Below are 95054 nucleotides of genomic sequence, written 5' to 3'. Positions count from 1 at the left end.
GCCCCGTATCTTTCGGTACGGAGCATTTTCGTTGAGCCTTGTGCAGATTGCTAGGTTTTCACACAGTCTGCGAGGCCGGTTTTTTTTGCAACTGCAAGCAGGCTTTTACAGCGCAGCATCCTTCAGACCATCGAGGTAACGCTCGACGTCCAGTGCCGCCATGCAACCCGCTCCCGCCGAGGTAATCGCCTGACGATAGATGTGGTCAGCCACATCGCCCGCCGCGAAAACACCGTCGACATTGGTCGCAGTCGCATTACCTTCACGGCCGCCCTGAACCACCATGTAACCGTCTTTCAAGGTCAGTTGGCCTTCGAACAGCGACGTGTTCGGCGTGTGGCCGATAGCGATGAACACGCCATCGACTTTCAGCTCGTCAGCGCTGCCGTCATTATTTCTCAGGCGAGCACCGGTCACGCCCATGTTATCGCCCAGCACTTCTTCCAGGGTCGCGTTGAGCTTGAGCACGATCTTGCCTTCGGCAACGCGGGCATGCAGCTTGTCGATCAGGATCTTCTCGGCGCGGAACGTTTCGCGACGGTGGACCAGGGTCACTTTGCTGGCGATGTTAGCCAGGTACAGCGCCTCTTCCACGGCAGTGTTACCACCACCGACGACTGCGACTTCACGGTTGCGATAGAAGAAACCATCGCAGGTCGCGCAGGCGGATACGCCTTTGCCCATGAAAGTTTCTTCTGATGGCAGGCCCAGATAACGAGCGCTGGCACCGGTCGCGATGATCAAGGCGTCACAGGTGTACGTCGCGTTGTCGCCTTTGAGACTGAACGGCTTGCCAGCCAGGTCCACCGCATTGATGTGGTCAAACACCACTTCGGTTTCGAAACGCTCGGCGTGTTCCTTCATCCGCTCCATCAACACCGGGCCGGTCAGGCCGTGGGGATCACCAGGCCAGTTATCGACTTCAGTGGTGGTGGTCAATTGACCACCTGCCTGCATGCCGGTAATCAACAGAGGCTTGAGGTTGGCACGTGCCGCGTAGACCGCTGCGCTGTAACCGGCAGGACCGGAGCCGAGAATAATCACTCGGGAATGACGTACATCAGACATGACACACTCCTATTGACCGGCCATCGTTACGCGTGGTCGGAACGCCGGTGTACCGGCTGGAATAAAAAAGGACCGCACAAGCACTTGGGGAAGGCTTACAACACGGCAGTCCTGAAAATATGAGGCTGCGGCCGGAGCCGCAGCCGGGGTATTACAAGTTTTTAGCGTTTTCGGCCAGGTAATCGGCAACGCCCTTGGCGTCAGCCTTCATGCCTTTTTGACCTGGGCGCCAGCCGGCTGGGCAGACTTCGCCGTTCTCTTCGGTGAACTGCAGAGCTTCAACCAAACGGACCATGTCGTCGACATCGCGACCCAGTGGCAGGTTGTTAACAACCTGATGCTGAACCACACCTTCCTTGTCGATCAGGAACGAAGCGCGCAGAGCGACGCCAGCTTCGTGCTCGATGCCGTAAGCGCGAGTGATTTCGTGTTTGACGTCAGCCACCATGGTGAATTCGACTTCACCGATGCCGCCTTTTTCAACAGGGGTGCTGCGCCATGCGTGGTGAGTGAATTGCGAGTCGATGGAAACGCCGACCACTTCAACACCCAGCTCGCGGAATTTCGCGATGCGGTTATTGTGGGCGATGATTTCAGACGGGCAAACGAAGGTGAAATCCAGAGGCCAGAAAAACAGAACCACGTATTTGCCACGCAGGGAGGACAGCTTGAAGCTGTCGACGATGGAACCGTCACCCAATACTGCTGCTGCGTCGAAATCCGGGGCTTGCTTGTTTACCAGTACGCTCATGATGACTCCTTGGAGATTAAAATTTCAGGAAGAGATTGATAAGTTGCCGAGAAGCTTATCGAGGTCGCGAAGATTAAGGAAATATCGTTTCACAATCCACCTCATAGGCAGGGTCTATCCAGATAACCTTTGTATCAACGCTTGACCATAGACTTTACGCCGTCGGGTTTGTTACCGCGAATGTCCGCACTTTCGTACACCCTGCAAAGCCGGTAAGGTCGGCGCGTTTCCCACCGTTCGGAGCCTGCCATGCCTGCCCCTGTTCTTTCTGGTCCGCAATACCTGCGTGAAGGCCTGAAACTGGTCCTGAGCCCCGGCTTGCGCCTGTTCGTTCTGCTGCCGCTGGCGATCAACCTGGTGCTATTCGGCGGCCTGATTTACCTGGCCATGCATCAGTTCGGCATGTGGGTCGACACCTTCATGCCAACCCTGCCAGTCTGGTTGAGCTTTCTCAATTACATCCTTTGGCCATTGTTCGTGGTGCTGGTGCTGCTGATGGTGTTCTTCACCTTCACCATGATCGCCAATATCATTGCCGCGCCGTTCAACGGTTTTCTCGCGGAAAAAGTCGAAGTGGTGCTACGCGGCACCGATGACTTCCCGACCTTCAGTTGGGGCGAACTGGTCGCCATGGTCCCGCGCACCTTCAGCCGGGAGATGCGCAAGCTTGGCTACTTCCTGCCCCGCGCGATCGGCCTGCTGATCCTGTCCTTCATCCCGGTGGTCAATCTGGTCGCTGCGCCACTGTGGCTGCTGTTCGGCGTCTGGATGATGGCCATTCAGTACATCGACTACCCCGCCGACAACCATAAAATGGGCTGGAACGAAATGCTCGCCTGGCTGCGCGCCAAACGCTGGCAGAGCCTGAGCTTCGGCGGCATCGTCTATCTGGCGTTGCTGATTCCGGTGGTCAACATTTTGATGATGCCCGCCGCCGTGGCCGGGGCAACGTTGTTCTGGGTGCGTGAGCGCGGAGCAGAGGCAACGCCCGGTAACACGCTTTAAAGCTCGCCGATAACAGCCGGTTTTTTGTTCCCGCCACGCACCGGCTGTTATCTAAAGCACGCACTAACGCCCGATGAATTTCACTGCCATAACTATGTATGTGCTGTCACCCCGCCTGATCCTTTCTAATGGATCTTCCAAACAACCTGTCCCTCTGCATACCACGATGAGCATGATGCTCAACGGCGGGGACGCTAGATAAAGGAAGATCACCATGAGCACTGAAATCATTCGTGAAAAAGCGCGCAACCTGCTGAATGCTGCGTTGGAAAGCTGGAACCTGAACCCGGACGCCGTGTATTTCAACGGCGTCAACAACATGACCGAACGCCTGGTCATTGCTTCCATTTCACTGACCGAAGAAGCCGTAGATAAAACCCTCGAAAAAGATCTGCCTTCGTACTCCTATGTAAACGCAGGTCTGTTTTCGGTAGCTTACTCGTTCGCCGATGAACACCGCGTGGAGGGGCCTGACGCTGAAACCCTGAGCCGCATCATTACTGAAATCATTCATACCCTGGCTTAATAGCACCGCGCATTTCCCTGACGGAAAGTCATTGCGGCATTAACCAGAGCATGTTCATCCTGTAAAAAGGATGAACATGTTTACCCCGTAAAAAAATGAAAACAACCAAGGCACTATTTGGCGTCCGAACAGAGACGATTAACCGGAAGGCAACCCCTTGCCGATAGGGGCAACCCTTTGCCACGTTCTACAAATAACCACTTGTAGGAACTTTCTGTAGGACAACTATTCCAGCGCGCAGAATTGCTGCAACAGTTGACTCATCCTCCGCGCCGCTCGCCCTCAAATAAAAACCGGCATCTTTATTGCTCTCCTAACACTAAAAAACCAGGAGGCATTATGCCCATTGAATCCAGCATCAATTCAATTCAAACTGTTTCAAATTTTCAGAAAATCATCGATAGCTCCGCACCCGCAGCCATCGAGAGATTAGTCGAGCCTCGCTCAAGATTCGCACACACGTTAACCAGTGCAATGAGCGAATATAACTCGACTCAAGATAAAACATATCAATCGGCCCCAGCGACACTTACAACGCTCGTCCTGCCCCGCTCGACAGTGTTCATGCAGAATGATGTACGCGACAAATCCCCGAATCAAGATAAAAGCCATACACCCGCCGCGGCAGCAATGGAGAGGATAGCAGTACCTCGCTCAGCGCCATTAAACTGATGGAAAGCCAGCCTTCGTCGGCCAGCACTACCGGTCATTCGGCGTCGAACACCTTTCGCGAGAAAACATTATGCGTATTGAGACATCGATCAATTCAACCCGCCCGATTGAAACAACTCGACCAGAAGCTAAAGATGCAACGTCGTTACGGACCCTCGATAGCGCAGGCAAGTCATTCATGCAGAACTTTAACGAGGCAGTCACAGCATCCGAAACTCACAAAGAACACACTAAAAGTGCTAAAAGCGTATCGCTCAGAAGTTTTCTTTTGGACAGAGCCAACAACGACCAGCAAGAGGCTGCGCGGCTGGCTCATAGCTATGCCTACAATTCTCTCAACGGAGAAATGCATGATCTTACTGACTACCCTATTATTCGCTATAGCTCGACCGGCGAAATTGTGACTGATACCACAACCTCATATTTTGAGAGAACAATGTTCTCGATAAGAAAAGAACGAATTGAACTGTATGAAACAGAACAAGCAAAGGGTACACCTCCAGCAACAATCCTGGAGAAAATGCTGAATTTCAATGATGGATTACCACAGAAGTTCCGTGAAATGGCGAACTGGTAAACTCCGCGCCCATCACTGTCACAAATCCATCATCAAATCACCACATAAGCGACATGGCCTCAGCCGAGACTGACGTCATGAGCACGATCTTGCATGTCACCCTGATTACCGAAACCTTCCCGCCCGAGATCAATGGCGTGGCCAATACCCTTGGTCGGTTGTGCGACGGCCTGCGTCTGCGCGGTCACCGTGTCGAGTTGATACGTCCGCGCCAGAGTGAAGATGCAGGGCTTGTCGCCGCAGACGATCTAATGCTGTGCCGTGGCTGGCCGATTCCGGGCTATCCCGGTTTGCAGTGGGGGCAATCATCAATGCACAAGCTGTTGCGGCGCTGGACGCGGCAACGGCCAGATGTGCTGTACATCGCCACCGAAGGGCCGCTGGGATTGTCCGCATTGCGCGCGGCCAGGCGCTTGGGAATTGCCGTGGTCAGTGGTTTTCACACCAACTTCCAGCAGTACACTCACGAATACGGGTTCGGGTTTGTCACCCGCCTGCTGACGCATTACTTGCGTTGGTTTCACAATCGCTCACAGATCACCGTCGTGCCCAGCCTCAGCCAAAAAATGGAGCTGGAGCGTCGAGGTTTTGAGCGGGTTGAACTGCTGTCGCGGGGCGTCGACAGTCAGTTGTTTCATCCGTCGAAACGTTCAGCGGCGCTGCGTGAGAGCTGGGGGTTGGGTGTGGGCGATATTGCCGTGCTGCATGTGGGCCGGCTCGCTCCCGAGAAAAATCTGGGCCTGCTTAAAACCAGCTTCGACGCCCTGCAAGCGGCACATCCTCGACAAACGCTGAAGTTGATTATCGTCGGCGATGGCCCGCAACGAACGACGCTGGAACAGCAACTGCCGAACGCGATTTTCTGCGGCACGCAACGGGGTGAAATGCTGGCGACGCACTATGCATCGGGGGATCTGTTTGTCTTCCCGAGCCTGACCGAAACCTTTGGCAATGTGGTGCTTGAGGCCTTGGCGTCCGGGCTGGGCGTGATTGCCTATGACCAGGCCGCTGCGGCTCAGCATATTCGTCACGGGCACAATGGTGCGCTAGCGATGCCGGGGGATGAAGAGGCGTTTATCGATGCCGCACGCTGGTTGCTTGAAGAAAGCGAAACGCTGCGCAGAGTCCGCTTGAATGCGCGGCAACACGCCAGTCGTCAGGGCTGGGGGGCGATTATCGACCTGTTCGAAAGGCAATTACGCAATGCGCGCGAGATGAGCAACAAGGCGTTGCCCATGGGGCAATTATTGTAAGCGCGTGGGGGGTGTCCCCCACGCACCTACAGGCTTTAGACCAGCGTCATTAAGGCGTCACGGCTGAACGGCAGGATGTCCTGCTCGCGGCCATCACGCACCTTCACCGCCCAGTCCGGGTCCACCAGCAGCGCACGGCCTACCGCGACCAGGTCGAACTCGTCATTGTTCAAACGCTGCAGCAGGTTGTCCAGGCTCGCCGGTTGGGCGATTTTGTCGGTATTAACCATGAATTGCAGGAACTCGCCATCAAGCCCGACGCTGCCCACGGTGATGGTCGGTTTGCCGGTCAGCTTGCGGGTCCAGCCGGCCAGGTTCAGATCAGAGCCGTCGAACTCAGGTTCCCAGAAGCGACGTGTCGAACAGTGAAAGATATCCACGCCAGCGTCTGACAGCGGCTTGAGGAATTCACCCAGCGCTTCCGGCGTCTGCACCAGACGTGCGCTGTAGTCCTGCTGCTTCCACTGCGAGAAACGGAAGATGATCGGAAAGTCAGGGCCGACCGCAGCACGCACTGCCTGGATCAACTCGATGGCAAAACGCGAACGACCGGCCAGATCGCCGCCATATTCATCCGTGCGCTGATTGGTGCCTTCCCAGAAAAACTGATCGACGAGATAACCGTGAGCGCCGTGGATTTCAACGCCGTCCATACCAATCGCTTTGGCGTCCCTGGCGGCCTGAGCGAAGGCGCCAATCACGTCCTGAATATCTTGTTTGGACATGCCGTGCACCACGACCTGACCGTCTTTGAGTTTTTCCGTTGGCCCGTAACCCGGAACGCTGGCGTCAGGTTCCGTGCCGACGCGCCGAACGCTGCCCACATGCCACAGTTGCGGGACGATTTTGCCGCCTTCGGCATGCACCGCATCCACGACTTTTTTCCAACCGGCCAACGGCGCTTCACCGAAGAACTGCGGGACGTTCGGGTAGCCGTTAGAGGCTTTGTGATTGACCGTCGTACCTTCGGTGATGATCAGACCTACGCCTGCGGCAGCGCGCCGACGGTAATACTCGATAACTTTGGAGTTAGGCACGCCACCTGGGGAAAACGAGCGGGTCATGGGCGCCATGACCACGCGTGACGGCAATTGTAAATGGCCCAGATGAAAGGGTTTGAACAAGGCGTTGACTGGCATGTGACGCTCCTCAGGGATCAATCGGTATCAGTGGGGCCAGGCGCCAACAGACGCTCAAGCTGGTTCAGAAAAACGTCGAGGGAGGCGACACTGCCTCCCACTTTCATGCGCATCAACGCCCCTTCCCAGGCATTGGCGATAAATTCAGCGAGCGCGGCACAGTCGGTATTGCCAGGCAACTCACCGGCCTGACGGGCGGCCGTCAGGCACTGGGCAAGAATCGCCACCGAACGCTCAAGGATCTGTTCCACCTGACGGGCGATGGGCTGGCAGCCATCCGCCATTTCGAAACTCAAGCTGCCGATAAAGCAGTGATACTCAGGTTTCTCTTGTCGGGAAAAATGCTCGAGCAGGTCGCGGTAGTAACTCAGGACCCGTTCACGCGGGCTCTGCGCCGGGTCTGCCAGCGCGGCGGCGTAACGCTGCAATCGCGGCGCGTACAAATACTCCAGCGCTTGCACGGCAAAGTCTTCTTTGCTGGCGAAGTAGTGATAAAACGACCCCTTGGGAATACCTGCGGCCTGGACAATCTCCAGCACGCCCGTGCCGTGATAACCGCGGCGGGTCATCAGGTGGGCGCCTTTGGCGAGGATCAGATCACGCTTGTCGAGTCGAATGGATGTGCTCATGGCGCGAAGCATATGACCGGTCGTCTCGCTTCTGCCAGCACTATTGATTTGGGTGATTTAGCAGTAAAAGTCGGGGAGAGAGTAAAGGCAAATAGCGGGGTTCAATGCACAGAACCTGAAGGGGAAAAGCTTGCCGGGCGTGCTCGAATGGCAACCCGGCGGGCGAAGCCGGTGGATCAGCTCAGGGCTTTTTCAATAGCCTGAACCACCGCGTGATCGTCTGGCGACGTGCTTGGCGAGAACCGCGCGAGGACGCGGCCATCTTTACCCACCAGAAATTTCTCGAAGTTCCAGGTAATGTCTCCGGGAAATTCGGCACCTTCACCGACCAGCAGACGGTACAGCGAATGACGATGAGCGCCGTTCACTTCAAGCTTGCTGCCCAACGGAAATGTCACTCCGTAATTCAGGGTGCAGAATTCTTGAATCTCCGCTTCGGAGCCAGGTTCCTGGCCGGCAAATTGATTGCACGGTAGACCCAGCACACTGAAGCCTTGATCCTTGTACTTTTGATAGAGTTTTTCCAACTCCGCGTATTGCGGCGTCAGACCACACTTGGAGGCGACGTTGACCACCAGCACGACTTTGCCCTTGAGGGGCGCGAGAGGCAATTCCTGGCCATCCAGAGCTTTTAATGTCGTGTCGTGAAAAACACTCATGACGAACTCCCATATAACTAGCGAACTAAAAAGGCGCCCGTATCAGGTTGTGGAAACGAACACGTCGTCTTCACGTACCTGCCTAGGCGCCTTGCCAGCTAACAGAGCTTAGCAGCACAAATCAATGGTGATGGCCGCCTTCGCCATGCACGTGACCATGAGCGACTTCTTCCTGGCTGGCGTCACGAATCTCAATGATCTTGACCTCGAAATTCAAACGCTGACCCGCCAAAGGATGGTTACCGTCAACGGTCACATCATCGCCATCCAGATCGCGGATGGTCACGATCTGCATGCTGCCGTCCGGGCCCGACGCGTGGAACTGCATACCCACTTCCAGTTCGTCGACACCTTCGAACATGCTGCGGCTCAGGGTGCTGACCAGTTCGGCCAGGTATTCGCCATAGGCGTCTTCCGGCTCGATGGACACTTTCAGTTCGTCACCGACGTTCTTGCCATCCAGAGCCTTCTCCAGGCCCGGAATGATATTGCCTGCACCTTGCAGGTAGACCAGCGGCGCGCCGCCGGCGGAACTGTCGATGACCTCACCAGCGTCGTTGGTCAGGGTATAGTCAATGGAGACAGCCTTGTTGGCGGCGATCGTCATGGGGCAAGACCTTTTGCTTAAGATTGAAGAACGATCGAGTTTAACCAAGCAATCGCCCGAAAGCGAACGCAACTCTGACGGACGGCCCAGATTGGAAAACCCGACACTCCTTGAGTTTCGTCAGGACGAGGATGGGCACTGGATTGCCGTGCTTTCCTGCGGCCACACTCAGCATCTGCGCCATCAACCGCCATGGCAATCGCGGCCCTGGGTGCTTGATCCAGCGCAACGGCAACAACGAATAGGTAAATGCTTTAGCTGTGGCTGGTGTGCGCAGGGCCCGGATAACGATAGTCTTACGCCCAACCAAGGCACCAAGAATCGATAGCGTGCCCGTAATGTACAAAAAGAATCAGTGACGTAAACCGGTATTTTGGCGGGCTGATCCGCGCCGCCCTTGCACTGCTCAATTGAGAAGCCCGCATGCAGACTTTTTTTATCGCCCCCACTGACTTCGGTGTGGGTCTGACTTCCATCAGCCTGGGCCTGGTGCGCACGCTTGAACGCGCAGGGCTCAAGGTCGGCTTTTTCAAACCCATTGCCCAGCCTCATCCGGGCGATCTGGGGCCAGAGCGCTCCACCGAACTGGTTGCTCGCACCCACGGCCTCAAGCCGCCTAAACCGCTGGGCCTGGCCCATGTCGAACGGATGCTCGGCGACGGCCAGCTGGATGAATTGCTGGAAGAAATCATCCAGTTGTATCAAGAGGCTGCGGTAGGCAAGGACGTGCTGATCGTCGAAGGCATGGTCCCTACCCGCCATGCCAGCTACGCCGCGCGGGTCAATCTGCATTTGGCAAAAAGCCTGGATGCCGAAGTGATTCTGGTCTCCGCGCCGGAAAATGAAGTGCTGACCGAGCTGTCCGGGCGAGTCGAATTGCAGGCGCAACTGTTCGGCGGCCCAAAAGACCCGAAAGTCCTCGGCGTAATTTTGAACAAAGTGCGCACCGACGAAAGCATGGAAGCCTTCGCTGCGCGACTCAAAGAACACTCGCCTTTGTTGCGTAACGGTGATTTCCGCCTGCTGGGCTGTATTCCGTTTCAGGCTGACCTGAACGCCCCGCGGACCCGCGATGTGGCCGATCTGCTTGGCGCACAGGTACTCAATGCCGGCGATTACGAACAACGGCGCATGTCCAAAGTCATCCTCTGCGCACGCACCGTGCTCAACACAGTATCGCTGCTTAAACCAGGCGTGCTGGTGGTAACACCTGGCGATCGCGATGACATCATCCTCGCTGTCAGCCTTGCTGCGATGAACGGCGTGCCACTGGCTGGCCTGCTGCTGACCAGCGACACCGTGCCTGATCCGCGGATCATGGAACTGTGCCGTGGCGCGCTGCAAGGAGGCTTGCCCGTACTGTCCGTGAGCACCGGCTCCTATGACACCGCGAACCAGTTGAACCAACTGAACAAAGAGATCCCTATCGATGACCGCGAACGCGCGGAAATCATTACCGACTTTGTCGCCGGGCACCTGGACGCGAAATGGCTGCACCAGCGTTGCGGCACGCCTCGGGAAATGCGCCTGTCCCCGGCGGTCTTTCGCTACCAATTGATCCAGCGCGCACAGGCCGCCAACAAGCGTATCGTCCTCCCGGAAGGCAGCGAACCGCTGACCATCCAGGCGGCAGCCATTTGTCAGGCGCGCGGCATCGCCCGTTGCGTGCTGCTGGCCAAGCCAGAAGAAGTCTATGCCGTGGCCAAGGCCCAGGGCATCGAGTTACCGGCAGGGCTGGAAATTCTCGACCCGGACCTGATCCGGGGACGCTATATCGCACCCATGGTCGAGCTGCGCAAAAGCAAGAGCCTCAACGCGCCGATGGCCGAGCAGCAGTTAGAAGACACCGTAGTGATCGGCACCATGATGCTGGCGCTCGATGAGGTCGACGGTCTGGTTTCCGGGGTCATCCACTCCACCGCCAATACCATCCGTCCGGCGTTGCAGTTGATCAAGACCGCGCCGGGCTGCACGTTGGTGTCGTCCGTATTTTTCATGCTGTTCCCGGAGCAGGTGCTGGTCTACGGCGACTGCATCATGAACCCGCACCCCAGCGCCAACGAGCTGGCTGAAATCGCCCTGCAAAGTGCCGATTCGGCAGTGGCTTTCGGCATTGCGCCAAGGGTGGCGATGATCAGTTACTCCAGCGGCGATTCGGCCAGCGGCGAAGAAGTGGAAAAAGTCCGTGAAGCCACGCAACTGGCGCATCGGGCCCAGAGCGATCTTTTGATCGACGGTCCGCTGCAGTACGATGCCGCCGCCAACGAAACCGTCGCCCGCCAACTGGCGCCCAACAGCCCGGTCGCCGGACGCGCCACGGTGTTTGTGTTCCCGGACCTCAATACCGGCAACACCACTTACAAAGCCGTGCAGCGCAGCGCAGATTGCGTCAGCCTCGGCCCGATGCTGCAAGGCCTGCGCAAACCGGTGAACGACCTGCCACGCGGCGCTCAGGTCGATGACATCGTCTACACCATCGCCCTTACGGCGATTCAGGCTGACAACCTTTCCTGACCCCAATAACAGCCGCCGGGAAGTCCGGCGGAACTTGAACTATTTTTGGAGCCCTGCCCCGCATGGACTTTTTACCTGCCCCATTGCGAGGCGTGATTGCCTCGCTGCTATTGGCGCTTAATACAATCGTTTGCTGCACACCTTTGTTCGTGGTCGCCATCTTCAAGCTGTGCCTGCCCTTCCCTGCCGCCCAACGCTTGACCGACTGGCTGATGAGCCACATCCACGAAGCCTGGATCAGCAACAACAGAACCTGGATGAAGCTGGTGCGCAACACCCGCTGGCACCTGAGCGGGCTCGAAGGCCTGGACTATCAACACTCGTACCTGATTACCAGCAACCATCAAAGCTGGGTCGACATCATGGTCCTGCAATACGTGCTCAATCGGCGCATCCGTCCGCTGAAGTTCTTTCTCAAGCAGGAATTGATCTGGGTACCGGTTATTGGCCTGGCCTGGTGGGCGCTGGGTTTCCCGTTCATGAAGCGTTACTCCAAGGCGTACCTGGCCAAACACCCGGAGAAGAAGGGCAAAGACCTGGAAACCACGCAGCGTACTTGCGACAAGTTCCGCAATAACCCGGTGGGCATCTTTAACTTCGTGGAAGGCACGCGGTTCACCGAGAGCAAACACGCCGAGCAAAATTCGCCCTTTCGCCACCTGCTCAAACCCAAAGCGGGCGGCATCGCGTTTGTGCTCGACGCCATGGGCGATCAGTTGGAGGCCATCGTCAACGTGACCATCCACTACCCTGGCGGGCGCCCAGGTTACTGGGATCTGCTGTGCGGTAACGTCAGGGAAGTGGTCGCGCATTTCGAAGAAATCAAAATCCCGGCACAGTTCATCGGCAGCAATTATGACCAGGACGGTGAATACCGCCTGGAATTCCAGCAGTGGATCAACCGACTGTGGGAAGACAAGGATTTATTGCTGGATCGCCTGCATCAGGAGTATCCACAAAAGCGTTGATCGCAACCTGACGGCAGGAGCGAATTCATTCGCTCCTGCCAGGTTAGCGGCAGATCTGAAAATACTGACTTACTGCTGCGGCTGCTGCTGCTGGTATTGCTGACCTGGAATAGGCTTCAGGTTGACTTCAACCCGACGGTTCTGCGCCCGGCCATTCACGTCGGCGTTGCTCGCAATCGGCTGATCCGGACCTGCACCACGCACGGACAGGTGGGAAGGGTCGACGCCTTGCGAAGTCAGGTAAGTACTTACGCTCTGCGCACGCTGCTGGGACAGGTCCATGTTGTGCTGACGGCTACCGGTGCTGTCGGTGTAGCCCACAATTTCAATCATGTTCTGGTTGAACTGCTTCAAAGAGCCGGCCAGATTGTTCAGCGGCGAATAGAAGCTGCTGGCAATGGCTGAAGAGTCCGTAGCGAAGGTGATGTTGCCCGGCATGATCAGCTTGATCTGATCCCCCTGACGCTGCACCTCGACCCCGGTATTGGCCATGCTTTTGCGCAACTCGGCTTCTTGCTTGTCAGCGTAATAACCGTAACCGGCAGCACTGGCACCGACAACCGCTGCGCCAATCAGCGCGCCCTTGCCACGGTTATCGTGACTAATCGCAGCACCGGCCAAGGCCCCTGCCAGCGCACCCAGCCCCCCGTATTTGGCGGTCTTGCTGACACCACCCGAATTATCAGCCTGTCCTTGGTTGTCATAAGGATTAGGTGACGCGCACCCGGACAACAAGGCAACAGCAGTAGCGACAAGAATCAAACGACGCGAGGTGAACATTGAGGAACTCCTGTTTAACTTCCTAGGGCTACTTTTTATGGCTGCTTTCGATAACGCAACGAACGTCAGATGCAGACCGTGCGGCGATTAGAGCCTCACTTAAGGAAAAAATTCCATAATTCCGATGTAACAAGTTTCACGCCCGAACGTAAGGGTTCTGGCGCATCTCGTCGCCCAAGCGTGTCTCTGGGCCATGACCGGTGATCACCGTCGCCTCTTCGTCCAGGCAGTACAAGCGCTGCTTGATCGAACGAACGATAGTCGCCTGATCGCCACCCCACAAATCCGTGCGCCCAATCCCACGCTTGAACAACGTGTCGCCAGCAATCAACAGCTTGTCGTCGGCAAACCAGAAGCTCATCGAACCGGGTGTATGCCCAGGGGTGTGCAACGCCACGCCGCAGCCACAGGGCAACGCCTCATCATCGGCCAACCAACAATCCGGTGGCGGTACCGGCGTATAAGGCACACCGAACATCTGGCACTGCATTTCCAGGTTGTCCCAGAGGAACTTGTCCTCCCGATGCAAATGCAACGTCGCCCCGGTCTTCTCCTTCATCAACCCGGACGCCAGAAAATGATCCAGGTGCGCATGGGTATGAATAATACTGACCACCCGCAGCCCCAATGCGTCCAGCCGAGCCAGAATCAACTCATGATCGCCACCCGGATCGACCACGATCGCTTGCTTGGTGACGGGATCGCCGATGATCGTGCAGTTGCACTGCAACGGGCCGACGGGGAAGGTTTCGCGGATGAGTGACGGTTTGACGACTTGCATGGGGCCTCCCGGGAGATGGATAGACGTGAGTTTGAATTGTAGAGGCCATGCCGTCGAGCGTCGGCTTTCACCCTATTCACACTGAGTACCTCGCCTACAGACCCGAGGTTTGCATCCGATTGCCCGAGGCCGCCAGCATGGGCGGGGCCTAGGAAAAACATCAGAAAACTTACTGATGTTTTTCCACGAAACACCCGACACGCGCAGTGGTTACAATTGAAAATTCAAGAGCAATCACGGCAACTAATTGATTTATATCGTATAAATTTTAAAGAAATAAAATATGACCACCGTTTCGCTTTGCACGCTTTTTCGGGAAGGGGCAGGCTATAATGGCACTATGCAATCATCGCGAGCCGATCACGCCATTAAGCACGCTCTACAGGGTGAAGCAATGTCGACTGCTCACCTAAAATATCAGGCGTCGTGACGGGTTTTGTTTTCGTGGTCACAAGAATAGGGCCGGCCTACTTGCAGGAAGGCTTGGCGGTACTGAGAAACTGGCGATGCTGAAGAAAATCCCTACCTCTGAACTTGCCCTTGGCATGTACATCCATAAATTTTGTGGTCCGTGGGTTGCGCATCCCTTTTGGAAAGGCAGCTTTGAACTCAAAGATGCTCTGGATATTGTACGGATCCAACAGTCGACCATTACAGACGTGTGGGTGGACACCAGCAAAGGTCATCCTCCTGTAACTGACGATACCTCTCAACACCTCGAGGCACCTGTCCTTCCGCTTTCTCCACCCATTCCCGTCGTAGAGCCCACGACCATCCCCTCCAGGGTCAGTCTGGATGAGGAGCTGTCCCAGGCCTTAAAAATTTGTGTGCGAGCCAAAGAAGCCGTCGTCACCATGTTCAGTGACGCAAGACTGGGCCAAGCTATAAAAGTGGAGGATGGCGCTTTTTTAGTGGATGAAATAACCAACTCCATACTTCGCCATCCCCATGCGCTTATCAGTCTGGCGCGCTTGAAAACGTCTGACGACTACACCTACATGCACTCCGTAGCCGTGTGTATATTGATGATTGCCCTGGCTCGACAACTGCAGATGAGCGAGGAGCAAGTCCGTGAAGCAGGGATGGCCGGCCTCATGCACGATGTCGGCAAGATGATGATCTCAAGCGCCATCCTCGATAAGGCCGGAAAGCTGACACCCGAGGAGTTCAAACTCGTCCAGAGCCACCCTGAAGAGGGGCTGAAAATTCTGGAGAGGAGCGAGGACGCCAGTGCTCACGTGCTTGACGTATGCCTGCATCACCACGAAAAAATTAACGGTTTGGGTTACCCGCATGGCCTGGCTGGGGACCAGATCAGTCTGTTTGCCAGGATGGGCGCGGTGTGCGACGTGTATGACGCGGTGACGTCCGAGCGCTCGTATAAAAAGGGCTGGGGTCCTGCACACTCCATTCGCGAAATGGCCTCCTGGAAAGGGCATTTCGATGAAATAGTTTTCCAGAACTTTGTTAAAACCATCGGCATCTACCCCATCGGCGCTTTAGTCAGCCTGCAAAGCGGTCGCATGGGCGTAGTCATTGAGCAGAATGAACAGTCCCTTCTGACACCCAAAGTTAAAGTATTCCTGTCGACGCAAAGCAAAATGGCGATTCCACACAAGGTCATTGACCTTGCCTGCCTCGAGGAACCAGACAAAATTGTGCAAATCGAGCTGGCTGAGGACTGGGGCATCACCAACGCTGAAGAACTTTGGTCTGGCCTCTCATTAGCCGAAGGCAACCTGTTCGGTTGACGTCCTGAACGCTAAGGAACTCCGATGCGTTCCGGCAGGATCACGGCATTTGGAGGGGCGTTCAGACGCGCGATTGTCGAATAGTGAAGCAAGAACACCGTCCCGCCCACCAACGCGCAGATCCACCACAGTGTCGGTCCACCATAGGCTCCGTATAACCAGGCACCGACGCTGGGACCATAAAGCGAGTGCCCCAGCCAGCCGGCACTGAATATCCCCAGGTACTTACCTCGTTGACGATGCTGAGAGCGTTCTAGCACCGCCAACGTCCACGCGGGGGTCAAAAGCAGTTCTGCCGCCGTGATTGTCAGCATCGTCACGATGGCCCAGCCGATATGACTGCCCGCATTAAGAAACAAAAAAGCACAACTGAGCAGACAAGCGCCAAGCCGCGAAGCGATGACCACCCCGTGACGCTCAATCCACCGCGTTACCGGCATCTGCAGCAAGACCACCAGCAACGCATTCATGGAAAAAAGATAAGCAATCCATTCTGGGCCAGCGGCAGCGTGCTCGCGTAAAAAAAGTCCAAACGTGCCGTACATTTGATCGAACACACCCAGCGCTAACAGTTGCCCCACGATGAACACCAGAAATAGTCGATCTTTCCAGGGCGAGCCTTTTAATGCCAAGACCTCCCGCTGAAGGTCGCTGGTCGCCACCTCGACATGCAATCGAACTCGGCCTGCATGTTTCAAGGCGTAGCCCACCAGACACACGCTGCCGAGCACATTCACCGCACCCTGGAAAAGAAATACGTAGCCATACCCTAGACTGACCAGTGCACCTGCCATGACGCCCGCCAGGGCAACACCCAGATTGAACACAACCCGATGTAAACCCTGCACACGAATCTGCAACTGCTTCGGGCTGGCGTCCATGACCAACCGTAAATTGGCAGGGCGGAACGCGCCATCGAAAAGCCCCACCAAGGGCACTACCAAAAACAGCAAGGCCAAAGGCAAATGCAGGGCAAGCGCAGCGGCAAACAGGCCGCTGAACAGCAACGAAAAACCCGCCACCCACTGGCAATCAACGTATTCAGATAAAACCCCGCCTGAGTAAGCACCGACGATGCACCCAGCGCCATAGGCCGCCATGAGCAAAGCAATCACAGTGAAGTCAAACCCATAAGCCTCGTAAAAAAACAAAGGCATGAAGAGCTTGACGATACCGCCTGCGCTATTGCACAGGGTCGCCAAAAGTTGGAGTTGCACGACTCGGGGTAGGGCTCGAAGCATATTCTTCAACGGGTTAATTAACGCCTGCGCAATGCCACGATTCCATCGCGCACTCCACCCTTAACTGCTTGCACCGCCGGATTGCCCTCACCCCAACAGCCCCATCTCCTGCGCCCGCGCCACCGCCTGCGTTCGCCGTTCGACCCCTAATTTGCTGTTGATGTGGCTGGCGTGGGTTTTTACGGTGTGCAGGGAGATGAACAGCTGTTCGCTGATTTGCTGATTGGAGCAGCCCTGAGCGATGAGTTGGAGCACGGCGAGTTCGCGGGCGCTGAGTTGTTCTGCGCAGTGCAGAGGCTCGCTGGGTTCGCGCAAGGCGACCGCAGGCGGTAACAGTTCCAGTAACGAATCGCGAACAACGCCCGGTGCGCTTTGCAGCAGTTGTTCTCGCAACCAATCGGGGTGCCCGCTCACCAGCCAGTAGAACGGCAGAAGTGCGCCCCCGGTGGCTGCTTGCAGGCTACGGGTGAGCAGTGTCCGTGCCTGTGCCTCGCGCGCGGTGCCCAACAGCGGCAGGATTTGCTGGGTCAGCGCGGCGACATAAATAGAGTGGGCACCGGTATTTTGTGCCTGCTGTTCAAGGGCGAGCAGCCGTTGCTCGGATTCGGGCAGCAGCCCTTGAATGCGTTCGAGCACTGCGCGCTGTAATTCGATGTGCTGCGGCAGTTGCGGATGACACTCCGGTGCGGCAGCGGCCTGATCACCGCCATAGGTTTGCGCCAACCGCACCAACCAGGCTTCGGCGAGGTCGATGCGGCCTTGCAACAACCACAGCTCACATTTGACCAGCGTGATCATGGCCAGGTAGTAGATCGGCGGCACGTCCCAGATGTGCATCAAGCGCTCGGCCTCGCCCAGCTCGGCAAAGGCCTCGGCAAAACGGCCGTCGCGCCCGTCAAGCCCGGCGATCACACAATGGCCGATCAATACGCTGATATCACGACAGGCTCGTGCTTCAGTCAACCCGGCCAACAGCCGCGCACGCCCCGCTTCAGGCTGCATGCGCATCGTCAGCAGATAGCCTTCATACAGTGTCAGTCGCGCACGAACAGCATAGAGCCGTTGGGCCGGCAAACCCTTGAGTCGCTCCTGGCCCTGATGGACTTCGTCCAGCGCACGCAATACCTCGCCACGCGCCTGCAACACCCGCGCCCGATCATAATGGGCAAGGGCTTCAAATAGCGGATTGGCGACCCGCTGCGCCAACTCAAGCGCCTCGCGATTGAGTACCCGGGCGCGCAGGGGGTCGCTCTCGGCAATGGCCAGATTAGCCAGCGTCGACAGGCACGTCAGCCGTTGACCGTACCGTTTATGCGGCAGGCTGCGCAGCGCTTCGTTGCAATAGAGATGGGCCTTGGCGCTGTCGCCACGCCCTCGGGCAATAATCCCGCTGAGCGCCAGCCACTGGGCGAGCATGGATTTCTGCGCTGTCGCCGAGGGGGCGGGCAGAAAGCGACTCAAGTGGCTGGCCAGCTCTTCAGCGGCATCCAGCTGGCACGCCAGGCCCAGCGCCCAGCTATAGAGCACGATCAAGCGTGGCGTGCTGATCAGCAGACTGTCAGGCAAGTCCATTTTCCAACGCAGCAGCATGCCGACGTTCTGCTCCGCCAGCAGCTGCTCTTCGGACAGGTTCTGTACCAGATTGGCGGCGACATCCAGATGCCCCGCACGCAAGGCTTGTTCGACGGCCTCATCAAGCAGGCCCTGGTCGCTGAACCATCGACAGGCATTCAGGTGCAGACGAGTTTGCTGCGGACCGGTCTCGGCGCCGGGCCGGGTGCGCAGCAGGTCGGAAAACAAATGGTGATAACGAAACCAGCGGCCATGCTCATCCAGCGGCACCAGGAACACCTGATGCGCTTGCAGATAACGCAGCATTTCGGCGCTGTCATACGTTTCGCGAGCGGCGTCGCACAGCTCGCTGCAAAAACGCTCCAGGCAGGCGGTATCGTACAAAAATGCCTGGACATCGCTCGGTAGAAAGTCGATCACCTCTTCGAGCAGGTAATCGCGAATCAGCCCTTCCCCGCCATGCAGCGCTTGCGGCAACGCGTTGTCACTGCCTGCTTCAGACGCGGCCAACAGCCAGAAGCGCAACCCGGCCACCCAACCCTCGCTGCGCTGAATCAGGCTTTGCAGCGCCTCGCTGTCCAGCGAATTAGAGTGCTGATCGAGCACCGCCACCGACTCGGCGTTGGTCAGGCGCAAATCCTGCTCATTGAGCTCAAGCAATTGGCGCGACAGTCGCAGCCGCGCCAAGTGCCAGTTCGGACGCTGACGGCTAGTGACCATCACGATCAGCCCGGCGGGTAAGTGATTGAGGAAAAACTGCAGACAGCGGTCGAGCACCGGCCCTTGAGCGAGATGGTAATCGTCCAGCACCAGCAGCAGTGGCTTACTCAGCATCAGGTGCGTGGTCAGCTCATCAAGCAGACCATCAAGCCACTCTTCGAATGCAAAAGGTTGATGCCGCTGGCGCATCTTCAACAAACCCAGCGCCTGGGTACCCAGTTGCGGGAAGAATTGTTGCAGACCGGCAAGCAAACGCTCGAGAAACCGCCCCGGATCATTGTCGCGATGACTCAGCCCCAACCACAGACTTTGCCACTGGGCCGGCAGGCTCTGGCAAAACTCTACCGCCAGCGAACTCTTGCCAAAACCTGCCGGGGCGCAGACCAGCAGCAGCCGCCCCGCCAGGCCTGCACTCAAGCGCTCACACAAACGTGGACGCAGTACATAACCTTCGGGCAACGGTGGTCGAAAAAAACGGCCTTCCAGCGCGGTAACCGCGTGGCTGTCAAACCCTTGTAGACGGGACAAATCAGTCATAGCCGGCTCTTATTAAAGTGCTGTTATCGGCATTGCAGATGTCCGCAGACTAGCGGGTAAGTCGGCCCTTTTGAAGGAATTTGGCGCTTTTTTAGAAAAAGATTAAAACAATATGCATCGCTCCCCGTGAACAAGGGGTTCTCAATAGAAAACGCCCCGAACAGTCGGGGCGTTTTCAGTGTGCGTTTAGCGATGAATCGTTACCGTACGCCAGACTGACGCAAGGCCGAAGGAGAGAAGTCGCTGACGCTCGCCTCGAACTTGAAGTTATAAGCCGCCTTCTCTTCGTTCTTCATACCGAGCGCCAGATAACGGCCCGATTGCAGATCGTAGAGGGTTTCCAGGGTGTACCACGGCACTTGTACGTTGTAGTAGTTCTGGGAGTGAGCTTCCGCCACACGCCACAGTTGACCACGACCGTCGTAGTGATCGATCACCGCTGCCTGCCAGGTGTCTTCATCGATGAAGAAGTCACGTTTGGCATAGATGTGGCGCTGGCCTTCCTTCAAGGTGGCGGTCACGTGCCAGACACGACGCAGTTCATAGCGAGCCAGATCCTGATTGATATGACCGGCCTTGATGATGTCGGCATATTTAAGGGTCGGATCGTCGAGCTTATAGCTGTCGGAGGCGATGTACATTTCCTGCTTGCCGATCAGTTTCCAGTCGTAACGATCAGGTGCGCCGTTGTACATGTCCAGGTTGTCCGAGGTACGCAAACCATCTGCTGCGGTACCCGGCCCGTCATAGGACACTTGTGGCGCGCGACGTACGCGACGTTGACCGGCGTTGTACACCCAGGCCATACGCGGTTCTTTAACCTGATCGAGGGTTTCGTGCACCAGCAGTACCCCACCGGCCAGACGCGCTGGCGCGGTGACTTCCTGCTTGAAGTAGAAAAGGATGTTGCTGGTGTCACCGGTTTTCTCGTCTTCATCGCCAGACTTGGCTTTTGCGTCGTCAGCGCCCGATTTTTTCACGTTATCGCGAAAAACGAACTGATCCTTGAAGTAAACCAGGTTGTAGGAGCCGTTGGCCTGCGGCGTGGCCTGGGTTACCAGACGCTGAACGCTGCCACCGCGATAACGGGTGATATGGTTCCAGATCACCTCAGAACCGTTTTGCGGGATAGGGAATGGGATCGCGGTCTTGAAGTTCTCAAGGCCGTTACCACCCGCGACCAGTTTGGTCTTGGTCGCGTTGCCTTTGATCGCTGCGAACACATCATCAGGCACAGTCGCGCCGCGGTGGGACGGGAAGACCTTCATTTTGAAAGTCTCCGGATAGCGCTTGAACATCGCTATTTGCCCTGGCGCCAGCTTGTCTTTGTACTGATCGACGTTTTGCGCGGTGATCACGAACAGCGGTTGTTCCTGAGCATAGGGGTCAGCCAGGAAACCCTTGCTGTCCACAGCGCCCGCGTTTTTCGGCAGCGGGCTCCAGGCAGGGATCGTCCCTGCGGCGTTGCCGGCCTTTTCGGCGCCCATCGGCGTCAAGGTTGTACCCAGTTTGGCGGCGTCGGATTCCGACACTGCAGCCATCACCCCGGTCGCCAGCAATGACAGACCCAGTACACCGACTTGTAACAGACCCTTTGTCATTTTCATGTTCATAGTCGTCCTGAAAAAAACCGTATTCTTAGAAGTTCATGCCAACGCTGAGCGCAACAAAATCGCGGTCATCCACAGTGGTGTACTTGCCGTCGAAGAAGTTGGTGTACGAAAGGTTCGCGGTGTAGGTGTTCTGGTATTCGGCATCCAGGCCCAGGCTGACAGCCTTGCGCCCTTCTTCGAAGTTGCCACCAGGACCCGGCGAGTAGCCGGAGACGTCATGCGACCAGGCCACGCTTGGCTTGAGGTTGATACCTGCAAACACGCTGTTGTAATCCCAGATCGCACGAGCACGATAGCCCCAGGAGTCAGCCGTGGTGAAACCATCGTTTTCGCAATAACGCGAGACGTTGTTCTGGGCGCCGCCGGCCAGGGTGCTGGCGTTGAGCGTGGCGCACTGACCATTAGGCAGAGGACCTGGGCCGTAGCTCGGGTCACGGCCATAACGGACTTTCGAGGTGCTTTCCAGCCCACCGACGTGAGTCCAGCCGACTTCGCCCACGACAGTCAGTCGCTCGGCGCCCATCACCTGATCGAAGAACTGGGTGAAGGTGGTCTGGAACTGGGTGACTTCCTTGCGACGATAACCCGACTGGTCAGCACCCGGCTTGCCTTGCAGCAGCGATACGTTCGGGTTCAAAGGCGTAAGACCGGAGTACAAGATGTCGGTGGTGTTGAGTTGCACCGGCGCGTTCGGACGGTAGCTGACCTCACCACTCCACGCCGTACCGGTAGGCAGGGTGGTAGAGAAGCTCAGGCCGTACAGACGAATGTCTTCCGGGTATTCAACGTAATAGCTGGAGTTGCCGGCCACGACCAACGGCAGCAGGGTAGGTGCCAAAGCCGCAGCAGTCCCGAGCGGTATGCCATTGCGAGCCAGCGAACCGACCAGGTTTGCAGGGCTATAAGCGCTCGCCGGGGCGCCTTTACCACTGAAGATCGGATTGCGGCTGTGGTAATTCATGAAATAGGCACCGAACTCGGTGTCCAGTGGATCGAACATGTAGTGCGTGGCCAGGCCGAACTGGCCGCTGTCGCGGGCGTCACGGTCAGGACCACGACGCACGATTACGCCTTCATCCGGGTTGCCGAAGGTAACGCCCTGGGCCGCCAGGCTATTGGACACGGGTGTACGCAAACCGGCTGGCAACGCGCTATTAAGACCATTTTTGGTTTTCAGTACGGCCAGGTTGTTGTTGCAGCCGTCGGCGATCACGTCCGGTTGCGAGAAGAAGGTGCCGCAGTTATCGACGACCGTCTGGTCCCACTCAATCTGGTAGAAACCCTCGGCCGAGAGGTTCTCGGTGATGTTTTGCGAGAGGTAGAACATGTTGACTGGAATCAAGCCTTCCTTGATTTCCGCACCAGGACGGCGGAAGGCCGACACGTCGACCGGGTTGATGCTGTTGATACCGCCCTGGATGAAGGTACTTTCCCCCCAACTGACGACTTGCTTACCCAACCGCACGGAACCGGGCTCATCACCGATGGAGTAGTTGTGGTAAACGAATGCATCGAGCAGCTCGGCGCCCGACGCTTTCGCGGCTTCCTTGCGGCCACTGTCGCTGATGTTCTTGAAGTTGAGATCATCGTCCTTGAGCTTGAAGTCATACCAGTACTTGCCCCGGAGAAACACACCGGTGTCGCCGTATTTCAACTCAAGATCGTGAATGCCCTTGAAGATCTTCGAGAACGTTTCCCCGCTCTTGAAATTCAAATGGCCATCATCGGAGGTCTGCGACAGGCCGTGGCCGCCGTTGTTGGAGCCGATGAGATTCTTGTTGGGATTCTGCGTAGACCAACTGGCGCCTATCGAAAGCGACGAGTCGAACTGACCTTCGATTTCACCGATGTTGAAACTTACGCCAAATGCCGGACCGGCGAGCGTAGAGGCGAGGCTGACGGCCAGAGGCAATTTCGCCCGGCGCCAGAACTGGTTAACTGATGTCATCGACGCTACTCCATGTGCTTTTATTGTTATGGCAGTGGGCTTTTCCAGACCGGCTCAAGTGCTCTTGAGTGTTAACGCCATCGGGCAGCCCGGAAGACTGCAATACGAGGGAGGCGTTATATCCGCTCTTACTAAGACCCTGTGCCGACTATAGCCAGCAGGTACTAGCACTTGATCCCTCTAAAGTGTGATTTACAGCGGCAAACCCTCTGGCACGGCTATTTCGACCGACCAGTCACGGCGGGCACCGGGAGAATGGCGTAATTTCAGGATTTGGCAAGACAAGCGCTTGCTTGGGGGCTTGCCGTGCTCAGCGAGCACGGCAAAAGGCACTCAGAGGGTCGAGAGGAAGGTGCTGTTGGTCTTCTGCCACTCGATGATATCCAGGCGGATACGCTTCTTGTCGAGCTTGCCGACACTGGTCTTGGGAATTTCAGTAACAAGGGCAATCTGGCTTGGAATCGCCCACTTATTGATGTGCCCAAGTTCGACAAAGGGCTTCAAATGTTCCTTCAGCTCTTTGGCGCCGATGTTGTGCTCTTCGCGTATCACCAGTAACGCGAAAGGCCGTTCACCCCACTGCGGGTCGACGATACCGACGACTGCTACTTCACGTACCGCTGGATGCCGGCTGATCAAATCTTCGAGTGCCAGCGAGGACACCCATTCGCCGCCCGTCTTGATCACGTCCTTGATCCGGTCCCGAATATCGATCACGCCCATGCTGTCCAGCGTCGCGACATCGCCGGTGTGCAGCCAGCCACCCGCCCACAGTTCGGCGCCTTTTTCCGGCTCGCGGTAATAGCCCTCCGTCAGCCAGGGCGCGCGCAGCACCAGTTCGCCCTGAGACTCGCCATCCGCCGGCAGGAAGTTTCCGTCCAGATCGATGATCGCCGCATCCACCAACACCCCGGGCACGCCGGCTTTGATCCGGTAGGTGATGCGTTCGTCGTCACTGCCGGCCAGCATCTCGTCATTCAAATGCGCGACGGAAATCAGCGGGCAGGTTTCAGACATGCCGTAAGCCGCAGTCAGTTGAATCCCTTTGGCTTTGGCTGCGTCATAGGTCGCACGGTTGAGAGAGCTGCCGCCGATGATGATCTTCCAGCCGGAGAAGTCCGTGCCCTGAGCGGCTTTGGCGTTGAGCACCATCTGCAGGATGGTCGGTACACAATGGGAGAACGTAACCTTCTCCTTGCGCCATAGCTCAACCAGCAATTCCGGGTCGTAACGACCGGGATAGACCTGCTTGAGCCCGAGCATGGTCGCGGCATAAGGCACGCCCCAGGCATGCACATGGAACATCGGGGTGATGGGCATGTACACGTCATTGGTGCCGAGCAGCCGCACGCTGTCGATACAGCCCATGATCGTCGCCACCCCCATGGTGTGCAGCACCAATTGCCGGTGGGTGAAATACACACCCTTGGGGTTACCCGTGGTGCCGGTGGTGTAGAAGGTTGTGGCGACCGAGTTTTCGTCGAAGTCCTCGAACTCATACTGCGTACTCGCGGCCGCCAGCAGGTCCTCGTACTCGCCGATCAGGTTGGGCAGATCGGCGGTCTTTTCCGGGGCATCGGTCAGCAGAATGGTGTTCTCGACCGTGGTCAGTTGCCCGGCAATAGCCTGATAAAGCCCCACGAACTCGCTGTTGACCAGCACGAACTTATCTTCGGCGTGGTTCATGGTGTAGAGAATCTGCTCGGGTGACAGGCGCACATTAATGGTGTGGATGACCGCGCCAATCATCGGCACCGCGAACATGCACTCCAGGTAACGATGGCTGTCCCAGTCCATTACGGCCACGGTATCCCCGGCCTTGACCCCCGCAGCAGTCAAGACGTTAGCCAGACGGGCAATGCGCTCATTCAGGGTCGGGTAGCTGTAGCGCAGCTTGTCCCGGTAGACGATCTCGCGAGTTTTTTCGTAACGGCTACCCGACATCAATAGCCGTTTGATCAAAAGAGGGTACTGGTAGGCGCCATCAGCTGGCGGAATGATGCGAGTCTGCAACATAGGAGTCCCTTTTCTGAGTGCACAGTCTTGGCTTAAAAATATGCACTTTAGAGACCTTGCCAGCCAGCCAAATCAGCCAAAGGGATGATTTGCGGACGGGCCGGAATGCAGGCATTGCGCCATCAAGCAGTGATCCGTATCAGGGGATTATCAGGGGTGTGGCCTATTGCACGCCTGCTCCCGCAGAGAGGGAGCAGACCCGGGCCAAACGACGCCGACATCAATTAATCGAGGTAAAGGCCAGCTTCACGCCCAGCGCAACCAGCACCGCGCCCATCGCCCGATCGAACCAGTGGCCCATCCGTGCAAACCCTGCACGTACGCGCTCCTGGCTGAACAACCGCGCCACCAGACAGAACCAGACGCCTGTCGCGACGGCCAGGTACACGCCATAACCGGCCTGCACCATCAACGGGGTGTGCGGGTTGATGACAACGGTGAACAACGACAGAAAAAACAACGTCGCCTTGGGGTTGAGTCCATTGGTAACGAAACCGCTGGTAAAGGCACCGCGTGCGGTACGTTCGCCCACGGGCAGGCTGACGGGCGCATCGGTGGCGCTGGCCGGTTTGGCGCGCAGGGCCTTGATGCCGATGTACAGCAAATACGCGGCCGCCGCCCATTTGAGGGCGTTGAACAATACGATCGACTGCGACACGATCAGGCCGATGCCCAGTAACGAATAACCCACATGCACGAAGATCGCCGTGCCGACGCCCATGGCGGTCCAGGTGCCTGCCTTGCGGCCGTGTGTCACGCTTTCGCGCACAACCACGGCGAAGTCAGGGCCGGGGCTGGCGACAGCGAGCAGGTGTATCAGGGCAACAGTCAGAAATTCCGTCCAGTACATGGGGCCTCCATATCGAGCATGTGAGCAATAAGCACTCTATTAGTGCTGGCCACATTACGCCTTCGTCCAACCGTGCAAAAGATACAGTTGGGTGATCGAGTACCCGCACAATCCTTTGCGCCGTAGCTTTCAGGTGTTCGCCGCCCACGACCAGGTGTCTCTAGCCATTAACGGCAGCGCCCTTTCCGCCCAGATAAAAATCATGAATGTCTTCGCGCTGGGCCAGGATGTGCGCCGGTCCCTCGCTCACCACTTGGCCACTTTCCAGCACATAGGCGTACTGGGCATAACGCAAAGCGACGTTGATATTCTGTTCGGCGATCAGAAAGCTCACGCCGTCATGACGATTGAGCTGATCGACGATCTCGAAAATCTCTTCGACAATCTGTGGTGCCAGCCCCATCGAAGGCTCATCCAGTAACACCAGGCGTGGCTCAGCCATCAGCGCACGACCGATGGCGACCATTTGCTGCTCACCACCTGAGGTGTAGCCCGTCAGACTTTTGCGCCGCTCCTTGAGCCGTGGGAAGTAGGCGTAAATGCGCTCAAGACTGGCTTTCAATGCCTGCCGCGACGGCTTGCGCACAAACGCCCCAATCAACAGGTTCTCCTCCACGGTCAGGTGCGCGAAGCAGTGCCTGCCCTCAAGCACCTGCGCCAGACCATTGGCCACCAAATGGCTGGTCGAGCTGCGGGTGATGTTCTGCCCTCGATAGAGAATCTGCCCTTTGACCACCTCCCCACGCTCGGCACTGATCAAGTTAGAAGCGGCTTTGAGGGTTGTGCTCTTGCCCGCGCCATTGGCACCGAGCAGGACCACGACGGCACCTTCGGGCACCTTCAGCGACACGCCCCGGACGGCAAGAATCGCTTTTTCATACAGGACTTCAATGTTGTCGATTTGCAGGATGGGTGTATCAGCCATAACGCTCTCCAGGGGTGACGAGGCCGAAGCGCATGCAGCCCTCTTCGGCCATAGACGGCTTAAGACTCCTTGCTGCAATCGCGTGGCGTGATGCCTTTTTCTTGCGCGTACTTATGCGAAGAGGCCTCGATGATCGGCCGCAACAACGCACGGTCGGCCTGCACCCAATCACTGATCAGGTTCCATTTCTGGCCGTCCCATTGTTGGAAGCGCACGGCACCACCGCCCTCATGATCCGAGCAGGACAGTTTCAACGGCTGTACCAGGCCCTCGGCCCCCAGCGCCTTGAGTCGTGCTTCGTCGATGTTCAGGTGCTCGAAACCCCAACGGACCTGTTCACCCGTCAGTGGTTTTTTGCCAAATTTCTCCTGAGCGATCCGCACCGCTTCAACGTTGAGGATGCCGTTTACCACACCGAGGTTGTAGTACACCGTGCCAAACCGTTTCGGGTCTTCCAGGTTGCCTTTACCCGCATCCAGTACTGACTTCTTAATGCCTTGCAGCACAGGGAAGTCAGTGCCTGACGGGTGAGTGGTGATGGAAATAAAACCTTTGGCCGCAGCGCCCGCCGGTGCGGCATCCTCTTCTGAGTTACTCCAGATATTGCCGATAATGTGGTCTGCCGGGTAGCCGACCTTCTGCGCGGTTTTCAACGCAACCGGGTTCATCACCCCCCAGCCACGCAGGATCACCCAGTCAGGCTTGGCCCGACGAATGTTCAGCCACTGTGACTGCTGCTCGTTGCCTGGGTGCGGGACTTCAGCCAGGGTCAGCTCGAAGCCGTACTTGTCGGCCAGGGTCTGCAACACCTCATTGGTTTCCTTACCGTACGGCGAGCCGTGGTAGAGGGTCACAATCTTCTTGCCCTTGAGCTTGTCCAGCCCGCCGGCTTGCTGACCGATGTAGTTGATGATGGCCGACACTTCTGAATAAGGGTTCAGTTGCAACGGAAATACGTAGGGGAAGACGCTGCCGTCAGTGGAGTCGGTCCGGCCGTGGTTGATGGTAATCAACGGCAACTTGTCTGCGGTCGAGCGCTCCAGCGTCGCGTAGGCGATCCCCACCGACAGTGGGTTGGTCGCCGCAGCAGGCGCGCCGTTAAGTCCTTTTTTCAGACGCTCGTAGCACTCAACGCCCTTCTCTACCACGTACTCGGTCTCGCACTCGCTCCAGGTCAGCTTGACCCCGTTCACGCCACCGTTGGCATTGACGTACTGCATGTAGTCGATAAACCCACCAAAAAAGCCGGTACCGCCGGCTGCGTAGGGACCGACCCGGTAGCTCTGTAAGGGAAAGTACTGCTCGTTGTCGGCATGCGCAGTCATGGCTGTAGCGGTCAGGCTCAGCGCCAAAGCGAGGCTTCTGACAAAGGTGCGTTTTAGCATCGGAATTATCCTTATCGAATCAGGGCGATTAGCAGGTTTAAAGGGTTGAGATGGACGAGCGTCCGGTCACGCGGGGGTTCACTCAGTAGCGCAGCGGCCAGAGCCGTGCGCGCTCGCGAAATCGTTGCCAGAGGCGCGCCAGGCCCTCGGGTTCTTTGATCAGAAAGATGATGATCAATGCGCCAAAAATCATTTTCTGAGCATTTTCCAACTGCCCGGAATCGATCAGGCCCACCGGTAGCAAACTGACGAGGTTGGAGAGCAGCACCGGGAACAAGACGATAAACGCAGCACCCAGCAGGTTGCCGAGGATGCTGCCCAGACCGCCGATAATGATGATGAACAAGATCTGGAACGACCGGTTCAGATCAAAGCCGTGGGGCTCGACCGTTCCCAGGTACGTAAACGCCCACAGCGAGCCGGCGATGCCGAGGAAAAACCCGCTGATGGCAAAGGCCAGTAATTTGCTCTTGAGGATGGGAATACCGATCACTGCGGCGGCAGTGTCCATGTCCCGCACCGCCATCCAGTTGCGCCCCAGCTCACTGCGCGCCAGGTTTTTACCCAGCCAGAACATCGCGACCACGATGCCCAGGGTCAGCAGATAGCGACCGACCGGCGTACTGAAATCGATACCTTGGATGCTCAGCGGCGGCGCAGTGATGACACCGGACGCGTTGTTATTGGAGAACCAGTCGAATTTAGTCAGCACCCATTCCACGAAGAACTGTGCGGCCAGGGTCGACACCAGCAGGTAAAAGCCTTTGATGCGCAAACTGGGCAATCCAAACACGACCGCAACCAGTGCGGCGGTGACACCGCCCAGCGCAATACTGACCAGCAGCGGCAGACCCGATATGCGCAGTTCAAAATTGTAAGTGGCGAACGCACCAACGGCCATGAAGGCCGCTGACCCCAGCGACAATTGACCGGCATAGCCCGTCAACAGATTAAGCCCCAGCCCGGCCAGCGACAGCACCAGGAATGGAATGAGAATGGCACTGAACCAATAGTCGTTGCCGATGAAGGGCACACCGATAAACGCAAAGGCCAATAGCAGGACCAGCCCATAACGGTCCTGCCTGAGACGAAACACACGACGGTCCGCCGCATAGGTCGTGCTGAACTGGCCGGCTTCTTTATAGAACATATGTGTTCTCCTTAAACCCGCTCGATGGCACGTTCGCCGAACAATCCCGCTGGCCGCACCAGCAAGAACAGCAAGGCCAGCACATAGGGAAACCAGTTCTCGAGACCGCCCCCGATAAGGGGACCCAGATACACCTCTGCCAACTTCTCCGACGCACCAATGATCAGCCCGCCGATGATCGCGCCGCTGATGGAGGAAAAGCCGCCGATGATCAACACGGGTAACGCTTTGAGAACGATCAAGGAGAGCGAGAACTGGACCCCCAGGCGCGCGCCCCACAGCAGCCCGGCGACCAGCCCGACAAAACCGGCCACCGACCAGACCAATGCCCAGATACGTGGCAGCTTCACCCCTACCGCCAGGGCTGCCAGCGGATCGTCAGCCACTGCCCGCAGCGACAAGCCAACCCGCGTTTTGTTGAACAGGACCGAGAGCACCACCACCAAAAGGGCTGCGGTAGCGGAGGCGAACAGGTCGAACTGCGACAGGAGCATGCCTTTGATTTCCAGAGGCTCGTCGCTAATGCCCAACTCCAGGCCATGCACCTGGGAGCCCCAGAGTGACTGGGCGAAGCCCTCGATGACGTAAGACAGACCCAACGTGGCCATGAACAGGATGATCGGCGGGCGATTGACCAGCGGCCGTAACACGATCCGCTCGACCAACAGCGCCAGCACCACCATCACCGCCAGGCAAATAACGAACGCCAGCCAAAACGGAATGCCGCGCTCAACCAGGCTGACAAACGTCAGGGCAGCGAACAGCACCATGGCCCCCTGGGCGAAATTGAACACGCCCGAAGCCTTGTAGATCAGGACGAAACCGATGGCGACCAGCGAGTACATCACCCCGGCCAGCAGCCCCCCGATCAGTACTTCGAAGAAAAATTCCATGCTAAATCACCTGTTGTTCGGCATACGCTGACCTGCTCCCCGGGTCATTCGAGGGAGCCGACTCATGCCTGGGTGTCAGTGTCGGGTGCCGAGATACGCGGCGATTACCTTGGGATCACGGCGTACCACCTCTGGGGTGCCATCACCGATTTTGCTGCCGTAGTCGAGCACCACCACATGGTCCGAGATGCCCATCACGACGCCGATATCGTGCTCAATCAACACCACGGTGGTGCCAAACTCCCGGTTGATGTCGACGATGAAGCGGCTCATTTCCTGCTTCTCCTCGGCGTTCATCCCGGCCATGGGCTCGTCCAACAGCAGGAGCGTGGGTTCAGCGGCCAATGCACGACCCAGCTCGACACGCTTTTGCAAGCCGTAAGGCAACTTGCCCACGATCGCATCACGCCAGGCGTGGATCCGCAAAAACTCGATCACGCGCTCGGCGGCTTCACGCTGGCGGTCGTCTTCAGCCGCTGCACGCCCCAGGCGCAGTGCTTGTTCGACCCACGTGCTGCGGCGTTTGAGATTGCGACCGCACAGCACGTTGTCGAGAACACTCATCCCCTTGAACAGCGCAATATTCTGAAACGTCCGGGCAATGCCTCGTTGCGCGGCGGCGTGCGGGTGCATGCGGCGGTGAACTTCACCGTTGAAACTGATCCGCCCCTCCTGTGCCTGATAAACACCATTGATCACATTGAGCAGCGAACTCTTGCCGGCACCATTGGGGCCGATCAAGGCACAGATCTCACCGGGGGCGACGGCGAAGCTGATATCGGTGATGGCTTTAACACCCTTGAACGACAGCGAAATATGTTCCAGTTCCAGCAAAGGCTGCGGTACTGCGCGAGTAGCCTGAGACATCGTCGTGCTCCTGATCAGGCCAATTGCGGGCCGTCATTAATCCATCCATCGACCCGCTCTGCTGACGCTCGGGGCCGGGGTTGCCATTGACCCGGGTCTGGCCACCCCTGGATGTTGATACCCAGCAATGCAAAGAATGCTTTGGTGTTTTCCGGTAACGCGTCACCCACCAGCAGCGCGGCGTGCGTACGGCTAAAGCCGAGGACATCGCGCAACGGCCTGCGGATCAACCAATCGCCCAGCACTCTGCGGACAACACCCGGCCTGCTGGCCAACGCCCACTCGACCAGATGCCGCTGCCAACTGCCCACGGGCGGCAACCGGGTCAAGACCAGCGCATGCAGGCGGCCATAGGTTTCGCGGGTGCCCGCCACCAGGGTCGGCCCGAGTTCGCGACGGTCGTTATCCCGAGTGGCCAGGCTCTCCGGAAAATTCAAACGGAAACCTGCAATCAGCCAGGGAGCCAGTAGATAGCGGGCTTGCCCACCCGCGGCGAACGCCCTGGCGGCCAATGCTTCCTCATGACTACCCAACTGCTGAACCTCAACCAGATGTCGGCCTTCATTCAACAGTTCGGCGTGACTGATTCGCTGCTGCTCAAGGACGCCGCCCTCACCACGCCGATAAAATGCAAAGGCCGTGTGCTGGGAATGCCCTCGAACCGGCAATTCAAGATTCGGTGCTTGCTCCACCAGGCTTGCGTAGGCGACCCACCTGCCCTGCCCATCGGCGTTGCCTGTGACCGTGCGGCCGTCGGCATAGAACACCAGCTGCGGGGCCAGGTGCGCGGCGTCCACCCGCTGAAGTTCTTCCAGCCCTTCGGCAAAGATAAAGTCGGGTTGCAGTTGCTCCAGCAAGGCTGTTTGCTCTGATGCAGCATCCAGCGGGTCGAGCAGCGCGGCCACGCCGCCGAGCCACTGAGCAGCCAACGTCGCCAGCAAGGCTTCGGGCCGTGGTCGGCTTAACAGGGTCAGCGTTGCGCCAGGGGTAAAACCGCGCAGGTGCAATGCCGTGGCAAGACTGAGCACCTGCGTGGCGACCTGAGACCAACTGCGCACTTGCCACACACCCAAATGTTTATGGCGCAAGGCGATGCCTGTTGGGTGTTGCCCTGCTTGCAACAACAGCCACTCTGGAAGCGTGGTGGGAACCGTCTCCCGATTTTCTGTGAACTCAGACATTGCCTTTCCCCGCCCACGTGCCGACTCAGCACCGTCCACAGTGATAGAGCAGCAACCGTGCCAAAGATAAATATCAATAAAAAACAATGAGTTAACAGAATATCGAAATACCCGAGTGTGCTTCTCACTGCACAAGCTGTTGCGCGACTGTTTGTGGCTGAACAGTTGCGCGTGCCGCCGAATACGGACACCTCCCCCAGACGGTCGCGTCGACTACCAGAAATTGATACCTTTCCAGTGCCTCCAGCCATTTCGGGCTGGACCTTATATTTTCAATAAGGCGCCTCATCCCATGAGCAATCATCACAAAGCAGTTTTCCTCGACCATACGTCTCTGGACCTGGGTGATCTTGACCTCAGCGAGCTGCGTGAACACTTCAGCGATTTGCAGTTGCACACCACCAGCACACCGCAACAGGTGATCGAACGTCTGCAAGGCGCGCAGGTGGCGATTACCAACAAAATCATGATAGATGCCAGCACGTTCGCGGCGTGTCCCGATTTGAAGCTGGTGCTGATTTCCGCCACGGGCACCAACAACGTCGACCTGGTCGCGGCCCGTGAACATGGGGTTGTGGTCAGCAACTGCCAGGGTTATGGCACTGCCTCCGTGGCGCAACACACGCTGATGCTGCTGCTCGCGCTGGCGACCCGCCTGCCGGACTATCAAAACGCGGTGCAGCATGGGGGCTGGCAGCACGCCAAACAGTTCTGCCTGCTGGATTTCCCTATCGTCGAGCTGGAAGGCAAAACCCTCGGCATGCTGGGTTATGGCGAACTCGGCGGCGCCGTCGCGAAGCTGGCCGAAGCCTTCGGCATGCGCGTGCTACTGGGGCAGATACCCGGCCGCCCTGAGCGTGATGACCGTGTGCCGCTGCAAGAACTGCTGCCGCAAGTCGATGCATTGACCCTGCACTGCCCGCTCAACGAACACACCCGGAACATGATCGGCGCCTATGAGCTCGGCCTGCTCAAACCCCACGCTTTTGTGATCAATACCGCACGTGGCGGCCTGATTGACGAACAAGCGCTCGCCGATGCCTTGCGCAACGGGCATCTGGGCGGCGCCGCAACGGATGTGCTGACCGTCGAGCCGCCAGTGAACGGCAATCCGCTGTTGGCGGGCGACATTCCGCGCTTGATCGTCACCCCGCACAACGCCTGGGGCAGTCGCGAAGCCCGGCAGCGGATCGTCGGCCAACTCAGCGAAAATGCCCACGCGTTTTTCGCGGGCACACCGCGACGGGTCGTGAGCTGACAAGCTCTGTTAGACTTCGCCACTTTTCAGGAGCCAAAGATGGACCCGCGCAGTGAAGTGTTACTCCGTCAGGCCGAATTGTTTCAGGGCTCCGTGCTCCTGGCCGGGCTGCCTGCAGACGATCTGCTCGGGAAATTGCCGAATGCCCACGGTTGGTGCTGGCATGCCGGCGATCAAGCGGTGCTGGACGCGCGTTTCGAAGGCCGCTGCCACTTTGGGGTCAATGTGCCAGAGCAGGCGTTCGAAACAGCCGTGCTGTTTGTGCCCAAAGCCCGCGACCTGACCGATTACGTATTGAACGCCCTGGCATCGCGCCTGGCCGGACGCGAGCTGTACCTGGTCGGCGAAAAACGCAGCGGCATCGAAGCCGCAGCCAAACAACTGAGCCCCTTCGGCAAGCCCCGCAAAGTCGACAGCGCCCGCCACTGCCAGCTTTGGCTGGTGACTGTCGAGAACGCACCGCAAGCGGTGACCCTGGAAAGCATGGCCCAACGCTATGAAGTCGACCTGGAAGACGGCCCACTCACCGTGGTCAGCCTGCCCGGCGTCTTCAGCCATGGTCGACTGGATCGCGGTTCGGCGCTGCTCCTGCAGCATCTGGACAAACTGCCCAGCGGCGAGGTGCTCGACTTCGGGTGTGGCGCCGGGGTGTTGGGGGCTGCGGTCAAGCGTCGCTACCCGCATAACAATGTCACGCTGCTGGATGTCGATGCCTTTGCCACCGCCAGCAGCCGCCTGACTCTGGCCGCCAATGGCCTGGAGGGTGAAGTGTTGACCGGTGACGGCATCGACGCCGCGCCCATGGGTTTGAGCACTATTTTGAGTAATCCTCCGTTCCACGTCGGCGTGCATACCGACTACCTGGCAACCGAGAACTTGCTGCGAAAAGCTCGCCAACATCTAAAAAACGGTGGCGAACTCCGCTTGGTCGCCAATGCTTTCCTTCGCTATCAGCCACTGATCGAAGAGCATCTGGGTGTGTGTGCGGTGAAGGCACAAGGGCAAGGCTTTCGTGTCTATCGCGCCAAACGCGAAAAAAAATAAGCACTTGCCGAATGCTTTCGGTGTAGGCAGAATCCGCTCCGTCCTAGGGGAGTAGTCTCCCACGAGCGCCATGCTCGTCCGGCACGTATCAACATACTTGGTCAACAGACCATGGTGCGTGCGACCCAGATCCGCTCAGTCGGATCGGTGGTTTGACAAGACCTATGACACGAACACCTTACCCGGGGCGGGAAGGCTGTACGTGTCATAGCCGTGTCGACCCGCCCCTTAGGAAAAACCTGATGCTGGAATCCCTGCTCGTCCCCACCGCTGTTGTTGCCTTGGCCGAAATCGGTGACAAGACCCAACTCCTCGCCCTGATTCTCGCTGCGCGCTTTCGCAAGCCTTGGCCGATCATCGCCGGCATCATCGTCGCAACCCTGGCCAACCACGCCGCAGCAGGTGCAGTCGGGGCCTGGTTCGGGAGTTTCTTCTCGAATGCCACCCTGCACTGGATTCTGGCCGCCAGCTTCACCGCCACCGCGCTGTGGACCTTGGTGCCCGACAAAATGGATGACGACGAAGCCAGCACTGCGCGCAAGTTCGGGCCGTTCGTGACCACGCTGATCACGTTCTTCATCGCTGAAATCGGCGACAAGACCCAAATCGCCACCGTGATGCTCGCCGCCCAGTACTCCTACCTGTGGCTGGTGATTCTCGGCACCACACTGGGCATGCTGATCGCCAACGTTCCAGTGGTACTGGCAGGTAACTTCGCGGCTGAAAAGCTCCCGCTCACCTTGATCCGTCGCTTGGCGGCCGGCGCGTTTTTCGTCCTGGCCATCGTTGCGGTGTACAAGGCAATGCAGGTGAGTGGCTGGGTTTAAACGACGCTTTCAAGATCAGGGGGATCGGGTCGTCACTGACGACCCGATCCACTCAGGGTCTTTTAGCCTGTTGATAAAGTGGCATCACCTTCGGGATGGCGCTTTGCAGCGATGCGATGCTGCTTTCCGAGGCAGGGTGAGTACTCATGAACTCCGGCGGTGAACCCCCGGTGTTCTGGGTCATTTTCTGCCACAGGCTGATGGCGGCATTGGGGTTATAACCAGCGCGCGCCGCCAGCTCCAGCCCAATCAGATCCGCTTCATTTTCATTGCTGCGGCTATTAGGCAAGGTCAGGCTGTAATTGACCACCGTATCGGCCAGCGCAAGGCTGTCCTGACTCAATCCCAATAACGCACCCGCGCCCTGCTTGGCCATCTCGATACCATAAGCCTTGGACATTGCTTCACGCCCATGCTCGCGCAAGGCGTGGGCAATTTCATGCCCCATGACCGCAGCGATTTCATCGTCAGTGAGTTTCAGCTTGTCGATCAACCCGGTGTAGAAAATGATTTTGCCACCGGGCCCGCAGTTGGCGTTGAGCTCATCGCTTTTGATCAGATTGATTTCCCACTGCCACTGCGCCGAATCAGGGCGAAAAATCGGCGCCTGCGCAATCAGCCGATCAGCAATCGCTTTCACCCGTTTGGCGTCGGCACTGGTTTTGTCCAGCACACCTTTAGTGGTGGCCTCGCCTACCGTCTGTTGATAAGACTGCGCATACATTTGATTGACCTCTTGGGTCGACAGCATGCTAAACATGTACTGCTTGCGCTCGACGCCCACCGCACCGCCGCTGGTGGTATTGACGGACTGGCAACCGCTGAGCAACAAGCTCGCGCTCAAGGCACACAGAGCAAATGACTGACGCATGGTGGATCTCCCTGGAAACATGGCCGGTATCCTAGGCAATGTCCGGCCGCGAAGCTAGATACAAGCCAGTTGCCATTCCCATAGATAGCCTCCGCAGCAGATGATCACAGGCTTGCCTGCGAAGCGTCTTCAGCTCAAAGCGGCGTCAGGCATTCCGGCGCATTCAGTTTTGGATCGTTCACCAGGTTAGCCAATGCTCGCTCGCGCAGCGCCGCCTGGGGGCTGGCGAGCAGTGCTTGCAGGGTGGACGTTGGCGTATCAGCGGCCAGCCAGGCTTCCTGCCCGGCGGCATCAAGGATCAGCGGGCGCCGTTGACTGGCTGCCGCCTGCGTAACGACGGCGACACTCAGGTATGTGTGGCCTTCTACCGGATAAGCCTCCCAAATCGCGGCAAAAAACAGCGCAGAGCCCTCCCCCGGCGTTAGCCAGAACGGCCGCTTGCGCGTGGTGCCGCGCCATTCGTAAAAACCATTGGCCGGCAACAGGCAGCGGCGCAACCGGAAAGCCTCGCGAAACATCGGTTGTTCGGCCAGGGTTTCGGCGCGGGCGTGAGCAGGCGTTCGGGAAAGGTCGGTCAACCATGGCGGTGTCAGCCCCCAACGTGCCCGTGCCAGTTCGCGCTGGGCGTCCCCGCCGCGCATCATCAACACCGAGTCGCCCGGCGAGATGTTCCATTGCGCTTTTTGGTCAGCAGGGAAACCGGGTAAGGCCGCAAACGCGGGCGTCCAGCGAAACAGGGCATAGCGTCCACACATAAGGGCAACACACTCTCTTTTTTGAAAAACCCTTTTTCAGACGCAGGCTTTAAAAGTCGGCGGTTGAAAGCAGGGCCAAACGCACGTCAACACTCCAGTACGTCGGGAAAATTGTCGGGTTCATCACCCGACAGCGGCAGTGCCGCATTGTACTCGGCGATCAACAGCCGTGCCTGTTCGGCCTGATCATTGTCCACCGACAGCCCTAACAGGCCAAAAACCGGGAGTTCGCCCACGCCGCCGAGCAAATCACGACCCGTCAAATGAGCTTCGACGCCTTCACTGGCAAGCATGCCTTGCAGCAATTCGCCCTCCATCAAATTTTCCGGCTCGTAGACTCTTTGCATCATTCATTCTCGCTGCGCACGTCCAGGGTCCATTCTTCGCCGTCCGTCTGCAAATCGAACACAATCGGTCGACAACATACCGGGCAATCCTCGATATAGGACTGATCACCGCCGGATAAATCCAGCACGGCCTCAACTGACTCGCCACAGTAAGGGCAGTCGTAACGCTCTATTTCCTGCATCGAAGTCTCCGGAGTGAGTTATGCGTATAATCGCCGTCTATTTGAAGCATGGCTTGTGATCTGATCGCATTTTTCAGACCGGCCTGCCTTTACCCTAGCCGTTTCCAACAAGAGAGCATGATGGGCGAATTCGATGCCATCCGACCTTACAACGACGCCGAAGTCCCAGCCGTCATTGCACGCCTGCTCAGTGATAAGGCACTCCTCAAAACACTCACCCACTTTCGCTTCCCTCGCATGGCAGGCGCATTTGGCTGGATGCTGAAACCTCTAATCACACATCGACTACGTCGCGAGTTCGCCGAGGTCCACTCGGTGGCCTCGCTGCAGGACAAAGTCGAGGTTTACGTCGATCACACCATTGAGCGTGCTACCGACGGTGTGACCTACACCGGTGTCGAGCAGTTCAAGTCCGGCAGCGCCTATCTGTTCCTGGCCAACCACCGCGACATCGCAATGGATCCGGCCTTCGTCAACTATGCGGTGTATCACGCGGGCCTGCCAACGCCGCGCATCGCCATCGGTGACAACCTGCTGCAGAAGCCCTTCGTTAGCGACCTGATGCGCCTGAACAAGTGTTTCATCGTGCACCGTTCCATCACCGGGCGCCGGGAAAAGATGGCGGCGTACCTGCAACTGTCGGCCTATATCAATCATTCGATCCGCGAAGACTGCCAATCGATCTGGATCGCCCAGGCTGAAGGTCGTGCCAAAGATGGCGACGATCGCACCGAATCGGCCATTCTCAAGATGTTCCACATGAGCCGCAAGGACGAGCCATTCTCCGAGGTGATCAAGTCGTTGAACTTGACGCCGGTGTCGATCAGCTACGAATACGACCCATGCGATCACGCCAAGGCCCGCGAACTGTATATCCGCGCCACCACCGGCAGCTACACCAAGGCACCGGGCGAGGATGATGTCAGCATCGCGCTGGGCATCACGGGTTACAAAGGCCGGGTGCACGTGAATTTCGCTACGCCGATCAGCGGGGTGTTCGAAGACACCAAGCAATTGGCGATTGAGATGGACCGGCAGATTCTCGGTGGTTATCGCCTGTTTCCGGCGCATTACCTGGCGTACGCGCAATGGGAGGATGCCGATCCGACATTGGATGTACCCAGTGCCGCCGACGTATTTCCCGCTGACGAACTGGCCCGGGCCAAGGAAGAGTGGCAGCGCCGTCTGGAGAGCTGCCCTGTCGAACACCGTCCGTATCTGGTGTTGCAATACGCAATGCCTGTGCGCAATCAGTATCGGGTCAAGGCCGGACGAGCGCTTTAAACGTCTGACTCATAAAGATGGCGCCTCTTCGGGCGCCATTTTTTTTTGCCCCGGTCACCTAACCGTAACCTGAACCCGCCACTGTATTGCACCTCGACACCTAAAGAGACCTTGTCATGCTGCATGCACAGAATCAGGATCGGCTGTATCTGGTGACCCAGAGCGACGAGCAGGAAGCGCTGATCGACGCATTGTCATTCAATGTGCAAGACCGCCACTGGCTGGTTTACTGCGCGCTGGGAGGCCATCAGCACCACGACCTGCCAGACCTGGATCAGCAGACAGGCTTGAGTTTTCTGGATTTCTACTACGAAGCCGCATGACCGGCGACAGAGTGATGGGTGTCGCCAGACAGACCCAAAAAAACCGGTTTCTCGCTAAAGAAACCGGTTTTTTTGTTCACAGTTTGTTTGCAGCGAACAGACCGTATTACTGGCCCAGCACCCTGCCGATAGTTTGATCCTGGAACAGCCGGGTCAGGGCATCGCTGAGCACATCACTGACCAGCTTGGTATTGGTTTCCTGGTTCGGCGCCATGCCGAAGCGCTGGTCCAGCGAAGCGGCATAACGACCACTGTAGCTACGGCCATTGTTTTGCACGTCAGCGCGGAACGTCGAGCTGATGGTCGCTTCGGTCACGTACAGACCTTCTTTGGGCGACTGGTACTTCAGGTCCACCAAGGTCACCGTCAGCTGCGGCGCGTTGCCACCGTTGGTGGTTGGGGTAAAGCCCAGAAGACGTACAGCGGCTTCGGTCTGAGCTTGCAGTTTAGGCAGCAAGTCAGAACCCTGGACGCTGATGGCGCTGGTTTCCGGGTACAGACCACCACGGGTTCCCAGGGTTGGCGATGGGCGACCGTCGACGACGCGAACCACGACCGGCTGACCGTGACCCACCGCAGCGAGTTGGCTGGTGAGTTTGGGTTGCGGGCTAAGTTGTTGCGGGCTGTGGGCACAGCCGACCAGGGTCAAACTGCCAACAGCAAGCAAACCGAACAACAGGCGATGCAACATGCTCATCTCTCCAGGGGCCAGACACAATAGATGCAGCAGTATAGCGGTGCCAACGGCCCGCTCACTAGTTGAAAATAGGACCGGACATGACGGGGCACAGTTCCTTATGAAACGCCTTCGCCACGGGACTGTCACCGGGATGTCACGTCCTTCGGGCAATCTTCCCCTGCCCACTCAACAGGAGCCCCGTCATGGACTTTCTCTGGTCATTGTTCAGCTTGCGCCCTCAGCATCGTCACTACGCGCTGCTGGATAAATCAGGGCTGTGCCAGGCATTTCGGCATTGCGCCACGCCGCCGATCGGTTTTGGGTGGGTAGAAATCAACGAAGCCCGGCTCACTTGGCTGCACCAGCCCCTCCCCGCCAGCGCACGTGTCAGCCCGCACGCGGCACACCCCGGTGACCGCCATCTCCTGACGAACTGACTGACGCGCTAATAAAAGTCAGTTAATAAGATCAATTCCGCACGTTTCATCGCTATAATCTTCCCCCGATTATAAGGACGTCTCCTGATCGGGCCTCGCAGCATCGCTAATACCTTGTATTAGCTCCCCCGCACCGCCCACAGAGAGCCGCCCACACAGGTCGTTTGCAAGCGTCAGTGCTTGCTGGTCCGGTGTCGAATAGCTCGAATCGTTTCGAACCTTTCTCGCCCCCCAGCCTCTCACTCTTGCCTGCATCCGATCTGCCGGAACTGCCATTGCGTCGGTTCTTTTTTGAGGTTCACGTCTCCAAAAGAGCGTGAAAAAAACGGGTTTTCACTACTTCACAAGAGTGTGGCGAGCAAATGAATAGTTTTGCGTTTGTACATGCACCATTAATGTCTGACCCAGCCCCCTTAAACAGGACTGACTGCTGCGCAGCCTCCATGACTGGAGTCTGAAGCCTGTCCGCTACGGATTTGGTTGCACAACCGGATGCCTTGACGATAGTCGAATTGCTAACCGGGCCTGAAAATGAGTTCATACGAATTCAAAGCCCGATTGGTGGTGTCCGCTGAAGATGCAAAAAATTGCGAAGAATCGGACATGGCGATCCTGGCCATGAGTTACCAGGGGCACTTTCGGATACACGCCCCGCAAACACTTGGCAACTGACCTCAGGATCGTATGCCGTCAATTTGGTGCTGCAGATTTTGGAGACGCGTTAATGGCGCATAACGAAGCAGTCGATGTGGTATTGGTTGGGGCAGGCATCATGAGTGCCACCCTTGCAGTACTGCTCAAAGAGCTCGACCCCAGCCTTAAGCTGGAAGTCGTTGAGCTGATGGATTCTGGTGCCGCGGAGAGCTCAAACCCGTGGAACAACGCCGGTACCGGCCACGCCGGGCTATGTGAGCTGAACTACACGCCGCAAGCAGCCGACGGCTCCATCGACATCAAGAAAGCGGTGCACATCAACACCCAGTTCGAGGTATCGAAGGAATTCTGGTCCTACCTGGCCAAGAAAGGCACGTTCGGCTCCTCGAAGTCCTTTATCACCCCGGTTCCGCACCTGAGCTACGTCCAGGGTGAAGCAGGCGTCGCGTTCCTGAAGCACCGCTTTGAAGCCATGCACAAGCATCATGCTTTCGCGGCCATGGAATACACCGAAGACAAGGCCAAACTGGCCGAGTGGATGCCTTTGATGATGCCGGGGCGGCCTGCTGACGAGCCGATCGCCGCCACCCGCGTGATGCAAGGCACCGACGTCAACTTCGGCGCCCTGACCAATCAGTTGCTCAAGCACCTGTCCAGCACCCCGGATGCCCAGGTTAAATACTGCAAGCGCGTGACCGGTCTGAGCCGCAAGGGTCAGGGCTGGAGCGTGAGCATCAAGGACGTCAACACCGGCAATACCCGCGAAGTCGATGCCAAATTCGTGTTCCTTGGCGCAGGTGGCGCGGCGCTGCCGTTGCTGCAGATGTCAGGCATCGAAGAAAGCAAAGGTTTCGGTGGTTTCCCGGTCAGTGGTCAATGGCTGCGTTGCGACAACCCGGAAGTGGTCAAGCGCCACCAGGCCAAGGTCTACAGCCAGGCCGCCGTGGGCTCTCCACCGATGTCGGTGCCGCACCTCGACACCCGCGTCGTCGACGGCAAGACCTCTCTGTTGTTCGGGCCATACGCCGGTTTCACTACCAAGTTCCTCAAGCACGGTTCGTTCCTTGACCTGCCCCTGTCGGTTCGCGCCGCCAACATCGGGCCGATGCTGGCCGTGGCCCGCGACAACATGGACCTGACCAAGTACCTGGTCAGCGAAGTGATGCAGTCGATGGAGCAACGTCTTGCATCGCTGCGTCGCTTCTACCCTGAAGCCAAGGCTGAAGACTGGCGCCTGGAAGTGGCTGGTCAGCGCGTGCAGATCATCAAGAAAGACCCGAAGAAAGGCGGCGTCCTGCAATTCGGTACCGAACTGGTTTCGGCCAAGGACGGTTCTCTGGCTGCCCTGCTCGGCGCGTCCCCTGGTGCCTCGGTGACAGTGTCGATCATGCTGGATTTGATCGAACGCTGCTTCGCGGACAAGGCTCGCAACGAATGGGCCGCCAAGCTCAACGAAATTTTCCCTGCTCGGGAAAAGGCTCTGGAAACCGACGCGCAGCTGTATCAGCGCATCAACGCCCAGAACAATGAAAGCCTGGAGTTGGTAGAGAAGAGCAGCGAGACCAAAAGCTTCGCTTGAGGTAGCGCGCTTTCTCCACCGGCCATAAAAAAACGCCCTTCGGGGCGTTTTTTTATGGGCTGACGCGTCCGTCTCAGCCGCGAGCTTTTTCGATCAGCTCGATGTATTCATCGGCATGACGCTGGTCTGCAATAAGCGCGATGAAATCCTTTCCGTGCTCATCTTTGCCATCGAGGTCGTAACCGGCTTCGAGGAAGAACACCAGGAAACGCTCGAAATCATTGATCCGCAGGCCTCGATACGCCTTGATCAGCTTGTGCAGCGACGGTGAAGTTGCATCGACCGGTTCGAAGTCGAGAAACAATTTGATCTGCGCATCGCCGATCTCATCACCAATCAACTGCTTCTTATCTTTACGCATTGCTGACTCCAACTGACTTGCGGATATTTCACGGGCAGGCAGTTTACCCCTCGCCCACCGTAACGCTCAACGCGCGCGTACGGCCATGGTGTGCAGATCTGCCCAGACATGCCCATTGGCGTAGCTCAAAAACTGGCAATACACCTTCTCGTTGCGCAACAGGTCGAGCACAGCCCGGTACTCAGTCATGGGGTAATACAGGGTCAAGGTGCGGGTATGGTCATCGAAGGTAGGCTTTTTCAGGCTTTTACTTTCACCGTCGAAGTGAATCAGCACCTCGGATACGGTGGCGCCTTTATTCATTGGCTTGCCTTTCAAACGCAGTAAAACCGGAAAGGTCACCGGTATCGGCTGCTGATTGGACTGGCGCTGACTGCCAATTACCACCGAGTATTCGGTGATTTGCAGCAATTGTTGCTGCTCGGGTTGACCCTCGCGCACCGCCAGATCATCCGGCGGCAAATAGTGCGCGTGCATGGGTGTAGAGGTGCCAGGGCCCTGGCTTGGCGCGGCAGCCAGCGGCAGGCTGAGCAAAAGGATCAAGGCTGCTGCACTACGGATTACTAAGGTCATATTGACGCCTCAAAAAGCTGGAGAGCACTCTAGCATGAGGCTCGATGATTCGGATCAAGGCGCACGGCGCGTACCGAGTTCATACTTGAATGGGCCTGTCTGAAACCATTAGCGGCTGCACGAATAAAAATAATGAATCAATCGAGCGGACCTGTGCGCTCACTGTTGGAGTTGCCATGTCTTTCTCTCTTCCGCCCGTTTTTTCTGCCTGGCGCCAAACCTGGCGTGCCGGGTACTCATGGATCGCCTTGCGCGGCGACCTCAGCGCCGGCTTGACGGTAGGGGTCATCGCCATTCCTCTGGCAATGGCCTTGGCCATCGCAGTGGGCGTCGCCCCCCAATATGGGCTGTATACCGTGCTGGTGGCCGCCCCGTTGATCGCCTTGACGGGCGGCTCGCGGTTCAACGTCAGCGGGCCGACCGCCGCCTTCGTGGTGATCTTGCTGCCCATCACCCAGCAGTACGGACTCGGTGGCCTGTTGCTGTGCACGATGCTCGCCGGGGTAATCCTGATCGCCTTGGGCCTGATCCGCGCAGGTCGGCTGATTCAGTACATTCCCTACCCCGTCACCCTGGGCTTTACCGCCGGGATCGGGATTGTGATCGCGACCTTGCAGCTCAAGGACTTGCTCGGCCTGAGCCTCATCAGCCAACCGCAGCACTATGTCGAGCAAGTAGGCGTATTGATCCAGTCGCTGCCCAGCGCTCATTTGGGCGATGCGGTGGTAGGTGCGGTGTGCCTGGCAGTGCTGATTGTCTGGCCACGCTGGGTGCCGAAAGTCCCGGGGCATCTGGTTGCGCTGGCGGTAGGCGCGCTACTGGGATTGCTGATGGAGGCCGCGGGCTGGTCAGTCGCAACCCTGGGTGAACGCTTCAGCTATAGCGTCGACGGCATCCGTCATGCCGGCATCCCGCCGTTCCTGCCGACCTTCACCTGGCCGTGGAACCTGCCCGCCGCCGATGGGCAATCGCTGACCCTGTCCTATGATTTGATCCGCCAACTGATGGCCCCGGCGTTCGCTATCGCGATGCTTGGCGCTATGGAGTCACTGCTATGCGCGGTGGTCGGCGATGGCATGACAGGCAGTAAACATGACCCCAATGCCGAGCTGATCGGCCAAGGCCTGGGCAATCTGGTTGGGCCGTTGTTCGGCGGGATCACCGCCACGGCAGCCATCGCCCGCAGTGCGGCAAACATCCGCGCCGGTGCGTTTTCGCCCCTGGCGGCGATCATTCACAGCGCCGTGGTGCTGATCTCGATTGTCCTGTTGGCGCCGCTGTTCAGCTACCTGCCCATGGCGGCAATGGCAGCTTTGCTGGTGATGGTGGCCTGGAACATGGCCGAAGCCCGTCACGTTATCCACACCCTGCGCATAGCGCCACGTAGCGATGTATGGGTACTGCTGACCTGTTTGAGCCTGACGGTGCTGTTCGACATGGTGCTGGCGGTCGGCGTCGGGCTGCTCATGGCGGCAGGGCTGTTTATCAAGCGCATGAGCGACCTGACCGACACCGCCGAACTGCCGCGCAGCTACCACCAAGCGTTGCACGACATGCCCGACCAGGTGCAGAGCTACGCGATTCGCGGGCCGTTGTTCTTCGGCGCAGCGGAAAAAGCCCTCAGCGTGCTGCGTAAGTTCAGCTCGGGGGTCAAGGTCGTGGTGGTGGACATGAGCGCGGTGCCCATGCTCGATATGACCGCACTGGCAGCACTGGACAGCGTGTTGGTTGAATACCGCAGTGCAGGGGTCGGCCTGATCCTGGTTGGGACCACGCCGAGGGTGCGCTTGAAATTACGCCGGGCCGGCGTGCATCGGCTTGAAGGGCAACTGACTTACGTGCGCGACCTGCACCAGGCACGAGAAAAAGCGTTGCGCTGGCTGGGTCAGGATGACGCGCGATAGATGTTTTGAGTGCGTGCAAGCCCCCCTTCTCAGGCAAGCCTACGAAGGGGGCGACGCGGGGTCTTGCTGCTGCCGCTACTCGAACTGCGCACGCATCCAGGCATGATATTCAGCCACTCCCGCCTCGCCTTCGCGCGGTGCCCAGTGGGCGAACTCAACTTCGCTAAGTGGGTGATAGGGACCGGCTTTACATTCGAACATCAGGGTGTCCGGCGCCAGCACGACCAGGCCGTGAAAAACGCCCGGAGGCAAATCCACACCGAGGCAATCGCCGCCTGCCTGCATCAGCCGCTTGCTCAGCAATTGGCCGTCCTCATCGAACACCAACAGGCCCAGCGCGCCCTTGAGCACCAACAGGCATTCAGCCTTGTCGGCACTCAGGTGGCGATGTGGCGCGATGTAAGTACCTGGCTGCATACCCACCGCCAAGCGGTGACACGGCTCTTCCATCTGATGGAAATTGTGGTGCTGCCGGCCACGCGGACTGGCCGCCGCTTTCTCGGCAAGATCGGCAAACAGCGACTGGTCGAGAAAACGAGGTGCGCTCATCATTACATCCCTTTAACCGCATAGATGCCGGCAGCGTTACGCCAGTAGCCTTTGTAATCCATGCCGTAACCGAAGATGTAGCGGTCGATGCACGGCAGGCCGACGAAATCGGCTTTCAGGTCAGCACGCGCCTTGCGGTCGTGATCCTTGTCGATCAATACGGCGGTGTGCACAGCGCGCGCACCCGCGTGCTTGCAGAAATCCACGATCGCGCCAAGGGTATGACCTTCGTCGAGGATGTCATCAATGATCAACACATCGCGGTCCATGAACGAGACTTCCGGCTTGGCTTTCCAGAACAGGTCGCCGCCAGTGGTTTCGTTGCGATAGCGGGTGGCGTGCAGGTAAGACGCTTCCAGCGGGAAGTTCAGATGGGTCAACAACTTGCCCGAAAAAATCAGGCCGCCGTTCATCACGCAGAACACCACGGGATTGCTGTCGGCCAGTTGGGCATTGATCTGTGCACCGACACGGGCGATAGCCACTTCGACTTCAGCTTCGGTATAAAGGCAGTCAGCCTCGCGCATGATTTGACGGATATGCTCGAGATCAGCAGACATAGCGCTCTCCAAGGGGTGCGGTGGAATAAAAACCGGCAAAGGTACGCATCCGTTTCGGTCAGAGCAAGCATTTCTGGACTAACGTTCCGGATGTCTTAGGACAGTAACGGTTGAATAGATTAATCTAGGCCGTTTTTTTGCCCCACGCCGGAGCCTTTCCTTATGCCTATCCGTGAGATCCGCCATCCGCTGATCCGCCACAAACTCGGCCTTATGCGCCGGGCTGACATTAGCACGAAGAACTTCCGCGAGCTTGCTCAGGAAGTCGGTGCGCTACTCACCTACGAGGCGACCAAAGACCTGCCGCTGGAAAACTACGAAATCCAGGGGTGGGCCGGCACTGTGCAGGTCGAGAAAATCGCGGGCAAGAAAATCACGGTGGTACCGATCCTGCGCGCCGGCATCGGCATGCTCGACGGTGTACTCAGCCTGATTCCGGGCGCCAAGGTCAGCGCCGTGGGCCTGGCCCGCAACGAAGAAACCCTGCAAGCGCATACCTATCTGGAAAAGCTGGTCCCGGAAATCAACGAGCGTCTGGCGATGATCATCGACCCGATGCTGGCCACCGGCAGCTCCATGATCGCCGCCATCGACCTGCTGAAAAAAGCCGGCTGCAAGGAAATCCGCGCCATGGTCCTGGTTGCCGCGCCAGAGGGCATCGCTGCCGTGGATAAAGCGCACCCTGACGTGATGATCTACACCGCGTCCATCGATCAATGCCTGAACGAACACGGCTACATCATTCCGGGCCTGGGCGATGCCGGCGACAAAATATTCGGCACCAAGCAGAAGGACGCCTGATGAAGCCGGATGAGTTCAACGATCCACTCTGGCGTACGGTTCTGTCGGGGGCTCAAATGCTGTTTGTGGCCTTCGGCGCATTGGTCTTGATGCCACTGATCACCGGGCTCGATCCTAACGTCGCATTGTTCACCGCCGGGCTTGGCACACTGCTGTTCCAGATCGTGACCCGACGTCAGGTGCCCGTATTCCTGGCATCGAGCTTCGCCTTCATCACCCCGATCATTCTCGCCAAGGGTCAGTTCGGCCTGGCAGCGACCATGGGCGGCGTGATGGCGGCAGGCTTCGTTTACACGTTCCTGGGCCTGGCAGTGAAGGTCAAAGGCACCGGTTTTATCGACCGTTTGTTACCGCCAGTGGTGATCGGCCCAGTGATCATCTCGATTGGTCTGGCCATGGCGCCGATTGCCGCGAACATGGCCATGGGCAAAGGCGGTGACGGCGCGGAACTGATCCCTTATCGCATCGCGATGTTGATCTCGATGCCGGCCCTGCTGACCACCGTGATCGTCGCTGTGTTCGGCAAAGGGATTTTTCGTCTGGTGCCGATTATCTCAGGGGTCCTGGTCGGCTTTGCTCTGGCGTTCTATTTCGGCGTGGTCGATACCGCGAAAATTGCCGCCGCCCCTTGGTTGGCACTTCCCCATTTCACCGCACCGGAGTTCAACTGGCAGGCGATTCTGTTCATCGTTCCAGTTGCCCTGGCACCGGCCATCGAGCATATCGGCGGGGTAATTGCGGTCGGCAGCGTGACCGGGCGCGATTACCTGAAAGCGCCAGGTCTGCATCGCACCCTGCTCGGTGATGGTATTGCGACAACAGCGGCCGGCCTGTTTGGCGGACCACCGAACACCACCTACGCCGAAGTCACGGGCGCGGTGATGCTGACCAAGAACTACAACCCGAAGATCATGACCTGGGCGGCGATATTCGCCATCAGCCTGGCTTTCATCGGCAAGTTCGGTGCGTTGCTGCAAAGCATCCCGATTCCGGTGATGGGCGGGATTCTCTGCCTGCTGTTCGGCTCAATCGCGGCGGTGGGGATGAACACCCTGATCCGGCACAAAGTCGACCTCGCCGAAGCGCGCAATCTGGTGATTGTGTCGGTGACGCTGGTGTTTGGTATCGGCGGGGTATTGATCGGTACAGGCTCCGGCCCTGACGACTTCGGCCTCAAGGGCATTGCCCTGTGTGCCGTGGTCGCGATTGCGCTGAACCTGTTGCTGCCAGGCAATGACAGCTGGAAGCACAAGAAGAAGCTGGAGGAGATGCTTTAGTTTTTCGCTTCGTCCCCGCAAGGGACTGCGCAAGGCACACTCTTTGTGCAGGTTATGTGGGAGTGAATTCATTCGCGAATGGGCTGCTACGGTAATTCTGCTGCTCCGCGTTAAGCCTTTCGCGAATGAGTCCGCGCCTATCAAACAGATTTTTATTATTTAATAAAATGCGTTGGCGCTTTGTCTTGGGTGTATATCCGGCATGTGTGGTTGCTGGAATTATGGTTTCGCTTTTACAGCGAGGAACCTTTTTCAAACGCCAAAAAGGTCCCGCCAAAACGCTTTGCCCCTCCATACGGATCCTCGCTTAGGCGAGGATTTCCCTCGCTCCAGCGTTGCTCCGGGGTCGCCGCAAGGGGCCGTCCCTGGCCCCGTGCGGCTTACTCGGCATCCTTGCCTCGTTACCCCCTGCGCAACGCCTGCGCTCGGCCTTCTGGTAAAGGGGCCTTGCCGTAATTCGATAGTCAATTCACACAAAATCCAAAAGGCAGATCAAAACCCTGTAGGAGCAGGCTTGCCTGCGAAGAGGCCCATCGTGTAACGAAGAGCGTCATGACTTGCGGAGTATTTGAACCTTATCTAACGCTTTCGCCGCGGGACGCATAGTTGCAAGCCTCCCACGGGAATTCAGAGTGAACCAAACACCCAGTTTGCTGCGCGACAGCGCGGCGTCGAAGACGGAGCCCACCCCACATATCTCGCCAATCAAAGCATCAACGGCGCACGCTCACACAGCGCATTCAGCGCCGCTGCCCAATTCGGGTCATCATTGAGACAAGGGATCAGGACCAAGTCGTCGCCACCGGCTTCGCGAAATTGCTCGCGGCCACGATCACCGATTTCTTCCAGGGTCTCGATGCAGTCAGCGACAAACGCCGGGCACATCACCAGGATCTTTTTGACCCCCTGCTGCGCCAAGGCTTCAAGTCGTGCCTCCGTGTACGGTTCGATCCACTTGGCCCGGCCCAGCCGTGACTGAAACGACACCGACCATTTGCCTTCGGGCAAGCCCAAACGCTCAGCGAACAGCGCCGCCGTGCGCAGGCATTGAGCGCGATAGCATGTGGCAAGCACTTCCGCAGACGCCATCTGGCAGCAATCAGAACCCTTGAAACAATGATTGCCGGTCGGATCAAGCTTGTGCAAATGCCGCTCTGGCAGGCCGTGGAAGCTCAGCAGCAGATGGTCATGTTCCTGCTGCAGATGCGGCCGGACATGCTCCGCCAGCGCATCAATGTATTCGGGTTGGTCGTAAAAGGGTTGCAGCACCGAAAACTGTAGTTTCAGGTGTTTCGCCCGCACGACCCGCTTTGCCTCTTCGATCACCGTGGTCACGGTGCTGTCGGCAAACTGCGGGTACAGCGGCGCCAGCGTCACCTTCTGAATACCTTGGGCCGCCAGGCGCGTGAGCATCGTCTCGATTGACGGCTCGCCATACCGCATCGCCAGCTCGACCGGACCTTGGGTCCACTCCTTGACCATGGCTTTTTGCAAACGCTGACTCAGCACCACCAGCGGCGAACCTTCGTCCCACCAGATCGAAGCGTAGGCATGCGCCGACTGCTCGGGACGCTTGACCAGGATCAGTGACACCAGCAAGCGCCGAATGGGCCAAGCCAGGTCAATAACATAGGGGTCCATCAAAAATTGATTCAGGTAGCTGCGGACATCCGCCACCTTGGTCGACGCCGGTGAACCCAGATTGACCAGCAACAGCGCGTGATCGGTCATGCAACATCCTATTTCAGTGGCGACCCAGTAAATTATCCAGGGCCGCGTGCAGATCAGTGAATTGGAAAGTGAAACCTGCCGCTTGCAATCGACCTGGTTGCGCGCGCTGACCACCCAGCAACATCTCGGACATTTCGCCCATCAGCACGCGCAACACAGGGGCCGGCAATGGCATGAACGCTGGACGGTGCAGCACGTCAGCCAGCGTCTTGGCGAATTCGCGATTACGCACAGGGTGTGGCGCGCAGGCATTATAAGGACCTCGGGCGTCAGGCTGGTTCAACAGAAAATCAATCAGCGCAACTTGATCGCGCAAATGAATCCACGACATCCATTGCCGGCCATTGCCGATGGGGCCGCCCAGACCGAGTTTGAACGGCAGCAACAGGCGCTGCAAAAAGCCACCAGGATTGGCCAACACCAACCCCGTGCGCACAATCACCACACGGATGCCCAACTCCTCCGCACGTTGCGCGGTCTCTTCCCAGCTTTCGCACAACTGGCTGGCAAAATCGCGGATGACTGGCTGCGCGTCTTCGTCCAGCTCACGCTCGCCACCATCGCCATACCAACCCACCGCCGAGCCAGAAATCAACACCTGAGGTTTTTGTTCACGCCGCTCCAGCCACGCGAGCAGCTGTTCGGTGAGGCCGATGCGACTGCTCAACAGCAGTAACTTGCGCTTGCGGGTCCAGGGCCTGTCGGCAATCGGCTCGCCTGCCAGATTGATCACCGCATCAACCGGTTCGGCCCCCAACTCGTCAAGACGCGCAATGCCGCGGACCGAATCGCCGCAGAGTTTACCGACCTCTCCAGGCCTTCGACTCCAGACGGTGAGCTGATGACCTTGAGCCCGCCAGTGCTTGCAGAGTTGACGTCCTATCAAACCAGTACCGCCGGTCAGCAATATGTGCATGACATCTCCCTCGCGTGGCGTTCGTCGCAAATCGTTAGTCTATTAATTACAGCCCGGCGCTTTTACTCGCCGCCGTTGACCTAACAATAGGCTACCCCTGAAAGCGGTGACGCTGCATGACCCGTTCGGGTAGTTGAAAGAACCCATCAGGGCGCCAGACTCAAGCTGTCGAGCCGTACGATCAGCATGAGGCAGCAAGTTATACCAAAAAACAATATTGTACAGGTTTTAACTACGGCGTAGTCTGTACGGACAAGGTAAACGAGGCCCCTATGACTGTACCCATCGCAATCATCGGCACCGGCATCGCCGGACTCTCCGCCGCCCAAGCCCTGCACGCCGCCGGGCATGCGGTTCATCTTTTCGATAAAAGCCACGGCAGTGGCGGCCGAATGTCCAGCAAGCGCAGCGATGCAGGCTCTCTGGATCTGGGCGCGCAGTATTTCACTGCTCGCGACCGCCGCTTCGTCGACGCGGTGCAGCAATGGCAAACCAAAGGCCACGTCGCTGAATGGAAGCCATTGCTCTACAACTACCACGCAGGCAAGCTCAGTCCGTCGCCGGATGAACAAGTGCGCTGGGTCGGTACCCCGCGCATGAGCGCGATTACCCGAGCGATGCGCGGCGATCTGCCGGTCACCTTCTCTTGCCGGATCACTGAAGTCTTTCGCGGCGAAGAACACTGGAATCTGCAGGACGCCGACGGCATTACCTACGGCCCCTTCAGCCACGTGGTCATCGCCACGCCCGCACCGCAAGCGACAACCTTGCTGGCCGCCGCGCCGAAACTCGCTGGCGTCGCTGCCGGTGTGCAGATGGAGCCGACCTGGGCCGTGGCACTGGCGTTCGACACCCCCCTGCAAACCCCGATGGAGGGCTGCTTCGTGCAGGACAGCGCGCTTGACTGGCTGGCCCGCAACCGTAGCAAACCGGGACGTGACAGCGCACTCGACACCTGGGTTTTGCATGCCACCAGCGCCTGGAGCAAGCAGCACCTGGACATGCCCAAGGAAGCCGTGATCGAACAATTGCACGGAGCTTTCGCTGAACTGGTCGGCTGCGCCATGCCCGCCCCCGCGTTCACGCTGGCACACCGCTGGCTGTACGCACGCCCGGCAACCGCCCACGAATGGGGCGCATTGTCCGACTCGGATCTGGGCTTGTATGTGTGTGGCGACTGGTGCCTGTCAGGCCGTGTCGAAGGTGCATGGCTCAGCGGTCAAGAGGCTGCGCGCCGACTGATCGAGCATCTGGAATGAACCGCTTCAATCCGCGTAAATTGCTGCTGTCCAAGTGGACAGCAGCCCATCCTCAACACCGTGAAAAGCATTTTCTGGTCACCGAACTGTTCTGCGACGAAGAAGGCAACGTCCTGGATATCGAATTACAAGCCGTGCTCACCCAGCGCAGTGAACGCTTTCCCTGGCAAACCCTGCAAAACACTGAAGCCTGGTGTCTCGGCTGGAAATAGCGTCGCGCCGAACACCTCTCCTAACCCTTACCTGACCTCGTCACGGAAGCCCTCTTTCTGCCAATCCGTGACAATTCCTGTACAAATAATTTGACTTGTACAAGCGCGAACCTATGATGGACCTAAGTTGTACAGAAAACAGTATCTGTACAAGTCCAGCTCAGAGGTTCGTTATGACCAGCACCCCCGCCATCCACAAACCGAAGCTCGGCGTCAGCGCCTGCCTGATGGGCGTCGAAGTGCGTTTTAACGGCGGCCACAAAGAGTCGCACCTGTGTACCCGCAGCCTGAATGAGCATTTCGACTTCGTACCGGCCTGCCCGGAAGTGGCCATCGGCATGGGCATTCCCCGCGAAGCCATTCGCCTGATCGGTGACCCCGCTAATCCACAGGCGGTCGGCAGCGTGCACAGCGAATTGAACGTGACCCAGGCGCTGGCAGATTACGGCACGCACATGGCGACCGAAATGGACGACATCTGCGGCTACATCTTTATGCAAAAGTCCCCCTCATGCGGTCTGGAGCGGGTCAAGGTCTACCAGGACAACGGCGTACCGGCAACGGACGGCGGTCGTGGGATTTATGCCCAGGCTTTTTGCGCTCGGCACCCGAATCTGCCGGTGGAAGAAGACGGTCGCCTCAATGACCCGGTGCTGCGAGAAAACTTCATCACCCGCGTGTTTGCCTACGCCGACTGGCAAGCCTTGCTGCGCAACGGACTGACCCGTCGCGGGCTGACCGAATTCCACTCGCGCTACAAATACCAACTGATGGCCAACCACCCGGCGCAGTACAGGGTGTTGGGGAAAATGCTCGGTTCCATGGCCAAAGCCGATCCGAATGAAGTCGGCCCGCGCTACTTCAGCGCGTTGATGAGCGCGCTGAAAAAATGCGCCACCCGTGGCACCCACACCAATGTCTTGCAGCACCTCAACGGCTATTTCAAAAAAACCATGAGTCCTGGGGACAGCCAGGAAATGCAGCGCCTGATTGCTCAATACCGCCGAGGCATCGTGCCGCTGGTGGTGCCCTTGACCTTGCTCAAGCATCACTTGCGCCAGAACCCCGACCCGTACGTGGCCCAGCAGATTTACCTGCAACCGCACCCGGAAAATCTCAGCCTGCGAAATGCGATCTAACCCATGAACGATTCTAGCTGCGATGCACTCGACGATGCCCCGGAATCCGGGCCCGATGCCTACGCATTGGCGCTGGAACAGGGCTGGTTGCCGATCCGCGAAGTCGCCCGGCAAACCGGGGTCAACGCCGTCACCCTGCGCGCATGGGAACGGCGCTACGGACTGGTGGTGCCACAGCGCACGCCCAAAGGCCATCGCCTGTATTCGGCCGAGCATGTGCAACGCATCCTGACGATCCTGACGTGGCTCAACCGGGGCGTCTCGGTCAGCCAGGTCAAACACCTGCTCGACTCTCAACAGCCGGTCGCGAACAACCCTGAAAACGACTGGGACACGTTGCGCCAGGCGTTGATGCAGGCGATCAGCCAACTGGACGAACGCAAGGTTGACGAAACCGTCAATCAGGCCATGGCGCTGTACCCGCCTCGCACCCTTTGCGAGCAGCTTTTGCTGCCGTTGCTGGCAGAGCTGGAACAGCGCTGGCAGGGACAGTTCGGCGCGCAGCTGGAGCGCGTGTTTTTTTACTCGTGGCTGCGCAGCAAGCTGGGGGCACGGATCTACTACAACAACCGCCAACTCAGCGGCGCTCCTCTGTTACTGGTCAATCAGTCCGACCTGCCATTGGAACCGCACCTGTGGCTGACTGCCTGGCTGATCAGCAGCGCCGATTGCCCGGTGCAGGTCTTCGATTGGCCGCTGCCGAACGGCGAGTTGGCGCTCGCGGTGGAGTACCTGCAGGCCCGCGCCCTGCTGCTGTATTCCAGCAAGGCACTGAACCTCAGCCAATTGCCCAAGCTTTTGAGCAACATCGCCTGCCCCAAGCTGCTGACCGGACCCACGGTATGCATCCACTTTGCCGAGCTGTCCGTATCTACCACTGAGATCGACGGATTGACCCTCGCCGAAGATCCCCTGTCAGCCCAAGCCGCGCTGCACCAACTCGGGCTCATCTAAGGAACGACCATGCAACTGATTTGGCTGCGCAGCGACCTGCGCCTGCATGACAACACTGCCTTGACCGCCGCCATGGAGCGCGGCCCGACGGTGGCGGTGTACCTGATCAGCCCTGGGCAGTGGCAGGCCCATGACGATGCCGCCTGCAAGGTCGACTTCTGGTTGCGCAACCTGGTTGAGCTGGGTAACGCGCTGGGCGCACTGAATGTGCCGCTGTTGATCCGCCATGCCGACACCTGGGATCAGGCGCCCAAGGTGCTGCTCGATCTGTGCAAAGAGCACACCATCGAGGGCCTGCACCTCAATGACGAATACGGCATCAATGAAACGAATCGGGATCGCGCCGTCACCGAAGCCCTGGAGCAGGCCGGGATTAATGTCTACCGCTACCTGGATCAGTTGCTGTTCAAGCCCGGCAGCGTCCTGACCAAAGCCGGTAGTTATTTCCAGGTCTTCAGTCAGTTCCGCAGAGTCTGCTATTCGCGTCTGCACGAAGCCATGCCGCGCCTGGTCCACGCACCTGAAGCGCAACACAGGCTGAGCATCCACAGTGATGCCGTGCCGCACCATGTCGAGGGTTTCGCCCCACCGACAGAGGCGTTGCGCACGCTTTGGCCCGCAGGAGAAGACGAGGCGCGTCGGCGTCTTGACGCCTTCACCGAGGAACAGATCGGTTACTACCAGAGCGAACGGGACTTTCCGGCAAAACCGGGCACCAGCCAGCTGTCTGCGTACCTTGTTGCCGGGGTGATATCTCCCCGCCAGTGCCTGCACGCCGCGCTGATGAGCAACCACGGCGAATTCGAGACCGGCAACGTCGGCTGCGTCACCTGGATCAACGAACTGCTCTGGCGTGAATTTTACAAACATACCTTGGTCGGCTCTCCACGGGTTTCCCGGCACCGCGCCTTTCGCCCGGAAACCGAAGCAGTGCCGTGGCGCGACGCGCCTGAAGAATTGGCGGCGTGGCAAGAAGCCCGCACCGGCCTGCCCATTATTGATGCCGCCATGCGCCAACTGCTGGAAACAGGCTGGATGCACAACCGGCTAAGGATGGTCGTCGCCATGTTCCTGACCAAAAACCTGCTGATCGATTGGCGCCTGGGTGAGCGGTTTTTCATGCAGCACTTGATTGACGGTGATCTGGCGGCAAACAACGGCGGCTGGCAATGGAGTTCGTCCACGGGTACCGACTCGGCGCCCTATTTCCGGATTTTCAACCCCCTCAGTCAGTCGGAGAGATTCGACGGTGAAGGTCGCTTCATCAAGCGCTGGCTGCCCGAACTGGGGAATCTGAACAAAAAAGATATCCACAACCCGGCGACCATGGGCGGTCTGTTCGGCGTGGGCGACTATCCGAAACCCATGGTTGATTTGAGAGCAAGCCGCGAGCGTGCACTGGCTGCCTTTAAAGGCCTGCCGCATAGGCAGCCTGTGGGTGGCGGCTATGAGTGACTTTCTGCGCCAGTTTGCCCAGCGCTTTGCCGCACTGGATAAGCACAACCTGGATCGGCTTGGCGAGCTGTACAGCGACGACGTGGTGTTTACCGACCCCTTGCATGCCGTTCATGGCCTCAAGGATGTACGTCGGTATTTCAGCGAGCTGTATACCAACGTCAACCAACTGCGCTTCGATTTCTATGCGTTCGATCAAATAGGCGAAGGCAAAGGCTACCTGCGCTGGACCATGAGTTTTTGTCACCCGCGATTAAATGCCGGTCAGCTGATCCGGGTTGAGGGCTGCTCACACTTGCTGTGGCACGACAAGGTTTACCAGCACCGCGACTTCTTCGACGCTGGCGCCCTGCTCTATGAGCACGTGCCGGTCATGGGACAAGCCATCGCCTGGCTAAAAAGGAGACTGGTATGACGCATCCTGACGCACGACGTATCTGGCTGACCGGCGCCAGCAGTGGCATCGGTCTGGCGCTGGCCGAAGAACTGCTCAAGTCTGGCCACCGACTGGCCCTGACTGCCCGCACGCTGGGGCCGCTAGAGGCCCTTGATGCACGTTACCCACGACAGGTTCTGCTGGCGCCCGGCGACATCACCGACAGCGAACAGGTCAAAGCCATCGGCGAGCGCATTGGTCAGGTATGGGGTTCCGTGGATACCGTGATCCTGAATGCTGGCACCTGTGAATATGTCGACTGCAAACAGTTCGATGCCGCCGTGATCGAGCGCGTGGTGCGGACCAATCTGCTGGCCAGCAGTTACTGCGTCCAGGAAGCGCTGCCACTGCTGCGCGAGGGTAGAAAACCGCACCTCGTGGCCGTCTCTAGTTCAGTGACCTATCTGGCACTGTCCCGCGCGGAAGCCTACGGCGCTTCCAAGGCAGGCCTGCGTTATCTGTTCGAAGCCTTGCGCATTGACCTGGCCCACGAAGGCATCGACGTGACCCTCGTCAGCCCAGGCTTTGTCGACACACCACTGACCGCCCAAAACGATTTCCCCATGCCCATGCGCTGGCCCGTGGACAAGGCCGCCCGGCACATTGCCGAGCGCCTTCAACGCCCGCGTCGGCCCTTGGAGATCGCCTTCCCTGCTGCATTCATTTTCACCCTGCGCCTACTGGCACTACTGCCCACACGCCTGCAGCTCGCGCTTGGCAAATGCATGGTTCGCTCATCGAGCACGGAGAGGAACACCCCATGAAAGTCGCGATCATTGGCAGTGGCATCGCGGGGCTGACCACCGCGTACTTACTCAATCGCAACCATGAGATCAGTGTGTTTGAAGCGGCTGACTGGATTGGTGGCCACACCCATACCGTGGACGTGACCGTCAACGGCCAACAGCACGCCATTGATACCGGCTTCATCGTGTTCAACGACTGGACCTACCCGAATTTCATTCGCTTGCTGACCACGCTGGGCGTGACCTTCAAGGCCACGGAAATGAGCTTTTCGGTGTGCGACCCTGTTTCGGGCACCGAGTACAACGGCAATACCCTCAATAGCCTGTTTGCCCAGCGCAGCAACCTCTGTTCGCCCTCGTTCTGGGGGATGTTGCGCGACATCCTGCGCTTCAACCGCGAAGCGCTGAACGATCTGTACAGCCAGCGTATTGCCGCCGATACAACTCTCGGCGACTACCTGAAAACCGGGGGTTACGGGCAACGTTTCACCGAGCATTACATCGTGCCAATGGGGGCTGCGATCTGGTCGATGTCATTGGCCGACATGCTCTCGTTTCCCCTGCAATTTTTTGTTCGGTTCTTCAAGAATCACGGCCTGCTCTCTGTCAGTAACCGGCCGCAGTGGTGTGTGGTCGAAGGCGGATCAAGCCGTTACATCGAACCCATGACCGCCTCGTTTCGCGAAAAAATTCGCCTCAACTGCCCTGTGACCCGAGTCGAGCGCGATGACGAAGGTGTGATGATCCACAGCGCAGCGGGCAGCGAGCGTTTTGACAAGGTGGTATTTGCCTGCCACAGCGATCAAGCCCTGCGTCTGCTGGCACAACCGAGCCTGGCCGAACAGGACATCCTCGGCGCCCTGCCCTACGCCGACAATGATGTGGTGCTGCACACCGATATCCAGTTGTTGCCCAAGCGTCCGTTGGCCTGGGCCAGCTGGAACTACCGCCTGGGCAATGCTGGCCAGCACCTCGCGGCCGTGACATACGACATGAACATCCTGCAAGGGATCGACAGCGACACCCGGTTTTGCGTGAGCCTGAACCAGACCGCCGCCATCGACCCGAGCAAGATCCTCGCTCGCTACCGCTATGCGCACCCGCAATACAGCCTGGCCGCCGTTGCGGCGCAAGCGCGCTGGGAAGAACTGCATGGCGACAAACACACCTATTATTGCGGCGCTTACTGGGCCAACGGCTTTCATGAAGATGGCGTGGTCAGTGGCCTGCGAGTGGCCCAGGCCTTCGGTGAATCGCTGTGAACAGCGCCCTGTACAGCGGCTGGATCGCCCATCGGCGGTTTTCGCCCAAACCCCATGACTTCCGTTATCGGATCGGCCTGCTGTATCTGGACCTGGACGAACAAGACGCAGTGCTTGGCCTGTCACCTCTGGCCGGCAGCAGCCGTTTTGCGCCGTTTTCGTTTCGCCAAAGCGACTACCTGCACGCCTACACCGGGCGCGGCGTGCCCCTGATCGATGCAGTGCGTGAGCTGGTCGGTGCCGCCCTGGGCCACACACCCCAAGGCTCGATTTGCCTGCTGACCCAAGCCCGCAGTTGGGGCCTGGCCTTCAACCCGGTGAGTTTTTTTTATTGCCACGAGAGCGACGGCCGACTGGCCGCGATCCTCTGCGAGGTCAGTAATACGCCGTGGCGCGAGCGTTATCACTACATCCTGCCGGCCAACGGAACAGGCCATCAGCACTTCGCGGTGGCCAAGGCCTTCCACGTTTCGCCGTTTCTGCCACGCGATCTGGAATACCGCATGAGCTTCAGCCCGCCGACCGAAAAGCTCGGCGTGCACATGGCCGACTGGCAGGGCGAGTTCAAGGTGTTTGACGCCACGCTCAACCTGCAACGCCAGGCCCTGAACCGCGCCAGCCTGCATCGTCATTTGCTCGAATTTCCGTGGATGACCGCCAAAACCTGCCTGGCGATCTATTGGCAAGCGTTGCGCCTGCTGATCAAACGAATGCCGATTTTCTCTCATCAGGCCGCCGACGGCGCCTACCGCATTGCCGCCGTGCAACCCAAGGAATCTCGCCATGAAAAGCAGTAGCGTATCGGCCAGCTTGAGCACCAACAGCCTCACAGCGGGTATTCTGCGGCGCGGCGTATTGCGCCAGCTTGCCCGATTGCAGCGCGGGCAACTGGTGGTCATCGAGGGCGACGAGCGTCAGGTATTCGGCGCGACCGGTGCCGTACAGCAAGCGCAGATCCATATTCTCGACCCAGCCGCCTGGGGCATGATCGCCAGCAACGGCTCGATCGGCGCGGGTGAGGCGTTTATCCACGGTTACTGGAGCACGCCCGACCTGACCACGGTGATCAGGGTCTTCGTCAGCAACATGGAAGTCCTCGACGCCATGGAGGGTGGTCTGGCCAAACTGGGGCGACCCTTCATTCAGGCCCTGCATTGGCTCAATCGCAATACGCGCAAAGGGTCGCAGAAAAACATCGAGGCCCACTATGACCTCGGCAATGAGCTGTTCGAACAGTTCCTCGACCCGACCATGATGTATTCCGCGGCGCAGTTCCTCAGTCCAGATGACACCCTGGAACAGGCGCAACTGAACAAACTGGAGCGTATCTGTCAGAAACTCGACCTCAAACCCACCGATCATTTACTGGAAATCGGCACGGGCTGGGGCAGCATGGCCATTTATGCGGCGCAATATTACGGCTGTAAAGTCACCACCACCACCCTGTCAAAAGAGCAATTCGCTTACACCGAGAAGCGCATTGCCAAGATGGGCTTAAAGGACCAGGTGACCCTGCTGCTCAAGGACTACCGCGACCTGACCGGCCAATACGACAAACTGGTGTCCATTGAAATGATCGAAGCGGTGGGCCATCGGTTTTTACCCACCTATTTCAAACAGTGCGCGCAACTGCTGAAAAACAATGGGCTGATGCTGCTGCAAGCGATCACCATCCGCGAGCAACGTTACGAGCAAGCCAAAAATAGCGTCGATTTTATCCAGCGCTACATTTTCCCCGGCGGCGCTTTACCGTCGGTGCAACGGATGCTGGAGATCGTCGGCCGTGACACCGACATGAACATGCTGCACATGGAGGATTTCGGCCTGCACTACGCGCGAACCCTGCGCCTGTGGCACGACAACTTTCGTCACGCCCACGGCTACTTGACGGAGTTGGGCTACGACGATTACTTCCTGCGGCTGTGGGAGTTTTACCTGTGCTACTGCGAAGGTGGCTTCCTTGAACGGACCATCGGTACAGCGCAATTACTGCTGGCCAAACCCGACGCGCTGCCGCAACCGTTACTCGGGCGTTTCGATGCGTAAACAGCTGGCCAACGCGCTGCTGTTCCAGATTGGCTGGTTCGCCTGCGTACTGGGCGGTAACAGCCTGTGGTTGCTGATCGCGGCGGGCGTGTTGTGCGTGCATCTGCTGTGGATAAGTTCATGGCAGACGGAAGGTAAACTGCTGATCAGCGTGACGCTGGTCGGCACCTTGCTCGACAGTGCCTTGCAGGCGCTGGGTGTATTTGGTTTCGACAGTGGCGGGCCGTTAATCCCGCTGTGGTTGATCCTGTTATGGGCCGTGTTGGCGACCACGCTCAATCACTGCCTGGCCTGGACCGCCAAACCCTGGTGGCGCGCCAGCCTGCTCGGCGCCGTCGGCGGACCGCTGTCGTACTGCGCAGGTTCGCAGATGGCGGGGGTTCATTTGCCATTGGGGGTGTGGCCCAGCCTGTTGTTGCTGGGGCTGATCTGGGCCGTTTTGTTTCCGTTGCTGCAAGGTCTGGCACACTTTCTGCGCCTGACACGCAGCCTTCGCGAATAAATGCAGTCCCACGCAGGCGTGCAAAAGGCGGTGTTCTGTCAGGGGATTCACACGGGTGCTGCGCACTGGCATACACTGCGCGCCTATGACAACCACCAACATTCCATTGACCCCCATCGACGCAGAACCGGCCGTCACGTGTTCGACCTGCGCAGCCTGTTGCTGCCAGCTGGAAGTGATGCTGATCACCGATACCGGCGTGCCTGAACGTTACATCGATACCGACGATTGGGGCGGCGAGGTCATGTTGCGTCTGGATGACGGCTGGTGCGCGGCGCTGGATCGCAACACCATGATGTGCAGCATCTATGAAAAACGCCCGCTGATTTGCCGCGAGTTCGAGACAGGCGAAACGGATTGCCTGAATGAACGCCGTGGGATTGCCACGGCGTATCTCTGAAACGGCATCACGCCGTTAGAAGGGCATCGTGTAGTGCAGGGCGTAACTTTCTACACCGGAGTTGACGTCGTTGAGCCCGGCGTTGGAATAGTGCGTCGCACGAACCCCGACCTCATGCCCTCCAGCAAAGCGCAGACCAAACCCAAGCCGGTCCTCGAACAGAAAAGACGTGCCCAACTGCTGATCTTCTACCCGAGTGCCGGAAAACACCGCGACGCCGATACCTGCTTCCACGTACGGCTTGACGTTTTGACCCGCGAACTCATAAACCAATACCGGCGAGAACGACAGGCTGTTGTTACTGGAGCCGTGGCGGCCGGCCCAGTAGGTGTACCCCCCGCTCCAGTAGCCTGTCAGGCGACCCACGTCACTCTGTAACCAGCTTTTATCCCAATCAAACTGTAAGCCCAAGCGATAGGTCATTGTCGACTCGCCGGTCTGACCGACCGATAACTCGACGCCCGCCGCTTCAGCGATAACACTTTGCCCCATGAGTGCGGCCGCAATCGCAGCCAAACAAAACAGTCGCTTCATCAGAAACATCCTATTTTCGAATGCAGTTGTAGAAATTTTTTACTTATCCGCCGACGCGTTATAAACATTCGCCGTTACACGTTAGTTCAGCTCAAAACTGAGCTCTTCGTGTTTTTTTTTACTGAGGGAAGAATCGCACACAGCCCGATGATTTCCATAGCAACGGTAGGATTTTTCTGAAATTTTCCGGATCTGCACTGGTCCAGAACTGCGTTTCCTGAGCCGGCCCCGTCGCCAGTAACTCGCGCTGGGTCAATAACCGCTGAAGTTGCCGGGCGACTGCGCCGCCCGTATCGATCAGGCTGATCGACTCCGGGACCATTTGGCGCAGCAGTGGTTTCAGGAAAGGATAGTGCGTACAGCCGAGAATAATGGTGTCGCAGCCCGCAGCCAGTAAAGGCTCGACATAGCTGCGCAACAAGCTGCTGATCGTCGGGCTGACCAGATCGCCGGTTTCGATCAGCTCGACCAAACCAGGACACGGCTGGGTGACGACCCGCACATCGAGTGCAAACCGGTCGAGCAAGGCCGCAAACTTGGCGCTCTGCAAGGTACCTGTGGTCGCCAGCACGCCCACCACACCGCTGCGGGTGGCCGCTGCTGCCGGTTTGACGGCAGGCTCCATGCCGACGATAGGCCAGTCAGGATAGCGTTCGCGTAAATCAGCAACGCCTGCCACCGTCGCGGTATTGCAGGCCAGCACCAGTGCTTTGGCGCCCTGCTTCTGGAAAAAATCGGCAATCACCGCACAGCGTTGGCGAATGAACTCGGGGGTTTTCTCGCCATAAGGAACGTTGCCGCAATCGGCCACATACAGCAGGGACTCGTTGGGTAACAGGCTGCGAATCTCACCCAGCACCGATAAACCGCCCACTCCGGAATCAAAGACCCCAATCGGCGCTTCATGGGTGTTAGTCATGGGCAAGACCGCACACACTGCAGGCTGGATCGCGCTTGACCCTCAACTCGCGAAAGCGACTGGTCAACGCGTCGATCAATAGCAAACGCCCCACTAACGGCTCGCCAAACCCCGCCAACAGCTTCAGTGCTTCGAGTGCTTGCAGGCTGCCGACCAGACCCACCAAGGGCCCGAGGACACCGGCTTCGCTGCACGTCAGTTCAGCTTCGCTGCCATGCCCGTACAGGCAGTGATAACACGGGCTGTCATTGCGCCGTGGATCGAACACCGACAATTGCCCTTCCAGGCGAATCGCTGCACCACTGACCAGCGGCTTACGCGCCGCGACACACGCCGCATTTACCGCTTCGCGGGTGGAAAAGTTGTCAGAGCAATCGAGTACGACGTCAACATCGGCTACCGCAGCAGCCAGGCTGTCGGCATCCAGTGCGCTGCGATGAGCGATCAGTTTCACCTCGGGATTGATCGCGGTCAGGCGTTCAATGGCCGAATCGACCTTGCTCTGCCCGACGCTGTGGCTGTCATGGATGATCTGCCGTTGCAGATTGGTCAGGTCCACGGTGTCGAAGTCGGCCAGATGCAACTCGCCGACACCGGCAGCAGCCAGATACAGAGCCACAGGAGAACCCAGGCCGCCGAGGCCGACAATCAACGCCCGGCTGTGTTTGAGGCGCAACTGACCGTCGATATCCACGTGCTGCAACAGAATCTGCCGACTGTAGCGCAACAGTTCCTGGTCGGTCAGCACGGGAGGCGCCCAAGAGTAATACGCTCGTGGCCGCCCAAATCCTTGCGGCTGTGCACACGTTCAAAGCCTTGGTTTGCCATCAGGTCGCGCACGGCGGCGGCTTGATCGTAACCGTGTTCAAGCAACAGCCAACCGCCAACATCGAGGTACTGCGGCGCCTGGGTAATGATGACGCGCAGGTCGTCCAACCCGTCGACGCCCGCCACCAAGGCACTGCTCGGTTCGAAACGTACGTCTCCTGCCGCCAGATGCGGATCAGCGCTGGCAATATAAGGAGGGTTGCTGATGATCATGTCGAAACGCTGACCTTCAAGTGCGCTGAACCAATGGCTGTTCAACACAGTGGCGTTGTTCAGGTGCAGGCGCTGACGATTGCGCTCGGCCAACGCAACGGCTTCAAGGATGCGATCTACAGCCGTTACGTTCCAGGCCGGACGTTCACTGGCCAGCGCCAGGGCAATGGCGCCGGTGCCTGTGCCCAGATCAAGCACGGTGACAGGCGCCAGAGCTGGCGTTGCCGCATGCAGTTCGAGCGCTGCTTCGACCAACAGCTCTGTGTCGGGACGCGGGATAAGCGTGTGTGGCGCCACTTCCAGGTCCAGCTTCCAGAACCCTTGCTGGCCCAGAATATAGGCCACCGGCTCGCCCGCACGACGGCGTTGCAGATAGGAGGCAAACACCTGCGCCGCTTCGCTGCTGACAATCCGCTCGGGCCAGGTGTGCAGATAGCTACGGGGCTTGCCCAGGGCGGCAGCCAACAACAACTCCACATCCAGGCGCGCGGTCGGCGAATCCGGTAGCTCGGCGGCTCTTAACACGCTGGCGATAATAGTCATTTACTCACCCAATGCCGCAAGTTGATCAGCCTGGAACTCGGCCAGCAACGGTTCGATCACTGCATCGACTCCACCGGCCATAACGTCATCAAGGGAATACAGCGTCAAGTTGACCCGATGGTCCGTCACACGACCCTGAGGAAAGTTGTAGGTCCGAATTCGTTCGGAGCGATCACCCGACCCCACCAGCAATTTACGCTCGCTGGCGATGGCATTGGCCGCCGCGCTGGTTTGCTGATCGTTGAGTTTCGCCGACAGCCAGGACATCGCCCGGGCCCGGTTCTTGTGCTGGGACCGCTCTTCCTGGCATTCGACAACGATGCCGGTCGGAAGGTGAGTAATGCGCACCGCCGAGTCGGTCTTGTTCACGTGCTGACCACCGGCGCCGGAGGACTTGTACGTGTCGACACGCAAATCGGATGAGTTGATCTCGATGACTTGTTGCTCATCGGGCTCAGGCAATACCGCCACGGTGCAGGCAGACGTATGAATACGCCCTTGGGATTCGGTTTCCGGGACGCGCTGCACGCGATGGGCACCGGACTCGAATTTCAATTTGCCGTAGACGTGATCGCCTTCGACGCGCGCAATGACTTCTTTATAGCCGCCATGCTCGCCTTCGTTTTCCGACAGAATTTCCACGCGCCAGCCGCGACGTTCAGCGTAGCGTGAGTACATGCGAAACAGGTCGCCGGAGAAAATAGCGGCCTCGTCACCACCGGTTCCCGCACGAATTTCGAGGAACACATTGCGCCCGTCGTTCGGGTCCTTGGGCAACAGCATGCGTTGCAGTTGACGTTCCAGCTCGATCAGTTGTTCCTTGGCTTCGCGGACTTCCTCGACGGCCATTTCACGCATGTCCGGGTCACTGTCCTTGAGCAGCGCCTGTGCACCTTCCAGATCGCCCTGCACTTTGAGCAACTGGTTGTAGGTCACCACAATAGGCTCTACTTCGGCGTACTCCCGGGAATAGGCGCGAAACCTGGTTTGCTCGGAAATGACTTCGGCATCACCCAGCAGTGCGGTCAGTTCCTCAAAACGATCATTGAGGATGTCCAGCTTATTGAGCAGTGAAGCTTTCATTGCGGGGGTTTATCCGTCGAGCCCTCACCGAGGGCAAAAAGTTCTTGGGCCATGGCCAACGCATCGAGGCGACCTTCGGCAGACAGCTTTTTCAACTGCACGCTTGGAGCATGCATCAATTTGTTGGTCAGCCCTCGCGCCAATTGCACCAGCACGTCTTCGGCGCTGCTGCCGTTGGCCAACATGCGTTGGGCTTTGAGCAATTCATCGTCACGCAGGCGCTCGCTTTGTTGACGATAGGCCTTAAGCACATCCACTGCCGCCAGCTCTCGCAGGCGCAACATGAACTCATCGGCACCCAGACTCACCAGTTCTTCAGCCGCTTGCGCAGCGCCCTGGCGACTCTTGAGGTTTTCGGCGACCACTTCGTGCAGGTCATCGACGCTGTAGAGGTAAACGTCGTCCAGCTCGCCGACTTCCGGCTCGATATCGCGAGGCACCGCAATATCGACCATGAAGATCGGTTTGTGCTTGCGCAGCTTCAAGGCGCTTTCCACCGCGCCCTTGCCCAGGATCGGCAACTGACTGGCGGTGGAACTGATCACGATGTCGCTTTTGACCAGCTCAGCCGGAATATCGGACAGTAAAACCGCGTGGGCACCGAACTCCGCAGCCAGAATACTGGCCCGCTCAAGAGTACGGTTGGCCACCACGATACGCCTCACGCCCAGATCATGCAGATGCCGGGCAACCAGCGTGATGGTTTCGCCCGCGCCAATCAACAATGCCTGGCTGCGCTGCAAATCACTGAAAATCTGCTTGGCCAGGCTGACGGCAGCAAACGCCACCGACACCGGGTTTTCACCGATGGCGGTATCGGTGCGCACCTGCTTGGCAGCGTTGAAGGTGGCCTGGAACAACCGGCCCAGCAGCGGGCCAATGGTCCCTGCTTCCCGCGCAACGGCGTACGCAGACTTCATCTGGCCGAGAATCTGTGGCTCGCCAAGCACCAGCGAGTCAAGCCCTGAGGCGACCCGCATCATGTGACGAACGGCCGCCTCATCTTCATGCACGTAAGCACTGGCGCGCAGTTCGTCCAGGCTCAGGTGATGATAATCGGCCAGCCAGCGCAGTATGGCATCGGACGCCAGGTGGTCCTGTTCGATGTACAGTTCGCTACGGTTACAAGTCGAGAGGATCGCAGCTTCGCGGCTGTCGGTTAGACGGCAGAGCTGCTGCAAGGCCTCAACCAACTGCTCAGGCGTAAATGCCACGCGCTCGCGGACGTCTACTGACGCAGTCTTATGGTTAATACCAAGTGCAAGGAAGGCCATTCAAGGTCGCTGATGGTGACGTGAAGCCGGCAATTGTCCTACTTCGCCAGAGTGAGAACAACCACCGCAGAATATTGTCCGAATTGAGCGACTCAGTTGAAGCCGTTTATCGGGCGTGTTTTGACCCCAAAGAAGGCCAACTGAGTAGTTTTCGCATGGGCTGTGGGTTTGCTCCTAGGCTTGTGTCATGATGATCCGACCGCAGGTAAGTCGCCCTCTCCCTATATATGAATAGATCCTCCGCGTTATTTCTCGCCTTTGTCTTTCTGAATGGTTGCCAGGCTATAGCCCCCGTTTCACCGGATGCTACGCCGCCGGCCGCAGACACGACGCCCGCACCTGCCCCGAAACCGCAGGTTTATAGCTCGTTCACCGAAGACACAGTGTTCAGCCTGTTGAGTGCGGAGCTGGCGGGTCAGCGCAACCGATTCGACATCGCGCTGGATAACTACGTCACCCAAGCGATCAATACTCAGGATCCGGGGATTTCCGAACGCGCTTTCCACATTGCCGAGTACGTGGGCGCCGATCAGGCAGCGCTGGATACCTCGCTGATCTGGGCGAAAAACGACCCGACCAATCTTGAAGCACAACGCGCGGCGGCGATTCAATTGGCCCGTGCAGGACGTTACGACGACTCCATGGCGTACATGGAGAAGGTCCTGCAAGGACAGGGCGATACGCATTTTGACTTTTTGGCGCTGTCTGCCGCCGAAACCGATGCAGGTACCCGCAACGGTCTGCTGACCAGCTTTGATCGCCTGCTCAAGAAATACCCGAAAAACGGCCAGCTGATCTTCGGCAAAGCCTTGCTCCTCCAGCAGAACGGTGATGCCCAAGGCGCCCTGAAACTGCTGGAAGACAATCCGGCCAACGATGGCGACGTGACCCCTATCCTGCTGCGCGCCCGCCTCCTGCAGGGCATGGACCGAGGCAAAGAGGCCTTGCCGATCCTGGAAAAAAGCATTCGCCAATACCCGGACGACAAACGCCTGCGCCTGACCTATGCCCGCATGCTGGTCGAACAGAACCGCATGGACGACGCCAAAGTCGAGTTCTCCAGCCTGGTGCAACAGTTCCCGGATGACGACGAGTTGCGTTATTCGCTGGCGCTGGTTTGCCTTGAGGCCAAAGCCTGGGATGAAGCCGTCGGCTACCTGGAAGACCTGATCGCTCGCGGCAGCCACGTTGATTCGGCGCACCTGAACCTCGGCCGTGTCTACGAAGAGCGCAACGATCCGCAAAACGCCCTGGCCGAATATGCCCAGGTCGGCCCCGGCAATGACTACCTGCCGGCGCAACTGCGCCAAAGCGACATACTGATGAGCAACGGCAGCGTGGCCGAAGCCTCGAAACGCCTGGCTACTGCACGCGAAGCGCAGCCCGACTATGCGATTCAGCTGTACCTGATCGAAGCCGAAACCCTGGCAAACAACAACCAGAGTGATCGAGCCTGGCAAGTGCTGGGACAGGCGTTGAAGCAGTATCCCGACGATTTGAACCTGCTGTATACCCGGGCCATGCTCGCGGAAAAACGCGACGACCTGTCGCAAATGGAAAAAGACCTGCGCGCGATTATCAAGCGCGAGCCTGACAACGCCATGGCCTTGAATGCCTTGGGCTACACCCTGTCAGACCGCACGACGCGCTACGCCGAAGCCAAGGCACTGATCGAACGAGCGCACACACTGAACCCGGAAGACCCGGCCGTACTCGACAGTCTGGGGTGGGTAAATTACCGCCTGGGCAACCTCGATGAAGCCGAACGCCTGCTGCGTCAGGCGCTGGAACGCTTCCCGGACCACGAAGTCGCCGCTCACCTGGGCGAAGTACTGTGGGCCAACGGCAAGCAGCGCGAAGCCCGGAAAGTCTGGAGCAAAGCCCTCGAGCAACAACCTGATAGCCCTATTTTGCGCAGCACTCTGCGGCGCCTGACCGGATCTGAGACTCTCTAATTTTATGTTTTTGCGCCACGTTATCGTTTTCAGCCTGATCGCCCTGCTCACCGGTTGCGCCGGTTTTACCTCCCGCGAAGCCCTGCAGGGCCAAGGCAACCCCGCGCAATGGCGCGAACACAAAGCGCAACTGAGCAGCCTCGACGGGTGGCAAATCAGCGGCAAGGTCGGTATTCGCGCCCCGAAGGATTCGGGCAGCGGCACCTTGTTCTGGCTGCAACGTCAGGACTACTACGATATCCGCCTCTCAGGCCCTCTGGGACGCGGTGCAGCACGTTTGACCGGGCGACCGGGTAGCGTGGCCCTGGAAGTGGCCAATCAGGGCCGCTACGAAGCTGCCAACCCCGAAGACCTGCTCCAGCAACAACTGGGCTGGAAGTTGCCGGTGTCGCATCTTGTCTGGTGGGTACGCGGCCTACCCGCTCCCGGCAGCAAGAGTCGCTTGAACCTGGATGGCGATAGTCGCCTTGCCAGCCTCGAGCAGGACGATTGGCAAGTCGAATACCTGAGCTACACGCAACAGAACGGCTATTGGCTGCCTGAGCGCATCAAGCTGCATGGTCAGGACCTTGACGTCACGCTGGTGATCAAGGACTGGCAACCACGCAAATTGGGGCAGTAATCATGACCCCTCCTCGCCTGACGTTGCCTGCACCCGCCAAACTCAATCTGATGCTGCATATTCTTGGCCGTCGTGAAGACGGCTATCACGAGTTGCAGACGCTGTTTCAATTTCTCGACTACGGTGACGAACTCAGTTTCGCCGTACGCGATGACGGAGAAATCCGCCTTCAAACTGAAATCCCCGGCGTGCCCCACGACAGTAACCTGATCGTAAAAGCCGCTCGCGCATTGCAAAAACAGTCCGGCTGCATCCTTGGAATAGACATCTGGCTGGAAAAACGTCTGCCCATGGGCGGAGGAATCGGCGGCGGAAGCTCCGATGCAGCCACCACATTGCTCGGCCTGAATCACCTATGGAAACTTGGCTGGGATGAAGATCGCCTGGCCGCATTGGGCCTGACATTAGGCGCGGACGTCCCGGTTTTCGTGCGTGGGCATGCTGCATTTGCTGAAGGTGTCGGCGAAATACTGACCCCTGTAAACCCCGAAGAACCTTGGTATCTGGTGCTTGTACCGCAAGTATCTGTAAGTACAGCAGAAATTTTTTCAGATCCACTGTTGACACGAGACACTCCTCCCATTAAAGTGCGCCCCGTTCTCGAGGGAAACAGTCGAAATGACTGCCAACCGGTTGTAGAGAGGCGTTACCCAGCTGTTCGTAACGCTTTGAAATTGTTAGGCAAATTTGCCGAAGCAAAATTAACCGGAACTGGAAGTTGTGTGTTTGGGGCCTTCCCAAACCAAGCCGAAGCTGATAAAGTCTCGGCCCTTCTTACAGAGACCCTTACAGGGTTTGTAGCAAAGGGAAGCAACGTTTCGATGTTGCATCGCAAGTTACAAAATCTGTTCTAAGAATTGAGTGCTGGGCACTCAAGGTGAAACATTACAGGGGCGTCGCCAAGCGGTAAGGCAGCAGGTTTTGATCCTGCCATGCGTTGGTTCGAATCCAGCCGCCCCTGCCATTTTCTATACTCATCCAGGTATACCCTCAGCCGGCAGGTAGTGCGCGTGTCCAAGATGATGGTCTTTACGGGGAACGCTAACCCCGATCTAGCTCGGCGTGTCGTACGCCAGCTGCATATCCCTCTAGGTGATATCTCCGTCGGCAAATTTTCCGATGGCGAAATCAGTGCCGAGATTAATGAAAACGTCCGCGGTAAAGACGTCTTCATCATCCAGCCAACCTGTGCCCCAACCAACGATAACCTGATGGAACTGGTTGTGATGGCAGACGCCTTCCGCCGCTCCTCAGCGTCCCGGATCACTGCGGTGATTCCATACTTTGGTTATGCCCGCCAGGATCGCCGTCCGCGTTCCGCACGTGTAGCTATCAGCGCGAAAGTTGTCGCTGACATGCTGACCGTGGTGGGGATCGATCGTGTTCTCACGGTTGATTTGCATGCGGACCAAATTCAGGGATTCTTCGATATTCCGGTAGATAACATCTACGGCTCCCCCGTTTTGGTGGATGACATCGAAGATCAACGCTTCGAAAACCTGATGATTGTTTCCCCGGATATCGGTGGCGTCGTGCGTGCACGGGCTGTTGCCAAATCCTTGGGCGTCGATCTCGGGATCATCGACAAACGCCGTGAGAAAGCCAATCACTCTGAAGTGATGCATATCATCGGTGATGTCGAAGGGCGTACCTGTATTCTGGTCGATGACATGGTCGATACCGCCGGCACTCTGTGCCACGCGGCGAAGGCCCTGAAAGAGCATGGCGCTGCCAAGGTCTTTGCCTACTGCACACACCCTGTGCTGTCGGGTCGGGCGATCGAAAACATTGAAAATTCCATGCTGGACGAACTGGTGGTGACCAACACCATCCCGTTGTCCGCTGCCGCACAATCCTGTTCACGTATCCGCCAACTGGATATTGCACCGGTAGTCGCTGAGGCGGTACGCCGCATCAGCAACGAAGAATCGATCAGCGCGATGTTCCGCTAAGGGCTCTGCCCACGGTTGCATTACGCTGTCGAAAAGCGCCCCGCCCCAACCTATTGTTGGGGCGGGGCTTTTTTGCCCATATCGTCTGAGCGCTGGTCGCAACCGCTGGGCGAATGTGGTTATTTTGGAGAAACAACATGAATAATTTTACTTTGAATGCTGAAGTGCGTTCCGACCTGGGGAAAGGTGCGAGCCGCCGCCTGCGTCGTCTCGCAAGCCTGGTTCCAGCGGTCGTTTACGGTGGCGAAAAAGCCCCTGAATCGATCAGCATGCTGGCTAAAGAAGTTGCCAAACTGTTGGAAAACGAAGCTGCTTTCAGCCACGTTATCGAACTGAACATTGGTGGCACCAAGCAGAACGTCGTGATCAAGGCACTGCAACGTCACCCGGCCAAAGGCCACGTGATGCATGCTGACTTCGTACGCGTTATCGCTGGTCAGAAACTGATCGCTCACGTACCTGTGCACTTCATCAACGAAGAAGCACCGATCAAGAAAGGCGGCGAAATTTCGCACGTTATTTCCCAAGTCGAAGTGACTTGCCTGCCGAAAGATCTGCCTGAGTTCATCGAAGTCGATCTGAATGCTGCTGAAGTGGGTGACATCATTCACCTGTCCGACCTCAAAGCACCTAAAGGCGTTGAGTTCGTTGCACTGGTACACGGTAACGACCTGGCTGTTGCCAACGTTCACGCACCACGTGTAGCACCTGAAGCAGAAACCGCTGCCGAGTAATTAATTGCTTGGTAACGTCGGAGTTGCTCAGAAAGCGTCGCGAGCGATAGTCAGGCAAAGCGGGCGAGATCGCGGAGTTTACATCATGGTAAATGAGCACATTTCGCCCGCTTCTGCCGCTACGCATAGCGATGTTATCCACAACTCCAAGGAAGAGCCCCTGTCGTGACTGCCATACAACTGATCGTTGGCCTGGGAAATCCAGGCGCCGAATACGAACAGACCCGGCATAACGCAGGGGCTCTTTTTGTTGAGCGTATTGCTGCGGCGCAAGGCGTCAATCTTGCCGTCGAGCGAAAATTTTTTGGCCTGACCGGGCGATTCAGTCACCAGGGTCAGGATGTTCGTCTGCTGATTCCCACCACGTTCATGAACCGCAGCGGCCAAGCCGTAGCGGCGCTCGCTGGCTTCTATCGCATTCCGGTAGACGCCATACTGGTGGCACACGATGAACTTGACCTGCCTCCCGGCGTTGCCAAGCTAAAGCAAGGCGGCGGCCATGGCGGTCATAACGGACTGCGCGACATCATCGCGCAGCTCGGCAATCAGAATACGTTTCACCGCCTGCGGCTTGGCATTGGCCACCCGGGTGATGCCAGCAAGGTCTCCAATTTTGTTCTGGGTCGAGCGCCACGCGCTGAACAGGAAAAACTGGATGCCAGTATCGATTTTGCCCTCGGCGTGCTGCCGGATATCTTCGCCGGTGAATGGAACCGTGCGATGAAAAACCTGCACAGCCAGAAGGCCTGACTAACTCCAAGGGGAAATATCATGGGATTCAATTGCGGCATCGTCGGCCTACCCAACGTCGGCAAGTCCACCCTGTTCAACGCCCTGACCAAATCCGGCATCGCGGCTGAGAACTTCCCCTTCTGCACCATCGAGCCGAACACCGGTATCGTGCCGATGCCGGATGCACGCCTGGACGCTTTGGCGGCCATCGTTCTCCCGGAACGTGTACTGCCGACCACCATGGAATTCGTCGACATCGCCGGCCTGGTTGCTGGCGCCTCGAAAGGTGAAGGTCTGGGCAATAAATTCCTGGCCAACATCCGCGAAACCGATGCCATCGCCCACGTGGTCCGCTGCTTCGAAGACGAAAACGTGATTCACGTATCCAACAGTGTCGACCCGAAACGCGACATCGAAATCATTGACCTGGAATTGATCTTCGCCGACCTCGACAGCTGTGAAAAACAGCTGCAAAAAGTCGCGCGCAATGCCAAAGGCGGTGACAAGGAAGCTGTTGCACAAAAAGCCATTCTGGAACAACTCATCGCCCACTTCTCCGAAGGCAAGCCCGCGCGCAGCCTGGTGAAGAACATGAGCGCCGATGACAAGCAACTGGCTCGCGGCTTCCACCTGCTGACCATCAAGCCGGTCATGTACATCGCCAACGTTGCTGAAGACGGCTTCGAGAACAACCCGCTTCTGGACGTGGTCCGCGCCATCGCCGAAGAAGAAGGCGCTATCGTAGTGCCCGTCTGCAACAAGATCGAAGCAGAAATCGCCGAGCTCGATGACGGCGAAGAGAAGGACATGTTCCTTGAGGCACTGGGCCTTGAAGAGCCTGGCCTGAACCGCGTGATCCGCGCGGGCTACGAAATGCTTAACCTGCAAACCTACTTCACCGCCGGCGTAAAAGAAGTTCGCGCCTGGACCGTCCGCGTGGGTGCCACCGCACCACAAGCCGCAGCCGTGATCCACACCGACTTCGAAAAAGGCTTCATCCGCGCCGAAGTCATCGCCTACGCAGACTTCATCCAGTACAAAGGCGAAGCCGGTGCTAAAGAAGCGGGCAAATGGCGCCTGGAAGGCAAGGATTACATCGTCAAAGACGGCGACGTGATGCACTTCCGCTTCAACGTATAAGTCGCTACTGCTATTTCATTGGGCTGCAGGAAATGCCTGAAACCCAATGAAAACCTGAAGCCCCCTGAAACAGGGGGTTTTTTGCATCTAGAGTCGTCATAGGACATCTAGGGAATTTAGCCAATGCCTAACTATGAAGTCCTTTCCAATCGCCTTCGATTCATTCCCTGGGTCTTCCTCTGCCTGGGGCTGACGCTGACCTATGCACTTCAGGACATTCCCCGCGAGTCTGCCCGACAGGCGCTCCACGATGAGTTCGACTACCGCACCAACGAAATCATCGAGAACACCAACAGGCGCTTGCAACGTTACGAGCAACTAATGGAAGGCCTGTCTGGCCTGTTCGCAACGTCGCTCGTTGTCACGCGCAGCGAGTTCGGTAGATACGTTGAAGCCCTTAAACTCGAAGGCAAGTACCCGGGCATTCAGGGATTAGGATTTGCTCCGCGGGTGTTGCCCGAGGACAAGTCCAGACACATCGCCGATGTACGCGCAGAGGGCCTGGTTGATTACACCATCAACCCCAGCGGTAACCGAGACCTCTACACCCCCGTCATCTACCTGGAGCCTTTCAACTCGCGCAATCAGCGCGCGATTGGCTACGACATGTATTCCGAGCCGGTTCGTCGTGTGGCGCTGAATCAGTCGAGGGATGAGGAAATTACCACTATCTCGGGCAAGGTTCGGTTGCTGCAGGAAACCGATCATGACGTTCAGGCAGGATTCCTGATGTACCACCCGGTCTATCGCCTGCAGGCTCCCCATCAGACAATCGACGAACGCCGGGCAAACCTGATCGGTTGGGTCTATGCCCCCTTCCGCATGAATGACCTGATGGTCGGGATCCCGGGACAACGCTTTGGCGAAGCCAGCACCACACTGAGTCTAGACCTCTACGATGGTGACTCGGTTGAACAGAGCGCATTGATATTCAGCTCGAAAAGCCATAGCGAGAGCACGACTCCCGAGTTTCACACCACCCGGCTTGTCCCTCTTTTTGGCCATCAGTGGACGGTAGTGGTCAGCTCACTGGCACCCTTCGACGCCCGACTGAAAAGCGAAAAAGCCGACATCATTGCAGTTTCCGGTACCGTTGCCAGCGTCCTGCTGGCCCTGATCGGCTGGCTGCTGGTGACCGGTCGAGTACGGGCGCTGGTCATTGCCAAAGACATGACCGCCGCTTTACAGCACAGCGAAACGGTACTCAGGAAGCTCAATCGCGACTTACGGCTGCTCAGTCGCTGCAATACAGCACTGGTGCACGCTGAAGATGAGTACACCCTGCTGGCTGAAATTTGCCGTTTGTGTGTGGACAGGGACAATTACCTGATGGCCTGGGTGGGCTATGCGGAGCAGGATGAAGCCAAAAGGGTGCGCCCTATAGCGCAAGCCGGTTATGACAACGGGTACCTCGATGGGATCAATATCTCCTGGGCGGATACCGAGAACGGTCAAGGCCCGACCGGTATGGCCATCCGCAACGGTCAGCTGAATATCAGCCAGGATATCCTGAACAGCCCAAGAATGGCGCCGTGGCGCGAGGCGGCAAACCAGCATGGTTACCAGTCCAGTGTGGCCCTGCCGCTCATTTGCGACGCCAAAGTGCTGGGTGCGTTAACCATTTATGCAAGCGAAGCGCACGCCTTCGACCCGGAAGAGCTGAAGCTTCTGCAGGAGCTGGCCAACGAACTGGCTTACGGCATCATGGCGTTGCGTACCCGTGCAGAGCATGCCGCCGCCAAGGAAACGCTGGCGTTCCTGGCCCATTACGACCCACTGACCCACCTGCCCAATCGTCTGCTGCTGCGCGACCGCTTTGAGCACGCGGTACTCGCCAGCAGGAGCGAAAACACCACGCTCACCGTGCTTTACCTCAATCTGGATCATTTTCAGCGGATCAATAACAGCCTGGGATACGCTGTCGGCGACCAGATACTGGTCATGGTCGTTGAACGGCTGTGGCAGTGCATCCCGATGACCGCAACGATCAGTCGAATTAACGGTGACGAGTTTGTTGTCTTGCTCACGGGAAATTACGACGTTGCGGAAATTATTGGCTTCGCGAACGCTATCCAGGAGGTCTTTGTTGAACCTCTGGAAGTCGACAGCCATAAACTGAGTATTTCTTTCTCCATCGGCATTGGCTTGTTCCCGAATGACGGAGAGGACTTCGACACCCTGTTCAATAACGCCCACACGGCAGTCAATAGTGCCCAGGAGGCGGGTCGCAATACCTATCGCTTCTTCACGCGTGAAATGAATATCGGTCTGATTGAGCAAGTTCGACTCACCGGGGGATTAAGCAATGCCCTGCGAAATCACGAATTCGTGCTCCATTATCAGCCTCAGATAGACATTCGCAGTGGTCGGATCATCGGCGCGGAAGCGCTGATACGCTGGCAGCACCCGGTCGACGGGCTGGTACCTCCGGGTAAGTTCATTCCTCTGGCCGAGCGCAGCGGCCATATCGTCCAGATAGGCGAATGGGTGCTCAACGAAGCCTGTCGTCAAGCCAGGATCTGGCAGAGCCAATATTCGCCAGCACCGGTAATAGCCGTCAATCTCTCGGGCTTGCAGTTCAAACGCGGGAACGTTCTGGAAGTGGTGTCTGCGGCGCTTGCCAGGTCTGGGTTGCGACCGGACCGGCTGGAACTGGAACTGACCGAATCTATTCTGCTGCAGGACGTGGATGCCACGATAGAAACCCTGCGCGGCTTGAAAGCCATGGGTGTGAAGCTGTCCATCGACGATTTCGGAACCGGCTATTCCAGCCTTTCGTATCTCAAGCAGTTGGCGGTCGACAAACTCAAGATCGATCAATCGTTTGTGCAGGACATGCTGACCGATCCCGATGGCGCCTCAATCGTCAAAGCCATCATCCAGCTTGGGCACACCCTGCAACTCACGGTGATCGCTGAGGGTGTGGAAATCGATGCCCAACTGGCGTTCCTCGACGAGTCAGGATGCGATGAGGCTCAAGGGTATTTGTTTAGCCGTCCGGTTCCAGCCGATCAACTCGCCAGGCTCCTCGAAAAGGGACTGGCCGCGCTGACCTGAGAAATCCGGACACGCCAGGTTAACCTTGAATCTACAAACATCCCTGACTTGAGAACTATACGGTCTCAGCTTTCTTGAGAATCACGTAAAGCTGGTCTTTCAGGGTCAGCTTTTCTTTTTTCAGATTTTCGGTTTCAAGCTCAGTGCCCGATTCGATGCGTGCCTCGATGTTCTTGATGCGCTGATCCAGCTGATTATGTTCATCGAAAAGACGTGAAAAGTGCTTATCTTCAGCTTTAAGACGAGTAATCAGGTCACGGTATTCTGGAAACATAAAAGCTCCTAATTGAAGTAGTGTCCTGACAATTATCCAAAGCCATCCGCTTGGGTTCCATGATCAGGATCATGCCAACGGCAAATACTCAGAAAATTCCTCCGGTTGAAGTGACACGTGTTCATGGACCGGCGCATCGGCGCCTGACAAGCGCCTTGCGCGCCTCCTCCAGCCCAATCAGCAGCAGGGCGAACGGCAACAGGAACAGCCACACTTCGAACGGCAGTGGCGCGGTACCCAAGAGCGCATTGCCCCAACTGTTGTAAGTAAAAAACAGGATCAAGACGATTTCCAGCACCACGCCCCAAAGAATCAGGGGATTGCCGCGCAACCCCGTGTCGAAAACCGAGCGGGTCGCACTTCGACAGAGAAAGACGTTGACCACCTGAAGTACCACAATGGCCGCCAGGCTGCCGGTGGTTGCCTGGTGATAAAGCGGATCGGAAAAAGCCACTGTGTCGCCGAACCTCCAGCCACCACGGTGCAGGACAACGATGAACGTCGACACGGTTGCAAACGCTTCAAACAAGCCCAACGCCACATAGCCACGCAGGGCAACCCCCAGGTTGAACAAGCGTTCTCTCGGAGGACGCGGCGGGCGCTGCATGACCTGCGGGTCTGGTCGCTCCACCCCGAGGCCGAGCGCGGTCAGGGTGTCGGTGCCCATGTCGATGGCAAGCATTTGCAAGGGCGTGATCGCCAGCGGCAGCTTGACCAGCACAAAGCCGAGATAGGGAATCAGCTCCGCCATGTTGTGCGCCAGGATGTAGGTGAGAAACTTGCGGATGTTGTCGAACACCGCCCGCCCCTCTTCGACGGCATTGACGATGCTGGCGAAATTGTCATCCAGCAGCACCATGTCGGCCACCTCGCGGGCCACATCGGTGCCCGACAACCCCATCGCAATACCGACATGGGCGCTCTTGAGGGCCGGTGCGTCATTCACCCCATCACCGGTCACGGCAACGATCTCGCCTTTGCGCTTGAGCGTTTCGACGATCCGCAGCTTCTGCTCTGGCGCGATGCGTGCACAAATGATTTCGGCGGCGTCCAGCGCCAGTTGCAACTGCGCATCGGACAACTGCAAAAGCTGTGCGCCGGTGAGCACCTGCGGCGCATCCGAGCGTACCAAGCCAATCTCGCGCGCGATTGCCAGCGCCGTGTGCGGGTTATCTCCCGTGACCATGATCACTTTGATGCCTGCCGCCTGACAGGCGCTAATCGCCCCCGGCACCTCTGGTCGGGGCGGATCCTGCAACCCGACCAGCCCCGCGAGGACCAGCGCCTGCTCGCCAGGCACCTGCCCCGCTGCCACGTCGCGCCACGCCAGGGCCAGGACCCGCAAGCCACGGTCGGCCATCGACGTCTGCGCCGCCAGGGTCAGGGCTCGAGATTCGTCCGAGAGCGGCGTGACCACACCATCGCGCCATTGCCCGGTGCACAGCGGCAATACCTTTTCCAGCGCGCCCTTGCACAACAGTCGAGACCCGCCTTCCATCGCGTACACCACCGACATACGCATGCGCTCCGCATTGAACGGCAGCTCATGCAAGCGTGCTAACGGACACGTCTGAGGCGCGATACGGTTCACCAACTGGAGCATCGCCTGCTCCATCGGGTCACCCAGGTAGGCCAATGATTCACAGGAGCCGGTTTGCTGCAGATCGTGGCACAACCCGGCCACCTGAAAAAACGGCGCATTGGCCTGCGCAATGCCGACGGGCAAGCCTTGCTCAAGGTCGCCATACAGACTGCCATCCAGCCAAAGCGCGGTCACCGTCATCCGATTTTGGGTGAGGGTGCCGGTCTTATCGGTGCAGATCACCGTCGTCGAGCCCAACGCCTCGACGGACGGAAGATGACGAATCAGCACCTGCCGCCTCGCCATGCGCTGGGTGGCCAGAACCAACGACAACGTCAGGGTCGGCAACAAACCTTCCGGCACCATTGCGACGATCAGGCCAATGGTGAAAATGAAATCACTCCAGAAGGGCATGCCCAGCAACATCCCCAGGCAGAAAAAGATCACGCCGATCCCAAGCGCCAGTATCAGAATACTGCGACTCAGGTGGGCAACCTCGCGTCGCAGTGGCGAGGTTTCAGCACCGCTGGCCTGGGTCAAATGGGCGATGCGCCCGAACTCGGTATGCATGCCCGTGGCAAAGACCACGCCGCGGCCCTTGCCCGACATGATCGCAGTGCCCGTCAGCACGATATTGCCCGCGTATAGCCAGTCCTCGGCACCACTGGGTTGGGCGTCACGGGCTTCGGCCGTCGACTCGCCGGTCAGGGGCGCGTTATTGACCTGCAGTGAGAACGCCTCGATCACCCGGCAATCCGCCGGCACCCGGTCACCCTCGGCGAACAGTACGATATCGCCGGGCACCAGCGCCTCGGTCGCGACCCGCAGTACCGAACCATCGCGCAGCACATGAGCCTGCTGCGGCAGTAATCTGCGCAGGGCAGACAGCGCTTTCCCGATCCGATACTCCTGCCAGAATGAGAACAGACCGCTGACCAGAATGACCGCGATGAGGGCATAACCGAGGCGAGCCATGCCTTGCCCCGGAGACTTCCACTCAGCAATGAACGCCAGCAACGCCGCCAGCCACAACACAATCGAGAAAAAATGCACAAACTCCTTCAGCAACGCCCGCAACCAGCTGCGGCGTCGAGCGTGGGCCATTCGGTTGAGGCCGAACTCGCGCTGACGGCGCTGAACCTGAGCCGGAGAAAGCCCCTGTTCAGTGGCTTGCACGCTGGCCAAGGCGTCAGCGACCGACAGCTGATGAATTTTCATGCTCATAGCCCAAGGCCCGTAATGCACTGTCTGAGCGTAGCTGCGTCGCTGCCAACATGAATGATCGCTAGTGCACCTGAGCACATTTTCCACGGCGTGGAGCCTCAACTGCGGTCTGTACCTGCGGGTGATCTCCCGCACATTCCGCAGGCGATTACAAAAACTGTCGTCCACCCCTTAAAATGCCCCTATTTTCAAACTCAGCGGGACTCCCATGACACAGCAGGCGCCGAAACTCAGCATCGCCTTACAGGCAGGCAAGCCGCACCTGTCGGCCGGGCAAAAGAAATTCAACGCCTTGCTCAAGAAAATCGAAACGCAACGTCAATTACTGGAAGCCTGGCAAAACACGACCTCTCGCTGTCAGCAGCGCTGGAACGCCGATTTCAAGCCGTTGCTCGATGAGTTTGACCAGCTTGATAGCGAGATGCTGCACTTCCTCGACGATGCCAGTGATCGAGTAAAACTCAGCAAAAACGATCGGCAGACCCTGCAAGAGATCATCTGCGGCCTGGTCACTTCCCTGATGGGCGGAGAACATGACGAAACATTGAAGGCGATTTACAACAAGCACGCGGGCAGTCACTTCGACGCCGACAGGCTTGAGGAGGCCGAGCATTTCAAGACGTCGTTCGAAGAGACGTTCGGGTTCAAGATGGACGATGACGTCGATCTGGATTCGCTGGAGGACATCACTCAATATATTTTTGAAAAGCAGGCCGAGGAAGCGGAACAGCGAACGCGCAACGCCAAGCCACGCAAGAAATCCGCACAACAGATCCGTGAGGAAGAAGAGCACGCCAACGCCAGCCGATCAGTGCGCGAGATTTACCGCAAACTGGTGAGTGCGCTGCACCCTGATCGCGAAACCGACGCTGTCGAACGAGAGCGCAAGACCGTGATGATGCAGCGGGTCAACCAGGCCTATACCGACAACAACCTGCTTGCTCTGCTGCAATTGCAACTCGAGATCGAACAGATCGACCATAGCCATATCAACTCGATTGCTGAAGGCCAACTCAAGCACTACAACCGAGTCCTGATCAATCAACTCGATGAATTGCAGCACGAAGTGTCCGAGCTGACGCTGGCGTTCAAGAGGCAGTTCAATCTGCCACCGGGCGATAACATCACGCCCGCCAACGTAACACGCAAATTCCCGAAAAAACTTCGGGAATTGCGCACTGAAATTCAGACATTAAAGGAGCAGCGTGAAGCGCTGGAAGACCCGAGAGCCCTGAAGAGCTGGCTGAAAGAGCAACGTCATGTGCTCGATATGGAAGCCTATTTATCTGGCGGGATGCCGGATGACTTCATTCGCTGATGACATTGACCCCGGGCCGCTGATGAGCCGACCGGGGCATGCTTCAAACCTTTAGCTCAATTGAAAACGTGCGGTGTTATCGCTCAGCGCTCGACTGCCCTTGCTGAGCGTATCGGCCGCTTGATTCACTGCGCGCGCACCGTCCAGCAAGCGCCCTGCCGCCTGATCGACCTGCTGGATATTGCCGCTCACTTCGTCAGCCGTGGCAGCCTGCTCTTCTACGGCGGTGGCGATCTGCGCCAAGGTATCGGTCACACCCTGCACGGCACTGGCGATTTCTCCCAGTCGCAGGCCCAACCCGGTCACCGAAGCCGCATCGGTCTCGGCCTGCCCACACGCAGCAGCCATCAAGTCCACTGCCTGACTCACCGTGTTGCGCAGGCTGTCCACGGTTCCCGCGATCTGCGCAGTAGACGCCTGCGTGCGTTGCGACAGGCTACGCACTTCATCGGCAACCACGGCAAACCCTCGGCCCTGCTCACCCGCCCGCGCTGCCTCGATGGCCGCGTTAAGCGCAAGCAAGTTAGTCTGCTCGGCAATGCCGCGTATCGCGTCCACTACTGACTGGATCTGCTGACCCTGCTCGCTGACCCTGCCCAGCGCTGCGGCGGTGTCGCTCAAGCGCAGGTTGAGTTGCTGAATACTGGCCGTGGTTCGTTGACTGTCACGGCTACTTTCTTCGGCCACATGCCGAGTGTGCTGGGCGCTTGTCGACGCCTGCTCGCAACTTTTCGCAACGCCTTGAGAGGTGGCGGCCAGTTGCGTTGCCGCCGTGGCGATCTGACTGATCTGTTGCTGCTGCTCCTCGACCTCATCGAGGGTGCGGTTGGACTGGGTGTTGAGGGTCAGAACCGCGCCACTCAACTGCAGCGTTTCGTGATCGACGCCCAACAGGCTTGTGCGTAACTGCACCACGGCGGCGTTGAGTGCGGTGCTGATCGCTGCCAGCTCATCGCGCCCTTCAACCGGCACCTGTACACACAGATTACCGTCGCGTAACGACTGCGCCAGCATTGTAATGCCGCTGGCACTGCGTCGGATCGACGTCTGCAGACAGACAAACAGGTAAAGCGCCGCCAACAGCAAGCAACCCAGAATCGTCGCCACGGGGATAAATTGACGCACCGACTGGTCATGGTAATAGGCAAGACGCTTGTCCAGCGAGACCAGGGATTGGTGGCGCAGCGCTATCAAATCACCCAGCAAGGCATCGACGCTACGTTCGAAACTGCCGGTATCAAGGTTGATGCTGCCACCGAACAGACCGTCATCAAGCACCTTGAACTCGCTGTCCAGACGCTGTTGGCTCTTGCGGTATTGATCGGCCCACGGCTGCAGATCGGGCGAGAGCCTGGCTTCCAGGGAGACCCCGGTTTTATTCAATTGCTCGCGAGCATCGCCAAGCCGGCTGCGCAGATCACGCATCTGCAAACGACTTTGCAAGCTGAACTGACCAGACGCTACCGACGTTTGGCCCACGCTGGCCAGACGTCCGACACGCTCGATCAGCTCGGGCGCCTGCTGCGTGGACATCTGCATCAACAAATAGGTTTCCAGCCAAGGGTCGAGGATCAACCCGCTGCCCTGAGCGATTTGTTCGCGCAAGGTTTGCAGCGCATTCAAGGCACTCGTAAAGCGCTCATAACCGTCCGGCCACCAGCCAACCGTGCGCAGGGCCGCAGAATCCAGTCCAGTGGCCGCACTTTGTAGCTTCTGGTAACGGTCTAGCGTATCTGACGTCGCTCCGTCACGGTGCAATTGCGCACCTATCAACGTTAGCGCCTGTCCGATTCCGGGGTTGGCTGCGTCGAGCGCGCCCATGGCTTCGCGTGCCGCAGGGGTCGGATCATGAAGAATGTCGGCGGCCTTCCAGCGGGCTGCACGGTCACGCTGAGCGGTCAGCAGGTCGTCCAGCGTTTCCAGCGCCAATAACTGGCTAACTCCCCCCCTTTCCCCCGAAATTACAGCAAGTTTGTCGCGATAATCCGAACCAATCATCCACAGACTGCCGACCAACGGCAGCATGAACAGTAAAAAAAGCAGCTGAAACTTGCGAGCAAATCCAAAACGCCCAAGCAGGCGAATCCCCGGTGACAAAAGTGCCTGCATGTCCAACCTCTCATCTGGGCACCCTGTCATCACTTGTGGTCATGGAGGGTGCTTATGCAAAACTGGCAGATCGCCATTTTCAGAGTCGATATCGAAGCAATATCTGGACCGTAGACGCCCGCCTCGGCGCGCGCTTGGGATCAATTTTCAGGCCCGCAAATTACGTATAGTACATTTACTATACTGTTAAGGTATTACTTCCATATTTATCTAGAGTTGTTATATAAAACACGCCGGACATAAGTTGATCCCAGCAGTCTATGCTGCAAGGTCACACCTAAAGAGCTAACAATCAGCCACCGAGTACCTCTACATGTCGATTTTTGAACAAGGGCTAGCCCCTAAGGCTGTCAATCATATTGCCTTGTCGCCGCTCAGCTTTATTGAGCGCACTGCCAGCGTTTACCCTGACTACCCTGCCGTGATCCACGGTTCTATCCGCCGCACCTGGGCGCAAACCTATGCGCGCTGTCGCCGTTTGGCTTCGGCGCTGGCTGGTCGCGGTATTGGCAAGAACGACACCGTCGCACTGATGTTGCCTAACATCCCTGCCATGCTCGAGGCCCACTTTGCCGTGCCGATGATCGGCGCAGTGCTCAACCCGCTCAATGTGCGCCTGGATGCCGAAGCGATTGCTTTCATGCTCCAGCACGGCGAGGCCAAGGTGCTGATCACTGACCGTGAGTTCCATGACGTGATCCACGCAGCGGTCAGCATGCTGGACCACCCGCCGCTGGTGATTGACGTCGATGACCCGGAGTATGGCGAAGGCCAGGCCGTCAGCGACCTCGATTACGAAGCACTGCTGGCCGAAGGCGATCCAGCGTTCGCCTGGCAATGGCCGGACGACGAGTGGCAGGCGATTTCGCTGAACTACACCTCCGGCACCACCGGTAACCCGAAAGGCGTGGTCTACCACCATCGCGGCGCTTATCTGAACGCGCTGGGCAACCAGATGACCTGGAACATGGGTAACCATCCGGTTTATCTGTGGACCTTGCCGATGTTTCACTGCAACGGCTGGTGCTACCCGTGGACCATCACCGCGATGGCCGGGGTGCATGTGTTCTTGCGCCGCGTCGACCCGCAAAAGATTCTGACCCTGATTCGCGAACATCAGGTCACCCACTTCTGTGGCGCACCGATCGTGCTCAACGCCTTGGTCAACATGCCTGAGTCGGCGAAGGCTGCCATCGATCATCCGGTCAATGCCATGGTCGCAGGCGCTGCGCCGCCAGCCAAAGTGATCGGCGCCGTGGAAGAGATGGGCATCAAGGTCACGCACGTCTACGGCCTGACCGAGACCTACGGCCCGGTCACGATTTGTGCCTGGCATGNGAAGAACCCGACCGCCACCGCAGAAGCGTTCGAAGGCGGCTGGTTTCACACCGGCGACCTTGCGGTCTGTCATCCCGACGGTTATGTCGAGATCAAGGACCGACTCAAGGACATCATCATCTCGGGTGGCGAGAACATCTCCACCATTGAGCTTGAAGGCGTGCTCTACCGCCACCCGGCCGTGCTGGAAGCGGCCGTGGTTGCACGCCCCGATGAGAAGTGGGGAGAAACGCCCTGCGCGTTCATCACCCTCAAGGCTGACCACCAGAACGTTCGCGAAGCCGACATCATCAGCTTTTGCCGCGAGCATCTGGCAGGGTTCAAGGTGCCGCGCACCGTGGTTTTCACCCAACTGCCGAAAACCTCCACCGGGAAGATCCAGAAGTTTGTCCTGCGGGACATGGCCAAGAATCTTTAACCCTCGGCCCTTTAACCCTCGATAAGGCCCCTACCCAGCGACAGGTCAAACTTGTCGCTCCCGGGCTTTGCGCGCCAAAGTGGCACGGTCGTCCAAACAGTGCCGTGCAATCCATACGCTGTTCCAACGAGGTTCACGTTATGCCTGAATTCAACGCCCCATTGCGCGACATGCGCTTTGTTCTGCAAGAAGTGTTCGACGCTCCAGCCCTGTGGGCACGCCTGCCGGCCTTGGCCGAGATCGTCGACGCGGCCACTGCGGATGCCATTCTCGAAGAAGCTGCAAAGGTCACCGGACAACTGATCGCCCCGCTCAACCGCAGCGGCGACGAGGAAGGCGCACAGTGGCTCGACGGTCAGGTCAGCACGCCAACCGGCTTCAAAGAAGCCTACGCCACCTACATCGAAGGTGGTTGGGTCGGCCTTTCCGGTAACTCGGACTTCGGCGGCATGGGCATGCCGAAGATGCTCGCCGTCCAGTTCGAAGAAATGCTCTACGGGGCCAACTCCAGCTTCGCGTTGTACTCGGCCCTGAGCTCGGGCGCTTGCCTGGCCATTGATGCCCACGCCAGCGAAGCGCTGAAAAACCTGTACCTGCCTCCGATGTATGAAGGTCGCTGGGCCGGTTCGATGTGCCTGACCGAGGCCCATGCGGGCACCGACCTGGGCATCATCCGCACCCGTGCCGAACCTCAGGCCGACGGCAGTTTCAACATCACCGGCAGCAAAATTTTCATCACCGGTGGCGATCAAGACCTCACCGAAAACATCATCCACCTGGTTCTGGCCAAGTTACCGGACGCACCAGCAGGGCCAAGAGGCATCTCGCTGTTTGTAGTGCCCAAGGTGCTGATCAACGCCGACGGTTCGCTCGGCCAGCCCAACGCGGTCAGTTGCGGTTCGATCGAACACAAGATGGGCATCAAGGCCTCGGCCACCTGCGTGATGAACTTCGACGGCGCCAGCGGCTGGCTGGTCGGCGAGGCCAACAAAGGGCTCGCCGCAATGTTCACTATGATGAACTACGAACGCCTGTCCATCGGCATCCAGGGCATCGGTTGTGCCGAGGCGTCTTACCAGAGCGCCGTCGCTTATGCCCGCGAACGCATTCAGAGCCGTGCACCGAGCGGGGCAGTGGCAAAAGATAAAATAGCCGACCCGATCATCGTCCACCCCGACGTGCGCCGCATGCTGCTCAGCATGAAAGCCATGACCGAAGGTGGCCGAGCCTTCGCCAGCTACGTCGGGCAACAACTGGACCTGGCCAAGTTTTCCGATGACGCCCAGGAGCGGAGCGACGCGCAAAACCTGGTCGCCCTGCTCACCCCCGTCGCCAAAGCATTCTTCACCGACAGCGGCCTGGACAGTTGCGTACTGGGTCAGCAAGTGTTCGGCGGCCACGGCTATATCCGCGAGTGGGGTCAGGAACAACTGGTGCGTGATGTGCGTATCGCACAGATCTACGAAGGCACCAATGGCATTCAAGCACTGGACCTGCTCGGGCGCAAAGTAGTCGCCAACGGCGGCGTCGCCCTGCGTCAGTTCACTCACGAAATTCGTGTGTTCGCCGACCAGCCCGATGCCAAGTACTCGGTGCCATTGCTCGACGCCGTAGAGCGTCTGGAAAACCTCAGCGACTGGCTGCAGGAACAGGCAAAGACCAACCCCAACGAAGTCGGCGCAGCGTCGGTCGAGTATCTGCACCTGTTCGGCTACGTCGCGTATGCCTACCTCTGGGCGCGCATGGCTCAGGTCGCCGAGAGCAAGCGCGGCGAAGACGAAGCCTTCTATGGCGCGAAAGTCGCCACCGCCCAGTTCTACTTCAGCCGCCTGCTGCCTCGCACCTTGAGCCTTGAACAATCCATTCGGGCGGGCAGCGCATCGCTATACGGCCTGGATGCCGAACAGTTCTGACGATTTAGCGTAACGCGGCGCCAGCCTGGTTAGGTGTCCGCGTCTTTTTATCGATCTGCCCTCGCCCACTTGGCGAGGGCTGGGGTGACATTCGCCCTATGGAGTATTGAATGCGTGAAGTTGTAATTGTCGCCGCCACCCGCACCGCGGTCGGCACATTCCAGGGCTCATTGAGCCGCATCCCCGCACCGGAACTCGGGGCTGCGGTGATCCGCCGCCTGCTGGCCGACACCGGCCTACCAGGGCAAGACGTGGATGAAGTGATTCTCGGGCAAGTACTGACCGCAGGTGCCGGGCAAAATCCGGCACGCCAGGCCACGCTAAAAGCCGGACTGCCACATACCGTCCCGGCAATGACCCTGAACAAAGTCTGCGGCTCCGGCCTCAAAGCGGTTCAGTTGGCCTATCAGGCCATCGCCTGTGGCGATGCAGAGATCATCATTGCCGGCGGCCAGGAAAACATGAGCATGGCCGGCTACGTGCTGCCAGACGCCCGCACAGGGCTGCGCATGAACCACGCGACACTGGTCGACAGCATCATCCAGGACGGCCTGTGGGATGCTTTCAACGATTACCACATGGGGATCACCGCCGAGAACCTGGCCGAGCAATACGGCATCAGCCGCGAAGAACAAGACGCCTTCGCCGCGACCTCGCAACAGCGGGCCTGCGCTGCCATCAACGCCGGGCGCTTCCAGGATGAAATCACCGCCATCGAGATCCCCCAGCGCAACGCTGAAAGCGTGCGCTTCGAACAGGATGAGCAACCCCGTCCCAACACCTCCGCGCAAACCCTGACCAAACTGCGGCCGGCCTTCAAGCCCGGCGGCACTGTCACGGCGGGTAACTCGTCGTCACTCAACGATGGCGCCGCAGCCGTCATGCTGATGAGCGCAGACAAAGCCGCCGAACTGGGCTTGCCGGTACTCGCGCGGATCGTCACCGCCGCCAGCGCAGGCGTCGATCCGGCGATCATGGGCATCGGCCCCGTATTCGCTACCGGCAAAGCATTAAAGAAAGCTGGCTGGACGCTGGCGGATGTCGACCTCATCGAAGCCAACGAAGCCTTTGCAGCCCAAGCCCTGGCCGTAGGACGCGAACTTCACTGGGACCGCGACAAGGTCAACGTCAACGGCGGCGCCATCGCCTTGGGCCACCCTATCGGCGGATCAGGCTGTCGGATACTCGTCACCCTGCTGCACGAAATGGTCAAACGCGACGCCAAAAAAGGCCTCGCCACCCTCTGCATCGGCGGAGGCCAAGGCATCGCGTTGCTCATTGAACGCTAAGCCAGCCCCCAGAAACACCCGTTTTACAGGCCCTGCAGCCTAACCGCTTGATCACACGCATAAATTTTCACTAACAACGCTTGACACATATTCGTTATCCGCGAATAATGCGCGCCACTTGGCTACATAGCTCAGTTGGTTAGAGCATAGCATTCATAATGCTGGGGTCCGGGGTTCAAGTCCCTGTGTAGCCACCAAGTACCTGTTTACAGACGTCTACAACAGTCTATAAACAACCTCAAGAAGCCCGCCTAGTGCGGGCTTTCTTGTTTCTGGCTGTATCTCCTTGTCTACCCCTATATCTTCCCTTCGTGTATCCCCTCATGTACCTTGTAAAATAATTGAAACTGAGGGGTACAAGGAAAATGAAGCGCAGCGAGATCAAACGCCGCCCTTTAGCCGACACCGTGCTAATCACCCTGGAACCAGAAGCCAAGGAGTACCGGGAACTGGACGGTAACGCCCTGTATCTGCGCGTGCGCCCGGACGGTAGTAAGTCGTGGCAACTGCGCTACAAGAAGCCAGACGGCAAGTGGTCATGGCTTGGCCTTGGCGGCTACGGCACTGGCGACCATCAGTTGTCCGGCTCGCAGGCCAGACAGAAAGCAGCCGTGCTTAGAGAGGACGCAGCAAAAGGCGGAAACCCGCTCGCCACCAAACGAGCCAGAAAGGCCGCAGAGATCGAAGCGACAAACAACACCTTCGAACACTTGGCGCGGGAGTGGTATGCCGCCAAGCGCAAAAGCTGGACAGACGGAACGGCAATCCGAACCATCGGCGCGCTGGAGCTTCATGTGTTCCCGGTATTTGGTAAGCGGATATACACCGAGATCCTGCCCATGGAGTGGATGGATTTTCTACGCAGCATGGAACAAAAGGGCATCATCGAGCAGACCAGCCGAGTACGCGCCCGGTGCCAGGAGATTTACGACCTCGCCCGCGTCACTGGCCGCGCCACCCATAACCCGCTGGAAGGGCTTCACAAGTTTCTCCAGACCAAGCCATCAGAGAACTACGCCCACGTCCCGGTAGATGAGTTGCCGCCACTGCTACGCGCCATCCGGGCATACCCCAGCGCCATAGATGTTCGGATCGGCCTACACCTGCTTTCCATGCTCGCCTGTCGCCCGTCTGAGTTACGCGAGGCCCGGTGGTCTGAGTTCGATCTAGACAAATCGCTATGGACAATCCCAGCCGAACGAATGAAGCGCCGCCGCGAACACCTGGTGCCCCTGCCCCGCCAAGCCGTGGAGTTGTTATGCGATCTGCGCAATCTCACTGGAGGTTATCCGCTACTGTTCCCTGGACGCAGTGACACCACCAAGCCCCGCAGCAACACCGTGTTTCTGATGGCCCTGCGCCGCCTTGGCTACGAAGGTCGCCAGACCGGACACGGCTTCCGCCACATTGCCTCAACAATCCTCAACGAACACGGATTCGACGAAAACCACATCGAGGCGCAGCTATCACACGTCAAGGAAGGCGTAGCCGGTGTTTACAACAAAGCCCAGTACCTGACCCAGCGCGCGACCATGATGCAATGGTACGCCGACCATCAAGACACCTTGGCAAAGGGCAATGTCGTGTCGATCAAGCGGGCCTGATGCGGGCCTTCCTTTGTCGGCGTAGATAGATATAGACTAAACGCCATCACTGTTCGGATAGACAGCATCCTTACAGATAACGGCTTTGGCTGGCCTAGCTCGACGGAGTGAAAAGCGGACCTCCCATCCGCCTGACCAGCCGATCTATTCAATACGGGATCGCCTTGGGGGGCGGTATGAAAAACCAAACCGGCTATGTCTCGCTGGAGAGCTGCTGTTCTCATCTGAAATTCACGAACCCAGCCTTGCTAGGAACACTAGCCGAGCAGCTTCGCTCTATCTCAGACCAAATGTCTGAATTTTACCCCGACACCATTTACGTCAGCGGCATTTCCGATCCTAAAACTCGCCACCCAATAACCTACTTTGACGTCTCAGCATATTTGAGAAAGGCCACTGGCAAGTTCGTACCAGTGCTTTTCGAGACTCCATTTGAGGTTGTCGAATCGCACACCGTGATGGTCAGCCGTGATTGGCTCAGCGGTAGAATTGAGGCAGCCAAGGAGAGGATTGGAAAAATCCATACGGCCGAAGCCGAAACTGTCCGCAGCTCGCAAATTCTTAAAATGGCAAACGCTAGTTTTCACAGCTTTTTTGAAGACCAGCCAGCCCCCCTAGATTCTCTCGGCCACCAAGAACTCCAAAAAAAACTAGCCATTCAAAGTGACCAGAGAAAAGCGCAAGAGGCCGCCAGTAAAGACGCCATCGTTCGACGCCACGCTGAAGAACGCTTGGCGGTGGCAGAAGCCCTGCTTGCTGAAGCCAGGGCCAAGGAGAAAGTGTTATCTGATGAAAACAGGAGTTTTTACAACGAACTCACTGCAAAGGATCGAAAAATACAGGACAGGGATTTGGAGATCGAAAGCCTTAGGGAGCGACTGACAGTATTTGCTGCCTGCTTTAACCCGCACTCCCCCCTTCACCCGGCATCACTGAATGAGGCGCTAGAGTGTTGGATCGCGCTTACACGCAATGGGACATACAACCCTTCGGGGCCAGGCGGGCGCGGCGCTCTTATTCTCGTTCTCAACTGGCTCAGCGAGCGCGGAGAGAAGGAAGTAGGCACGCCTAAAAAACCGAGTGCAAAGGCCTTACGCCTCTCGGTGATTATTGGTTGGCGTAAGGCAGGGAGCGGGGCTATCAGGTCAAAATAATAGATCACCCATTGCAAACCCCAGTGGGCATTGGGTCTCTAGGTTTAACAGTGGATAAAAAACAAAAGATAGGTGACCTATTACCAATAATGGGTGACCTATCCTGTGGATAAAGCACTCATCCATTCTGTATCCCGTCACCTACAGCAATCACGGGATACAGAATCATGCACACCACCCCAGCTCATATGCAGCCATCCGCTGCGAATATTCGCCAGTTCGACCCGGCCACCGTAATCATCCGCATCAGCGAACTGTCGGCAATCACTGGCTACGCCCGCCCAACGATCTACAAGCGCCTCAAAGACGATCCGACCTTCCCCCGCCCTGTGCCGCTGAGCAACAGCAAGTCGCGTGGTTCGCCTGTGGGCTGGGTGCTGGCTGAGGTTTATATCTGGGTGCGCCAGCGCATCGCTTTGCGTGAGGTGGCCTGAAATGAAAAAGAGCCAACCCCTATCCAAGCTGGTCAGCCCCTCGCACGGTGATATTACCACCCCCAAAGCACCGAGCAAGATCGCCCGCGTACTGGAACACATGCTGTATGACGGTAGCCTGATCCGGTTTGAAGCCGAACGTCTGGGCGACCACTGCCTACATTCGACCATCAGCAGTCTGGCGAATGGCTACGGCCTGAAATTTGAGCGCCAGCTTGAACGCGTACCAAACCACTGGGGCGAACCTTGCACCGTGACCCGCTACAACCTGCCAGACAGCGAGCGCCGCCGCGCCGTCAACGTGTTGCTAATGCTGAGTAAGCCCTTGAAGCAACGCCAGAAGGTGGCGGCATGAAGACCACCGCCCACCCAGCAAGCCATGAACGCAATCTGAAACAGGGGGTTGCACAGAAGGTTGGCCGCATGTATCGTCCGCCCCAAGTCATGGCACAAGTCATGGCCCGGTGTAGAAGCCGGGGCAATATCTCAATCAAAATGGCGCAGTCGCGCCCCTGTAAGAGCTGGGGTTTTTTTACGCCCTCAGTTTCTCTTTATGGTGGGACGTGCGGTGCGGGCCTTTCGGCTTCCATTTTGACCGAGAGCAACCCGACTTCTAACGCCGCACGTTCCGCCACCCAAACCTGTAGAAGGGTTCGTGGCGGTTCCTATATTCAAAATGGAACCGACCTGATGTCGAATCACGCCAAAAATCCGTCCGCAACATCCGGCAAAGCCGCCGCGCACCGCGCTATGGCAATCGCCGCACTTCATGCCGACAGCTCATTGAGCGTCCGCCTCAAGCGATATAACCATCACGTCGAAATCGCTCGAAATTTGGAAGCTATCGGCGGTGCCTTGTGACCTGCCCTATCCAATCCGCCGAATCGTCCGCCGACAGCCACCTAGACGATCTGCGCGACGTGCAAGAAATTCTTGTCATGCTCGCACTGGCGCTTGCCGTCATCGCTTCGCCCACCACGCCGATCATCGTTGCCCGCGTCACGGCTGTGATGGCGCAGCACACCGCCATGGCCTGGGCTGAACTGCTCGAAGGCGTGATTGAGTCGAATGGGGTAGCCCTATGAACATCCTAAATCACCTGCTGGTTGACCCTGAAAGTTTCGACCGCCTGCCCACCGAAAAGCTGGAAGACATAGGCAGTTCCGCGAATGACCTTGGTATGACCATAAGTCGTGGCATATCTGCTATTGGCGTGATTCTGGCCGGTGCCGCGACGAACGATGACAGTTTGGGCGCAGATACCTTGGTCGATCTGGGCTGGCTGCTGCAAAGCCTGGGCAACCTCAGTTCGCACGCGGCCAATCTCGAAGGCCGAGCAGACACCCATTCACGGTATCGCGGCATCAAGAAAGGGGCTTAACCCACCATGAACAACCAACCCTGCAACACAGCGGGCGCGCTACCGGCTTGCGCGAAGAAAGTCACCGAACTGTTTTTCATAACACATCCAAAGGTGCCCAAAGCCCTGCTGGGGCCGTTCTTGAGCCACAAGGCTGCAACGTATGGATTAGCCGTCATGCGTAGCGCTGATGCCGTAGTGACCTCTTCGCTAGTTGACGGTATCGACGAGCTAACCCACTGGCAGGCCGTCAATAACGGGGCTATCTGCCGGGCCTTTGCTGGCGCTGAACGCCAAGGGGCCAACCAATGAGCATGGTTCATCACTACACGACTGAGCGCCATCACCTGCCGCTGATTCTGGAATCTGGAGAGCTGCGCCCAAGCAATGCCGGGGCAGAGCATGAGCCGCCGCTGCTGTGGTTCTCCAAGGCGCAACGCTGGGAAGCCACCGCGACCAAGATGATTCAGGGGGAAAGCGGCCTGCGCCTGCTGACCTTTGCCGAACAGCTTGCCGAATTTGGCTGCGTCCGGTTTTCCCTTCCTGACGACGATTCGCGCCTGATGAACTGGGCAGACGCCTGTAAGTACGCGGGCATCACCAGCACCGCCCGCCGCAAGCTGGAGGCAGTGGGACGCAAGCGTGGCGGCTCCCCTATCAACTGGTTTGCCATTGCTGGTGCTGCGCCTTTGGCCGACATGCGTCTGCAACGCTTCGACGGAGCCGTCTGGGCGGATCTGGTGAATGCTGGAGGGCCGCGCCATGAGTAACGTGACAATTCTTTTCCGTGACGCGCTCCAGTCGGTCTATGGCCCGCTTGATTGGCTCCCCGACCCTGACGGCACTATTCACCGCTTCCACGTCCCCGGCGACAAATCCGGCACCCTCAATGGGTGGTACACGTTGTTTGCGGACGGCATCGCCTCTGGCGCGTTTGGTAGCTGGAAGACTGGCGGCACCAACACCTGGAGCAGCCGAGAACCGAGTAATAACCGCGAAGCCGAGCAGGTACGCCAGCGCATCGACCAAGCGCGCCAGCAACGTGAAGCCGAGCAACGTAAGCGCCAGCTTGAAGCGGCAACCGTTGCACAGCGCTGGTGGCGTGATGCCCGCCGCGCCGATCCCGACCACGCCTATTTAATCGCTAAAGGCGTCCGGCCTCACGGTCTGCGCCAGCGCGGTGACGAATTGCTGGTGCCGCTGTATTCCGGTGGCGTACTGGTCAACCTGCAAAGGATCGCCCCGGACGGCGGCAAGCGCTTTCTGTTCGGGGGCAAGGTCAAGGCGAGCTATTCACCGCTGGGCATCATCGCCGCCGACCAGCCTCTGTACTTGTGTGAGGGGTGGGCGACCGGCGCGACGATCCATGCCGAAACTGGCGCCCCCGTGGCCTGTGCGATGAATGCCGGAAACCTTCTTGAGGTTGGTCAACAACTCCAGCGCCAGCACCCCGACGCCGTGCTGATCGTGGCCGGTGACGATGATCGACAGACCGAGGGCAATCCGGGGCGCAGCTACGCCATCAAGGCAGCCGCCACGCTTGGTTGCGG

93 protein-coding genes and 2 tRNA genes are annotated in these 95054 nt (G+C 58.1%); 55 read left to right on the top strand and 40 right to left on the bottom strand.

Features of this window, described 5'->3' with window-relative positions:
* Nucleotides 1–105 precede the first annotated feature (105 nt).
* Nucleotides 106–1068, bottom strand: a complete 963-nt coding sequence (gene trxB, locus K0F75_RS19215) for a thioredoxin-disulfide reductase (protein WP_219063545.1) — start codon at nucleotides 1066–1068, stop codon at nucleotides 106–108.
* A gap of 151 nt (nucleotides 1069–1219) precedes the next feature.
* Nucleotides 1220–1819, bottom strand: coding sequence for a peroxiredoxin (locus K0F75_RS19210; protein WP_219063544.1), 600 nt, complete (start codon nucleotides 1817–1819; stop codon nucleotides 1220–1222).
* 249 nt (nucleotides 1820–2068) lie between these two features.
* Here K0F75_RS19210 and cysZ point away from each other — a divergent pair, with 249 nt between their 5' ends.
* The 5 genes from cysZ (at nucleotide 2069) to K0F75_RS19185 (ending at nucleotide 5852) form a co-directional block, all read left to right on the top strand.
* Entirely contained in the window at nucleotides 2069–2824 is a 756-nt protein-coding gene (gene cysZ, locus K0F75_RS19205) for a sulfate transporter CysZ (RefSeq protein ID WP_219063543.1), read from the top strand.
* A gap of 214 nt (nucleotides 2825–3038) precedes the next feature.
* A complete protein-coding gene (locus tag K0F75_RS19200) occupies nucleotides 3039–3350 on the top strand; it encodes a hypothetical protein (protein ID WP_219063542.1) in 312 nt (103 codons plus the stop codon).
* Nucleotides 3351–3689: 339 nt separating this feature from the next.
* Nucleotides 3690–4022: a hypothetical protein gene (locus K0F75_RS19195; protein WP_219063541.1), complete on the top strand. Its 333-nt coding sequence runs from the start codon at nucleotides 3690–3692 to the stop codon at nucleotides 4020–4022.
* A gap of 70 nt (nucleotides 4023–4092) precedes the next feature.
* Nucleotides 4093–4599 carry a hypothetical protein gene (locus K0F75_RS25850; RefSeq protein ID WP_257604437.1) on the top strand — a complete coding sequence of 169 codons (507 nt, stop codon included), beginning with the start codon at nucleotides 4093–4095 and terminating at the stop codon, nucleotides 4597–4599.
* 77 nt (nucleotides 4600–4676) lie between these two features.
* A complete protein-coding gene (locus tag K0F75_RS19185; protein WP_219063540.1) occupies nucleotides 4677–5852 on the top strand; it encodes a glycosyltransferase family 1 protein in 1176 nt (391 codons plus the stop codon).
* A 35-nt stretch (nucleotides 5853–5887) separates the two neighbouring features.
* Here K0F75_RS19185 and K0F75_RS19180 read toward each other — a convergent pair whose 3' ends face one another.
* From K0F75_RS19180 to K0F75_RS19165, 4 genes are all read right to left on the bottom strand, one after another.
* Nucleotides 5888–6991, bottom strand: coding sequence for an NADH:flavin oxidoreductase (locus K0F75_RS19180; protein WP_219063539.1), 1104 nt, complete (start codon nucleotides 6989–6991; stop codon nucleotides 5888–5890).
* 17 nt (nucleotides 6992–7008) lie between these two features.
* The gene (locus K0F75_RS19175; RefSeq protein WP_219063538.1) at nucleotides 7009–7620 is read right to left on the bottom strand and encodes a TetR/AcrR family transcriptional regulator; all 612 of its coding nucleotides are present in this window, start codon (nucleotides 7618–7620) and stop codon (nucleotides 7009–7011) included.
* A 176-nt stretch (nucleotides 7621–7796) separates the two neighbouring features.
* Nucleotides 7797–8279, bottom strand: a complete 483-nt coding sequence (locus K0F75_RS19170) for a glutathione peroxidase (protein WP_219063537.1) — start codon at nucleotides 8277–8279, stop codon at nucleotides 7797–7799.
* A gap of 121 nt (nucleotides 8280–8400) precedes the next feature.
* Nucleotides 8401–8886, bottom strand: a complete 486-nt coding sequence (locus tag K0F75_RS19165) for a peptidylprolyl isomerase (protein WP_219063536.1) — start codon at nucleotides 8884–8886, stop codon at nucleotides 8401–8403.
* A gap of 13 nt (nucleotides 8887–8899) precedes the next feature.
* On the opposite strand from K0F75_RS19165, the gene K0F75_RS19160 reads away from it, so the two are divergent.
* From K0F75_RS19160 to K0F75_RS19150, 3 genes are all read left to right on the top strand, one after another.
* Nucleotides 8900–9214 (top strand): DUF3565 domain-containing protein, encoded by a 315-nt coding sequence (locus K0F75_RS19160; RefSeq protein WP_219063553.1) that lies wholly within the window; start codon nucleotides 8900–8902, stop codon nucleotides 9212–9214.
* 95 nt (nucleotides 9215–9309) lie between these two features.
* The gene (pta, locus tag K0F75_RS19155; RefSeq protein ID WP_219063535.1) at nucleotides 9310–11400 is read left to right on the top strand and encodes a phosphate acetyltransferase; all 2091 of its coding nucleotides are present in this window, start codon (nucleotides 9310–9312) and stop codon (nucleotides 11398–11400) included.
* Nucleotides 11401–11462: 62 nt separating this feature from the next.
* Entirely contained in the window at nucleotides 11463–12368 is a 906-nt protein-coding gene (locus tag K0F75_RS19150; protein ID WP_219063534.1) for an acyltransferase, read from the top strand.
* 69 nt (nucleotides 12369–12437) lie between these two features.
* Here the strand turns inward: K0F75_RS19150 and K0F75_RS19145 are convergent, their stop codons facing one another.
* Together K0F75_RS19145 and K0F75_RS19140 are read right to left on the bottom strand one after the other, a co-directional pair.
* A complete protein-coding gene (locus K0F75_RS19145) occupies nucleotides 12438–13148 on the bottom strand; it encodes an OmpA family protein (RefSeq protein WP_219063533.1) in 711 nt (236 codons plus the stop codon).
* 136 nt (nucleotides 13149–13284) lie between these two features.
* On the bottom strand, nucleotides 13285–13929 hold the full coding sequence (locus K0F75_RS19140) for an MBL fold metallo-hydrolase (protein WP_219063532.1): 645 nt from the start codon (nucleotides 13927–13929) through the stop codon (nucleotides 13285–13287).
* A 506-nt stretch (nucleotides 13930–14435) separates the two neighbouring features.
* On the opposite strand from K0F75_RS19140, the gene K0F75_RS19135 reads away from it, so the two are divergent.
* On the top strand, nucleotides 14436–15680 hold the full coding sequence (locus tag K0F75_RS19135) for an HD-GYP domain-containing protein (protein WP_219063531.1): 1245 nt from the start codon (nucleotides 14436–14438) through the stop codon (nucleotides 15678–15680).
* Between the two features lie 11 nt (nucleotides 15681–15691).
* Here the strand turns inward: K0F75_RS19135 and K0F75_RS19130 are convergent, their stop codons facing one another.
* The 12 genes from K0F75_RS19130 to K0F75_RS19075 all read right to left on the bottom strand — a co-directional run bounded on the left by K0F75_RS19130 (nucleotide 15692) and on the right by K0F75_RS19075 (nucleotide 32578).
* Nucleotides 15692–16897, bottom strand: a complete 1206-nt coding sequence (locus tag K0F75_RS19130) for an MFS transporter (protein ID WP_219063530.1) — start codon at nucleotides 16895–16897, stop codon at nucleotides 15692–15694.
* Between the two features lie 111 nt (nucleotides 16898–17008).
* Nucleotides 17009–19750: a LuxR C-terminal-related transcriptional regulator gene (locus K0F75_RS19125; protein ID WP_219063529.1), complete on the bottom strand. Its 2742-nt coding sequence runs from the start codon at nucleotides 19748–19750 to the stop codon at nucleotides 17009–17011.
* Nucleotides 19751–19950: 200 nt separating this feature from the next.
* On the bottom strand, nucleotides 19951–21357 hold the full coding sequence (locus K0F75_RS19120; RefSeq protein WP_219063528.1) for a DUF1329 domain-containing protein: 1407 nt from the start codon (nucleotides 21355–21357) through the stop codon (nucleotides 19951–19953).
* 31 nt (nucleotides 21358–21388) lie between these two features.
* Entirely contained in the window at nucleotides 21389–23311 is a 1923-nt protein-coding gene (locus K0F75_RS19115) for a DUF1302 domain-containing protein (RefSeq protein ID WP_219063527.1), read from the bottom strand.
* A 333-nt stretch (nucleotides 23312–23644) separates the two neighbouring features.
* A complete protein-coding gene (locus K0F75_RS19110) occupies nucleotides 23645–25327 on the bottom strand; it encodes a fatty acid--CoA ligase (RefSeq protein ID WP_219063526.1) in 1683 nt (560 codons plus the stop codon).
* 220 nt (nucleotides 25328–25547) lie between these two features.
* Entirely contained in the window at nucleotides 25548–26177 is a 630-nt protein-coding gene (locus K0F75_RS19105; RefSeq protein ID WP_219063525.1) for a LysE family translocator, read from the bottom strand.
* 160 nt (nucleotides 26178–26337) lie between these two features.
* Entirely contained in the window at nucleotides 26338–27102 is a 765-nt protein-coding gene (locus K0F75_RS19100) for an ABC transporter ATP-binding protein (RefSeq protein WP_219063524.1), read from the bottom strand.
* A gap of 59 nt (nucleotides 27103–27161) precedes the next feature.
* On the bottom strand, nucleotides 27162–28487 hold the full coding sequence (locus K0F75_RS19095) for an ABC transporter substrate-binding protein (protein ID WP_219063523.1): 1326 nt from the start codon (nucleotides 28485–28487) through the stop codon (nucleotides 27162–27164).
* A gap of 82 nt (nucleotides 28488–28569) precedes the next feature.
* Nucleotides 28570–29637 carry a branched-chain amino acid ABC transporter permease gene (locus tag K0F75_RS19090; RefSeq protein ID WP_219063522.1) on the bottom strand — a complete coding sequence of 356 codons (1068 nt, stop codon included), beginning with the start codon at nucleotides 29635–29637 and terminating at the stop codon, nucleotides 28570–28572.
* 11 nt (nucleotides 29638–29648) lie between these two features.
* A complete protein-coding gene (locus K0F75_RS19085; RefSeq protein ID WP_219063521.1) occupies nucleotides 29649–30530 on the bottom strand; it encodes a branched-chain amino acid ABC transporter permease in 882 nt (293 codons plus the stop codon).
* 75 nt (nucleotides 30531–30605) lie between these two features.
* Nucleotides 30606–31397 (bottom strand): ABC transporter ATP-binding protein, encoded by a 792-nt coding sequence (locus tag K0F75_RS19080; protein ID WP_219063520.1) that lies wholly within the window; start codon nucleotides 31395–31397, stop codon nucleotides 30606–30608.
* A gap of 14 nt (nucleotides 31398–31411) precedes the next feature.
* Nucleotides 31412–32578, bottom strand: a complete 1167-nt coding sequence (locus tag K0F75_RS19075) for an AMP-binding protein (protein ID WP_219063519.1) — start codon at nucleotides 32576–32578, stop codon at nucleotides 31412–31414.
* Nucleotides 32579–32870: 292 nt separating this feature from the next.
* Here K0F75_RS19075 and K0F75_RS19070 point away from each other — a divergent pair, with 292 nt between their 5' ends.
* From K0F75_RS19070 to K0F75_RS19060, 3 genes are all read left to right on the top strand, one after another.
* On the top strand, nucleotides 32871–33836 hold the full coding sequence (locus tag K0F75_RS19070; RefSeq protein WP_219063518.1) for a 2-hydroxyacid dehydrogenase: 966 nt from the start codon (nucleotides 32871–32873) through the stop codon (nucleotides 33834–33836).
* Nucleotides 33837–33875: 39 nt separating this feature from the next.
* Nucleotides 33876–34880 carry a class I SAM-dependent methyltransferase gene (locus K0F75_RS19065; RefSeq protein WP_219063517.1) on the top strand — a complete coding sequence of 335 codons (1005 nt, stop codon included), beginning with the start codon at nucleotides 33876–33878 and terminating at the stop codon, nucleotides 34878–34880.
* Between the two features lie 242 nt (nucleotides 34881–35122).
* Nucleotides 35123–35707, top strand: coding sequence for a TMEM165/GDT1 family protein (locus K0F75_RS19060; protein ID WP_219063516.1), 585 nt, complete (start codon nucleotides 35123–35125; stop codon nucleotides 35705–35707).
* 52 nt (nucleotides 35708–35759) lie between these two features.
* Here K0F75_RS19060 and K0F75_RS19055 read toward each other — a convergent pair whose 3' ends face one another.
* From K0F75_RS19055 to K0F75_RS19040, 4 genes are all read right to left on the bottom strand, one after another.
* On the bottom strand, nucleotides 35760–36578 hold the full coding sequence (locus tag K0F75_RS19055; RefSeq protein ID WP_219063515.1) for a M48 family metallopeptidase: 819 nt from the start codon (nucleotides 36576–36578) through the stop codon (nucleotides 35760–35762).
* Nucleotides 36579–36712: 134 nt separating this feature from the next.
* Nucleotides 36713–37333 carry an SOS response-associated peptidase gene (locus tag K0F75_RS19050; RefSeq protein ID WP_219063514.1) on the bottom strand — a complete coding sequence of 207 codons (621 nt, stop codon included), beginning with the start codon at nucleotides 37331–37333 and terminating at the stop codon, nucleotides 36713–36715.
* Nucleotides 37334–37419: 86 nt separating this feature from the next.
* Nucleotides 37420–37680 carry a putative signal transducing protein gene (locus tag K0F75_RS19045; protein ID WP_219063552.1) on the bottom strand — a complete coding sequence of 87 codons (261 nt, stop codon included), beginning with the start codon at nucleotides 37678–37680 and terminating at the stop codon, nucleotides 37420–37422.
* Complete coding sequence (locus K0F75_RS19040; RefSeq protein ID WP_219063513.1) at nucleotides 37680–37862, bottom strand: CPXCG motif-containing cysteine-rich protein; 183 nt, start codon at nucleotides 37860–37862, stop codon at nucleotides 37680–37682. Before K0F75_RS19040 ends, K0F75_RS19045 begins: the two co-directional genes overlap by 1 nt.
* Nucleotides 37863–37982: 120 nt before the next feature.
* Between K0F75_RS19040 and K0F75_RS19035 the strand changes: the two genes are divergently transcribed.
* Both K0F75_RS19035 and K0F75_RS19030 read left to right on the top strand, forming a co-directional pair.
* Nucleotides 37983–39146 (top strand): 1-acyl-sn-glycerol-3-phosphate acyltransferase, encoded by a 1164-nt coding sequence (locus tag K0F75_RS19035; RefSeq protein ID WP_219063512.1) that lies wholly within the window; start codon nucleotides 37983–37985, stop codon nucleotides 39144–39146.
* A 116-nt stretch (nucleotides 39147–39262) separates the two neighbouring features.
* Nucleotides 39263–39469, top strand: coding sequence for a hypothetical protein (locus tag K0F75_RS19030; protein ID WP_219063511.1), 207 nt, complete (start codon nucleotides 39263–39265; stop codon nucleotides 39467–39469).
* Nucleotides 39470–39575: 106 nt separating this feature from the next.
* Here K0F75_RS19030 and K0F75_RS19025 read toward each other — a convergent pair whose 3' ends face one another.
* Complete coding sequence (locus tag K0F75_RS19025) at nucleotides 39576–40160, bottom strand: YajG family lipoprotein (RefSeq protein ID WP_219063510.1); 585 nt, start codon at nucleotides 40158–40160, stop codon at nucleotides 39576–39578.
* 191 nt (nucleotides 40161–40351) lie between these two features.
* Between K0F75_RS19025 and K0F75_RS19020 the strand changes: the two genes are divergently transcribed.
* Nucleotides 40352–40585, top strand: a complete 234-nt coding sequence (locus K0F75_RS19020) for a hypothetical protein (RefSeq protein WP_219063509.1) — start codon at nucleotides 40352–40354, stop codon at nucleotides 40583–40585.
* Between the two features lie 724 nt (nucleotides 40586–41309).
* A complete protein-coding gene (gene mqo / locus K0F75_RS19015; RefSeq protein ID WP_219063508.1) occupies nucleotides 41310–42818 on the top strand; it encodes a malate dehydrogenase (quinone) in 1509 nt (502 codons plus the stop codon).
* 73 nt (nucleotides 42819–42891) lie between these two features.
* Here the strand turns inward: mqo and K0F75_RS19010 are convergent, their stop codons facing one another.
* The gene (locus tag K0F75_RS19010) at nucleotides 42892–43179 is read right to left on the bottom strand and encodes a PA4642 family protein (RefSeq protein WP_219063507.1); all 288 of its coding nucleotides are present in this window, start codon (nucleotides 43177–43179) and stop codon (nucleotides 42892–42894) included.
* Nucleotides 43180–43245: 66 nt separating this feature from the next.
* Nucleotides 43246–43752: a hypothetical protein gene (locus K0F75_RS19005; protein ID WP_219063506.1), complete on the bottom strand. Its 507-nt coding sequence runs from the start codon at nucleotides 43750–43752 to the stop codon at nucleotides 43246–43248.
* A 176-nt stretch (nucleotides 43753–43928) separates the two neighbouring features.
* On the opposite strand from K0F75_RS19005, the gene dauA reads away from it, so the two are divergent.
* Nucleotides 43929–45656 (top strand): C4-dicarboxylic acid transporter DauA, encoded by a 1728-nt coding sequence (gene dauA / locus K0F75_RS19000; RefSeq protein WP_219063505.1) that lies wholly within the window; start codon nucleotides 43929–43931, stop codon nucleotides 45654–45656.
* Nucleotides 45657–45731: 75 nt separating this feature from the next.
* Here the strand turns inward: dauA and K0F75_RS18995 are convergent, their stop codons facing one another.
* Complete coding sequence (locus K0F75_RS18995; RefSeq protein WP_219063504.1) at nucleotides 45732–46205, bottom strand: WbuC family cupin fold metalloprotein; 474 nt, start codon at nucleotides 46203–46205, stop codon at nucleotides 45732–45734.
* A 2-nt stretch (nucleotides 46206–46207) separates the two neighbouring features.
* Nucleotides 46208–46765: a hypoxanthine-guanine phosphoribosyltransferase gene (locus K0F75_RS18990; protein ID WP_219063503.1), complete on the bottom strand. Its 558-nt coding sequence runs from the start codon at nucleotides 46763–46765 to the stop codon at nucleotides 46208–46210.
* A gap of 162 nt (nucleotides 46766–46927) precedes the next feature.
* Here K0F75_RS18990 and upp point away from each other — a divergent pair, with 162 nt between their 5' ends.
* Both upp and K0F75_RS18980 read left to right on the top strand, forming a co-directional pair.
* A complete protein-coding gene (gene upp / locus K0F75_RS18985) occupies nucleotides 46928–47566 on the top strand; it encodes a uracil phosphoribosyltransferase (protein ID WP_219063502.1) in 639 nt (212 codons plus the stop codon).
* The gene (locus K0F75_RS18980; protein ID WP_219063501.1) at nucleotides 47566–48843 is read left to right on the top strand and encodes a uracil-xanthine permease family protein; all 1278 of its coding nucleotides are present in this window, start codon (nucleotides 47566–47568) and stop codon (nucleotides 48841–48843) included. The genes upp and K0F75_RS18980 overlap by 1 nt, the downstream gene beginning before the upstream one ends.
* Nucleotides 48844–49548: 705 nt before the next feature.
* Here K0F75_RS18980 and hemH read toward each other — a convergent pair.
* Nucleotides 49549–50574: a ferrochelatase gene (hemH, locus tag K0F75_RS18975; RefSeq protein ID WP_219063500.1), complete on the bottom strand. Its 1026-nt coding sequence runs from the start codon at nucleotides 50572–50574 to the stop codon at nucleotides 49549–49551.
* A 13-nt stretch (nucleotides 50575–50587) separates the two neighbouring features.
* Nucleotides 50588–51490 (bottom strand): TIGR01777 family oxidoreductase, encoded by a 903-nt coding sequence (locus tag K0F75_RS18970; protein WP_219063499.1) that lies wholly within the window; start codon nucleotides 51488–51490, stop codon nucleotides 50588–50590.
* Nucleotides 51491–51762: 272 nt separating this feature from the next.
* Here K0F75_RS18970 and K0F75_RS18965 point away from each other — a divergent pair, with 272 nt between their 5' ends.
* From K0F75_RS18965 to K0F75_RS18910, 12 genes are all read left to right on the top strand, one after another.
* Nucleotides 51763–52749 carry an NAD(P)/FAD-dependent oxidoreductase gene (locus K0F75_RS18965; protein WP_219063498.1) on the top strand — a complete coding sequence of 329 codons (987 nt, stop codon included), beginning with the start codon at nucleotides 51763–51765 and terminating at the stop codon, nucleotides 52747–52749.
* Nucleotides 52746–52961 carry a TIGR02450 family Trp-rich protein gene (locus tag K0F75_RS18960; RefSeq protein WP_219063497.1) on the top strand — a complete coding sequence of 72 codons (216 nt, stop codon included), beginning with the start codon at nucleotides 52746–52748 and terminating at the stop codon, nucleotides 52959–52961. The genes K0F75_RS18965 and K0F75_RS18960 overlap by 4 nt, the downstream gene beginning before the upstream one ends.
* 173 nt (nucleotides 52962–53134) lie before the next feature.
* Nucleotides 53135–54100 carry a DUF523 and DUF1722 domain-containing protein gene (locus K0F75_RS18955; RefSeq protein WP_219063496.1) on the top strand — a complete coding sequence of 322 codons (966 nt, stop codon included), beginning with the start codon at nucleotides 53135–53137 and terminating at the stop codon, nucleotides 54098–54100.
* Between the two features lie 3 nt (nucleotides 54101–54103).
* Entirely contained in the window at nucleotides 54104–55054 is a 951-nt protein-coding gene (locus K0F75_RS18950) for a MerR family transcriptional regulator (protein ID WP_219063495.1), read from the top strand.
* A 9-nt stretch (nucleotides 55055–55063) separates the two neighbouring features.
* Entirely contained in the window at nucleotides 55064–56509 is a 1446-nt protein-coding gene (phrB, locus tag K0F75_RS18945; RefSeq protein ID WP_219063494.1) for a deoxyribodipyrimidine photo-lyase, read from the top strand.
* The gene (locus K0F75_RS18940) at nucleotides 56502–56924 is read left to right on the top strand and encodes a nuclear transport factor 2 family protein (protein ID WP_219063493.1); all 423 of its coding nucleotides are present in this window, start codon (nucleotides 56502–56504) and stop codon (nucleotides 56922–56924) included. Before phrB ends, K0F75_RS18940 begins: the two co-directional genes overlap by 8 nt.
* Nucleotides 56921–57709, top strand: coding sequence for an SDR family oxidoreductase (locus tag K0F75_RS18935; protein ID WP_219063492.1), 789 nt, complete (start codon nucleotides 56921–56923; stop codon nucleotides 57707–57709). The genes K0F75_RS18940 and K0F75_RS18935 overlap by 4 nt, the downstream gene beginning before the upstream one ends.
* Nucleotides 57706–58953, top strand: coding sequence for an NAD(P)/FAD-dependent oxidoreductase (locus tag K0F75_RS18930; protein ID WP_219063491.1), 1248 nt, complete (start codon nucleotides 57706–57708; stop codon nucleotides 58951–58953). Before K0F75_RS18935 ends, K0F75_RS18930 begins: the two co-directional genes overlap by 4 nt.
* Nucleotides 58950–59750, top strand: coding sequence for a DUF1365 domain-containing protein (locus K0F75_RS18925; protein WP_219063490.1), 801 nt, complete (start codon nucleotides 58950–58952; stop codon nucleotides 59748–59750). Before K0F75_RS18930 ends, K0F75_RS18925 begins: the two co-directional genes overlap by 4 nt.
* Nucleotides 59737–60999, top strand: a complete 1263-nt coding sequence (locus K0F75_RS18920; RefSeq protein ID WP_219063489.1) for a cyclopropane-fatty-acyl-phospholipid synthase family protein — start codon at nucleotides 59737–59739, stop codon at nucleotides 60997–60999. The genes K0F75_RS18925 and K0F75_RS18920 overlap by 14 nt, the downstream gene beginning before the upstream one ends.
* Nucleotides 60992–61501: a DUF2878 domain-containing protein gene (locus K0F75_RS18915; protein ID WP_219063488.1), complete on the top strand. Its 510-nt coding sequence runs from the start codon at nucleotides 60992–60994 to the stop codon at nucleotides 61499–61501. The genes K0F75_RS18920 and K0F75_RS18915 overlap by 8 nt, the downstream gene beginning before the upstream one ends.
* An 85-nt stretch (nucleotides 61502–61586) precedes the next feature.
* Nucleotides 61587–61901 carry a YkgJ family cysteine cluster protein gene (locus K0F75_RS18910; protein ID WP_219063487.1) on the top strand — a complete coding sequence of 105 codons (315 nt, stop codon included), beginning with the start codon at nucleotides 61587–61589 and terminating at the stop codon, nucleotides 61899–61901.
* Between the two features lie 15 nt (nucleotides 61902–61916).
* Here the strand turns inward: K0F75_RS18910 and K0F75_RS18905 are convergent, their stop codons facing one another.
* From K0F75_RS18905 to hemA, 6 genes are all read right to left on the bottom strand, one after another.
* Nucleotides 61917–62435: an acyloxyacyl hydrolase gene (locus K0F75_RS18905; RefSeq protein ID WP_219063486.1), complete on the bottom strand. Its 519-nt coding sequence runs from the start codon at nucleotides 62433–62435 to the stop codon at nucleotides 61917–61919.
* 118 nt (nucleotides 62436–62553) lie between these two features.
* The gene (gene murI, locus K0F75_RS18900; RefSeq protein ID WP_219063485.1) at nucleotides 62554–63354 is read right to left on the bottom strand and encodes a glutamate racemase; all 801 of its coding nucleotides are present in this window, start codon (nucleotides 63352–63354) and stop codon (nucleotides 62554–62556) included.
* Nucleotides 63347–64102 (bottom strand): molybdopterin-synthase adenylyltransferase MoeB, encoded by a 756-nt coding sequence (locus tag K0F75_RS18895; RefSeq protein WP_219063484.1) that lies wholly within the window; start codon nucleotides 64100–64102, stop codon nucleotides 63347–63349. Before K0F75_RS18895 ends, murI begins: the two co-directional genes overlap by 8 nt.
* Nucleotides 64096–64938 carry a peptide chain release factor N(5)-glutamine methyltransferase gene (gene prmC, locus K0F75_RS18890; RefSeq protein WP_219063483.1) on the bottom strand — a complete coding sequence of 281 codons (843 nt, stop codon included), beginning with the start codon at nucleotides 64936–64938 and terminating at the stop codon, nucleotides 64096–64098. Before prmC ends, K0F75_RS18895 begins: the two co-directional genes overlap by 7 nt.
* Nucleotides 64939–66021 (bottom strand): peptide chain release factor 1, encoded by a 1083-nt coding sequence (gene prfA / locus K0F75_RS18885; protein ID WP_219063482.1) that lies wholly within the window; start codon nucleotides 66019–66021, stop codon nucleotides 64939–64941.
* Nucleotides 66018–67295, bottom strand: coding sequence for a glutamyl-tRNA reductase (gene hemA, locus K0F75_RS18880; RefSeq protein ID WP_219063481.1), 1278 nt, complete (start codon nucleotides 67293–67295; stop codon nucleotides 66018–66020). The genes prfA and hemA overlap by 4 nt, the downstream gene beginning before the upstream one ends.
* 227 nt (nucleotides 67296–67522) lie before the next feature.
* On the opposite strand from hemA, the gene K0F75_RS18875 reads away from it, so the two are divergent.
* The 9 genes from K0F75_RS18875 to K0F75_RS18835 all read left to right on the top strand — a co-directional run bounded on the left by K0F75_RS18875 (nucleotide 67523) and on the right by K0F75_RS18835 (nucleotide 77487).
* The gene (locus K0F75_RS18875; RefSeq protein ID WP_219063480.1) at nucleotides 67523–69250 is read left to right on the top strand and encodes a tetratricopeptide repeat protein; all 1728 of its coding nucleotides are present in this window, start codon (nucleotides 67523–67525) and stop codon (nucleotides 69248–69250) included.
* A gap of 4 nt (nucleotides 69251–69254) precedes the next feature.
* On the top strand, nucleotides 69255–69872 hold the full coding sequence (lolB, locus tag K0F75_RS18870; RefSeq protein WP_219063479.1) for a lipoprotein insertase outer membrane protein LolB: 618 nt from the start codon (nucleotides 69255–69257) through the stop codon (nucleotides 69870–69872).
* 2 nt (nucleotides 69873–69874) lie between these two features.
* Nucleotides 69875–70726: a 4-(cytidine 5'-diphospho)-2-C-methyl-D-erythritol kinase gene (ispE, locus tag K0F75_RS18865; protein ID WP_219063478.1), complete on the top strand. Its 852-nt coding sequence runs from the start codon at nucleotides 69875–69877 to the stop codon at nucleotides 70724–70726.
* Nucleotides 70727–70761: 35 nt separating this feature from the next.
* Nucleotides 70762–70836: transfer RNA gene (locus tag K0F75_RS18860), tRNA-Gln, on the top strand.
* 46 nt (nucleotides 70837–70882) lie between these two features.
* Nucleotides 70883–71824, top strand: coding sequence for a ribose-phosphate pyrophosphokinase (locus K0F75_RS18855; RefSeq protein WP_219063551.1), 942 nt, complete (start codon nucleotides 70883–70885; stop codon nucleotides 71822–71824).
* 137 nt (nucleotides 71825–71961) lie between these two features.
* Nucleotides 71962–72558: a 50S ribosomal protein L25/general stress protein Ctc gene (locus K0F75_RS18850; protein WP_219063477.1), complete on the top strand. Its 597-nt coding sequence runs from the start codon at nucleotides 71962–71964 to the stop codon at nucleotides 72556–72558.
* A gap of 165 nt (nucleotides 72559–72723) precedes the next feature.
* Entirely contained in the window at nucleotides 72724–73308 is a 585-nt protein-coding gene (gene pth / locus K0F75_RS18845; protein ID WP_219063476.1) for an aminoacyl-tRNA hydrolase, read from the top strand.
* Nucleotides 73309–73329: 21 nt separating this feature from the next.
* On the top strand, nucleotides 73330–74430 hold the full coding sequence (gene ychF / locus K0F75_RS18840) for a redox-regulated ATPase YchF (protein WP_219063475.1): 1101 nt from the start codon (nucleotides 73330–73332) through the stop codon (nucleotides 74428–74430).
* A gap of 123 nt (nucleotides 74431–74553) precedes the next feature.
* The gene (locus K0F75_RS18835) at nucleotides 74554–77487 is read left to right on the top strand and encodes an EAL domain-containing protein (protein ID WP_219063474.1); all 2934 of its coding nucleotides are present in this window, start codon (nucleotides 74554–74556) and stop codon (nucleotides 77485–77487) included.
* Between the two features lie 55 nt (nucleotides 77488–77542).
* Here the strand turns inward: K0F75_RS18835 and K0F75_RS18830 are convergent, their stop codons facing one another.
* Entirely contained in the window at nucleotides 77543–77761 is a 219-nt protein-coding gene (locus tag K0F75_RS18830) for a YdcH family protein (protein WP_219063473.1), read from the bottom strand.
* A gap of 121 nt (nucleotides 77762–77882) precedes the next feature.
* The gene (locus tag K0F75_RS18825; RefSeq protein ID WP_219063472.1) at nucleotides 77883–80561 is read right to left on the bottom strand and encodes a cation-transporting P-type ATPase; all 2679 of its coding nucleotides are present in this window, start codon (nucleotides 80559–80561) and stop codon (nucleotides 77883–77885) included.
* A 214-nt stretch (nucleotides 80562–80775) separates the two neighbouring features.
* On the opposite strand from K0F75_RS18825, the gene K0F75_RS18820 reads away from it, so the two are divergent.
* On the top strand, nucleotides 80776–81885 hold the full coding sequence (locus tag K0F75_RS18820; protein ID WP_219063471.1) for a molecular chaperone DnaJ: 1110 nt from the start codon (nucleotides 80776–80778) through the stop codon (nucleotides 81883–81885).
* 51 nt (nucleotides 81886–81936) lie between these two features.
* On the opposite strand, the gene K0F75_RS26295 is transcribed toward K0F75_RS18820, so the two are convergent.
* Entirely contained in the window at nucleotides 81937–82899 is a 963-nt protein-coding gene (locus K0F75_RS26295; RefSeq protein ID WP_374028961.1) for a methyl-accepting chemotaxis protein, read from the bottom strand.
* A gap of 1408 nt (nucleotides 82900–84307) precedes the next feature.
* Between K0F75_RS26295 and K0F75_RS18810 the strand changes: the two genes are divergently transcribed.
* From K0F75_RS18810 to K0F75_RS18745, 14 genes are all read left to right on the top strand, one after another.
* Nucleotides 84308–85750, top strand: a complete 1443-nt coding sequence (locus K0F75_RS18810; protein ID WP_219063469.1) for an acyl-CoA synthetase — start codon at nucleotides 84308–84310, stop codon at nucleotides 85748–85750.
* 140 nt (nucleotides 85751–85890) lie between these two features.
* A complete protein-coding gene (locus K0F75_RS18805) occupies nucleotides 85891–87663 on the top strand; it encodes an acyl-CoA dehydrogenase C-terminal domain-containing protein (protein ID WP_219063468.1) in 1773 nt (590 codons plus the stop codon).
* Between the two features lie 110 nt (nucleotides 87664–87773).
* Nucleotides 87774–88952, top strand: coding sequence for an acetyl-CoA C-acetyltransferase (locus K0F75_RS18800; RefSeq protein WP_219063467.1), 1179 nt, complete (start codon nucleotides 87774–87776; stop codon nucleotides 88950–88952).
* 120 nt (nucleotides 88953–89072) lie between these two features.
* A tRNA-Met gene (locus tag K0F75_RS18795) sits at nucleotides 89073–89149 on the top strand.
* Between the two features lie 168 nt (nucleotides 89150–89317).
* Nucleotides 89318–90556: a tyrosine-type recombinase/integrase gene (locus K0F75_RS18790; RefSeq protein WP_219063466.1), complete on the top strand. Its 1239-nt coding sequence runs from the start codon at nucleotides 89318–89320 to the stop codon at nucleotides 90554–90556.
* A gap of 176 nt (nucleotides 90557–90732) precedes the next feature.
* Nucleotides 90733–91710: a hypothetical protein gene (locus tag K0F75_RS18785; RefSeq protein ID WP_219063465.1), complete on the top strand. Its 978-nt coding sequence runs from the start codon at nucleotides 90733–90735 to the stop codon at nucleotides 91708–91710.
* 167 nt (nucleotides 91711–91877) lie between these two features.
* A complete protein-coding gene (locus K0F75_RS18780) occupies nucleotides 91878–92144 on the top strand; it encodes an AlpA family transcriptional regulator (protein ID WP_257604436.1) in 267 nt (88 codons plus the stop codon).
* Between the two features lies 1 nt (nucleotide 92145).
* A complete protein-coding gene (locus K0F75_RS18775; protein WP_219063464.1) occupies nucleotides 92146–92499 on the top strand; it encodes a hypothetical protein in 354 nt (117 codons plus the stop codon).
* Nucleotides 92496–93005 carry a hypothetical protein gene (locus K0F75_RS18770; RefSeq protein WP_219063555.1) on the top strand — a complete coding sequence of 170 codons (510 nt, stop codon included), beginning with the start codon at nucleotides 92496–92498 and terminating at the stop codon, nucleotides 93003–93005. Before K0F75_RS18775 ends, K0F75_RS18770 begins: the two co-directional genes overlap by 4 nt.
* Complete coding sequence (locus K0F75_RS18765) at nucleotides 93002–93229, top strand: hypothetical protein (protein WP_219063463.1); 228 nt, start codon at nucleotides 93002–93004, stop codon at nucleotides 93227–93229. Before K0F75_RS18770 ends, K0F75_RS18765 begins: the two co-directional genes overlap by 4 nt.
* Nucleotides 93226–93525, top strand: coding sequence for a hypothetical protein (locus K0F75_RS18760; RefSeq protein ID WP_219063462.1), 300 nt, complete (start codon nucleotides 93226–93228; stop codon nucleotides 93523–93525). Before K0F75_RS18765 ends, K0F75_RS18760 begins: the two co-directional genes overlap by 4 nt.
* A gap of 6 nt (nucleotides 93526–93531) precedes the next feature.
* Complete coding sequence (locus tag K0F75_RS18755; protein WP_219063461.1) at nucleotides 93532–93816, top strand: hypothetical protein; 285 nt, start codon at nucleotides 93532–93534, stop codon at nucleotides 93814–93816.
* Entirely contained in the window at nucleotides 93813–94274 is a 462-nt protein-coding gene (locus K0F75_RS18750) for a hypothetical protein (RefSeq protein WP_219063460.1), read from the top strand. The genes K0F75_RS18755 and K0F75_RS18750 overlap by 4 nt, the downstream gene beginning before the upstream one ends.
* A partial coding sequence (locus K0F75_RS18745; RefSeq protein ID WP_219063549.1) for a toprim domain-containing protein occupies nucleotides 94267–95054 on the top strand: 788 nt, incomplete at its 3' end. The genes K0F75_RS18750 and K0F75_RS18745, both read left to right, overlap by 8 nt.

The sequence above is a fragment of the Pseudomonas sp. UMAB-08 genome (assembly GCF_900095225.1).
Taxonomy (GTDB): Bacteria; Pseudomonadota; Gammaproteobacteria; order Pseudomonadales; family Pseudomonadaceae; genus Aquipseudomonas.
Note: the sequence above shows the minus strand (reverse complement) of the source record. Positions and strands in the feature narration are given on the sequence as shown.

Bases quoted from the DNA above. Each gene is read 5' to 3' on its own strand.
- trxB (WP_219063545.1), bottom strand. From the start codon at position 1,068: ATGTCTGATGTACGTCATTCCCGAGTGATTATTCTCGGCTCCGGTCCT.
- K0F75_RS19210 (WP_219063544.1), bottom strand. From the start codon at position 1,819: ATGAGCGTACTGGTAAACAAGCAAGCCCCGGATTTCGACGCAGCAGCA.
- cysZ (WP_219063543.1), top strand. From the start codon at position 2,069: ATGCCTGCCCCTGTTCTTTCTGGTCCGCAATACCTGCGTGAAGGCCTG.
- K0F75_RS19200 (WP_219063542.1), top strand. From the start codon at position 3,039: ATGAGCACTGAAATCATTCGTGAAAAAGCGCGCAACCTGCTGAATGCT.
- K0F75_RS19195 (WP_219063541.1), top strand. From the start codon at position 3,690: ATGCCCATTGAATCCAGCATCAATTCAATTCAAACTGTTTCAAATTTT.
- K0F75_RS25850 (WP_257604437.1), top strand. From the start codon at position 4,093: ATGCGTATTGAGACATCGATCAATTCAACCCGCCCGATTGAAACAACT.
- K0F75_RS19185 (WP_219063540.1), top strand. From the start codon at position 4,677: ATGAGCACGATCTTGCATGTCACCCTGATTACCGAAACCTTCCCGCCC.
- K0F75_RS19180 (WP_219063539.1), bottom strand. From the start codon at position 6,991: ATGCCAGTCAACGCCTTGTTCAAACCCTTTCATCTGGGCCATTTACAA.
- K0F75_RS19175 (WP_219063538.1), bottom strand. From the start codon at position 7,620: ATGAGCACATCCATTCGACTCGACAAGCGTGATCTGATCCTCGCCAAA.
- K0F75_RS19170 (WP_219063537.1), bottom strand. From the start codon at position 8,279: ATGAGTGTTTTTCACGACACGACATTAAAAGCTCTGGATGGCCAGGAA.
- K0F75_RS19165 (WP_219063536.1), bottom strand. From the start codon at position 8,886: ATGACGATCGCCGCCAACAAGGCTGTCTCCATTGACTATACCCTGACC.
- pta (WP_219063535.1), top strand. From the start codon at position 9,310: ATGCAGACTTTTTTTATCGCCCCCACTGACTTCGGTGTGGGTCTGACT.
- K0F75_RS19150 (WP_219063534.1), top strand. From the start codon at position 11,463: ATGGACTTTTTACCTGCCCCATTGCGAGGCGTGATTGCCTCGCTGCTA.
- K0F75_RS19145 (WP_219063533.1), bottom strand. From the start codon at position 13,148: ATGTTCACCTCGCGTCGTTTGATTCTTGTCGCTACTGCTGTTGCCTTG.
- K0F75_RS19140 (WP_219063532.1), bottom strand. From the start codon at position 13,929: ATGCAAGTCGTCAAACCGTCACTCATCCGCGAAACCTTCCCCGTCGGC.
- K0F75_RS19135 (WP_219063531.1), top strand. From the start codon at position 14,436: ATGCTGAAGAAAATCCCTACCTCTGAACTTGCCCTTGGCATGTACATC.
- K0F75_RS19125 (WP_219063529.1), bottom strand. From the start codon at position 19,750: ATGACTGATTTGTCCCGTCTACAAGGGTTTGACAGCCACGCGGTTACC.
- K0F75_RS19120 (WP_219063528.1), bottom strand. From the start codon at position 21,357: ATGAAAATGACAAAGGGTCTGTTACAAGTCGGTGTACTGGGTCTGTCA.
- K0F75_RS19115 (WP_219063527.1), bottom strand. From the start codon at position 23,311: ATGACATCAGTTAACCAGTTCTGGCGCCGGGCGAAATTGCCTCTGGCC.
- K0F75_RS19110 (WP_219063526.1), bottom strand. From the start codon at position 25,327: ATGTTGCAGACTCGCATCATTCCGCCAGCTGATGGCGCCTACCAGTAC.
- K0F75_RS19105 (WP_219063525.1), bottom strand. From the start codon at position 26,177: ATGTACTGGACGGAATTTCTGACTGTTGCCCTGATACACCTGCTCGCT.
- K0F75_RS19100 (WP_219063524.1), bottom strand. From the start codon at position 27,102: ATGGCTGATACACCCATCCTGCAAATCGACAACATTGAAGTCCTGTAT.
- K0F75_RS19095 (WP_219063523.1), bottom strand. From the start codon at position 28,487: ATGCTAAAACGCACCTTTGTCAGAAGCCTCGCTTTGGCGCTGAGCCTG.
- K0F75_RS19090 (WP_219063522.1), bottom strand. From the start codon at position 29,637: ATGTTCTATAAAGAAGCCGGCCAGTTCAGCACGACCTATGCGGCGGAC.
- K0F75_RS19085 (WP_219063521.1), bottom strand. From the start codon at position 30,530: ATGGAATTTTTCTTCGAAGTACTGATCGGGGGGCTGCTGGCCGGGGTG.
- K0F75_RS19080 (WP_219063520.1), bottom strand. From the start codon at position 31,397: ATGTCTCAGGCTACTCGCGCAGTACCGCAGCCTTTGCTGGAACTGGAA.
- K0F75_RS19075 (WP_219063519.1), bottom strand. From the start codon at position 32,578: ATGTCTGAGTTCACAGAAAATCGGGAGACGGTTCCCACCACGCTTCCA.
- K0F75_RS19070 (WP_219063518.1), top strand. From the start codon at position 32,871: ATGAGCAATCATCACAAAGCAGTTTTCCTCGACCATACGTCTCTGGAC.
- K0F75_RS19065 (WP_219063517.1), top strand. From the start codon at position 33,876: ATGGACCCGCGCAGTGAAGTGTTACTCCGTCAGGCCGAATTGTTTCAG.
- K0F75_RS19060 (WP_219063516.1), top strand. From the start codon at position 35,123: ATGCTGGAATCCCTGCTCGTCCCCACCGCTGTTGTTGCCTTGGCCGAA.
- K0F75_RS19055 (WP_219063515.1), bottom strand. From the start codon at position 36,578: ATGCGTCAGTCATTTGCTCTGTGTGCCTTGAGCGCGAGCTTGTTGCTC.
- K0F75_RS19050 (WP_219063514.1), bottom strand. From the start codon at position 37,333: ATGTGTGGACGCTATGCCCTGTTTCGCTGGACGCCCGCGTTTGCGGCC.
- K0F75_RS19045 (WP_219063552.1), bottom strand. From the start codon at position 37,680: ATGCAAAGAGTCTACGAGCCGGAAAATTTGATGGAGGGCGAATTGCTG.
- K0F75_RS19040 (WP_219063513.1), bottom strand. From the start codon at position 37,862: ATGCAGGAAATAGAGCGTTACGACTGCCCTTACTGTGGCGAGTCAGTT.
- K0F75_RS19035 (WP_219063512.1), top strand. From the start codon at position 37,983: ATGGGCGAATTCGATGCCATCCGACCTTACAACGACGCCGAAGTCCCA.
- K0F75_RS19030 (WP_219063511.1), top strand. From the start codon at position 39,263: ATGCTGCATGCACAGAATCAGGATCGGCTGTATCTGGTGACCCAGAGC.
- K0F75_RS19025 (WP_219063510.1), bottom strand. From the start codon at position 40,160: ATGTTGCATCGCCTGTTGTTCGGTTTGCTTGCTGTTGGCAGTTTGACC.
- K0F75_RS19020 (WP_219063509.1), top strand. From the start codon at position 40,352: ATGGACTTTCTCTGGTCATTGTTCAGCTTGCGCCCTCAGCATCGTCAC.
- mqo (WP_219063508.1), top strand. From the start codon at position 41,310: ATGGCGCATAACGAAGCAGTCGATGTGGTATTGGTTGGGGCAGGCATC.
- K0F75_RS19010 (WP_219063507.1), bottom strand. From the start codon at position 43,179: ATGCGTAAAGATAAGAAGCAGTTGATTGGTGATGAGATCGGCGATGCG.
- K0F75_RS19005 (WP_219063506.1), bottom strand. From the start codon at position 43,752: ATGACCTTAGTAATCCGTAGTGCAGCAGCCTTGATCCTTTTGCTCAGC.
- dauA (WP_219063505.1), top strand. From the start codon at position 43,929: ATGTCTTTCTCTCTTCCGCCCGTTTTTTCTGCCTGGCGCCAAACCTGG.
- K0F75_RS18995 (WP_219063504.1), bottom strand. From the start codon at position 46,205: ATGAGCGCACCTCGTTTTCTCGACCAGTCGCTGTTTGCCGATCTTGCC.
- K0F75_RS18990 (WP_219063503.1), bottom strand. From the start codon at position 46,765: ATGTCTGCTGATCTCGAGCATATCCGTCAAATCATGCGCGAGGCTGAC.
- upp (WP_219063502.1), top strand. From the start codon at position 46,928: ATGCCTATCCGTGAGATCCGCCATCCGCTGATCCGCCACAAACTCGGC.
- K0F75_RS18980 (WP_219063501.1), top strand. From the start codon at position 47,566: ATGAAGCCGGATGAGTTCAACGATCCACTCTGGCGTACGGTTCTGTCG.
- hemH (WP_219063500.1), bottom strand. From the start codon at position 50,574: ATGACCGATCACGCGCTGTTGCTGGTCAATCTGGGTTCACCGGCGTCG.
- K0F75_RS18970 (WP_219063499.1), bottom strand. From the start codon at position 51,490: ATGCACATATTGCTGACCGGCGGTACTGGTTTGATAGGACGTCAACTC.
- K0F75_RS18965 (WP_219063498.1), top strand. From the start codon at position 51,763: ATGACTGTACCCATCGCAATCATCGGCACCGGCATCGCCGGACTCTCC.
- K0F75_RS18960 (WP_219063497.1), top strand. From the start codon at position 52,746: ATGAACCGCTTCAATCCGCGTAAATTGCTGCTGTCCAAGTGGACAGCA.
- K0F75_RS18955 (WP_219063496.1), top strand. From the start codon at position 53,135: ATGACCAGCACCCCCGCCATCCACAAACCGAAGCTCGGCGTCAGCGCC.
- K0F75_RS18950 (WP_219063495.1), top strand. From the start codon at position 54,104: ATGAACGATTCTAGCTGCGATGCACTCGACGATGCCCCGGAATCCGGG.
- phrB (WP_219063494.1), top strand. From the start codon at position 55,064: ATGCAACTGATTTGGCTGCGCAGCGACCTGCGCCTGCATGACAACACT.
- K0F75_RS18940 (WP_219063493.1), top strand. From the start codon at position 56,502: ATGAGTGACTTTCTGCGCCAGTTTGCCCAGCGCTTTGCCGCACTGGAT.
- K0F75_RS18935 (WP_219063492.1), top strand. From the start codon at position 56,921: ATGACGCATCCTGACGCACGACGTATCTGGCTGACCGGCGCCAGCAGT.
- K0F75_RS18930 (WP_219063491.1), top strand. From the start codon at position 57,706: ATGAAAGTCGCGATCATTGGCAGTGGCATCGCGGGGCTGACCACCGCG.
- K0F75_RS18920 (WP_219063489.1), top strand. From the start codon at position 59,737: ATGAAAAGCAGTAGCGTATCGGCCAGCTTGAGCACCAACAGCCTCACA.
- K0F75_RS18915 (WP_219063488.1), top strand. From the start codon at position 60,992: ATGCGTAAACAGCTGGCCAACGCGCTGCTGTTCCAGATTGGCTGGTTC.
- K0F75_RS18910 (WP_219063487.1), top strand. From the start codon at position 61,587: ATGACAACCACCAACATTCCATTGACCCCCATCGACGCAGAACCGGCC.
- K0F75_RS18905 (WP_219063486.1), bottom strand. From the start codon at position 62,435: ATGAAGCGACTGTTTTGTTTGGCTGCGATTGCGGCCGCACTCATGGGG.
- murI (WP_219063485.1), bottom strand. From the start codon at position 63,354: ATGACTAACACCCATGAAGCGCCGATTGGGGTCTTTGATTCCGGAGTG.
- prmC (WP_219063483.1), bottom strand. From the start codon at position 64,938: ATGACTATTATCGCCAGCGTGTTAAGAGCCGCCGAGCTACCGGATTCG.
- prfA (WP_219063482.1), bottom strand. From the start codon at position 66,021: ATGAAAGCTTCACTGCTCAATAAGCTGGACATCCTCAATGATCGTTTT.
- hemA (WP_219063481.1), bottom strand. From the start codon at position 67,295: ATGGCCTTCCTTGCACTTGGTATTAACCATAAGACTGCGTCAGTAGAC.
- K0F75_RS18875 (WP_219063480.1), top strand. From the start codon at position 67,523: ATGAATAGATCCTCCGCGTTATTTCTCGCCTTTGTCTTTCTGAATGGT.
- lolB (WP_219063479.1), top strand. From the start codon at position 69,255: ATGTTTTTGCGCCACGTTATCGTTTTCAGCCTGATCGCCCTGCTCACC.
- ispE (WP_219063478.1), top strand. From the start codon at position 69,875: ATGACCCCTCCTCGCCTGACGTTGCCTGCACCCGCCAAACTCAATCTG.
- K0F75_RS18850 (WP_219063477.1), top strand. From the start codon at position 71,962: ATGAATAATTTTACTTTGAATGCTGAAGTGCGTTCCGACCTGGGGAAA.
- ychF (WP_219063475.1), top strand. From the start codon at position 73,330: ATGGGATTCAATTGCGGCATCGTCGGCCTACCCAACGTCGGCAAGTCC.
- K0F75_RS18835 (WP_219063474.1), top strand. From the start codon at position 74,554: ATGCCTAACTATGAAGTCCTTTCCAATCGCCTTCGATTCATTCCCTGG.
- K0F75_RS18830 (WP_219063473.1), bottom strand. From the start codon at position 77,761: ATGTTTCCAGAATACCGTGACCTGATTACTCGTCTTAAAGCTGAAGAT.
- K0F75_RS18825 (WP_219063472.1), bottom strand. From the start codon at position 80,561: ATGAAAATTCATCAGCTGTCGGTCGCTGACGCCTTGGCCAGCGTGCAA.
- K0F75_RS18820 (WP_219063471.1), top strand. From the start codon at position 80,776: ATGACACAGCAGGCGCCGAAACTCAGCATCGCCTTACAGGCAGGCAAG.
- K0F75_RS26295 (WP_374028961.1), bottom strand. From the start codon at position 82,899: ATGCTGGCGCAGTCGTTACGCGACGGTAATCTGTGTGTACAGGTGCCG.
- K0F75_RS18805 (WP_219063468.1), top strand. From the start codon at position 85,891: ATGCCTGAATTCAACGCCCCATTGCGCGACATGCGCTTTGTTCTGCAA.
- K0F75_RS18800 (WP_219063467.1), top strand. From the start codon at position 87,774: ATGCGTGAAGTTGTAATTGTCGCCGCCACCCGCACCGCGGTCGGCACA.
- K0F75_RS18790 (WP_219063466.1), top strand. From the start codon at position 89,318: ATGAAGCGCAGCGAGATCAAACGCCGCCCTTTAGCCGACACCGTGCTA.
- K0F75_RS18785 (WP_219063465.1), top strand. From the start codon at position 90,733: ATGAAAAACCAAACCGGCTATGTCTCGCTGGAGAGCTGCTGTTCTCAT.
- K0F75_RS18780 (WP_257604436.1), top strand. From the start codon at position 91,878: ATGCACACCACCCCAGCTCATATGCAGCCATCCGCTGCGAATATTCGC.
- K0F75_RS18775 (WP_219063464.1), top strand. From the start codon at position 92,146: ATGAAAAAGAGCCAACCCCTATCCAAGCTGGTCAGCCCCTCGCACGGT.
- K0F75_RS18770 (WP_219063555.1), top strand. From the start codon at position 92,496: ATGAAGACCACCGCCCACCCAGCAAGCCATGAACGCAATCTGAAACAG.
- K0F75_RS18760 (WP_219063462.1), top strand. From the start codon at position 93,226: ATGAACATCCTAAATCACCTGCTGGTTGACCCTGAAAGTTTCGACCGC.
- K0F75_RS18755 (WP_219063461.1), top strand. From the start codon at position 93,532: ATGAACAACCAACCCTGCAACACAGCGGGCGCGCTACCGGCTTGCGCG.
- K0F75_RS18750 (WP_219063460.1), top strand. From the start codon at position 93,813: ATGAGCATGGTTCATCACTACACGACTGAGCGCCATCACCTGCCGCTG.